Below are 113,697 nucleotides of genomic sequence, written 5' to 3' on the forward strand. Positions count from 1 at the left end.
ATTAGGTGCGGAATGTCGGGTTCAGGTAGAGAAAAAACACCTCGGCAGGAGTTTTTGAGGCCTGTGTGATGTGATCGGTTGCGTATTTATCGAGGAGGTGTGGCGGGATCTGTGTCGATGAAACCTATGAGTATCAAGGGGCGTGGCGGGTGATGTGGAAAAGGGCGATTCCCCGCAATGATGATGGGAGCATTGCCCTAGCCGGGAGTTGCGGCTTTCGCACTTGCCCCCCGCTTCTGATAGCGCAGGTCCTCTTCGATGGTGACCACGACGTCCAGCGGCTTGCCGGAGCGGAATACCGAGATGGTCAGCTTGGTGCCAGGGCGGCTCTCGACAATCTTGTCCATGGCACTTCGTACACCGCTGATGGCTTCTCCGTTGATCTTGAGCAGCACATCCCCTCGCTGCAGACCGCCTTTGGTCGCCGGGCCATTGGGATCCAGACTCTCAACCACCAGGCCACGCAGGTCGCCGAGGTTCATCATCCGCGCGACAGTCGGATTGATCTCGACGCTGGAGATCCCGAGGTAGCCACGGATCACCCTGCCGTTGGCGATCAGCTCGTCCATGATCCGTTTTGCCAGCCGGTAGGGGATGGCGAAGCTGATACCGTAGCTCTCCTGACTGCTGTTGAGGTGATAGGTGGCGGTGTTGATACCCACCAGATCGCCACGGCCGTTGACCAGCGCGCCACCCGAGTTGCCTTCGTTGATGGCGGCATCGGTCTGCAGCAGATCCTGACGGCCATTGCTGTCGGGCCCCATGCTGGAGAGGCCGGTGCGACCGGTGGCGCTGATGATGCCCTGGGTGATGGTCTGGCCGACGTTGTAGGGATTGCCGATGGCGAGCACCACATCCCCCACTTCTGGCAGTCGTTCCGGATCCTGCGGGATCACCGGTAGGTTGTCCGACTCGATATAGAGCACGGCGAGGTCGGTGAGTTGATCGGTACCGACCAGCTCGGCGCTGAAAACCCGGCCATCCTGCAGTGCGACGATGATCTGGTCGGCATCGGCGATGACGTGATAATTGGTCAGCACATAGCCGCGCTGGTTCATGATGACGCCGGAGCCCAGCCCTTGCGGGCGCAGCTCCCCTTGATTGCCCTGATTGGGGGCAAAGCTGCGGGTGTAGATATTGACGACGGCAGGGCCTGCCCGATGGGCGGCATAGGAGAAACTCAGTTCACGGGCATTGGTGATGATGCCGGGCAGTTCGGCACCACCGCGAAAATGGGGAAACAGCAGCAACAGCAGTGCCGCGACGGTCAAACCGAAACCGACAGACTTGCCCAAGTAACTGACTAAAGGGGGGATTTTCATGTCATTCTCATCCGTACAGGCTGCGCGCAGAGAATAACACTATCGATGGATAAAAATCACCCGCGGTGAAGGCCGCGGGTGATTGCAGGAGTGGCGAACTACCGACGTGTTAGCGGATCACCAGATAGAGCGAGGAGTCACCGCGCTGGATGTTGAGCGCCAGCACGTCAGGCTTGTTCTTGAGCGCTTTGGTCAGCTCGCCCAGGCTGTTGATGCGCAGGCGGTTGACCCCGATGATGATGTCACCCTTCTGCAGGCCGGACGCGGCTGCCGGAGAGCGGGGATCAATGTCCGCTACCGCGACGCCGGAGACCGGGTCGGTAGTGGTACTCAGCTTGGCCCCTTCCAGTGCCGGATGCAGCGCGCTGGCGCGCACTTCGCTGTCATCAGCTTGCTTCAGGGTTACCTTGGCCGTCTGTGACTTGCCATCGCGGATCAGTCCCAGCTCGACCTGCTTGTCGGCACCCATGGTGGCGATCTTGGCACGCAGCTCGCCGAAGGAGCGAACCGGCTTGCCATCGATGCTGACGATGATATCACCCGCCTTGATGCCCGCCTTGTCGGCCGCCGAACCAGGCATGACCTGATTGACGAAGGCGCCATCCTTCTTGTTGTAGCCGAAGGTTTTGGCGATGTCGGAGGTGAGCTCGGTGCCGGTAATGCCGAGCTGGCCGCGACGCACTTCACCGTATTTGACGATCTGCTCGGTCAGATCCCGCACCATATTGGAGGGAATGGCAAAGCCGATGCCGATGTTGCCGCCGTTCGGGCCCAGAATCGCGGTGTTGATACCGATCAGCTCACCACGCAGGTTGAGTAGGGCGCCGCCTGAGTTACCGGAGTTGATGGCCGCATCGGTCTGGATGAAGTTCTCTAGATTCTCGATATTGAGGCCGCTGCGGCCCAGGGCGCTGACGATACCTGATGTGACGGTCTGACCCAGGCCAAAGGGGTTGCCGATGGCCAGTGCATAGTCACCCACCCGCAGCTCATCGGAGTCGGCGAACTTGATCTGCACCAGATCCTCGGCCTTGATTTGCAGCAGGGCGATGTCGGACTGCTTGTCTTCACCGATCTTCTTGGCCGCGTACTCACGACCATCCTTCAGGTTGACTTTGATCTCGTCCGCCTCGTGGACCACGTGAGCGTTGGTGATCACGTAACCCTTCTTGGCGTCGACGATGACACCGGAGCCTAGCGCCTGGAATGGCTGCTCGCTCACCTGTTCATCGGGCATGTTGGGGCCGAAGAAAAACTTGAATTGTTCCGGCAGACGCTGACGGGTAATTTTTTTGCCAGAAACCGAGATATTGACCACCGCCGGGGTGACCTGTTCGAGAATAGGCGCCAGGCTTGGCATCTCCTGATTTGCGCCTACCAGGGAAGGCAGTGCAGCCTGAGCAGGGGCCGCAGACATGGCGATACCAACACTGAGGGCTAGCACACTGAGTATGGAAAGAGGTTTACGCATATGAAAAACAGCTCCCAGAAAAAGTTGCAATGCAATCCTCAAGGTCAGACCACGGGACTGGCCAATTAGTTCCGCGAGGAACTAGTTTGGTTGCTTGAGCAGTCCGGAAGAGGCGCCAGCATAGTCGCGAGGCGGAACGCCAGGCTCTTCTGCCACATTGGCTGGGGCTTCTTCTACCAATGACTCGCGGAACAGTGGTTCCTGCGCCTTGGCCAGGAATTTGCTTTGCTCGGCCATGTGGCGATAGAGGGTCTGATACTGCTCGGCCAGTTGCTCCATCAGCGCGGCACTGTCAGCGAAGTGGGTGTTGATCTGGCCCTGATAACTTTCGAGCTCCTTGTGGGCCTTTTTCAGTTCCTGTTCCAGACGGCCGGCATCGCGGCTACGCACCGAAAAACGGCCGATAACGATACCGATAATCAAGGCCGCGACAGCCAGCAGGATCCCAGTTAACAGACTCATAGATGCTCCTTGTTACAGCTAAAACAGTGTGGGTTTATGGGGGTGTCACAACCGCCATGCCTTGATGGCACTATACCGTGCGTCCCGAGGCCGTGATACCATTTTGTCCTCGATTCAGGGACTTGGAGAAGCGCTCAAGGATGACACCGCAGCAAAAATATCAGCAGGATCTGCTGCGCCCCGGTTTTGTGGCTGACCCTGCGCAGGGGATGGCCATTAGCCGGCTGGAGCGACTGTATCAGGATTTGCTACGGCGCCCGACTCCGACCAGATCTCGAGGGCTGCTGGGCTGGCTGCAAAAGCCCAAGGCGCCGGAGCCCGTCCAGGGCATCTATATGTGGGGCGGAGTGGGCCGAGGCAAGACCTGGCTGATGGATACTTTTTTCGACAGCCTGCCGGGGACGCGCAAGATGCGCAGCCATTTCCACCGTTTCATGCACCGCATTCACGATGAACTGCAGGGGCTGAGCGGACAACCCGATCCGCTCAAGCTGGTGGCCAGCAAGCTTGCCAGCGAGACAGACATCATCTGTTTCGATGAATTTTTTGTCTCCGACATCACCGACGCCATGTTACTGGGCACATTGTTCCAGGAGCTGTTTGGTCACGGCGTCGTGCTGGTCGCCACTTCAAATATTCCGCCGCAGGAGCTTTATCGAAACGGGCTGCAGCGAGCCCGTTTTCTGCCTGCTATCGAGCTTATCGAGCGCCATTGTGAGGTACTTAACGTGGATGGCGGTATCGACTATCGCCTGCGTACGCTGGAACAAGCGGAGATTTATCACTGCCCGCTGGATTTGCAGGCAAAAGCCAATCTTGACCACTATTTTCAGCAATTAACCGGTGGGCACACGGCGTGCGAGGGGACGTTCGAGGTCAATCATCGTCAGCTGACGTCGCTGGGAATGGGGGAAGGGGTGCTCTATATGGAATTTGAGCAACTTTGCTGTACTCCTCGCTCCCAGAACGACTATATCGAACTGGCCAGGCTGTTCCATACCGTCCTGCTGGCCAATGTGCAGTCAATGGGCACAGGCACGGATGATGCGGCTCGCCGCTTTATTGCCATGGTTGACGAATTCTATGAACGACACGTCAAGCTCATCATGTCGGCGGCGGTGCCCATGCAGGAACTCTACGGTGAAGGGCTGCTGAATTTCGAATTCAAACGCTGTCTTTCGCGGCTTCAGGAGATGCAATCGCACGAATACCTTGCCAGAGTGCACCTTCCTTAGTCACAATACCGCGCCTGCCAGTCGGATGGGCATCTGCGGCAGGTAGGGCCGGGCGACATTTGCTGGTTTCATGGCAGTGAAATTAGCAGGTGATATTTAAGGCAACTTCACTTATAATCGCCCGGCCCACGTTACAGCTGTCGATAAGACAGCAACACTTTAAGCTTTACTTGTATTCGAAGGGGTACAGGTAGGCCATCGTTTGTTGTTTGTGGGAGAGCCCCCATAAGCAATTGGGTCTGTAACAGGTAATTGGGTTTAACTTAATGAAAACTTTCGTTGCCAAGCCAGAAACCGTAAAACGTGACTGGTACATTGTGGACGCAGAAGGTAAAACTCTGGGTCGTATCGCAACCGAGATCGCTGCTCGTCTGCGTGGTAAGCACAAAGCTGAATACACTCCGCACGTTGACACCGGTGATTACATCATCGTTGTAAACGCTGAGAAGGTACACGTAACCGGTAAGAAATTTACCGACAAAATGTACCACGCTCACTCCGGTTTCCCGGGTGGTATCAAGTCAATCAGCTTCGACAAGCTGATTCAGCGTAAACCGGAAATGGTAATCGAAGCAGCCGTCAAAGGCATGCTGCCGAAAGGTCCTCTGGGCCGTGCCATGTTCCGTAAACTGAAAGTTTACGCAGGCGCCGAGCATGCTCATGCTGCTCAGCAACCTCAAGTACTGGATATCTAATCGGGAACTGGCAACATGGCAGAAAATCAATACTACGGTACCGGCCGTCGCAAAAGCTCCACTGCTCGCGTATTTATCAAAGCGGGTAGCGGCAAGATCGTAATCAACCAGCGCTCCCTGGAGCAGTACTTCGGCCGTCCGACTGCCCGCATGGTAGTTCGTCAGCCGCTGGAACTGGTTGAGATGACCGAGAAACTGGACCTGTACATCACCGTTAACGGTGGTGGCATCTCCGGTCAAGCTGGTGCGATCCGCCACGGTATTACTCGTGCTCTCATGCAGTACGACGAAACCCTGCGTTCCGAACTGCGTAAAGCTGGCTTTGTTACTCGCGATGCCCGTAAGGTTGAGCGTAAGAAAGTCGGTCTGCACAAAGCTCGTAAGCGTCCGCAGTACTCCAAGCGTTAATTCGCTTTTGGTACTCACTCTTTCGAGTGTCAAAAAAGCCTGGCAACTGCCAGGCTTTTTTTATTGGTAATATTACCGACATCAATGCTAACCACACGTCACAAAAGACAAAAAATTGTTTCTTTATTGTTTTCATTGCTCACCGCTCTTTCTTGTCAAGTTGTTATCTTTTCTTTAAAATTTCCCCTGTTTTCTGTGGCAATTGTAAATCCAGCTTCCGCCGCTGTTGTCACGGGAAAAATGGGGAACAGGGACACTATAAGAATGCGCGGAGTCCACATGGGAGAGTTTTTGGATGAGCAATGCGCCAGTTGATACCGGTCGCCGCAGATTTCTTACCTGGTCAACGGTTGCCGTTGGTGGGGTAGGAGCTGCGTTTACCGCAGTGCCGTTTATAAAGTCATGGAATCCGAGCGCCAAGGCCAAAGCAGCCGGTGCGCCGGTTGAAGTCGATATCAGCAAGTTGGAACCGGGTCAGCTCATCCGTGTCGAGTGGCGAGGCAAGCCGGTCTGGGTGGTGAAACGCACCAAACAGACGCTGGATGCCCTGGCCGCGCATGATGACAAGCTGCGGGATCCCTCATCTGACGAGCCGCAGCAGCCTGACTATGCCCATAACGGGTACAGATCGATCAAGCCCGAGATTTTTGTCGCGGTCGGTATTTGCACCCACCTCGGGTGTTCACCTTCCTATCTGCCTGACAGCTTTGGCGAGCAGGTGCAGGGCGTCACGTCCGGCTTTTTCTGCCCGTGCCACGGCTCCAAGTTCGACATGGCCGGCCGTGTGTTCCAGGGGGTGCCTGCACCGCTGAACTTGGTCATTCCGCCCTATCAATTCATTAATGACACCACCATCCTGGTCGGTGCCGATGGCAAGGAGGCCTGACCATGTTGAGTAAACTGATGGGCTGGATCGATTATCGATTCCCGCTCACGGCCATGTACAACGACCACATGGCCAAGTATCCGGCACCGAAGAACCTGAACTTCTGGTACTTCTTCGGCTCGCTGGCGATGCTGGTGCTGGTCAACCAAATTATTACCGGTATCTGGCTGACCATGAACTACAACCCCTCTGCGGAAGGTGCGTTTGCCTCCGTGGAATACATCATGCGCGATGTGGAGTACGGCTGGCTGCTGCGTTACATGCACTCCACCGGCGCCTCGGCGTTCTTCGTGGTGGTCTACCTGCACATGTTTCGCGGCATGATCTATGGCTCTTACCAGAAGCCCCGTGAACTGTTGTGGATCTTCGGCATGCTGATCTTCCTGGTGCTGATGGCCGAAGCCTTCATGGGTTATCTGCTGCCCTGGGGTCAAATGTCATTCTGGGGGGCTCAGGTCATCATCTCGCTGTTTGGCGCCATTCCGGTCATCGGTGACGACCTGACCCTGTGGATCCGTGGTGACTACGTCATTTCCGGTGCGACCCTGAACCGCTTCTTCGCGCTGCACGTCATCGCGTTGCCGCTGGTGCTGGTGATGCTGGTTGCCATGCACATTCTGGCGCTGCATGAGGTGGGATCCAACAACCCGGATGGCATCGATATCAAGAAGCACAAGGACGAGAAAGGCTGGCCGCTGGATGCGGTGGCATTCCACCCCTACTTCACCGTCAAGGACATGATAGGTGTCGCTGGCTTCCTGTTCTTTTTCTGTGCCATCATCTTCTTCAAGCCGGATATGTGGGGCTATTTCCTCGAGAAGCCGAATTTTGAAGTGGCTAACGGCCTGAAAACTCCTGCTCACATCGCGCCTGTGTGGTACTTCACCCCCTTCTATGCGATTCTGCGCGCCGTACCTGACAAGCTGCTTGGTGTCATCATGATGGGCCTCTCCATCCTGGTGCTGTTCCTGCTGCCCTGGCTGGATCGCTGCAAGGTACGTTCGGTACGCTATCGCAGCAAGCTGCACAAGCTGAACATCGCCCAGTTCGTGGTCTGTTTCATCATCCTGGGGGTGCTGGGTGTGCTGCCGTCGACGCCGACTCTGACACTGGTTGCCCAGATCTGTACCTTGGGTTATTTCGGGTTCTTTGTCCTGCTGTTCTTCTATAGCAAGAATGAAAGTACCAAGCCGCTGCCAGAGAGGGTGACGTTTAAATGAAAAAAATACTATTAGCAGTGTTGGCTCTGCTACCCGGTCTGGTCTCGGCGGCTGGCACCAGTGTGCCCCTCGACAAGGCCAACTATGACCTGAGCGACAAGGCCTCCTTGCAGCGTGGTGCCGCAACCTTCATGAACTACTGCGCCGGTTGCCACTCTACCCAGTACCAACGTTATAACCGGGTAGCGGCAGACCTGGAGATCCCAGAGGATCTGATGAAGGAGAATCTCATCTTCACCGGGGCCAAGGTTGGCGATCTGATGAAGATCGCCATGTCCGAGAAGGATGCCGCCAAGTGGTTCGGGGCACCTCCACCGGATCTGACGCTGGTAGCAAGGGTGCGTGGGGCGGACTGGATCTACACCTACCTGCGCTCTTTCTACGTGGATGAGACTCGTCCATTCGGGGTGAACAACACCGTATTCCCGTCCGTGGGCATGCCTCACGTGCTGGAACCGTTGCAGGGAACCCCCCGCGCCGAGTTCGCGACTCACAAGGTCGATGGGGTCGATATCCAGCAGGTTGTCAGGATCAAATCTGATGGTAATGGTGAAATGGATGACGAAGAGTATGATCAGACTGTGCTTGATCTGGTAAACTTCTTGGTCTACTCGGCTGAACCGGTACAACAGGAGCGTGAACGCATGGGCTTCTGGGTACTTGGTTTCATCGCGATCTTCTTCATCTTCACTGTGCTGTTGAAGAAGGAATTCTGGCGCGACGTTCACTAAGCGACCAGATACGGGTAATATAATGCACGGCAATGAAGATCAAGATGCTTCATTGCCGTTTCTGCTTTTTTATGACGGGAGGGTTCAATGGCTGTAGCTGCCAATAAGCGTTCGGTAATGACGCTGTTTTCCGGTGCCAACGATATGTTCAGCCATCAGGTGCGTATTGTCCTGGCGGAGAAGGGTGTTAGCGTGGATATCTGCCAGGTTGACCCAGCCAATTTGCCGGATGAGCTGGCCGAGCTGAACCCCTACAACTCTGTGCCGACCCTGGTCGATCGCGAGCTGGCACTCTACACCTCACGCATCATCATGGAGTATCTGGACGAGCGCTTCCCGCATCCGCCCCTGATGCCTGTTTACCCGGTAGCCCGTGGTAACAGCCGTCTGATGATGCACCGCATCGAGCTGGACTGGTACTCCCTGGCCGACAAGATCATGGCTGGTACCGATGCTGAAGCGGCACGCAACGAACTGCGTGACAACCTGCTGGCCATCGCGCCGATCTTCGGTGAAATGCCCTATTTCATGAGCGAAGAGTTCGGTCTGGTGGATTGCTACATGGCCCCGCTGCTGTGGCGTCTGCCAAGCCTGGGCATCGACCTGACCGGTCGTGGTGCCAAAGAGCTGAAGGCCTACATGGTTCGTCTGTTCGAGCGTGAGTCCTTCCAGGCTTCCCTGACCGAGGCCGAGCGCGAGATCCGTTCTGGCGTATGAGTATGGAACCGACAATGACACCGAGCCGCCCGTACTTATTGCGGGCGTTCTTTGACTGGCTGCTGGACAACGATCTGACCCCTCATCTGGTGGTCAACGTCAACATTCCCCATGTGATGGTGCCAATGCAATTTGCCCAGGATGGTCAGATTGTATTGAACATTGCGCCTCGTGCCGTGATGCAATTTCACATGGATAATGAAGCCATCAGCTTCAGTGCCCGCTTTGGCGGGGTCTCCCAGCAGGTCTACATCCCGATGGCGGCTGTACTGGCCATTCATGCCCGGGAAAACGGCGTGGGGACACTGTTCCCGCCCGAGCCGGGTTACGATATCTGGCTGGAGCAGGCCGAAGCGCCGGTGGAGCCAGAGCCGGAACCACCGCGTCCGAGCGGTCGTCCTACCCTGAAAGTCATCAAATAAAAAACGCAGCCAATCGGCTGCGTTTTTCATATCCGTTGCTTGTCAGTTCTGGGCGTATTCGAACGCCTTGATAACACGCTTCACACCGCTAACGTGGCGGGCGATGTTGACCGCCTGTTCCCCTTCCTGGCGAGTCACCAAACCAATCAGGAACACCTCGCTGTTCTCGGTGACCACCTTGACCTTGGTGCTGTCGAAGTTCTTGGTGCCGAACATGTCGGCTTTCACCTTGGAGGTGATCCAGGAGTCATTACTGCGGGTGGTGATGCTGGCCGGCTGGCCGAGGCGCAATTCGTTGTAGACGTGGCGGACTCCCGCGATGCGACTGACTATTTTGCCCGCCTCAATCTTGTAAACGTCAGACGGTGTCTGGCCAACCAGCAGAACGCGGCCATTGTTGCTATAGACGCTGATCTTGCTGGCTGCGCTGAGCGGTTTGTTGTCGGCCAGCAGATTGGCCGCTTTCAGTTCGATGGTCTGGTCATCCCACTGCGCACCCAGCGTTCGGCGATCGCCAGAGGCCTTGGCAGTTCCTGCTGCGCCGCCAACGACCACGGCTGCGCAGCCTTGCAGCAGCAGGGTGCTCACCAGCAGACTGAGCAGAATAGTGTGCTTTTTCATGGTTTCAATCTTCCTGTTGCGGGAAAAGTGTCTGGTCGATGAGATCACACAGGCAGTGCAGGGTCAACAGGTTCACCTCCAGAATGCGAGGCCGACGGGCGGAGGGAACACGGATCTCCACATCATTTGGGCCAAGCAGACCAGCCATTTCACCGCCGTCCCCGCCGCTCAGCACCACTATGGTCATGTCGCGGGAGAGGGCTGCCTCGGCGGCCTTGATCAGGCTGCGGCTGTGGCCGGAGGTGGTGATGACCACCAGAATGTCGCCAGCCTGGCCCAGCGCACGGATCTGCTTGGCATAGACCTCTTCGAAACCGTGATCGGTGGCGATGGCGCTGATGGTCGCCATGTCCGGGGTCAGGGCCATGCCAGGCAGGGAGGGGCGCTGGGTCTCGTAGCAGTTGACCAGCTCGGAGATGAACAGTTGTGCCAGTGCTGCAGAAGGACCGTTACCGCATGCCAGCACCTTGTGGCCATTGAGCAGGCAGATGGTGATCATCTGGGCTGCAGTATGGATGGCATCCGGCAGCGCCTCGGCGGCGGCTATCTTGGTCTGGATGCTTTCGGTGTAGTTCTCTTTGATGCGGTCAGTCATAGGGTCCTCTTAAAATGCGTTCTGGATCCAGCTTGGCTGGTCGCCTTCGAACGCAATCACATCGAATCGACAGGCCTGATTGGCCTCGTTGATGGCATGTTGCTTCAAATAGTGGCGCGCTGCCAGCATGATCTTGTGCTGTTTGCTGCGGGTGACCGAGCTGGCGGCCCCGCCATGGCTGCCGGCGGCCCGGTAGCGAACCTCAACAAACACCAGGGTCTGGCCCTGGTGCATGATGAGATCGATTTCACCGCCACGACAGCGGTAGTTGCGAGCTACCGGTTGCAGGCCACGAGCCTGCAACCAGCGTTCAGCGACCTGTTCAAAGTGCTGTCCCTTGCTCGTGGGTGAGGGGAACAGGCTCGGTAACTGCTGGCGCATCCGTTTCCATAGTTCCTTCATTGGAGGGCTCCTCCAGCTGCTGAACGGCGTTCTCATCGACCAGTTTGCCGTTCTGGTAAGTACCCCAGCTCAGCATCCGCACGATATTGCCCTGGGCATCCACGCTCAGCTGGCCGCTCATGCCGGCCTGCTGCATGCCGCCCACCTTGCGCATCTGCTGCAGGTTTTCGGCCAGGCTGACGGCATCGTAGCCCATGGCAAACAGCCGCAGCAGGTCACCCTGGGTCTGCGGCCAGAGCAGGGCAATCTGTTCGCGCTGTTTTTCGTAACCACCGAGCAGCAGCGGCATATCGGCGATATGCATGCCGTTGAGTTCGGAGGTAACCTCGGTGGCGGCGCTGTCGTAGCCACGGGAGCCGGTGTAGATGGGCAGGCTGCCCATCGGATTGACCGAGACATCCACGTAGGGTTTGATCATTCGGGTTTCCAGGCTGTTGGCCACCACATAAACGGCATCAATGCTGCGCGGTGCGGCATCAGAGAGTTGCACCACTTCACCAGCACGGGCGGTAGAGCGGCCGCTCAGGGCATTCTTGACCATTCCCTGCACTTCGTTGCGAGCACCGAAAGTGGCAACGACCGGCTTGTCCTGGCTCAGTGTGGCCCAGCTCTGCTCGAATGCCTTGATGCTGGCGTAGCCGATCCGCCCCTGGGCGGCGATCAGCAGTGGTTTGCGATAGCCCTGGGCATAGAGGTACTGGGCCGCCTGCGCGGCATCGGCAGCGGCAGAGAGGGAGAAGTAGTAGGTAGTGTCATTGACGGTCGGCTTGTCCAGCTCGTTGAGCGCCAGCACGGGCACGCTCGGATTGGCCTTGAGCAGCTCCTCGACCCGGTCTTTCAGCAGCGGGCCGATGATCATGTCCGCCCCTTCCTGAATCGCCTGCTTGTAAAGCTCGCTGGTCGATTTGATCTGGGTGTCGTAGAAGTTCAGGGTAAATTGCCCCTGATTCTCCTTGTAAGACAACAGCATGCCGTTGCGGATGGCGGCACCCTGCGGCTCCAGATTACCGGAGAGAGGAAGCAGCACTGCAATCTGGTGCACTACGGTGCTGGCCGTGGCAGCCAGATCGCCCAGTCCTGCCGGCATATCCTGTTGGGCCGGATGGTTGGGGAAGTCGCGCTTCCAGCCTGCCAACTGACGGGCCAGCAGGTTTGGCTGGGCACCAAACTCGTTGACCAGTGCCGCCAGTCGCAACCAGCCGGTAGTCACATCAGGGGCCGGTGCCTCTTCCAGAGCCTGCAGGGTGGAGGGGGTCATGCTTTTGAGCAACGACCAGATTTGCTGATGGTTGGTCGCCTGCTCGCTCTGATTGAGGTAGGGCTCCAGTGCAATCAACGACTTGGCGGCGCCAAACTTGTTGTTGATGTCGAGCTGCAGCACCACGCGCTGGCGATACCAATCCTTCTGGGTATCGGCATCTAGCACCACCTCGGGTTTGCCCTCCAGCAGGATCAGCGCCTGATTGGCGTGGCCTTGTGCCAGCAAAAGATGGGCTTGCAGCAGTTGCAGCTGTGCCTTCTGGGCGGGGTCTTTGGCCTGCTTCTGCAATTGCTGGAACAGTGCCGAGGCCGGTTTGGCCTGGCCCAGCGCCAGATAGCTGCGTGCCGCCAGCATCTGCCAGGTAAAGGCCTCGGCCGGCTTGGCGGGGTCCACCTGCTCAAGATACCACTGGGCATTCTTGGTCAGATTGGAGAACGCTGAGGGCATGCCTGACTGCCCTGACGGTTGATGGGGCTCCGACGCACAGGCGGCGAGCAGTACTGCCGCGAGTATGATGCCGAAGAGTCGTGATACACTTAGCTGCTTTGTAACCCGGTTCAAGTTCATTCCCCGACCAGTGTTGAAGTTCCCCATAGTGTAAACGGGCCAATATGGCGACACAATTGTCGGGGCACTCGGAGATCCCATGAGTGACATCCCAACCCTGTATATAGTCCCCACTCCGATCGGCAATCTGGCGGACATCACCCAGCGTGCATTGGACATTTTACGCAGTGTCGATCTGGTGGCAGCCGAAGATACCCGTCATACCGGTATCCTGCTCAGCCACTACCAAATCTCGGTGCCGACCTTCGCCCTGCACGATCACAACGAGCAGCAGAAGGCCGATGTATTGATCGGCCGGATCAAAGAGGGCAAGAGTGTTGCGCTGGTCTCCGATGCCGGCACCCCGCTTATTAGCGACCCCGGTTATCACTTGGTCACCCGCTGTCGTGAAGCCGGGGTCAAGGTGGTGCCGCTGCCCGGCCCTTGTGCCGCCATCACCGCCTTGAGCGCGGCCGGTCTGCCCACTGATCGATTTGCCTTTGAAGGCTTCCTGCCCGCCAAGAGCAAGGGTCGCGATGATCGTCTGCAAGCCGTTATCGAAGACACCCGCTCGCTGGTGTTCTACGAATCGCCGCGTCGGGTACAGGATACAGTGGAAGCAATTGCTCGCATTCTTGGCGAGCGTCAGGTGGTGGTGTGCCGTGAGCTGACCAAGACCTTCGAGTCGATCCACGGTCTGCCAGCGTCCGAAATGCTGACCTGGCTTGGCGAGGATGACAACCGCTGCCGCGGCGAGATCGTGCTGGTCGTGGCTGGCGCCTCCAAGGAAGAAGAGGATCTGCCAGCCGAGGCGATCCGCACCCTGGGGTTGCTGGTCGCCGAGCTGCCGCTGAAAAAAGCCGCCGCGCTGACCGCCGAGATCCACGGTGTGAAGAAGAACGCCCTCTACAAATATGGCCTTGAGCACCATTAAGTCGTGTGAACGGGCCTGCTGGCTGATTTCTAACCGGTGCAAATCAGCGTGCTAGCAAACTTAGGCTACCAAGTCAGGGTTGAGGTGCGATAGAAGCACGATAAATGGCTGTAAACGGGAATTGCCGGTTTACCCCGTGCGTATCGCAAGGCTATAATCCGCGCCTCGGAGTTGGCTGGGCAATCGCTGCTTCGTCGTTGTGTCCCTCGGGACAGACGGGCGGAGGGGAGGAAAGTCCGGGCTTCATAGGGCAGGGTGCCAGGTAACGCCTGGGGGGCGTGAGCCTACGACCAGTGCAACAGAGAGCAGACCGCCGATGGCCCGCAAGGGATCAGGTAAGGGTGAAAGGGTGCGGTAAGAGCGCACCGCGCGACTGGCAACAGTTCGTGGCACGGTAAACTCCACCCGAAGCAAGACCAAATAGGCCCCTATTGGCGCGGCCCGCGTTGGGGGCGGGTAGGTTGCTTGAGCCAGCGAGCGATTGCTGGCCTAGAGGAATGATTGCTACCCGGGGCAACCCGGTACAGAACCCGGCTTACAGGCCGACTCCGACCTTATTCCGAAGAGCCCTGCGATTTATCGCGGGGCTCTTTTTCATGCATGGGAAATATGGCTTCGTTAGTAGGATATTTTTGGTCTTGTCATTTCTAATGAAATTATATGTTTTAAATCAATCGAGTAGTTTCGTATTTAGCGCGATGACAGCGATAGATGGTGATAGGACACAGGATGGTTGTTCGCACCCGCATATTGTGCGTGTTCTCAGTTCATTCATTTATTTCAATTAATCGCCAGAGTTTAACGCCAAATAACTCTTGGAAAATCAACCCACTCAATCCGCGGTATGCAATTGCTGCGTCAATATGTTCCCTCTGCCCCATCTCCTTGCTTGAAAAGCCCCCTGCACGTCCTTAAACTCCATGGTGGGTAAAAGTGGATCAAAGTGGTTTTTAGAGGGGCAATCTACCTGCTCACTCACCTTCAGGGACTGTAATTTGTTGCGTGGTGCTCACGCCATCAGCCTGGACAGTAAAGGGCGGTTGGCAATTCCTACCAAATTCCGTGACTGGCTGCGTGACGAAAGCGACGGCCAGCTGGTTTGCACCATCGATATTGCCCATCCTTGTCTGCTGCTTTATCCCCTGAACGAATGGGAAGAGGTCGAGCGCAAGCTCAAGACCCTCTCCAGCATGAATCCGCAAGAGCGCCGTCTGCAGCGACTGCTGCTGGGTCATGCAACCGAATGCGAGCTGGATGGCAATGGCCGTCTGTTGCTCAGTCAGCCACTGCGCAACCATGCTGGGCTGGACAAGAAGATCATGTTGGTGGGCCAGCTCAACAAATTCGAGCTGTGGGATGAAGCCCGCTGGCAACAACAGGTCAATGACGACATCTTGGGTCTGCCCGGGGACGATTGGGCAAGCTCACCACGACTACAGGATTTCTCTTTATAAATGACCCAAGCCGCTGAACACATCACAGTGCTGCTGCACGAAGCCGTTGAAGGTCTGGCCATTAAGCCGGACGGTGTCTACGTCGACGGTACGTTTGGCCGGGGTGGTCACTCGCGCCTTATCCTGCAGCATCTTGGCCCCAATGGCCGGTTGATCGCCATCGATCGCGATCCACAGGCGATCGCCGAAGCCGCCAAGATCCAGGATCCCCGCTTCGAGATCGTCCATGGCCCCTTCTCCGGCATCACTCGCTATCTGAGCGAACGCGGTTTGCTTGGCAAGGTGGACGGTTTTCTGCTCGATCTGGGGGTCTCTTCACCTCAGTTGGACGATGCCGAGCGTGGTTTCAGCTTTATGAAAGACGGTCCGCTTGACATGCGGATGGACCCCTCCACTGGCCAGAGCGCCGCCGAGTGGCTTGCCAAGGCCGATGTGGATGACATTGCCTGGGTGCTGAAGACCTTCGGCGAGGAGCGCTTTGCCAAGAAGATCGCCCGCGCCATCGTTCATGACAGGGTGACCGAGCCTTATGTCCGTACCCGTCAGCTGGCTGAGATGATTGCCCGGGTCAATCCGAGCAAGGAGAAGGGCAAGCATGCGGCAACTCGCAGCTTCCAGGCCATCCGCATCTACATCAACAGCGAGCTGGACGAGATCGAAACCGCGTTGAACGGCGCGCTGGAGGTACTGGCGCCCCACGGCCGTCTGTCGGTGATCAGCTTCCACTCGCTGGAGGACCGGCTGGTGAAGCATTTCATTCGCAAGCACGAGAAGGGGCCGGAAGTGCCCTACGGCATTCCATTGACCGAGGCCCAGCTGGCTGGGGGGCGCAAATTGAAGTCGGTCGGCAAGGCGCTCAAGCCTTCTGATCATGAGGTCTCTGAAAACACCCGCTCGCGCAGCTCGGTGCTGCGGGTCGCCGAACGGCTGGCGGAGTAAGTGATGAGCGAGGTACGTGTCCACCTGGCAAAGGAGATCGCGGCGGATCTCTGGCGGCACAAGCTGCAGATTTTTCTGTCGGTTGCCGTGCTGGTGACCGCGTTTGCCGTGATCCTGGTAACCAACATGACCCGTGGTCTCACCGCCAAACAGAATGACCTGATGGCGGAAGAGGATCGCCTCAATATCGAATGGCGCCACCTTTTGCTGGAGCAGGGTACGCTGGCGGAGCACTCCCGGGTCGCCACACTGGCCATGGACAAGTTGCAGATGGGTCGTCCGCTGGTGACCACCGAGAAGGTAATTACCCAACCATGAAACGCAAGGCTACAGCCAAATCTGCCAAAGCGACCGTCAAAGCGCCATCGATCTATCCGTGGCGCTTTCGCACGCTTGCGGTGTTTATCGGCATCGCGTTTGTGGGTCTGATCCTGCGTCTGGCCTGGATCCAGGTGATCAACCCGGATCGTTTGCGTCAGGAGGGGGACATGCGCTCCCTGCGTACCACCTCCACCCAGGCGGTGCGCGGCATGATCACCGACCGCAATGGTGAGCAGCTGGCGGTGTCGGTGCCGGTCGAGGCGGTATGGGCCGATCCCAAGACGGTGCACGAGTCCGGCGCTATCCACAATGAGCGGGCCTGGATGGCGCTTTCTGCTGTCCTCAAAATTGACATCAATACCCTCAAGCACCGCATCGCCAACCCCAACAAGCGCTTCGTCTATCTGCAGCGTCAGGTGACTCCCGCTGTGGCGGAATATATCAAGGGACTCAAGCTTGGGGGCATCTATCTGCGCCCCGAGGCGCGCCGCTTCTATCCGACCGGCGAGATTAGTGCCCATCTGGTTGGGGTGACCAACATAGATGGCAGCGGGATCGAAGGGATTGAGCGCAGCTACAACGAGTGGCTGACGGCGACGCCGGGCGAGATGCGGGTGCGCAAGGATCGCCAGGGGCGGGTGATTGAGCGTCTTGGCATCGTCAAGGAGGGCAAGAACGCCAACGATCTGCAGCTCAGCATCGATCAGCGGGTACAGGCGCTGGCTTACCGTGCGCTCAAGCGGGCCACCGACGAGAACAAGGCGACCTCCGGCTCCATGGTGATGCTGGACATCAAGACCGGCGAAGTGCTCGCCATGGTCAATACCCCCTCCTATAACCCGAACAACCGTGGCCAGTACCAGAGTTTCCGGGTGCGCAACCGGGTGGTGACCGATACCTACGAGCCGGGTTCTACCGTCAAGCCGCTGATCCTGTTGAGCGGTTTGCAGGCGGGTGTCACCAGCTGGAAAGACTTTATCCCGGGTGGACCACTCTTTATCGGCGCCAAGCAGATCAAGGACGTCAGCATCCACAAGGCGACCAATCTCTACGACATACTGCGTTACTCCTCCAATATCGGCATGTCGCGCATCGCACTGCGGATGCCGGCGCAGGAGATGATCAACACCCTCAGCATGTTCGGTTTCGGCATGGATACCGGCAGCGGGCTGATGGGTGAGAGCAGCGGCATGCTGCCCCAGCGTCGCCGCTGGTCCGATATCGAGCGGGCAACCCTCTCGTTCGGTTATGGTCTGCGGGTGACCCCGCTGCAGCTGGCCTCCGCCTATGCCACCCTGGCCAACAAGGGCAAGCGGGTGCCGCTCTCCATCGTCAAGGTGACTGCGCCGCCCAAGGGTGAGCAGGTGATTGACCACAACAACGCCTCTGCCATGTTGCAGGCACTGGAGTATGTGGTCGACAACGCCATTCCAAAAGCCAAGATCCCGGGCTATCGGGTCGGTGGCAAGAGTGGTACTGCCAAGGTCGCCGTCGCCGGTGGCTATGGCAAGGATTACATGGCCTGGTTTGCCGGTTTTGCCCCGGCCAGCGATCCCCGTTTCGTCATGGTGGTAGTGATCAACGAACCAAAAGGCAAGGCCTATTATGGCGGCGCCGTGGCGACGCCACCGTTTGCCGAGGCCATGGGCGGGGTGCTGCAGCTATTCAATATTCGTCCCGATGCGGTACCCCCTGCGGTGCCCACCAAACTTGCCCGTACGGAGGCTTCCATTGTCCCGCGCACTTGATGTATTACTGCGCCCCTTCGGCATTACGGCGCCGGCGCTCCCCCTGACCGATATCCAGCTGGATAGTCGGCGGGTCGGCCCCGGCTCGCTCTTTGTGGCTATTCGTGGTCATCAGGTGGATGGCAGACGCTTCATCGAACAGGCGGTGGCTCAGGGAGCGACCGCTGTTGTGTTTGAGGAGGATGGTGAATTTGTTGCGCCATCGACCCCGGTTCCCTGTATCGGGATGCGGGATCTACCCGCTCACCTCTCTGCGCTTTCCGGCTATTTCTACGATCAGCCAGCCAGCAAACTCGCACTGGTGGGGATCACCGGCACCAACGGCAAGAGCACCACGGCACTGCTGGTCGCCAACTGGCGCACCCTGCTGGGTGGCAAGGCCGGGGTGATGGGCACCATCGGCAACGGCCTGTTTGGCAATCTGATCGAAGCGGAAAACACCACCGGCAGCGCCGTGCAGGTGCAAGCCAATCTGGCTGCGCTGCAAGAGCAGGGGGCGGATCTGGTGGCGATGGAAGTCTCCAGCCATGGTCTGGTGCAGCACCGTGTCGCGGCTCTGCCGTTTGCCACCGCCGTATTCACCAATCTGAGCCGGGATCACCTCGATTATCACGGCACCATGGAAGCCTATGGCGCGGCCAAAGAGCAGTTGCTGCAGCTGGTCGATGAGTCGAATGCGGTGATCAACCGTGATGACGAGTTGGGTGCCAAGTGGGTCGAAAAATACCCGGCAGCGGTGGCCTTCAGTGTGGATGGCCCGATTGAACACCATTCTGGTCGTCAATTAACGGCGCAGCAGCTCGATTTTCACCAGCAAGGTTTTCGCGCGCAGATTAACTCCAGCTGGGGGAATGGTGTATTATCCGCCCCCTTGCTCGGGCGCTTCAACGTCAGCAATGTGCTGGCCGCGATGGGTGTGATGCTGGTGCTCGGTTACGACTTCAACGAGCTGCTGGCGACAGCGCCTCAATTGCAGCCGGTGACCGGCCGCATGGAGTGTTTTGGTGGTGGCGATACGCCGCTGGCGGTGGTCGATTACGCCCACACCCCGGATGCACTGGAGAAGGCATTGCAGGCCCTGCGGGTGCATTGCACCGGCCAGCTCTGGTGCCTGGTCGGTTGTGGTGGCGACCGCGATCGCGGCAAACGCCCCATGATGGCCGCCATGGCCGAGCACTATGCGGATCGCGTGATCCTGACCGACGACAATCCCCGTACCGAGGAGCCGGCCCGGATCATGGCCGACATGGTGGCGGGTCTTCGCGATCCTGCTGCGGTGCAGGTGGAGCACGACCGGGTCAAGGCGATTGCGCTGGCCATCGGTCAGGCGAGCAAACAGGACATCATCCTGGTGGCCGGTAAGGGCCATGAGGATTATCAGATCATTGGAACCGACAAGCGGCACTACAGCGACCGGGAAACCGTCGCGGCCGCCTTGCACACATTATTGGAGTCATTCAAATGATGACCCTCAGGCTTGCCGAGCTGGCGCAGGTACTCGATGCCCGTCTGATTGGTGACGACGGTGAGATCACCGTCGTCAGTACCGACACCCGCACTCTGGGCGCGGGTGCCTTGTTCGTTGCCCTGCGCGGCGAGCGCTTCGATGCCCACGATTTTTGCGAGCAGGCCGTTCAGGCAGGGGCCTCTGCCCTGCTGGTCGAGCGTGAGCTGCCGCTGGCCATTCCCCAACTGGTGGTAGCCGACAGCCTCAAGGGGCTGGGCCGCCTCGGCAAACTGGTGCGCGAGCGGATCAACCCGAAAGTGCTGGCCATTACCGGCAGCTGCGGCAAGACCACGGTGAAGGAGATGGCAACCGCCATCCTGCGCAACGAAGGGGAAGTGCTGGCCACCGCTGGCAACTTCAACAACGAAGTGGGCGTGCCGCTCACCCTGCTGCGCCTCGAACCGCAACACCGGTTTGCGGTGATGGAGCTGGGGGCCAACCATCCGGGCGAAATCGCCTGGACTACTTCACTGGCCAAACCCGATGCCGCCATTATCAACAACGTGGCTGCGGCCCATCTGGAGGGCTTCGGCTCGCTGGAAGGGGTGTTCCACGCCAAGAGCGAAATCTTTGAGGGCTTGAGCGAAGGCGGCACCGCCATCGTCAACGCCGACAACGAATTCTGGCCGAAGTGGCGGGAACGCGGCATTCAGTGCGCCTTCTCCATCGAAGATCAGAGCCAGCCGTTCCACGCGCGCAACGTTGTGCTCAATGAGCGAGGCTGCGCCGAGTTCGTGATGGTGACCCCGCAGGGCGAGCTGAGCCTGACTCTGGCGATCCCGGGTCGCCACAACGTGGCCAATGCGTTGGCTGCTGCCGCGGGCTGTCTGGCCCTTGGCGCATCCCTCGACTCCGTCAAGGTGGGGCTGGAGCAGATGGCACCGGTCAAGGGACGCTTCTGCGTGCAGCGCTGGGGTGGTCTGACTCTGGTGGATGATACCTACAATGCCAGTGTGGAATCCGTGCTGGCGGGCATCGATGCCCTGACCGCCATGGGCGGCTTCAAGGTGCTGGTGTTCGGTGATATGCGGGAACTGGGTGACGAGTCTGCCGAGCAACACGCCCGGGTAGGTTGTCATGCTCGCGAGTGCGGTCTGGATGCCGTGCTGACAGTGGGGGAAGAGAGTCGTCATACCGCAGATGCCGCGGCTGGCCGACATTTCGATAACAAGGCATCGTTGTTTGAAGTGCTTGCGCAAATGATAAATACACATCAGGAAGTGTCGATTCTGGTCAAGGGTGCCCGTGGCTCCCGCATGGAAGATATCGTCGAGATGGTCAAAGACCGTCAGGAGTCTGCTCCATGCTAGTCTGGCTGGCTGAACTGCTCACCCCGCACTTCACCTTCTTCAACGTCTTCTCCTATCTGACGTTTCGCGCCATCCTGTCGATCATCACCGGACTGGGGGTTGCCCTCTGGATGGGGCCGCGGCTGATCCGCCGCCTGCAGATCCTGAAATTCGGTCAGGTGATCCGCAACGACGGTCCCGAATCGCACCTCAGCAAGCGTGGCACCCCGACCATGGGCGGCCTGATGATCATCGCGGCCATCTTCATCTCTGTGCTGCTCTGGTGCCGTCTCGACAACCCTTATGTCTGGCTGGTGCTGTTCGTGCTGGGTGCCTACGGCGCCATCGGCTTTGCCGACGACTACCTCAAGGTGGTGCGCAAGAATACCGACGGCCTGATCGCCCGCTGGAAGTACTTCTGGCAGTCTGCGGTTGCGCTGGGTGTGGCCGTGTTCCTCTACGCCACAGCCACCCATGATGGCCAGACCCAGCTGGTGGTGCCCTTCCTCAAGGATGTGATGCCGCAGCTCGGTCTGATGTTTATCGTGCTGACCTACTTTGTCATCGTCGGTACCTCCAATGCGGTCAACCTGACCGATGGTCTGGATGGTCTGGCCATCATGCCGACCGTGATGGTGGCAGGGGGTTTCGCCTTCATCGCCTGGGCCACCGGCAACGTCAATTTCGCCAGCTACCTGCATATCCCCTATGTGCCTTATACCTCCGAGCTGGTGATCGTCTGTACCGCCATCGTCGGGGCGGGTCTGGGCTTTCTCTGGTTCAACACCTATCCGGCCCAGGTCTTTATGGGGGACGTCGGTTCCCTGGCGCTGGGCGGCGCGCTCGGCACCATCGCCGTGCTGGTGCGCCAGGAGTTTCTGCTGGTGATCATGGGGGGGGTCTTCGTGATGGAGACCGTCTCGGTGATCCTGCAGGTGGGCTCTTACAAGCTGCGCGGCGTGCGGATCTTCCGCATGGCGCCGATCCATCACCACTACGAGAAGAAGGGCTGGCCGGAGCCGCGCGTCATCGTGCGTTTCTGGATCATCACCCTCGTGCTGGTGCTGCTGGGTCTTGCCACCCTGAAGGTGAGGTAAGGCCATGGTCATCATCATCGGATTGGGCAAAACCGGGCTCTCCTGTGTCGATTACTTCCTCGGCCGTGGCGTGACGCCACTGGTGATGGATACCCGTGCCAACCCGCCCGGCAAGGATCAACTGCCGCCGGAAGTTGAGCTGATCCACGGGCTCGACGAGGCGCTGCTCAAGCAGGCGCACATGATTGTCGCGAGCCCGGGTATCGCGCTGGCGACCCCCGAACTGAAAGCGGCTGCCGAGTGTGGCGTGCAGATCGTCGGCGACATCGAGTTGTTCGTCCGCGAGACCGAGACGCCGGTCATCGCCATCACCGGCTCCAACGGCAAGAGCACCGTCACTACCCTGGTGGGCGAAATGATTGCCGAGGCCGGGCTCAAGGTCGGTGTCGGTGGCAACATTGGCACGCCTGCGCTGGCGTTGCTCAAGCAGCCGATGGATCTCTGCGTGCTGGAGCTCTCCAGCTTCCAGCTGGAAACTACTCACAGTTTGCGTGCTGCCGCCTCCGTGGTGCTGAACCTCTCCGAAGATCACATGGATCGCTATCAGGGCATGGCCGACTATCGCGCCGCCAAGATGGAGATCCATCAGCACTCCAAACACATTCTGGTCAATCGCGACGATGCCCAGACTTTGCCCGATGTGGGTCAGGTGTGGCAGAGCTTTGGCCTCGACAGCAATGGCTATGGCCGCTGCCTGCTGGATGGTCGCTACTGGTTGACGCTGCACGGCGAACCGCTGCTGGCGGTGGACGAGATGAAGATCGTCGGCTCCCACAATCAGGCCAACGCCCTTGCGGCCATGGCGCTGTGCGATGCGGTCGGCATTCCTCGTGCGGCTCAGCTTACCGTACTGCGTCGTTTCGAGGGCTTGCCCCATCGTGCCCGTTTCGTGCGTGAAGTGAACGGGGTACGCTGGATCAACGACTCCAAAGCCACCAACGTGGGAGCCACGCTGGCTGCCGTTGCCGGGGTGTGTGAGTCGGTCAAGGGGCGCCTGTTGCTGCTGGCCGGTGGTCAAGGCAAGGGGCAGGATTTTGGTCCAATCCAGGCGCTGCTGGGCAACCAGATCGATCACATGTACTGCTTCGGTCAGGATGCCGAGGTGCTGATGGCACTTGGCGAGCAGACCGAGCGGGTGGCCGATCTGGCCGCTGCTGTTGCCAGGGCGGCAGCCGATGCCAGACCCGGTGACTGGGTGTTGCTGGCGCCTGCCTGTGCCAGCCTCGATCAGTTCAAGTCGTTCGAGGTGCGTGGCGATCGCTTCACCGAGATGGTGATGGCGCTATGAACACCCTGCGCTCGGCTGCCGGACTGTTCCAACGCTGGTTGTTACCGGCGCGCCCCGCCGGTCTTTACGATCGGCAGCTGGTGCTGTTGGCCCTGTCGCTGATGGCGGTCGGGGTGGTGATCGTAGCCTCGGCGTCGATCCCCGAGGGGATCGCGCTGGGGGATGACCCCTTCATGTTTGTGAAGCGTCACGGGCTGTTTCTGGTGATGGCGCTCGGTATCTCCTGGTTTGTGTTGCAGGTGCCGATGGCGCGCTGGCAACAGTACAACGGCCCCATGCTGCTGCTGGCCATTGTGATGCTGGTGCTGGTACTGCTGGTGGGGCGCAACGTCAACGGTGCGGTGCGCTGGTTGCCGCTAGGTCCCTTCAACCTGCAGCCTGCCGAGTTTGGCAAGCTGGCGCTGTTCGTCTATCTGGCCGGTTATCTGGTACGGCGCCAGAGCGAGGTGCGCGAAGCCTGGATCGGCTTCCTCAAGCCGCTGGCGGTGTTCGGTGTGCTGGCCGTCTTGCTGCTGTTGCAGCCTGACCTGGGCTCCACCGTGGTGATGTTCGTCACCTCGTTCGGCATGCTGTTTCTGGCCGGTGCCCGCCTGGGGCAGTTTCTGACCCTGATTGGTGCGGGTCTGGGCTCTGTGGTGATGCTGATCATCGTCGAGCCTTATCGGATGCGACGGGTAACCTCCTTTATGGATCCCTGGGCCGATCCGTTCGGCAGTGGCTACCAGCTGACCCAGTCGCTGATGGCGTTTGGCCGTGGCAGCTGGTTTGGCGAAGGGCTTGGCAACTCCATTCAGAAGATGGAGTACCTGCCAGAGGCGCACACCGACTTCGTGTTTGCGATCCTCGGTGAAGAGCTGGGCTATGTCGGGGTACTGGGTGCCCTGTTCCTGATTTTTGCGCTGTCGATCAAGGCACTCAAGCTGGGTCATCGCGCTCTGGTGGCCGAGCGTCTCTATGACGGTTATCTGGCTATCGGTATCGGCATCTGGTTCAGTTTCCAGACTTTCGTCAACGTTGGCGCAGCCAGCGGCATGATGCCGACCAAGGGGTTGACTCTGCCGCTGGTCAGTTATGGTGGCTCCAGTCTCATCATCATGGCGGTGGCAGTGAGCATGTTGGTTCGAATCGATTTTGAGTTGCGTCAGGCGACTGCCCAGGCGCGGGTGCGGGAGGTTTAGTGAGCAAGACGCTGTTGGTGATGGCAGGTGGTACCGGGGGGCATGTCTTCCCCGGTTTGGCCGTGGCCGATCGACTGAAGGAGCAGGGCTGGCATGTCCACTGGCTGGGGACGGCGGACCGGATGGAGGCGGAGCTGGTGCCTGCTCACGGTTATCCCATCTCCTTTATCGATATTCAGGGGGTGCGTGGCAACGGCATCAAGCGACTGCTGGTGGCGCCCTATCGCATCGTCAAATCGATCCTGCAGGCGCGTCGTGTGCTCAAGACCATTCGCCCTGACGTGGTACTCGGTATGGGGGGCTTTGCCTCCGGTCCGGGGGGGGTGGCAGCCTGGCTTTCCGGCATTCCCTTATTGCTCCATGAGCAGAATGCCGCTGCCGGCATGACCAACAAGTTGCTGGCCAGAATTGCCAAGCGGGTGCTGATGGCATTTCCGGGCGCCTTCGCGCCGAGCCATCGCACCGCTGTGGTGGGCAATCCGGTGCGCCCCGAAGTGGTCGCCCTGCCGGATCCGCAGCTTCGCAGCGGAGCAGAGCCGCTGCATCTGCTGATCGTCGGTGGCAGCCTGGGGGCTCGGGTGCTCAACGAGCAGGTGCCCGCTGCGGTGGCGACGGCGGGTGTGCCTATCGAGGTGCGTCATCAGTGTGGCCAGGGCAATGCCGAGGTAGTGTCTGCTGCCTATGCCCAGCACGGCATCAATGCCGAGGTGAGTGAATTTATCAAGGATATGGCCGGCGCTTACGCCTGGGCCGATCTGGTCGTCTGCCGGGCGGGAGCCCTGACGGTATCCGAGGTGGCCGCCGCTGGGTTGGCCGCCATTTTCGTGCCGCTGCCCCATGCGGTGGATGATCATCAGACCCGTAACGCCCTGACGCTGGTCGACGGCGGTGCGGCCGAATTCCTGCCCCAGTCCGAGCTGAATACAACGTCACTGGCGGCGCGTCTGACCTGGCTGGCTGGCCGCAGAGAGACACTGTTTAACATGGCTCAGGCCGCTCGTCGCGTCGCCATTACCGATGCGGCCGAGCGGGTTGCCGATGAGTGCAAGCGGCTCGCCAGCGGGCGTGGCCAGTAACAAGGATCCGGGTGCACAGAATAGATGGTGCCCCATTAACCATTTGTAGATTGATGCCGCTGAATGCTGGGCCAACTGATGGCAGGTGACGAGCGACAGACTAAAGAGACGATTATGACCAAGGTTGAACTGGCAAAACTGCGTACTGTGATCCCCGAAATGCGCCGCGTGCGTCGCATCCACTTTATTGGCATCGGTGGTGCCGGTATGGGCGGGATCGCCGAAGTGCTTGCCAACGAAGGGTATCAGGTAACGGGCTCTGATCTGGCTCGCAATGGGGTGACCGAACGGTTGACCGGGCTGGGTGCCCATATTTTCGTCGGTCACAGTGCCGAGCATGTCAATGGTGCCAGCGTGGTGGTGGTCTCTACCGCGATCAAGCAGGATAACCCCGAGTTGCTGGCAGCCCGCGAGCTGCGCATCCCCGTAGTGCGCCGTGCCGAGATGCTGGCCGAGCTGATGCGTTTCCGTCACGGCATTGCCATTGCCGGTACCCACGGCAAGACCACCACCACCAGCCTGGTGGCGAGCATCTATGCCGAAGCCGACCGCGATCCGACCTTCGTCATCGGCGGCCTGCTCAATAGTGCTGGCACCAATGCTCGCCTGGGCAGCAGCCGCTATCTGATTGCCGAGGCGGACGAGAGCGACGCCTCTTTCCTGCATCTGCAGCCGATGGTCTCTATCGTGACCAATATCGAAGCGGATCATATGGATACCTACGGCGGTGATTTCTCCAAGCTGAAGGCCACCTTCATCGAATTCCTCCATAACCTGCCCTTCTACGGGCTGGCGGTGGTCTGCGTCGATGATCCTGTCGTGCGTGGTTTGTTGCCCGAGATTGCCCGCCCGACCCTGACCTATGGCCTTGCTGACGACGCGGATGTGCAGGTGCTGGATTTTGTCCAGACCACCAATCACAGCTGCTTCCGGGTACGCCGCAAAGAGGCGGGCGAGCTGCAGGTGACCCTCAATTTACCGGGTATTCACAACGCATTGAACGCTGCCGCGGCGATAGCTGTCGCGACAGAGGACGGTGTCAGTGATGAAGCCATCATCCGTGCGCTGGCCAAATTCGAAGGGGTGGGGCGTCGCTTCCAGCAGTATGGCGAGTTCGAAACCGGTCGTGGCAAGGCGATGCTGGTGGATGACTATGGCCACCACCCGAGCGAGGTGAAGGTCACCATCAACGCCGCGCGTGCCGGTTGGCCAGAGAAGCGTCTGGTGATGGTGTTTCAGCCACACCGCTATACCCGTACCCGCGACCTCTACGAGGACTTCGCCGATGTGCTCTCCAAGGTAGATGTGCTGGTGATGCTGGAGGTTTATGCTGCGGGCGAGGAGCCGATCCCGGGGGCCGATGGTCGGGCACTGTGCCGCTCCATTCGCTCGCGCGGCAACCTGGAACCCATCTTCGTCGCTACACCAGATGACGTGCCAGCCGTGCTGGCCGATCTGATCGGTGAGGGTGATCTGGTGCTGACTCAAGGCGCCGGGAACGTCGGCGCGCTGGCCCGTCGTCTCGGAGAGATGAAATTGTGCATAGATAGCATGAAATCTGGCGCCTGAGGGCCCAATGAGTATTTTGACCGCCAAGCCGGGGCCTATATAATGGCGAACCGGTCTGTCAAAAGGCCGGTTTAGCGCGTGACACGGGGATCGAGTGGGTGGAGGCAAGGGCACAGGGGCGCACCAAGGGTGGCTTCATCGCAGGAGTGATGTTTTTCCTGCTGGTGATATGGGGCTGCTACCGGACGGCGCTGGATGTTAAAGATTGGCTGACGGATGCCAATCGGTTGCCCATGAGCGAGTTGTTGCTGCAGGGGCAACATCAGTATTTGCAGACAGAGGAGCTGCGATTGGCGGTGCTGGATGGCGCCGAATTACGCAACTTCTTCGAGTTGGATGTCAACGAATTGCAGGCAAGGCTCAATGCCTTGCCTTGGGTAGCCTCGGTATCGGTACGCAAGAAGTGGCCGAACAAGATCAAGGTTTACCTCACGGAACAGGATGTGGCGGCACGCTGGAACGGCAACCGCTTCGTCAACACCAGAGGCAAGGTGTTCAGCGCGCCGGATCGGGTTAAAACCCCGCTGATGCAGCTGTCAGGACCCGATGATCAGGCTGCCCGTGTGTTGCAAGAGAGTCGGCAGTACGAGTCGCAACTGGTTGCCAAAGGATACAAATTGCTGGGAGTGAATCTGACTCCCCGCCATGCCTGGGAGCTGACCCTGGATGGCAATATCAAGCTGTTTCTGGGGCGCAACGACATAGCGCTCAGGTTGCAGCGGTTTATCGATGCCTTCCCGGTTATCGAACCCCGTTCGCAGGTTGCGTATGTGGATCTTCGATACGATACCGGTGTGGCAGTTGGCTGGAAGAAGAGCGAAGAGAAAGTGCATGACCAACACCGCAGATAGGAATTTGATTGTCGGACTGGATATCGGCACAACCAAGGTGGCGGTTCTGGTCGGGGAAGTATTGCCGGACGGTGAGCTGAATGTCATCGGTATGGGCAGTCACGCCTCCCGCGGGATGGAGAAGGGCGGGGTCAATGACCTCGACTCCGTGGTCAAGTCACTACGCCGTGCGGTGGAAGAGGCCGAGATGATGGCTGATTGCCAGATCAGCTCGGTTTATCTTGGGCTGTCGGGCAAGCATATCGACTGCCGCAACGAGACCGGCATGGTGCCCATCTCCGATGAGGAGGTGACCCAGGAGGATGTGGACAACGTGATCCATACCGCCAAGTCGGTTCGCCTCTCGGACGAGCTGCGCGTGTTGCACGTTCTGCCTCAGGAGTTTGCCATCGACTATCAGGAGGGGATAAAAAATCCGGTCGGTCTCTCAGGTGTGAGGATGGCGGCCAAGGTGCACCTCATCACCTGCCACAACGACATGGCCCGCAACATTGAGAAATGTGTGGAGAAGGTCGGTTTGCGGGTGGATCAACTGATCTTCTCCGCGCTGGCCTCCAGCTATGCGGTGTTGACCGAAGACGAGAAAGAGCTGGGTGTCTGCGTGGTCGACATCGGTGGTGGCACCATGGACATGTCGCTGTTTACCGGCGGCGCCCTGCGCCACACCAAGGTGATCCCGTATGCCGGCAGCACTGTTACCAGCGACATCGCCTATGCCTTCGGCACACCGCCGCTGGATGCAGAAGCGATCAAGGTGCGCTACGGCTGTGCCCTCGGTCGTCTGGTCAGCAAGGAAGACAATATTGAAGTGCCCAGTGTCGGTGGTCGCCCGGCGCGCAGCCTGCAACGGCAGACACTGGCTGAAGTGATCGAGCCCCGTTACACCGAGTTGCTCTCCATGGTGAATGATGAGCTGGTGCGGGTACAAAGCGAATTGAAAGCGCAGGGGGTCAAGCATCAGCTGGCCGCCGGTGTGGTTTTGACCGGCGGCGCTGCCCAGATCGAAGGCATAGTGGAGTGTGCAGAGCAGATCTTCCAGAGCCAGGTCCGGGTAGGGGAGCCCATGAATATTCGTGGCTTGAGTGATTATGTGCAGGCGCCGGTGTACTCGACTGCGGTTGGATTGCTGCAGTATGGTCGAACACATCAGGCAACAGGTAGCAACAAAGAATATGCCGCCAAGGCAAGCGTCGGTGGCCTGGTTAAACGGGTCAGCAACTGGCTGCGTGGCGAGTTTTAAGAATTTTGCTGAGTCAGGCAAATAAAGCGGAGAGACAACATGTTTGAATTTATGGATAGCCATACTGACGAAGCCGTCATTAAAGTGATTGGTGTAGGTGGCGGCGGCGGCAACGCTGTCGAACACATGGTTCGTCAAAACATCGAAGGTGTCGAGTTCATCACGGTGAACACCGACGCCCAGGCACTGCGCAACTCCAGTGCCAACACCACCCTGCAGATCGGCGGTGGCATCACCAAGGGGCTGGGGGCCGGCGCCAATCCGGAAGTGGGTCGTGACGCGGCCATGGAGGATCGCGAAGCGCTGCGCGAGCTGCTGACCGGCTCCGACATGGTGTTCATCGCCGCTGGCATGGGCGGTGGTACCGGTACCGGCGCTGCGCCGATCGTGGCCGAAGTGGCCCGCGAGATGGGCATCCTGACCGTTGCCGTCGTCACCAAGCCGTTCTCCTTTGAAGGGAAGAAGCGGATGGGCTTCGCCGCCCACGGTATCGAAGAGCTCTCCAAAAACGTCGACTCCCTGATCACCATCCCCAACGACAAGTTGCTGAAGGTGCTGGGTCGCGGTATCTCCCTGCTGGACGCCTTCAAGGCTGCCAACGATGTGCTGCTGGGTGCGGTACAGGGGATTGCCGAGCTGATCACCCGTCCGGGCTTGATCAACGTCGACTTCGCGGACGTGCGTACCGTCATGCGCGAGATGGGGACCGCCATGATGGGTACCGGTTCTGCCTCCGGTGATGACCGCGCCGAAGAAGCGGCCGAGAAAGCCATCTCCAGCCCGCTGCTGGAAGACGTGGATCTGGCCGGTGCCCGCGGCATCCTGGTCAATATCACTGCCGGCATGGACATGACCATCGAAGAGTTTGAAACCGTCGGTAACGCGGTCAAGGCCTTCGCTTCCGAGAACGCCACCGTGGTAGTGGGTACCGTCATCGATCCGGAAATGCAGGATGAATTGCGTGTGACCGTGGTTGCGACCGGTATCGGTGCCGAGCGCAAGCCGGACATCACGCTAGTCAAGAGCAGCCAGGTGCAAGAGCGCCCGGTACGCCAGCCGCTGGTCAGCGACATGATGCAAGGCCGCGTGATGGATGAAGCCCCGGCCAAGGTGGTCAATGCCGAGCCGCAAGCTCGTCGTGAACCGGATTATCTGGATATTCCGGCGTTTCTGCGCAAGCAGGCAGACTAAGCCTCTCATGAGGCTTGTTTGTCTGTTGCTTAAGGAATGTGCTAAGATGGTCTGCCAACGACCATCTGGTCCGGATTTTAAGCTGTTTAGGGTACACCCATGATTAGACAAAGAACCTTGAAAACGAGTGTACAGGCGACTGGCGTCGGCCTGCATTCGGGTCGGAAAGTCACTATGAAGTTCCGTCCGGCACCTGTTAACACAGGGATCGTTTACTTGCGTACCGATTTGAATCCTGTGGTGGAGCTGCCAGCCAATGCCGATCAGGTGCGTGATACCCTGCTCTGTACCGCTCTGGTCAACGAAGCCGGTGTCCGTGTCTCTACCATTGAGCACCTCTCTGCCGCGTTGGCCGGGATCGGGATCGACAACCTCTACGTCGAGGTTGACGCGCCCGAGATCCCGGTGATGGACGGCAGTGCGCACCCCTTTATCTACCTGCTGCAGGAAGTCGGGATCCGTGAGCAAAATGCGGCCAAGCAGTTTGTGCGGATCAAGAAGAGCATCCGGGTTGAAGACGGCGACAAGTGGGCGGAATTCCACCCCTATCGCAACGGCTTCAAGATGGATCTCGAGATCGATTTCCAGCATCCGGTCTTTGAAGGGCGCAATCAGCGTTGCGTGCTGGACTTCTCCGGCGCCTCTTTCGTGAAAGAGATCAGCCGTGCCCGTACCTTCGGGTTCATGCGCGATATCGAGTACCTGCGCTCCCAGAATCTGGCGCTGGGCGGAAGCCTGGAAAACGCCGTGGTGCTGGATGACTATCGTGTACTGAACGAAGATGGTCTGCGTTACGAGGACGAGTTCGTCAAGCACAAGATGCTGGACGCGATCGGTGATCTGTACATGTGCAATCGCAGCATCATCGGTGAATTCCGAGCCTACAAGACCGGGCATGCCCTGAACAACAAGCTGCTGCGTGCCCTGCTGGCCGAGCAGGAGGCTTGGGAACTGGTGACCTTCGAGGGTGAGGGCGACAAAGCGCCTATCGCTTACTACGACAACGGTCTGGTTCTGGCCTGATAGCTGTGCAACGGAACGTCGGTCCTCTCTCCGCACCGACGTTCCGTCATTTGTTTACTCCATCCTTTAATACCGATTATCTCCCGGTTTTATTTCCTGTGCAGGCCGATGGCCGCACCTGACCGAGCAGACTGATTTCTATGAGCATTACCCTGATCCTCCACGGCAAGCAGCGACGCAGGTTGCACTTACCCAAGCAACGTCTGGCCTGGGTCGGCGGTATAGTTTTCTCCCTGTTGGCCCTTGGTGGCGGCTGGCTCTGGCAGAGCTGGCAGCAAAAAATGGAGGCGCTGGAAGTGGCGCTGGCCATGGCCGAACAGCGTTCCGTTGACCAGAACGGCGAGGAAGCGCGCGAACAACTGGCCATGCTGGCTGCCCAGGTGGGCACCATGCAGGGACAGCTGGGTCGTCTCAATGCCCTCGGTGAGCGGCTGACCGAACAGGCCGATCTCGATCCCGACGAGTTCAATTTCAAAGAGCTGCCCCCCATGGGCGGCCCCTCTTACGATGAAGATCTGGAAGTGAGCCTCAGCGAGCTGCAAGCCTCGATGAAACACCTCAGCCAGCGGCTCAGCAGCCGCGAGGAGCAGCTGTCGGTACTTGAATCTTTCATCATGAATCACCATATCACCGATGCCGGTTTTATTTCCGGTACGCCAGTCAAGCAGGAGCGAGTTTGGGTCTCGTCCGGGTTTGGCGGACGGGTCGATCCGTTCAACGGGCGTGCCAAGATGCACAAAGGGGTCGATTTCCGTGGCAAACCCGGCACCCCGATTCTGGCCACCGGGCCAGGCATCGTCAGCTGGGCGGGCCGCCATCCGGAATTTGGCAACATGGTGGAGATTAATCACGGCAATGGCCTGGTCACCCGCTATGCCCACAACGCCAAGTTGCTGGTCGAGGTGGGCACTCTGGTCGATCAAGGTCAGAAGATTGCCTTGATGGGACGCACCGGTCGCGCGACCGGGGTCCATCTGCATTACGAAGTGTTGAAAGACGGTCGTCAGGTCAACCCCGCACGCTTTCTCAGTGCCAGCCGGGGTTAGGTTTTTTTCTTCAGGTTCCAGTGACGGAACGCTTTTATAACCAGAAATAGTTGGTACCCATGATTAGCACACTGCTCACCAAGATTATCGGCAGCCGGAACGACAGAACGCTCAAGGCTTTGCGCAAAATTGTAAAACAGATCAATGCCATGGAGCCACAGTTTGAGGCGCTGTCCGATGCCGAGCTGCAGGCCAAGACGGCCGAATACCGTCAGCGTATCGAGCAGGGCGAGACCCTGGAGCAACTGCTGCCGGAAGCGTTCGCGACCGTGCGTGAAGCCTCCAAGCGGGTGTTCGGCATGCGTCATTTCGACGTGCAGCTGATCGGCGGCATGGTGCTGAACTCCAATCGCATCGCAGAAATGAAGACAGGTGAAGGTAAAACCCTGACCGCAACCCTGCCAGCTTACCTGAACGCCCTGAGTGGCCATGGTGTGCACGTGGTCACGGTGAACGACTATCTGGCCAAGCGTGATGCGGAGGCGAACCGTCCGCTATTTACCTTCCTCGGCATGACTGTCGATTGCAACGTGCCAGGCATGGATGCGTCCCAGAAGCGTGATGCCTACGCTGCCGACATCACCTACGGTACCAACAACGAATTTGGTTTTGACTACCTGCGCGACAACATGGCGTTCTCACCGGAGCAGCGCGTCCAGCGTCCGCTTAACTACGCGCTGGTGGATGAGGTGGACTCGGTACTTATCGATGAAGCCCGTACCCCGTTGATCATCTCGGGCCCTGCCGAAGACAGCTCCGCCATGTATACCCAGATCAACAAGTTGATCCCGTTGCTGGTCAAGCAGGACAAGGAAGACACCGAAGAGTACACCGGCGACGGTCATTACACGGTGGACGAGAAGAACCGTCAGGCGCTGCTGACCGAAAACGGCCAGATCTTCGTGGAAGAGCTGCTCAAAAAAGAGGGGTTGCTGGACGAGAACGACTCCTTGTTCTCTGCCTCCAATATCAGTCTGCTGCACCACGTCAATGCCGGTCTGCGTGCTCACACCCTGTTCGAGCGCAACGTGGACTACATCGTGCAGAAAGACGAAATCGTCATCGTCGACGAGCATACCGGCCGTACCATGCCGGGTCGTCGCTGGTCCGATGGTCTGCATCAGGCCGTTGAAGCGAAGGAGGGGGTGAAGATCCAGAACGAGAACCAGACGCTCGCTTCCATCACCTTCCAGAACTACTTCCGTCTCTACAACAAGCTGGCGGGCATGACAGGTACTGCGGATACCGAAGCCTTTGAATTCCAGCAGATTTATGGCCTGGATACCGTGGTTATCCCGACCAACCAGCCGATGGTGCGCAAGGACATGGGCGATCTGGTCTACCTGACCGCCAATGAAAAATATGCCGCCATCGTCGAGGATATTCGCGGTTGCGTTTCCCGTGGCCAGCCGGTACTGGTGGGTACCGTCTCCATCGAGAACTCCGAGCTGCTCTCCGGCATCCTCAACAAAGAGAAGATCCCGCACAAGGTGCTGAACGCCAAGTTCCACGCCATGGAAGCGGAGATCGTTGCCCAGGCAGGTCAGACTGGCGCTGTCACCATTGCCACCAACATGGCCGGTCGTGGTACCGACATCGTACTGGGTGGCAACTGGCAGGCGGAGATCGCCCTGCTGGAGAACCCGACCGACGAACAGATCCGTGAGATCAAGGCCGCCTGGCAGGTGCGTCACGATGAAGTGCTGGCCGCCGGTGGTCTGCACATTATCGGTACCGAACGTCACGAATCCCGTCGAATCGACAACCAGCTGCGCGGCCGTTCCGGTCGTCAGGGTGACCCGGGCTCCTCCCGTTTCTACCTCTCCATGGAAGACACCCTGATGCGGATCTTCGCCTCCGATCGCGTGACCGGCATGATGAAGAAGCTGGGCATGGAAGAGGGCGAGGCCATCGAACACCCCTGGGTCACCAAGGCAATCGAAAACGCCCAGCGCAAGGTGGAAGGTCGCAACTTCGACATCCGCAAGAGCTTGCTGGAGTTTGATGACGTGGCCAACGACCAGCGCAAGGTGGTGTATGAGCAGCGTAACGAGCTGCTGGATACCAACGACATCTCCGAGACCATCCATGTCATCCGTGATGACGTCTACGGCACGGTGCTCGACGAGTACATTCCGCCCCAGTCTCTGGAAGAGATGTGGGACGTGCCGGGTCTGGAAACACGCCTGAAGGCGGACTTCGCGCTGGATCTGCCGCTGCAACAGTGGCTGGCGGAAGATGACAAGCTGTATGAAGAGAAGCTGCGCGAGCGCATTCTGACCGAAGCCACCAAGCTCTATGCCCACAAGGAGGAGCTGGTCGGCATCGATGTGCTGCGCAACTTCGAGAAGGCGGTGATGCTGCAAACCCTGGATGGTCTGTGGAAAGAGCATCTGGCGGCCATGGATCACCTGCGTCAGGGCATCCATCTGCGCGGTTACGCCCAGAAGAACCCCAAGCAGGAGTACAAGCGCGAATCCTTCGATCTGTTCACCCAGATGCTGGAAACCCTCAAGCGCGACGTGGTCAGCATTCTGAGCCGCGTTCAGGTGCAGGAGCGCGATGTGGAGGCGATGGAAGCGCAGCAGCGCCAGCAGGCTGAAGCCGCTCCCCGTACTTACACCCACGCCGCCGCCGAGAGCCAGCTGGCGGATGAAGAGGGTGCAGGTGCAGAGGGTCACACCACCTTCGTGCGCGACGAGCAGAAGATCGGCCGCAACGATCCCTGCCCGTGCGGCTCCGGCAAGAAATACAAGCATTGCCACGGTCAGTTGACCTGATCGACGCTATGTCACAACAGGCGGGCCAAGTGCCCGCCTTGTTATTGCTGGCCACTAGCGAACAAGGGGGCATGAAATGGAACAGAAAAAGCGGATCTGGGTGGCGGTTGGCGTCATCGAGAATGAACAGGGCGATATCTTCATCGCCAGACGCTCCTCCGATCGCCATCAGGGGGATCGCTGGGAGTTTCCCGGTGGCAAGGTAGAGGCGGGTGAGGATCTGCTCACCGCACTGGATCGGGAGCTGTGGGAAGAGATCGGCATCCGGGTATTGGATTGTGCCCCCTTTATGGAGCTGCAGCACGACTACCCCGAGAAGCAGGTATTGCTGGATATCTGGAAGGTGACCCGTTTCAGCGGCGAGCCGTTCGGAAAAGAGGGGCAGGAGTGTCTGTGGGTGCCGGTGGCCGAGCTGCATAACTACCACTTCCCCGATGCCAACGGCCCGATTGTGGCGCGGCTACAGGCGCGGCTGGCGTGAGCCGGTGGCCATCAACAAGCGTGAAAAAAGGGCCCAGCGGCCCTTTTTTCATTTTACAGAGGTGAGTGACCAGGGGCTTATAGCCACTGATCGCCCTCTTCCGGCTCCGGCAGCAGATCCGGGTTGATCTCCCCGGGGATCCGCTTCTCTTCATCGGCCCACTCGCCGAGATCGATCAGCTGGCAGCGCTTGCTGCAGAAGGGGCGAAACGGACTCTGTGGGCCCCACTCCACGTCGCTCTGGCAGGTCGGACACTTTACCTTGGTGACCATAAGCACTCCTTAGCAGCAGGCGAGCTGGAACGGCACATCGCCAATCGGCTGTTCGCCGGTAGGCAGAAAGCGCAGGGCAAAGCGGTTCTTGTGGCCACTCAGGGTCGGGTAGCAGAAGAGATTGCCCGGCAGCTTGATGCGAATAAGCTCGGCGCTCTCGGCGGTGTCCTGGAAGAAACCGTTGCTGGCAACCTGCTCACTGAAGCTGCTTGCTTCGCGCCACAGACGCAACAACAGGGTGATGGCGTTCATCAGCAGGGTGATGTCGCTCAGCCAGCCCTGCATCTGTTGGTGACGGGCGATGGCCGGGGTGCCGAGCCAGTGGTGCAACTGCGGTACATCGAAGGCACACAGACCACCGGGGATGGAGAAGCGCTGGCGGATGGAGCCGAGCAGACGATCCTCTTTCAGGCGGGCACCCGGGCGTGGCGCGTTGAGCAGGTTGCGGGAGAGCTGGCTGCTCACTTGCTGCATCTGTTTGATCTGCTCCAGATCGACGTCGGGCAGGCTGGCCCAGTGGCTCAGGCGCTGGCCGAGACGCTCCAGATCCTTGATGAGATCGGCGCGCAGGTCACCACGCTCCAGCAACTCCTGCAGATCGAACAGCCCCTTGAAGAAGGCGATGTGGGCCCAGGAGTGCTCGCTCTCCAGATTGTCGCGAATTTGGGAAAACAGGGACTCCAGACGCAGGTAGGTCCGGCTTTTTTCATTGAGGGGAAAATCGTAAATCATGCCTAATCCTGGCGAGCCATAAACCGGCCTAGTGTACTCACACTTGGCGGGCTTGTTGAGAGGCAAATGCCAGATATGTCTCGTGCAGTGCCAAAATTCGCGTTTTTATCGCCATGTCGCTGCCATGGTGATTTTCGATGAGATCATCCGCTGCGGCGAGCCGATCCGATCTGCTCGCCTGGGCGGCGATGATGGCCTTGGCCTGCTCGGCCGATACCCCATCCCGACGGCAGGTACGCTCAATCTGGGTCGCTTCGTCCACATCGATCACCAGCACCCGATGGGCCAGGTTGGTGAGTTTGTTCTCCACCAGCAGTGGCACCACCAGCAGGCAGTAAGGTGAGCGGGCCGCGGCACACTGGCGTTGCATCTCGCTGCGAATGAGCGGGTGAAGCAGGGCATTGAGCCAGGTCTTGGCCTGCGGATCGCTAAAGACCCGCTCGCGCAGGGCGCGACGATCGAGCTGTCCGCTCGGATCGATCACATCGGCACCAAAATGGTCGGCGATGGCGGCCAGGGCCGGGGTACCCGGCTCGACCACTTCGCGGGCAATGACATCGGCATCCACGACTTCGATTCCCAGCGCGGCAAACTGATTGGCGATGGTGGTCTTGCCGCTGCCGATACCACCGGTGATAGCAACTACATACATGGGGGCCTCTTGCTCAAAGCAGGGTCGAGAGATACCAGCGGGTGATGGTATCGCCCCATAGCAGGGCAATCCAGCCCGCGATGGCCAGATAGGGGCCGAAGGGGATAGGCTTGCCCTGATGGTGTTTGTGCAAGGCGATCAGGCTGATGCCGATCACGGCGCCGACCAAGGAGGAGAGCAGCAGAATAATGGGCAGCGCCTGCCAGCCGAGCCAGGCGCCCAGGGCCGCCAGCAGCTTGAAGTCGCCATAACCCATCCCCTCCTTGCCGGTGAGCAGCTTGAACGCCCAATAGAGGCTCCAGAGCACCAGATAGCCCGCCATGGTACCAATCACGGCATCAGCCAGCGGCACGAATCCCTCTGCCAGATTGAACAGCAGCCCGCCCCACAGCAGGGGCAGGGTGAGCTGGTCGGGCAGCAACATCTTGTCGAGATCGATAAAGGTGAGGGCGATCAGCACCCAGGTGAGCAGCAGGGCAGCCAGCGTGCCCCAGCCCGGCGCGATCACCATGGCGACCGCCAGCGACAGCAGGGCGGTCAGCAATTCCACCAGCGGATAGCGTGCCGAGATGGGCGCCTGACAGTCGCGGCAACGCCCCTTGAGCCAGAGCCAGCTCAGCAGCGGAATGTTCTCGATGGCGGTAATGGCGTGGCCACAGTGGGGGCAGGCGGAGCGCGGCACCATCAGGTTGTAGCGCGCTGGCGCAGTGGCCTCCTCATCGGGGGCGAAGTAGCTGCGATACTCGGCCTGCCACTCCCGCTCCAGCATGATGGGCAGGCGGTGGATCACTACGTTGAGGAAGCTGCCGATCATCAGAGAAAAGAGAAAAACCAGCGAGAAGTAGAGCCAGGGCAAGCCGTGAGCCAGCTCGAGAAGAAGTGTCATAACCAACCGTCAGTCATTGAATGAGAAGGGGGCATGGCGATGATGCCATGCCCTGATGAATCAGCCTACCACGTCGCCAAGTTTGAAGATGGGCAGGTACATGGCGATCACCATGCCGCCGACCAGCACCCCGAGCACCACCATGATGAGGGGTTCCAGCAGGCTGGTGAGGCCATCGACCAGATCATCCACCTCCTGTTCGAAGATGGTGGCGACCTTGGAGAGCATATCATCGATGGCGCCGGACTCCTCGCCGATCATCACCATCTGGATCACCATGTCGGGGAAGAGATCGACGGTGCGCATCGCCACGTTGATCTGCATACCGGCCACCACTTCGTTGCGGATTGCCATGACGGCGGTGCGATAGACATAGTTACCGGAGGCGCCGGCCGCCGAGATGAGAGCATCCACCAGCGGGATACCGGCCGAGAAAGTGGTTGAGAGGGTGCGGGCAAAGCGAGCCATGGCCGCCTTGTGCAGGATCATGCCGACCACCGGGATAGTGAGCACAAACTTGTCGGTATTGTCTCTCACCTTCTGGGAGGCGCGCCAGGCGCGCACATAGAGGAAGATGCCAAGGGCCGTGCCACCAAAGAAGACATACCACCAGTTCTGCATAAAGCGTGAGATGCCGATGACAAACTGGGTGAACACCGGCAGCTCGGCGCCGAAGCTCTTGAAGATATCCTCAAACTGCGGGATGACGAACAGCAGCAGGATGGAGGTCACGACGATGGCCACCAGAATGACCATGGTGGGGTAGAACATCGCCTTCTTGATCTTCGACTTGAGCGCCTCCGACTTTTCCCGGTAGGTGGCGATACGGTCGTAGATGGTCTCCAGCGCACCGGATTGCTCACCCGCCTCGACCAGATCGCAGTAGAGAGCGTCAAAATGGCGGGGGTGGCGGCGCAGCGCCTCCGACATCGGGGTGCCGGTCTCCACATCGGCGGCGACCTGCCCCATCAGCTCGCGCATGGCCACTTTCTCGTGGCTGCGGGCGATGATCTGCAGGCTTTGCACCAGCGGTACGCCGGCGGAGAGCATGGTAGTGATCTGGCGGGAGATGATGGCAATATCCATCGGCTTGATCTTGGCGCCGCCCTTGGAGAAGATCCCCTGGGATTTTTTGGTCACCCTGGTGACGTTGACCCCCTGCTTGCGCAGCTCGGTCTTGACGGTATTGATGCTGTCAGCCTGCAGCTCGCCGGAGACCTTCTGCCCCTTGCGGTTAACCCCGTGCCAGCGGAAGGCGAAGACTTTCTTCGGGGCATTGTTCTTCTTGGTTAGCGTTGCCATCTTTGCATCCTGCAATTGGGTCGGGCGCCAGCCCTGATGACACATACGTCCGATGACGCTGCGTGAATCCTGTTTACCTGCGCGAATGTCCGATTACGCGACGCGAATCGAACCTAGCAACGCATTATCGGCGAATGTTTCGCCACGCGGATCAGTTGGTGGTGACCCGGTTGACCTCGGCCAGACTGGTAACGCCGAGGCGCGCTTTCTCCAGTCCCGAGGTGCGCAGGGTGCGCATCCCCTCTTTCTGGGCAATCGCCGCGATTTGCAGGGAGTTGGCCCCCTGCATGATCAATTTGGCGATGTTCTCCGACATCAGCATGATTTCGTAGATGCCGACCCGCCCCTTGTAGCCGCCGGAACACGCCTTGCAACCGACCGGTTTGAACAGTCGCAGCCCCGCCGCCAGTTGCTGTGGCGTAAAGCCCAGCTCCAGCAGTTCGGCTTCCGGCACCACCTCCGGCGCTTTGCAGTGATCGCACAGTTTACGGGCCAACCGCTGGGCCATGATCAGGGTGACCGAGGAGGCGATGTTGAAGGCGGGCACCCCCATGTTCATCATCCGGGTCAGGGTCTCGGCGGCGGAGTTGGTATGCAGGGTGGAGAGCACCAGGTGGCCGGTCTGGGCCGCCTTGATGGCGATCTCGGCGGTTTCGAGATCGCGGATCTCCCCCACCATCACCACATCCGGGTCTTGCCGCAAGAAGGAGCGCAGGGCGCTGGCGAAGGTGAGCCCCGCCTTGGGGTTGACCTGCACCTGATTGACGCCCGGCAGGTTGATCTCCACCGGATCTTCAGCGGTAGAGATATTTACCTCGGTGGTGTTGAGAATATTGAGGCCGGTATAGAGCGAGACTGTCTTGCCCGAGCCGGTGGGGCCGGTCACCAGGATCATCCCCTGCGGTTTGGAGAGGGCGCGCAGGTATTGCGCCTTCTGCCGGTCGTCGAAACCGAGCTGCTCGATATTGAGGCGGGCCGCCGAGGAGTCGAGCAGCCGGATCACGATCTTCTCCCCCCACATGGTGGGCAGGGTGTTGACCCGCATATCCATCGACTTGTTGCGCGACAGCTTCAACTTGATGCGGCCATCTTGTGGCAGCCGCCGCTCGGCAATATCGAGCCGCGCCATCACCTTGAGGCGGGCGGAGAAACGGTTGGCCAGATTGACCGGCGGGGTGGCAATTTCGTGCAAAATGCCGTCGACGCGAAAGCGCACCCGATACTTGAACTCGTAGGGTTCGAAGTGCAGGTCGGAGGCGCCGCGCTTGATGGCATCCATCAGGATCTTGTTGATGTACTTGACGATGGGGGCGTCATCGTCCGTGGTGTTGACGCTCTCGTCGAGCCGGCTGTTCTCGTCGGAGACTTCGAGATCCGAAATCTCGGTCTCGTCGATATCCTCCATGCCGAGGGCATCGTTTTCGCTCTCCAGCAGCTTGCCGATGGCGGCGGTGAGCTTGTTCTCCTCCACCAGCAGCGCCTCGGTATGCAGGCCGAAGCTGAAGCCAAAGTCCTCCAGCGCCGAGACATTGGTCGGGTCCGACATGGCGATATAGAGGGTGTGGCCCTGGGTGTAGATGGGCAGCACGTGGTGTTTCTCAATCAGCTTCTGATTGAGGTACTTCTGCGGGATCTCGGCCAAATCGAAGGCGGCAAGATCCAGCAGAGGTACCCCATACTCCAGCTCGCAAAAATCGGCGAGCGCCTTGCTGTCGAGGATGTCGTTCTCGATCAGAAAGGTGACAAAGGGTTTGCGCTGGGCCTTGGCCTGGCTCAGATAGCGCTGGGAATCCTCTTCGCTGATCAGTGAAGAGGCGGCCAGGCTTAACGCCAGGCCGCTATGGGGGCTAGATGTCATTATGATTTAGGGCATTGAGCGTTTTGATCTGTTGTGCCCCCAGAACAGGTGAATACCCATGTGTAAGGGACTGAAGCACCTGAGGTAGCTAATTGAAGAATGCCAGAAGTGCCCAGTGGGCCTCCTTTTGTTGCGTTCGCAAACTTGACTTGGAATGTCGCTCCTGCAGCCGAAGTGAATGTCGGCGTACCATTTAATACAACGGTCGCAGGAAGTTTTTTGGAGGTGTTTACACAATCCGTAGCGGCAGTACCAATAGTAAATTGTCCTTGGCTGGAACAGACTTCAGCATCAGTTTTTAGACTTCCGAGAGCGGTTGCTAATTCTGTCCACTTCGTTTTGGTGACGTAGTTCTGATAGGCCGGCAATGCGATAGCAGCCAAGATGGCCACGATCGCGACCACGATCATCAGTTCAATAAGGGTAAAACCCGACTGTTTCTTCATGTTGCTGTTCATGGAAAATATCCTTTTATCCTTGGTTCCTGGGAAGTGGCGGTAGAAAATCGTCCGCACGTCAGTATCTTATCCGAGCTGTCAGGGGTGGCAACAGAGATTGCGCCCTTTGTTAACCTCTTTCATGTCATTTACCAAAAATATGATATAAATCATAAATAAGCGGCTTCTAACGACTCTTTTTGATTGGCGGGGTCAGGCCCATCATCACACTCCTTTGTTAAGAGACCTTGCTTAAAGAAAAGGCGCCTATGGCGCCTTTTGCAAGTTGTTTATCCGGTTAGATCGCCTATTTGCTCACGCCGGTGGGGTCGTCTCATGGCTGGATAAAGCGCATCGAGAGATCGAGCGCCTGCAGATGCTTGGTCAGCGCCCCCACCGAGATAAAATCGACCCCGGTGGCGGCAAACTCGGCCAGGGTGTCCAGCGTCACATTGCCGGAGACTTCCAGCTTGGCGCGGCCCTGATTGATGGCGACCGCGTCGTGCATCATGGGCACATCGAAGTTATCCAGCATCACGATATCGGCATTGGCCGCCAGCGCCTGTTCCAGTTCTGCCAGCGATTCGACTTCCACCTCCACCGGTTTGCCCGGATTGAGACGGCGAGCCTCATTCACCGCTGCGGCAATGCCGCCACAGGCGAGGATATGGTTCTCTTTGATAAGGTAAGCGTTATGGAGGCCGATGCGGTGATTCTTGCCGCCGCCACAGGTGACCGCGTACTTCTGGGCGGTGCGCAGCCCCGGGATGGTCTTGCGGGTGTCGAGCAATCGGCAGTCGGTGCCAGCCAGCTCTGCCACATAGCGGGCGGTGAGGGTGGCGACGCCAGAGAGGGTCTGGACAAAGTTCAGCGCGGTGCGTTCGCCGGTCAGCAGCAGGCGGGCCGGGCCATGGAGGCGGAACAGCTCCTGATTGGGGGAGAGCACGTCCCCATCCTGCACCTGCCACTCCACCTGCACCTCGCCGCCGAGCTGGGCCTTCAGTTGCAAAAAGACTTCATCCACCCAGGGCTGGCCGCAGAATATGCCGGCTTCGCGGGTGATGACCCGGGCGCTGGCCAGCCGATCGGCCGGGATCAGCTGGGCGGTGATATCGGCGCTGGCGTCCGGTTGGTCCAGCGTGGTGAGGGCATCGCCCAGATCTTCGAGTAGTGCGGCGCGCACGGCGCGGCTGACATCCTGTTGAAACATGCCTTATTCCTGCAAGGGTCTGAGCAGCAACTGCCGCTCTTTTTGAACCAGCTCCAGCCGACCGAGGGCGTTCATGCCAACCAGCACTTCGTCACCGTCTGTCGCCGGATTGATAAAGATGGCCAGATCGTACAAGGTCAATGGCCCCATCGCCAGCGTTTCGATGGTGCCGTTGCCGACCCGGATCGGCCCCGCGGCGGTATTGACCTGGCTGCTGCCATGAGCGGTCAGGCCGAGCCGCTCGGCAACCTGCTGCGGGATGGTGATACGGGTGGCGCCGGTATCGAGCAGCAGTTGCACCGGTTGGCCGTTGATGGCACCCTCCAGACGATAGTGGCCGCTCTGGTCGGCTCGTAGCAGCAGCTCGCCGCTGGCGGTCACGCTCGGTTGCGAGCGGGAGTGGAAGTAGAGGGTCAGCAGGCCCATCAGAGAGAGCCAGACCAGTAACCACATCCAGCGTGCCGTGTGCTGCATACCCCATCCATATCGAGCGAAAGATGACTCAGCCTAACATACAATTTCCCGTTGATTCAGCGAGTTGGTGCTGGCTAGTTCATTACATCCCTTCATCTTTTCGCCATTAATCAGTCAACACGAGTAGCCGATGACTCACCTCGCTTCGCAACCTTGTTTCTCTATCGATGCCGCTGGCTGGTGCCCGCAGGCACGCCGGGTGCCTTCTCCTCACCACAACGAACGGGCCACGCCGGACGATATCTCCCTGCTGGTGGTGCATGGTATCAGCCTGCCGCCGGGGGAGTTTGGTGGCCCCTTTATCGACGATCTCTTTATGGGGCGGCTCGACCCCGAGGCTCACCCCTATTTTGCCGCTATCCATCAGTTGCGGGTCTCGGCCCACTGCCTGATCCGCCGTGATGGCGAGCTGGTGCAGTATGTGCCGTTCGGTGCGCGGGCCTGGCATGCGGGCGTATCGAGCTGGCAGGGGCGGGAGGCATGCAACGACTTCTCCATCGGTATCGAGCTGGAAGGGACTGACGAGACCCCCTATACCGAGGCTCAGTACCGGGTGCTGGCGGGGCTCACCCGAGCCATTTCAGCGCGCTATCCGGCCATCACCCACGAAAAAATTGTCGGCCATTGCGACATCGCGCCGGGGCGCAAGACGGATCCCGGTGCCAGTTTTCAGTGGGATTACTACCGGCAGATACTAAACAGCTAAAGTGAATATTAAAATTTAGTTTGGATTTTAAAATCAATGGCTTGCCGGTCTGGCAGGCCATTGTTGTCTCTGGTTGCGCAAATGTTATCTGTGAGCGCGGTCAAGAATATTGGTCAGACCATTTTCTATGAGCTAAATCATGTTTTCCCCGTTTTACCCCTTAAGTGGTGCGGTTGGTTCTTGATTCAGATCATCTTTTGGGTGGACTTTTCAAAAGGGCTCTGCTAATTTTCGCCCCATCCATGAAATTGGTAATACCAATTTAACAAAGTAGCCTCATGCCCTATCGCAAGATTACGCAACCCAAGTTGGCCGACGCCATTGTCGCCGAGCTGGAACAGATGATTCTGGAAGGCAGCCTGCAGCCGGGGCAGAAGTTGCCGCCCGAGCGGGAACTCGCCATCCAGTTTCAGGTATCGCGCCCCTCCCTGCGCGAAGCCATCCAGCGGCTGGAAGCGCGCGGGTTGCTTTATCGCCGTCAGGGCGGCGGCACTTATGTGCAGAATGCCTTGAGCAAGGGGATGGCCGATCCCCTGTTCGAACTGCTCAGTACCCACCCGGAAGCTCGGTATGACCTGCTGGAGTTTCGCCACGCGCTGGAAGGCATCTGTGCCTACTACGCGGCCTTGCGGGGAACCGGGTCTGATTTCGAGCGCATTCGTCAGGTGCAAATCACCATTGAAGAGGCGGGCCAGCTGGGCTCGCTGGTGGCCGAGTCGGCAGCCGTGACCCAGTTCTATCTGGCGGTGGCCGAGGCGTCCCACAACGTGGTGCTGCTGCACCTGCTGCGGGCCATGAGCCCGATGCTCGAGCAGAACATTCTGCAAAATAACGAGATTTTGAATCGCCGCCCGGGAGTGGTCGCCAAGATCCGTCGCCATCGTGCGAACTTGATCGAGGCCATCCTTTCGGGGGCTCCGGAGCGGGCCAGAACAGCTTGTCATGAGCATCTGGCCTTTATCGAGGACACCTTGTTGGATATGCAGAGGGAAGAGACCCGGATCCAGCGATCCATGCGTCGGATCCGTCAGCAGGAAAACTAATCCCACAAGGCTTTCTTTATTGTCGAATGCTTGCGCCTTTCGCCGTGCAATGCCGTGCAATCACAACAACATAGGAACCAGCCATGTCTGATATCCTGAAGAACGATGTGGACCCGATAGAAACGCTGGAGTGGCTTGCCTCTCTGGAATCCCTGCTGCGTGAAGAGGGTCCGCAACGCGCTCAGTTCATCCTTGAACAGTTGGCCGAGAAAGCCCGCGCAAGCGGTGTGGACGTGGCTGCCAAGGCAAATCGCGATTACATCAACACCATCCCGTCCAGCGACGAGCCGGACTACCCGGGTGACCTGGAGATGGAGCGCCGCATTCGCGCCATCATCCGCTGGAACGCCATGATGATCGTGCTGCGCGCGTCCAAGAAAGACCTGGACCTGGGTGGTCACATGTCTTCCTTCGCTTCTTCTGCGACCATCTATGATGTCTGCTTCAACCACTTCTTCCGTGCTCGCAACGAGAAGGATGGTGGCGATCTGGTCTACTTCCAGGGTCACATCTCCCCGGGCATCTACGCCCGTGCCTTTGCCGAAGGTCGCTTGACTGCCGAGCAACTGGACAACTTCCGTCAGGAAGTGGACGGCAAGGGTATCCCTTCCTATCCGCACCCGAAACTGATGCCGGACTTCTGGCAGTTCCCGACCGTTTCCATGGGTCTGGGCCCCATCGCCGCCATCTATCAGGCTCGCTTCCTGAAGTACCTGACCGACCGTGGTATCAAGGATTGCTCCGGGCAGACCGTTTACGCCTTCCTGGGTGACGGCGAGATGGACGAGCCGGAAGCCAAAGGTGCCCTGACCGTTGCCGTGCGTGAAAAGCTCGACAACCTGGTGTTCGTGGTCAACTGCAACCTGCAGCGTCTGGATGGTCCGGTTGTCGGTAACGGCAAGGTCATCAACGAGCTGGAAGGCCTGTTCGCCGGCGCCGGTTGGGATGTCACCAAGGTCATCTGGGGTCGCAAGTGGGATGAGCTGCTGAAGAAAGACACCTCCGGCAAGCTGATCCAGCTGATGAACGAGACCGTGGACGGTGACTACCAGACCATGAAGTCCCGCGACGGTGGCTACATCCGCGAGCACTTCTTCAATCGTTATCCGGAAACTGCCGCGCTGGTCAAAGAGATGACCGACGAGGAAATTTTCGCCCTGAACCGCGGTGGTCACGATCCGCGCAAACTGTTCGCCGCGTTCAACAAGGCGACCCAGACCAAGGGCAAGCCGACCGTTATTCTGGCCAAGACCATCAAGGGTTACGGCATGGGTGAAGCGGCTGAAGGCAAGAACATCGCGCACCAGGTCAAGAAGATGGAGCTGGACTCCGTGCGTCACCTGCGTGACCGCTTCAACCTGCCGGTGGCCGACGAGCAGCTGGCCGATCTGCCTTACCTGAAGATCGAAGCCGGTTCTGCCGAGCACAAATACCTGCACGACCGTCGCACCGCCCTGAAAGGCTACCTGCCGACCCGTCTGCGCGAAAGCACCACCCAGCTGGACATCCCGGCACTGGATGCCTTCGGCCCGCTGCTGGGTGAGCAGGCGCGCGAAATTTCCACCACCATGGCGTTCGTGCGTTCCCTGAACGTGATGCTGAAAGACAAGTCCATCGGCAAGCGCATCGTACCGATCCTGGCTGACGAAGCCCGTACCTTCGGTATGGAAGGCCTGTTCCGCCAGATCGGTATCTACAGCCCGCACGGTCAGCAATACACCCCGCAAGACCGCGACATCGTCTCCTACTACAAGGAAGACAAGCAGGGTCAGGTTCTGCAAGACGGTATCAACGAGCTGGGCGCCATGTCCTCCTGGCTGGCTGCTGCGACCTCTTACAGCACCAACGACTGCCCGATGATCCCGTTCTACATCTACTACTCCATGTTCGGCTTCCAGCGGATCGGCGACATGGCGTGGGCAGCCGGTGACCAGCAAGCCCGTGGCTTCCTGCTCGGTGCGACCTCCGGTCGTACTACCCTGAACGGCGAAGGTCTGCAGCACGAAGATGGTCACAGCCACATCCTGGCCAACACCATCCCGAACTGCGTCTCCTACGACCCGTCTTACGCCTATGAAGTGGCGGTGATCGTACAGGACGGCCTGCGCCGCATGTACGGTGAGAACCCGGAGAACGTGTTCTACTACATCACCACTCTCAATGAAAATTATGCGATGCCGGCCATGCCGGAAGGCGCTGAAGAGGGTATCCGCAAGGGTATCTACAAGCTGGAGTCTGTGGCCGGTGCCAAGGCGAAAGTTCAGCTGCTGGGTTGTGGTTCCATCCTGGGTCATGTGCGCACCGCCGCCCAGATCCTGGCCAGCGAGTACGGCATCGGTTCCGATGTGTTCAGCGTCACCTCCTTCAACGAGCTGGCTCGTGACGGTCAGGACGCGGATCGCTGGAACATGCTGCACCCGACCTCTGACGCGCGTGTTCCCTACATCGCTCAGGTACTGGGTTCCGACGCCACCATCGCTGCGACCGACTACATGAAGTCCTTCGCCGATCAGGTTCGCGCCTTCGTGCCGACCGAGAACTACCGCGTGCTGGGCACCGACGGTTACGGCCGCTCCGACAGCCGTGCCAACCTGCGCCGTCACTTCGAAGTGAACGAGTTCTACGTGGTGGTTGCTGCCCTGACCGAACTGGCCAAGCGCGGCGAGGTAGACAAGCAGGTGGTGGCCGACGCCATCGCCAAGTACGGCATCGACGCCGACAAGGTCAACCCGCTGTACGCGTAAGTGGATCAAGGGTCGCGCCGTCATGCGGCGCGACCTTGCCAGGGTTTAAAACGGTTAACGCGAGATGTGCGTGGCGGCATCAGCCGGTCACGCGGATCGATGCAAGAGGATAAAGCACAATGTCCAAACAGATTATGGTGCCGGATATCGGCGCCGATGAGGTTGAAGTTACCGAGATCATGGTGGCCGTGGGCGACAAGGTCGAGCTCGACCAGTCCATCATCGCGGTAGAAGGCGACAAGGCCTCCATGGAAGTCCCGGCCCCGTCCGCCGGTATCGTCAAAGAGATCCTGATCAAGGTGGGCGACAAGGTTGCCACCGGTTCCCAGATCATGATCTTCGAAGCCGAAGGCGCTGCCGCCCCTGCTGAAGTGGCTGCACCGGTTGCAGCCGCTCCGGCCGCCGCTCCTGCTGCCGCTGCCGCCGCGCGCAAAGACGTACACGTACCGGACATCGGTGACGACGAAGTGGACGTGACCGAGATCATGGTTGCCGTGGGCGACATGGTTGAAGCCGACCAGTCCATCATCGCCGTGGAAGGTGACAAGGCCTCCATGGAAGTACCGGCACCGTTCGCCGGTCGCGTGGTCGAGATCAAGGTTGCCGCTGGCGCCAAGGTGTCTACCGGTTCTCTGGTGATGGTCTTTGAAGTGGCTGGCGCTGCGCCTGCTGCTGCACCGGCTCCGGCCGCCGCGCCCGTGGCTGCTGCGCCGGTCGCCGCTGCTCCGGCACCGGTTGCTCAGGCTGCTGCCGCGACCGAGTTCGTTGCCAACGACGCTTACGTACACGCCTCCCCGGCGGTACGCCGTCTGGCGCGCGAGTTCGGCGTCAACCTGGCCAAGGTGAAAGGCTCCGGTCGCAAGGGCCGCATCGTCAAAGAAGACGTGCAAGCCTATGTGAAGGATGCCATCAAGCGTGCCGAGTCCGCTCCGGCCTCTGCTGGCGTGGCCGGTGGCAACGGTCTGGGCGTACTGCCGTGGCCGAAGGTGGACTTCAGCAAGTTCGGTGATGTGGAAGAGGTCGAGCTGACCCGCATCCAGAAGATCTCCGGCCCGAACTTGCACCGCAACTGGGTCATGATCCCTCATGTCACCCAGTTCGACGAAGCCGATACCAGCGAGCTGGAAGCGTTCCGCAAAGAGCAGAACGCGATGCTCGAGAAGCAGAAGGCAGACGTGAAGATCACCCCGCTGGTGTTCATCCTGAAGGCTGCCGCCAAGGCGCTGGAAGCTCACCCGCGCTTCTGCAGCTCGCTGTCCGAAGATGGCAGCAAACTGATCATGAAGAAGTACATCCACATCGGTGTGGCGGTGGATACCCCCAACGGTCTGGTTGTGCCGGTGGTGCGCGACGTCAACAAGAAGGGCATCATGGAGCTCTCTCGCGATCTGGCCGAGATCTCCAAGAAGGCCCGTGCCGGCAAGCTGACCGCTGCCGACATGCAGGGCGGTTGCTTCACCATCTCCAGCCTGGGTGGCATCGGCGGTACCAGCTTTACCCCGATCGTCAACGCGCCGGAAGTGGCCATCCTCGGTGTTTCCAAGTCCGAGATGAAGCCGAAGTGGAACGGCAAAGAGTTCGTGCCGCGCCTGATGTTGCCGCTGGCGCTGAGCTATGACCACCGCGTGATCGATGGTGCCGATGGGGCTCGCTTCATCACCACCATGAACGGCGTGCTGTCCGACATTCGTCGACTGGTCCTGTAAGTGAGAGGGCGGGCCCAGAGCCTGCCCTTTTTACTTCTCATTTCGTTAACAGGATTGTAAACTTGCCCCGTTTTTTTCGCGGCTGCAGCGGCCTCTTGTTTTACAAGGAAAAGAAGGCATAAGACTGCGCTGTCCGGGGATATAAGAACGACAAAGAGGTCATGATGAGTAAAGAGATCAAAACCCAGGTCGTAGTACTGGGTGCTGGCCCTGCCGGTTATTCCGCTGCTTTCCGTGCGGCCGACCTGGGTCTGGATACGATTATCGTCGAGCGTTACTCCACCCTGGGTGGCGTCTGCCTGAACGTGGGCTGCATCCCCTCCAAGGCGCTGCTGCACGTCGCCAAAGTGATTGAAGAAGCCAAGGCGCTGGCCGAGCACGGCATCGTCTTCGGTGCACCGCAGACCGACATCGACAAGGTGCGTCTGTGGAAAGAGAAGGTGATCACCCAGCTGACCGGCGGCCTGGCTGGCATGGCCAAGATGCGTAAAGTTCAGGTTGTTAACGGCTTGGGTAAATTTACCGGCCCGAACACGCTCGAAGTGACCGGGGAAGATGGCAAGACCACTGTGACCTTCGACAACGCCATCATCGCCGCCGGTTCCCGCCCGGTGAAGCTGCCGTTTATCCCGCACGACGACCCCCGCGTATGGGACTCTACCGATGCGCTGGAGCTGACAACCGTGCCCGGCAAACTGCTGGTGATCGGTGGCGGCATCATCGGTCTGGAGATGGGGACCGTGTACTCCTCTCTGGGTTCCGAGATCGACGTGGTGGAATTTGCCGACCAGCTGGTTCCGGCTGCCGACAAAGACATCGTCAAGATCTACACCAAGCGCGTCGCCAAGAAATTCAACATCATGCTGGAGACCAAGGTCACCGCAGTTGAAGCGCGCGAAGACGGCCTGTACGTCTCCTACGAAGGCAAGCACGCCCCGGCCGAGCCGGTTCGCTACGACAACGTGCTGGTTGCCGTAGGCCGTGTGCCGAACGGCAAGATGCTGGATGCCGAGAAAGCAGGCGTTGCCGTGACCGAGCGCGGTTTCATCGAGGTGGACAAGCAGCTGCGTACCAACGTGGCGCACATCCACGCCATCGGTGACATCGTTGGTCAGCCGATGCTGGCCCACAAAGGTGTTCATGAAGGTCACGTTGCCGCTGAAGTTATCGCCGGCAAGAAGCACTACTTCGACCCGAAAGTGATCCCGTCCATCGCCTACACCGAGCCAGAGATGGCATGGGTGGGTCTGACCGAGAAGGAAGCCAAGCAACAGGGCCTGAACTTCGAAGTCGCCACCTTCCCGTGGGCGGCGTCCGGCCGCGCCATTGCGTCCGACTGCTCTGACGGTATGACCAAGCTGATCTTCGACAAGGAGAGCGGCCGCGTCATCGGTGGTGCCATCGTGGGTACCAACGGTGGTGAACTGCTGGGTGAAATCGGTCTGGCCATCGAGATGGGTGCCGACGCCGAAGATATCGCGCTGACCATCCACGCCCACCCGACTCTGCACGAGTCTGTGGGTCTGGCTGCCGAAGTGTTTGAAGGCTCCATCACCGACCTGCCGAACGCCAAGGCCAAGAAGAAAAAGTAATTTTCTTCCCCCCTTGCATAAAAAAGCCGCTCGAATGAGCGGCTTTTTGTTTTTGGTGCAGAGGTTAGCAACGCCCCTTCTTGGCCTGACCGGGGGGGCAGAAGGTGCCATAACCGCCGCCACTGCCGTCACTGACCCGGATCCGGGTATCGTCCACGCTGACATCCGCCCCGTGTACCCGCACCGGCCCGCTGCTGCAGGCGGAGAGCACTCCCCCCAGCAATATCATTACGATCAGCTTGCCCATAACTCCTCCTCCTCATATTTCCCTGATTATGAGGCATTTCGAGAGCCGCATAACGGCGTTGCAATGGCCGTGCGTCACCGTTTGCCGTGGCTATGACAGAGGGCACCGCAGCGCCCTCTGGTGAGTCTTCAGGAGTGAGGTGACAGGCTACAGGCGGAAGTTGCCGACCAGCTTGTCCAGTTGACCGGAGAGTTGCTGCAGGCTGCGGCTGGATTCGGTCAGCTGGTGGGCGATGTCGGCGGTCTCCATGGTGAGCTGGTTGATATCCTCCACGTTGCGGTTGATCTCGCCGACCACGCTGGACTGCTCCTCGGTGGCGGTGGCGACCTGGATGTTCATGTCGTTGATCTGGGTGATGTGGGCGGTGATCTGGCCGAGGGCGGCGTTGGCCTCATCGGCCTGGCTCACCACTTCCAGACTCTGGTTGCGCCCCTGCGCCATGGCGCTGACGGCACGGGCACTCTGCTCCTGCAAGCGGTTGATCATCCCCTGGATCTCGGCGGTCGAGGCGGCGGAGCGGTTTGCCAGATTGCGCACCTCGTCCGCTACCACGGCGAAGCCGCGACCCTGTTCACCGGCGCGAGCGGCCTCGATGGCGGCGTTCAGAGCGAGCAGGTTGGTCTGCTCCGAGATGCTGCGGATGGTGTCGAGGATGCTGCCGATGGAGTCGGTCTGGCTCGCCAGCGACTCGATGACCCCGGCCACTTGCTCAATCTCGCCGGAGAGGCCGACGATGCCGTGGCGTGCCTGCGCCACCACCACTGCCCCCGCATCGGCCTGATCGTTGGCCTGTCTGGCGACGTCGGCTGCCAGCGAAGCGTTACCGGCGATCTCGCTCACCGTGGCCCCCATCTCGTGGATGGCGGTGGCCACCTGCACGGTGCGGTCACGCTGGGCGGTACAGTTGTGCCGGGTCAGCTGCGCCTTGTTGGCCACCTCGTTGGCGGTGTCGGCGAGCTGGCGGGAGTTCTCTGCCACCTGCTCGATGGAGCCGTGGATCTTGGCGACGAAGTTGTTAAAGCCGGTGGCGACCTGACTCAGTTCATCATGCCCCTCCACCTTGAGGCGCTGGGTGAGATCCCCATCGCCGCTGCCCAGCTCCTTGAACAGGCGAGCCAGCTCGTTGAGCGGACGGCTGACCGAGCCCGCCAGCAGCATCCCCATCAGCCCCATGACCAGTGCTATCACCAGCGAGATCATCAGGATCTCGTTGCGGGTCTGATCCAGCTCGGCATAGATCTCGGCTTGCGGCACCTGGGCCACCAGATACCAGTCGAGCAGCGGGATATAGCTGCTGGCCAGTACCATGGGCTCGCCATTGATTTCGGCGTTGATGACGGCAAAGGGGCGTCTGGCCAGCAGGCTGCCGGTATCACCGCTGGCGATGCCGCCCAGGGTATCGCGTTCGATGCGGTTGGCCTCGGGGTGCAGCTTCACCTTGCCGCTGCCATCGACCATAAAGACGATGCCGCTCTCTTCCAGCCGGAAGTTGGCGACCATGGTCACCATGGTGTCGAGGGATTTGGCAAAGCCGGCCAGCCCGCGACCGTTGAGCTGCTGGAAGTTGACAAACAGCTTCACCTCGCCGTTGCTCTCGCGGAAGATGCTGAGGGTCATCTCCTTCTGGCTCTTGGTGTAGTCATAGAACCAGGCGTCCTGCGCGGGGGTCAGGTTGCGCAGAAAGCCATCCTGGTTGTAGTAGGCGGCACTCTGGCGATCGGCGAAAGAGGCGGTCACCAGACCATACTGGTTGGCCACATCCCTGAGCTGGTTGATGAGGATAGACTCCTGCTCTTTGGGCATGCCCCGATCCACCCAGTCGAGGATGAAACGGTCGGTGGCCAGTTGACGGGCGGCCTGGGCGATGCCATGGAGATCCTGCTCAATCTCCTTGCTGATCCGTTGGGTCAGGTTGGGCAGCTCCTGCTCGAACATCCGGTTTTCGATCAGCTGCTGGGCCGAGCGTTGACTGAAGTAGCCCACCAACAGGCAGGAGAGCACGACCGCCAGGGTGATAGTGGCCAGAATTTTCTGTTTGAGTGTCAGGCTTGCAAGCATAGGAGTGACTCGGGTAAAGGAACATGGGATGAGTTGATATTAGCGGCCGGGAGGCCATGGCCTTGAGTCAAGGGCCACCTTTATTCGCAGATTACGCTTGCGCTCACAGAGAGGGGGCATGTATGGAACCAATGACCCGTATGAGTGCCCCCCTGCCAAGCGGATGCAGTTTGCGATCATGGGTTCGGCCCTTATAGTAGGGGCCAATTCTGAAGAGCAATCCCCTTGAATGATATGGACAATATGATGCGCTGCTGCCGTGCGGGATGGCCCCGCCTGTTTTTGCTGATCCTGGCTCTTTCTCCCCTGTTGGCGCAGGCGAGTGAAGGGAGCCGTCCCAAGGTCGCGCTGGTGTTGAGTGGTGGTGGTGCCAAGGGGTCGGCCCATATCGGCATCCTCAAGGTACTGGAGGAGAAGCGGATCCCGGTCGACATCATCGTCGGTACCAGCATGGGCTCTTATGTGGCGGGGATGTACGCCATGGGGCTCAGTGCCGAGGAGGTGGAGCGCACCACTCTCGCCATCGACTGGAATAAGGGGTATCAGGACAAGGTGGGTCGCAACGAGCAATCCCTGCGCAAAAAACAGCAGAACGAGCAGTATCAGTTGCGCACCAATATCGGGGTCAATGGCGGAACCGTTCAACTGCCTGACGGCTTTTTCCAGGGGCAATCCATGGCCAGCTTGCTGCGGCACGCCACCTCGAACCTGCCGGTGCAGAGGAGTTTTGACGATCTGCCCATCCCCTACCGAGCCATGGCGACCGACATGGAGACGGTGACCCCCTTCGTGCTGGATCACGGTAGCCTGGCCAAGGCGATGCAGGCCTCGATGTCCATCCCCGGTGCGCTCAAGCCGGTGGAGTGGGAGGGGCATATCCTGGCCGATGGTGGCTCCGTCAACAACATGCCGGTGGATGTGGCCAAGGCGATGGGGGCCGACGTGGTGATCGCGGTGGACATCAGCGCCAAGCTGCGCAGCCGCGAGGACCTCAAGTCGGGGCTCGCCATGATCGACCAGCTCACGACCTACATGACTCAGGTCGGCACCGACAAACAGAAGGTGCTGCTGGGGCCTGACGACATCCTGCTCGAGCCGGAATTCGGCGATATGGGGATCGCCGATTTCAACCGCATGCCGGAGGGGATCAAGATAGGGGAGGTCACGGCTGGCAAGGCATCGGCCCAGCTTGAACGGCTCTCCCTGAGCAAGTCCGGGTACGATGATTATCGTAATCTCAAACTGAGCCGACGCGCTGAGCGTAGTGGTCAGCCCGCCTACTACATCGACAAAGTTGAGATCCTCAACAAATCTCGCCTCTCTGACGAGACAGTCCGCGCCATGCTGAACGTGCATCCCGACAAGATCCAGACCAACGAGAGCTTGGAGGCAGGCATTCGCCGGCTCTATGCGCTGGAGTCGTTCGATCGCATCACCTACGAGGTGGAGGAGCGAGAGGGGGAAAACGTGCTGGTGGTCGATGCCAACGAGAAGCACTGGGGGCCCGGCTACCTCAACTTTCAGTTTGGCTTCACCGATGACTTCGAGAACAACTCCAACTACAACGTCGGCATGTCCTATGCCATGACCAATGTCAACGATTGGGGGGGCGAGTGGTTGACCGAGGCATCGCTCGGTACCGCCAAACACTTCAAGACCAACTTCTACTCCCCGCTGGAGCCTTCCCAGACCTTTTTCGGTGAGGTCAGCCTGGCTTATGACAAGACCGATCGTCGTATCTTCATGCCCGAGGAGACGCGTACAGTGGAGGGGGTGAGTTATATCGATTCTGAGTACAACTTCACCAACCTCGATCTGGCGGTGGGCTGGAATCGTCAGCCCTGGAGCCGCCTCTCGCTCGGGTTGGAGGGGAAGATCGGCAACATTGACATTAGCAATATGGCCGATACCAAGGTCGATGCGTTCTCCTGGGGTCCCTATTCCCGCTTCGAACACGACACCCTCGATAGCCGCTACTTCCCCTACTATGGCGCCTACTGGGACCTCAAGGGAGGTTACTCCACCGCCAGGCTGGATAACGGTAGTGACATCAATGATCGCTATGAGGGGGTCAATTATCACTTGGCGATGATCAAGCCATGGTCTTGGGGCAGACACAGTATCAACCTGCTACTGGAAGGGGGGGGCTCCACCTCTCAGGAAGAGTTCCCGTTGTTTGTGCAGGATCTGGGGGGGCTATTCCGCATGTCGGGTTTCCAGCGCTATCAGTTAAGCGGCCGTTACAGTTTGTTTGGCGGTCTGCGTTACATCTATCGGGTGGCTGACAATGACTTTGGTGCCCTCAGGATGCCACTCTATCTGGGGGGCTCCCTCGAGCAGGGCGGGGTCTGGAACAAAGGAAAGGAGATCGGCATGAGCAGTGCGTTGACGGCGGGCTCGGTCTATGTGGGAGTAGACAGCTTCCTTGGTCCCATTTTCCTTGGTTATGGCATGGCGGAGGGGGGCAATAATGTCTTTTATCTGCAATTGGGCAGTACGTTCGAATAATGCCAAGTTGATGCCATTTTGTTAACTCTGGTTGGTGGTGCCCCTTTAATTTTCAAAAAATATCAGGCTGGTTAGTTGGTTACGTTTTTGTGATGAATAAGTAAACAGGGTTTGGATTTTAATTAGTCGTTAAAACTTATATAGTGGGGAGCACCCTACGGGGTGTCCTGCAAGGATGATCGCCGCGAGCCCGGGCGAACCCCAAAAAAAGACCAAAGAGGAATTAGTCGTGCTTGAAACCTACCGTAAACACGTCGCAGAACGTGCTGCCGAGGGAGTGGTTCCCAAACCTCTGGACGCTGAGCAAGTCGCCGCCCTGGTCGAGCTGCTCAAAAATCCTCCCGCCGGCGAAGAGAGCTTTCTGAAAGAGTTGTTGTCCGATCGCATTCCCCCCGGTGTTGATGAAGCGGCTTACGTGAAGGCCGGTTTCCTCACCGCTGTCGCCAAGGGTGAGGCCAGCTCCCCCATCCTGAGCCGCGAAGAAGCGGTCACCCTGCTCGGTACCATGCAAGGTGGCTACAACATCCAGCCGCTCATCGACCTGCTGGACGACACTGCCCTGGCTCCGCTGGCCGCCAAGGCCCTCTCCCACACCCTGCTGATGTTCGACTCCTTCCACGACGTGGAAGAGAAGGCCAAGGCCGGCAACGCCTTCGCCAAGCAGGTGATGCAATCCTGGGCCGATGCCGAGTGGTTCCTCTCCCGTCCGGCCCTGGCCGAGAAGCTGACCGTCACCGTATTCAAGGTGCCGGGCGAAACCAACACCGACGACCTGTCGCCGGCTCCGGACGCCTGGTCCCGTCCCGATATCCCGCTGCACGCCCTGGCCATGCTGAAGATGGCCCGTCCCGGCATCACCCCGGACAAGGACGGCACCATAGGTCCCATCAAGACCATCGACGAACTGAAAGAAAAGGGCTTCCCGCTGGCCTATGTGGGCGACGTGGTGGGCACCGGCTCCTCCCGTAAATCCGCCACCAACTCGGTGCTGTGGTTCATGGGCGACGACATCCCCAACGTGCCCAACAAGCGTGCCGGCGGCATCTGCCTCGGCGGCAAGATCGCCCCCATCTTCTTCAACACCATGGAAGATGCCGGCGCCCTGCCCATCGAGGTGGACGTCTCTGCGCTTGCGATGGGCGATGTCATTGACATCTACCCGTTCGCCGGCAAGATCTGCAAGCACGGCACCGACGAGGTGCTGGCGCAGTTCGAACTCAAAACCGACGTGCTGATCGACGAAGTGCGCGCCGGTGGCCGTATTCCGCTGATCATTGGCCGCGGCCTGACCGACAAGACTCGTGAGGCGCTCGGTCTGTCCCACTCCGAGGTGTTCCGCCGTCCGCAACCGGTGGCCGACACCGGCAAGGGCTTCACCCTGGCCCAGAAGATGGTGGGCAAGGCGTGTGGCGTGCAGGGCATCCGCCCGGGCACCTACTGCGAGCCCAAGATGACCACGGTCGGCTCCCAGGACACCACGGGCCCGATGACCCGAGATGAGCTCAAAGATCTCGCCTGCCTCGGCTTTTCCGCCGATCTGACCATGCAGTCCTTCTGCCACACCGCCGCCTATCCCAAGCCGGTCGACGTGCAGACCCACCACACCCTGCCGGACTTCATCATGAACCGCGGCGGTGTCTCCTTGCGTCCGGGGGATGGCGTCATCCACTCCTGGCTGAACCGCATGCTGCTGCCGGATACCGTGGGTACCGGTGGTGACTCTCACACCCGCTTCCCTATCGGGATCTCCTTCCCGGCGGGCTCCGGTCTGGTGGCCTTCGCCGCCGCCACCGGCGTGATGCCGCTGGACATGCCAGAATCCGTGCTGGTGCGCTTCAAGGGCGAGCTGCAACCGGGCATCACTTTGCGTGATCTGGTTCATGCCATCCCCTACGCCGCCATCCAGAAGGGGTTGCTGACGGTCGAGAAGGCGGGCAAGAAGAACATCTTCTCCGGCCGCATCCTCGAGATCGAAGGGCTGCCGACCCTCAAGGTGGAGCAGGCCTTCGAGCTGGCGGACGCCAGCGCCGAGCGTTCCGCTGCCGGTTGCACCATCAAGCTGGATAAAGAGCCGATCATCGAGTATCTGAAGTCCAACATCGTGATGCTGAAATGGATGCTCTGTGAAGGCTACGGCGACCCGCGCACCATCACCCGTCGCATCAAGGGGATGGAAGAGTGGCTGGCCAACCCGACCCTGATGGAGGCGGACCAGGACGCCGAGTACGCCGAGATCATCGAGATCGATCTGGCCACCATCAAGGAGCCTATCCTGTGCGCGCCGAACGATCCGGACGATGCCCGTCTGCTGAGCAGTGTGGCCGGTGACCAGATCGACGAGGTGTTCATTGGCTCCTGCATGACCAACATCGGCCACTTCCGTGCCGCCGGCAAGCTGCTGGGCAAGTTCAGCGGCCAGCTACCGACTCGCATGTGGATCGCCCCGCCGACCAAGATGGACAAGGACCAGCTGACCGAAGAGGGCTACTACGGCATCTTCGGCCGCGTCGGTGCCCGCATCGAGATCCCGGGCTGTTCCCTGTGCATGGGCAACCAGGCACGTGTGGCGGATGAGGCCAGCGTGGTCTCCACCTCTACCCGTAACTTCCCGAACCGTCTGGGCAAGGGGGCTAATGTCTACCTGGCCTCTGCCGAACTGGCTGCGGTTGCCGCCATCCTCGGCAAGATCCCGACCGTGGAAGAGTACCTGCACTATGCCAAGGAGCTGGACGCCACCGCGGCCGACACCTACCGCTACCTCAACTTCAACGAGATCGCCTCCTACACCAAGAAGGCGGATTCGGTGATCCTGCAGCAGGCGGTATAAACAGCCTCTAACGGAGCACCAATTCGGTACCGAATCAGCATGCCGCGTCTCGACGCGGCATGTTTCATTGCAGCGATAACGCCGAGGGATGCAAGTCAAGTTTGAGGCTTGTTGATGGAGCGACAGTAAACTCATTGGTGCTTATTCACTGTGTCCGAACGGGTCGGTGCGAAAACCCAAACGGTCAGAAATAGGGGTTGCCGCATTATGCCGAGTCCCCAGTACCTTATTCCTGTTTCTTGGCACTGCGCACAGCCAAGAGCGCAAAAACGGCTATTTTGTGTTAAGTGTGTTGTATTTGTTTGTTTCCGGTCCCGTCGCCAATTAGATTGAACCATCTTATTTGCACCATATAGCTCACTTTATGCCGATAGCGTTGCCCAACTTCGATTTCTCCCGTCCTTGGCTACGTCTTGTTTGTTCCCTGCTGCTGTTTGGTCTGACGCTTTATCTGGGCCTCTGGGTGCTATACAACAGCCATATGCAGACACTGGAGCGCCAATCCAAGGAGTCCGCCCAGCGGGCGGTCGCTCTGCTGGAGATCATGTTGTCCCATGCACAAGACGCCAATCAGGCGCTTGAGCCCTTGCTCGGCAAGCCATGCGAACAGGCCTTGCCTGCGATGCGCCAACAGGCTGCGCTGGTGCCCTTCGTGCGTACCGTTAATCTATTGAGTCAGGGGGTGGTTTACTGCAACTCCTTGTCTGGTGCCGTTCATTGGTCCTTTAACCGGGAAGCTTACGTCGACGGACGCTTGCGCCTGGCGTCGGGTAGTCAGGTGCGTGCCGACCACCCCGTGCTGCTCCTGAAGAGCAGCCAGGAGCTGCACGGGGCGGTGGTCAGCAGCATCGATGGCGATTATCTGCACCTTCTGTTGAGAACCGGTGATAACACCAGCAGGCGGCTACTCCATGTGGGGGACCAATGGTTGGATGACGAGCAGGTGCTGAGCAATGGGGCTGTGTCCCTGCCGACCCTCGCCAGTCACCAGGTCTTTTCCTCTCGCTATCCGTTCGCCATCTATGCGGGACATGACATGTCCTCGCTCTGGCCTTCTCTGTGGCAGGAGAAACAGTGGGTTATTCTGCTGCTGACAGGCTTCTCTCTGGGTCTTGCCTTGTGTATCTGGTGGTTGCTGGGACGGCCCCGCTCGCCGATCAGTGAGCTGGAACGTGCCCTGCGTAACGAGGAATTTGTGCCTTACCTGCAACCGCTGGTGGTATCGGAGAGTAGGCGGGTGATGGGGGCCGAGGTACTGATGCGCTGGCACCATCCGACGGCAGGGGTTATCCGCCCGGATCTTTTTATCCCTCAGGCGGAGGAGAGTGGCCTCATTGTGCCGATGACGGCCCTGGCCATGAAAGAGGTGGCCCGATCGCTTGGTAAAGCGCGTCAGCATATACCCCACGGATTTCATATCGGCTTCAACATCAGTTCGGCCCATTGCAACGATATGGGGTTGCTCGCCGAGTGTCGCAGTTTCCTCGCACATTTCGCGCCGGGTCAGGTGGTACTGGTGTTGGAGCTGACCGAGCGAGAGTTGCTGGTGGCCACTCCCCAGACCTTGTCGCTGTTTAAGCAGCTCAATGAATTGGGAGTCCAGCTGGCCATCGATGACTTCGGCACCGGCCACTCCAGCCTGGCTTACCTGCAGCAGTTTCAGGTGGATTACCTCAAGATCGACCAGTCCTTTGTCAGCGGGATCGGGACCGAGTCGCTCTCCCAGCATATCGTCGACAATGTGATCGATCTGGCGATCCGGCTCGATTTGGCGCTGGTGGCGGAAGGGGTGGAGAGCGAGCATCAGGCGGACTACCTCAGGGCCAAAGGGGTCGACTATCTGCAGGGTTACCTGTTTGCCCGCCCCATGCCGCTGCGCCAGTTCTGCGAGGAGCAGCTGCCGGAAGAGGCACAGAGCCGGCAGCCTGACGTGGTGTGCCGCACGTCAAACGAGATTTGATTTATCCGTGACAGAGGGGCAGCCAAGCGCCTGTCAGGAAGGGGGCTGCCTGCGTTCCCGCTATCCCTGCTTGAGTGCAGGGGCTTGTTTTTCATGCCTTGTGGCTCGCTTTTCGGTAGAATCGGCGCTCATTTTGACGTCAGTAAACGATGAGGCGCGGTATGACGGTTCAGTTCCAGGCATTTCACAGCATCAAGGCGATCGACAATCGGGAGGTGCTGTTCAACTGGTCGAGAACCAACCCCCTCGGGGCGCTGGATCAGGTGTGGCGCCCGAAAACCCGCGACGAGCTGCAAGCGCTGCTGCGGGAACACCCCGAGCGCAAGTTGCGTCTTATCGGCTCCGGCCTCTCTTTTGAACCCATTCACAGCGTCTATGCCGAAGGCAGTCAGGCGCTGCTGGTGGACTTGCACCACCTGCGCGGCCAGCTGGCGCAAACCGCCGATACCGTCACCTATCAGGCGGGGACGCCGCTCGATACCGTTTATGCCGAGCTGATCGCCATGGCGCGGATGCTGCCCGCATCCCCCGGTGTCATCGGTATCCAGACCCTGGGCGGCGCCCTCAGCACCGGCACCCACGGTCAGGGGCTGCACCAGTCTGCCCTCTGCGATGCGGTGGAGGCGATGACGGTGATGCAGGCCAATGGCGATATCATCCGGGTGGATCGCACCGATCCGCGCTTCGGCGCCTTCGTGATGGGGATGGGGATGCTCGGCATCCTGCTCGACGTCACCCTGCGCACCGTGCCCAACCGCATCATGCGCTGCACCAAGTTCACCACCGATTACCCCTTCCTCCTGGAGCACAACGAGCGGCTCAACCGTGAGCACGGCTTTGTGAAGAGCTGGTGGTTTGCCTGGACCGGCGAGAGCCACATCTGGCTGGTGGATCCCGCCTCCGAGGAGGAGGTTGCCCGCTACCGCGCCGGCGGCAGCGAACCGCTGCTGCTGGATGGCGATATCGACGCCCGCATGAACGCCACCATTGACGCCACCCTGCAGAAGATGGCGAAGGACACCAAGGATGAGGCGTTGGCGGGTGAGCACTTCGAGACGGTGCGCCGCTTCAAGGATGCCTCCGATCTGGTGGGCAACGTCTACCAAATTCTCTGCAAAGGGATCCCGGCCCCCCAGATCAACTGTGAGGTGGCGGTGCCGCTGCATCGCATGAACGAGGCGCTGGAGACCCTGCAAGCGTGGCAGCAGGCCAATCCGGGCGTGCTGCACTACCCCTTTATCCTGCGTTGTACCGGCCCTTCCGAGGCCTGGCTTAGCGCCGCTTATGGCCAGCCGGTCTGCTGGATCGGTTTTCTGGTCTATCTGGCGGCGGACGGCACCTTCGTCAACGGCTCCATGGAGCAGATGCGCGAGCTGCAGCAACTGCTGGCGCCGCTTGGCGGCATCCCCCACTTCGGCAAGCATTTGGCGATGGATCTCTATGACTTCCCGGCCCTGCTGCCGCGCTGGCACGACTTTGTGGCGTTGAAAGCCGAACTCGACCCCCACGGCCGCTTTGAAAACCGCTGGCTCAGCGACCTGTTTGCCAACCGGTAAGGAGCTGACATGACCGATATGCAAGATACCCGCGCACTCATCACTCTGCCGACCAGAGGGAAGTCATCGATATGACCGATATGCAAGACTCCAGGATCCCAGTGACCCTGCTGACCGGCTTTCTCGGCAGCGGCAAGACAACTCTGCTCAACCACTGGGTCAAGCAGCCGGAGCTTGGCGAGTGCGCCGTGCTGATCAACGAGTTCGGCTCGGTGGGGCTGGATCACCATCTGGTGCAACAGGTGGATGAGCAGGTGATGCTGCTCGACTCCGGCTGCATCTGCTGCTCGGTGCAGGGCTCTCTGGTGGAAGCGCTGCAGGGGCTGTTTATGAAGGCCATCCAGCGCAAGATCAAACCGTTCAAGCGGCTGATTATCGAGACCACTGGCCTCGCCGATCCTGCTCCCGTGCTCTTTACCCTGCGCGAAGAGGGCTTTATCGCCCAGCGCTACCGCTTCGATGGCACCGTTACTGTGGTGGATGCCGGCTATATCGAGCAGCAGTTGGCGGCCCAGTATGAGGCGGTGAAACAGGTGGCGCTGGCGGATCTGCTGGTGGTGAGCAAAGGCGATCTGGTGGATGACGAGCAGCTGGCTCGGGTCGAAACCCAGCTGGCGGCCCTCAATCCGGCGGCGCCGCTCCAGCGGGTGACCAATGGCGAACTGTCGCCCAAGGTGCTGGAGAAGCTGGGGGCCTACAACGAGGCGGCGGGGCGCGATGTGCGCCAGCTGCTGGCCTGGCTGCGCACCGAATCCCCCAAGCAGGGACTGGCGTCACCCATGCAGCCGAAGATGCAACCGTTCGCCGCCAAGGTGGGCACGGCGGCACCGACCCACTTCGAGCACGGCAACATCGAGAGTTTCTCCCTGCGTATCGGCGAGCCGCTCAAGCCCTCTCGCCTGCTGGCTGCCATCGATGCTGTGCAGGCGCAATACGGTGATGCGCTGCTGCGCCTCAAGGGGATCTTGCAGCTGGAAGGGGAGAGCCAGCCGGTGGTGATCCACGGGGTGCACGGCCAGCTCTATCCGCTGCAGGCGCTGGGCGACTGGCCGGAGGGCAAGGCCCAGTCCCGACTGGTGTTTATCGTCAAGAGTCAGGACAAGGCCGGTATCGAGCAGCTCTTTATGGCGACCCTCAAGGCTCCCGAGCCCACCCTTGAAGAGCGGCTCAAGGCCATGCTGGGTCAGCCCGACAACTGATCTTGCGCGTTGCTGCCCTCCTGCACCGGGTCAGGACGGCGACGATTGCACAGCATAAACGCCACCGGCACAAAGTAGAAAGAGAGCAGGGTCGCCAGCGCTGTGCCACCGGCGATGGCGATGGCAAAGGGGGGCCAGAAACCGCCGCCCCCCAGCAATAGCGGGATGAAGCCACCGACCGTGGTGATGGTGGTCGAGACGATGTGGCGGCTGCAACCGGCCACCAGATCGCGGATCTGCGGCAGATTGCCCTGTTGTGCCAGCGGGTCTGCCTTCAGCTCGGCCAGAATGACGATGGCGGCGTTGATGGCCAGCCCCATCAGTCCCAGCAGGGCGATGATCACCGTAAACCCGAAGGGGTACCTCAGCAGCCAGACCCACAGCAGCCCGAGCCCCGCCGACTGGATCGCCACCAGGGTAACGATGCCCGCCAGCCGGAACGAGTTGAAGCTGAGCACCAGCACGGCCACCAGCAGCACGGCGACCAGGCTGACATGGGCCATCAGATTGCCCACCGATTCATCCCGCTTGGCGGCTTCCCCGCCAAACTCCAGTCGATAGCCCGGCGGCAACGCCAGCGGATTGGCGGCCAGCCTCTCTTTGACCTGCTCCAGCACGGTTTGCGGCAGTACGCCGACCGCCAGATAGGCCTCCAGCACATTGACCCGCTCACCATCCCGACGGCTGATCTCCCCCCAGCTTGGCAGCAGCTCGGGAGTGGCCAGTGCCCGCAAAGTGAGATTGGCTGCCCCTTGCTGGCCGGTGCCGGTGAGCGACAGCGGCGCATTGAGCAGCGCATCCGGATCCTGACGCAAAGGTTCGGCCAGCCGCACCCGAACCGGGATTGACTCGGTGCCTTCCAGCACTGTGCCGCCGAGCCTGCCGTCCAGCGCCCCCGCCAGCCGGGAGGCCACATCGGTCAGGCTCATGCCTGCCAGCTGGGCCGCCTCCTCATCGACCTGCAACCAGAGTTTGGGTGCCCCGGCCTGCAAGGTGGCGCGGGTCTGCACCACGGCCGGGGTATTGGCGAGCAGACTGCGAAGCTCTTCTCCCAGACGGTGCAGCTGTTCAAGGTCGGGGCCAAACAGACGCAGCTCGACCGGGGCATTGAAAGGCGGCCCCTGTTCCAGCTTGCGCACCAGGATCTGCGCTTCGGGAAATTTTGCATCGAGCCGCTGCTGCAGTTGTGGAATGAGCCGCTCGGCGGCATCGGCATCCTGCAGAGTGATCATCCCCTGGGCGTAATCGGCCCGCCCCTGTTTTCTGGGCACCAGGTTGTAGTAGAAGCTGGGTGCGTTGTCGCCCACCACCCAGTCCTGACGAACCAGTTCGGGGAGGCTGGCCAGCTCGGCGGCGATCCCCTGCGCCAGCTCGCGGGTGCGCGCCAGGCTCGCCTGTGGGGAGAGGCTGGCCTCGATGTGGATCATGTCCCGATCAGCGGGCGGAAAGAACTGCTCGGTGAGGCGGCCCGCCACCCAGAAACCGAGCAGGGGCAGCAGACTGACCAGCAGCAGGGTCCGCCAGGGGTGAGCCAGCGCCATGGCGATGCTCTGCTGGAAACGGGCGCTCACCCGGGGCAGGTGCAAGCCATCCTGATACCAGCGTCCCCCCTGGTCACTGCCAATCCAGCGGGCTGCGAGGCCAGCCACCAGGGTGTGGGCGATGAGGTAGGATCCCAGCAGCGAACAGATCACCGCCCAGGCGATACCGCCGACAAACTCGCCCGCCGGGCCCGGCATCAGAATGATTGGCATAAAGGCGAGCATGGTGGTGAGGGTGGAGCCCAGCAGTGGCAGCCAGAGGTGGCCGATGGCCTCCAGTGCGGCGGCACTCATGGCCATGCCGTGGCGGCGCTGATACTGCACCCGATCCGCCATCACAATGGCGTTGTCCACCATGATCCCGAGCGCCACCACCAGACCGGTGACCGACATCTGGTGAATGGGCAGATTGATCAGGTTCATGCAGGCGAATGAGAAGGCCACGGTGAGCGGCAGCGACAGGGCCACGATAATGGCGGCCTTGACCCCCAGGGTCACCAGCAGCACGGCCACTATGATGAGGAAGCCCTGCACAATGTTGATTAGCAGGGTGTCGAGCCGCTGATCGGTATAACGCTGCTGATCGAAGCTGGTGACGAGGCCGATATTATCCGGCAAGTCTTGTTGCAGCTCGGCCAGCAGGGTGTCGACCCGTGCCGACCAGAGGTCGATGCGGTGATCCTGTGCCATGCGCAGGCCGACCACCACGGCTCGTTCGCCGTTGGCAAAAGCCAGCTGGCTCTCCGGCTGGTGCAGGGTGCGCCGCACCTCTGCCAGATCGCCAAGGCGCAAGGTTTGGCCCTGCTCCCCGGTGCGCAGCGGGATCTGGCGGATCCGCGCCAGGGTATCCAGAGCGCCACGGATCTCCACCTGGAAGCGATTGTGATCGCCGTGCAACTCTCCGGCGGCCACCTTGGCATCGGCGCCGCTCAGCGCATGGGCCAGCTGCTCGCTGCTCATGCCGCTGGCGCTGAGGGCGAGGGGATCGAAGCGGACTTCGATCTCCTCCTGTGGCGCTCCGGTCCGCTCCACATATTCGGTGCCGGGCAGCTGGCGAGCCCGGCGCTCAAGCTCAGCACTGTAGCGGGCGAGGCGATCCAGCTGTGGTTGGCCTGGCCCACGCCAGATCACATTAACCAGTCGGGTGAAGGGGTAGCCCTTCTCGTCATCCAGTTGAGGCGCCGTGGCGCCGCTTGGCAGCATAGGGGTGAGATCTGCCAGCCGGTCACGCACCCTTGACCAGACGGGCTCAACCTCGCTGACCTCATCCTTTAGCTCCAGATTGATGATGGAGAGGCCGGGGCGAGAGCTCGACTCGATCAGCTTGATCTCGCTTTGGGCCCGCAACCGACTCTCGATGGGTTCGCTCACCAGCGCCTCCACCCGTTCGGCGCTGGCCCCGGGGAAGTGGGTAACCACGCTGGCAAAACGGCTGGTGAGCTGGGGGTCTTCGGTTCTGGGCAGGGTCTGCAATGCCGCAAGGGCGGCCGTCAGCAGCAGCGCGACCGTCAACAGCAGCAGGCGACCATTCTCGATAAACGGGCGGATCATGACTGTGGCTCCGGATGCACCACCTGATGACCCACGCTGGTTGTCAGGGTGACCTGCTGACCCGGCACCAGTTTATGCAGGCCATCGGTCACCAGCTGTTCTTGTCCGTTCAGGGCACCACTGATCCAGGCCCGTTCGCCATCTTGCTGCAGCAGGGTGACGTCCCGACTGACCACCCGGGGTGGCGTTTCATCGTTGAGCAGATAGAGGGTCCAGCTGCCGCGCAATCCTTGGGTCAGCGCGGTGAGCGGCACCTCGTAGGCGCGGGTGGGTTCGCGGGTCTGATGCAACAGGGTGATCAGTTGCCCTTCTGCCAGTTGTTCACCGCCCCGGGTCAGCTGGAAGCGGGCGGTGCGGGTGTGGGTCTGGCCATCCACCTGGACGCCGAGATTGAGCAAGCGCCCCTCCAGCGACAGCTCGCCACTTTGCAGGGGATAGCGTTGGCCGACGATCAGTGTCTCGGCCTGTTTCACCGGCACACCGATATCGGCCTCCCACTGGCCGCTGCGGGTCAGGGAGAAGAGAGGCTGGCCTGCGGCCACCACGGCCCCTAATGCCTGCTCGCGGCTGACCACAATCCCGTTGAAGGGGGCGCGTAGCTGAGATTTCTCCTGTTTGACCTGGTTGGCTTCGAGGGCGGCGGCCAGCTGGTTGGCGCTTGCCTCCAGCATGCGGACTTTGCCTTGCTGTTCATCCAGCGCCTGACGGGAACTGAACTGCTGCTGGCGCAGGGCTGTGAGCCGTTCGAGCGTCTGCCGGGCAAGGGTCAGTTCGGCCTCGTTCTGGGCGGCCCGGGCGGCCAGCTCTTTGGCTTCCACTTCCAGCAGCCGGTTATCCAGTGTGGCCAACAGTTCGCCGGCCGCTACCGTTTCACCTCGCCCTTTGTGCAGGGTGGCGATCCGCCCAGCCAGCTCGAAGCCTATCTGGCTGTGCTCGGGGGCGATCACCCGGCCATTGAAGCGGTGCAAGATAGGGTAGTGATCACTGGCTTGCAGCGGCTGGGCGATCACCCGGGTCAGGGCGGGTGTTTCTTCTGACTCTGTGACCGGGCTGCAGCCACTCAGTAACAGCGCCAGCAGGATTAAGCAAAGTGTCATGACATCATCCTCTGGTTGACATAACATCAAATCACACCGGTGAGTCTAGTTTTTCGAAACTAGACTGTCCAGTTTGATTGTGGAGGAAAAATGAACATTTCACCCCGTAGTCAGCAGAAGCGGGCTGCGATCCTCGATGCTGCCGGGCGGCTCTTCTGTCAGCACGGTCTGCATCTGGTCAGCATGGACATGGTAGCCAGTGAAGCGGGCGTCTCCAAGCAGACGGTCTACAGCCATTTTGCCAACAAGGAGTCGCTGTTTGCCGAGGCGGTGGGCAGCAAGTGCGTCAGCAGCGAGCTGATGCCGGAGGTGTTGCTGCGTGGCAACAATGTGCGTGAGAGTCTGATTGCCTTTGGCCGCAGCTTTCGCAAGTTGATCCTGAGCGATGATGCCATCAATATCTTTCGCACCTGCATCAGCTGCAACGATGCCCAGCTGGCCACCCTTTTTTTCGAGGCGGGCCCGCTCTATGTGACCAAGATGCTGTCCAACTGGCTGGAGCAGCAGAAGCAGCAAGGCCTGCTGTGCCATCAAGACAGCGAACAGGCCGCCTTGCAGCTGTTGCTGATGTGGCAGGGCAAGGAGCGGATGCTCCGTGAGCTGGGTCTGCCGTTGACCCAGAGTGCCGCCGAGCAGGATGGCTGGACCCTGAGTTGTGTCGATCTCTTTCTGGCCGCCGCAGCTCCCCCTCGGAAATAATGGAGGTGGCGATGAGCCACACAGTGACAGATGCCCAGCGCAAGTGGCTGCCTCTGCTGGCGGCGGTCGGTTTCTTTATGCAGGCGCTGGATGGCACCATTCTCAACACGGCTCTGCCTACCATGGCAGAGACATTGGGGGAGAGCCCGCTGCAGATGCAGTCGGTGATCATCGCCTACATGTTGACGGTAGCGTTGCTGATCCCCGCGTCCGGCTGGTTGGCAGACAGGTTCGGCACCCAACGGATCTATTTGCTGGCCATCTCGCTGTTTACCTTGGGATCCCTTGCCTGTGCCCTATCCAACACCCTCTCCATGCTGGTGGCGGCCCGGGTGTTGCAGGGGATTGGCGGCGCCTTGCTGATGCCAGTGGGGCGGTTGGCGGTGCTGCGGGTCTATGACAAGCGCGAGCTGCTGCGGGTGATGTCGTTCGTCACCATTCCGGGCTTGCTGGGCCCGCTCATGGGGCCTGCACTGGGAGGCTGGCTGGTGGAAGTGGCGAGCTGGCACTGGGTGTTTCTCATCAATCTGCCGGTGGGAGTGCTCGGCTTTATCGCCAGCTGGCACTTTATGCCGGAGCTGCGGCAGCAGACCGCGCGTTTTGACTGGCGTGGCTTTGTGATGTTCAGCGTCGGCATGGTGCTGGTGTCGGTCGGCTTGCAGGGGCTGGGGGAGCACAGCATCGCCACCGGCTGGGCGTTGTTTGCACTGATCTTCGGCTTGGCGGCGATGGCGAGCTACTGGCTCTATGCCGCCAATGCACAGCAGCCGCTCTTTAGCCTGAACCTGTTCAAGACCGCCACCTTTGCCATCGGGATCTGGGGCAACCTGTTTGCCCGCCTCGGCAGCGGCGCCATGCCCTTCCTCACCCCGCTGTTTCTGCAGCTGGGGCTCGGTTTCTCCCCGAGCAAGGCGGGGATGACCATGATCCCCACCGTGATTGGCGCCATGCTGACCAAGACGCTGGTGAACAAGCTTATTCCGAAGGTGGGCTATCGCCGCATTTTGATCGGCAACACCCTGTTGCTGGGGGCGGTGATCGCCAGCTTCTACTTTATCGACAACCAGCTCCCCTACGGGGTCTTGCTGGGCTGGCTGGCGATCTTCGGCGCCATCAACTCGCTGCAGTTCTCCGCCATGAACACTCTCACGCTGCAAGATCTCAGCCCGACCCTGGCCAGCAGTGGCAACGGTCTGCTCTCGGTGGTGATGCAGCTCTCCATGAGCTTGGGGGTGGCGATTGCCGCCAGCCTGCTCGGGCTCTTCTCGGCGGGTACCTCAGCGGGCACCTTAGCGGCCGAGGGCCAGTGGCTGGCCGGGTTCCACCTTACCTACCTCTGTGTCGGGTTGCTCTCCATGCTGGCGGCGCTCATCTTCGCCCAGCTGGCGCGTGATGGGGCTACGCCGTCGGTGCGGGCAGATAGCTGACCTCGCAGGGGAGCTGCACCAGTACCTCGGCCAGATGCTCGGTCGCCAGCAGAAAGGTCTGCTCCGGGTGGCCAGGAGTCCAGGTGAAGGCGGTGTGGTTGAGCAGTTGCGGGTCCACCAGTAACGGAATATCGGCGCGGGGCAGGAAGGGGCAGACCGCCCCCGGCAGGCAGCCGATCTCCGCCTGCATCTCTTCGGCGGTGCAGATGGAGGGCTTGGCACCGAGCGCAGCCTTGACCGCCTTGTTGTCGAGCCGCCCGTCCCTGTGGGTCAGCAGCAGGGCGAAGCGGCCATCCTTGAACTTGAGAAACAGGGTCTTGCTGAACTCAGCCTGCCAGCCGAGGCGGGCCTTGACCTTTTCGTCGGTGGCGTAGTCGAGGATGGGTTCATGCTCATAGCGCTGGTGGGGCAGTTCGGCCAGCAGCTGGCAGTTGAAATGGTGAATGGTATCGAGTGGCATGGGGTTCTCCTGTAGTGGGCGCTATCCTGCCAGCCTCGCAGGGTCAGGCCCAATGACACTTTCTTATCCGTGATAAGTAACCCTGTCGGTGCAAACAACAAGGGCGCCGTGAGGCGCCCTTGTGGATCAGTGATGCTGCAATTCGCACGCTTCCCAGTGAAAGGGAATGGGGCAGAGCTGCTGGGAGGCCTTGTCATAGGCCTGCCACAGCTCGCCCATGGTGCGGCCATCGACGGGATGGCGCAGTTTGGGGGCCAGCTCGGCCAGCGGCCACAGCACGAAGGCGTTGGTGAGCACTTCACCGCGCGGCAGCACCAGCGGGGTGTCGCAGACCAGATCGCCATAGAGCAGCAGATCGAGATCCAGGGTCCGTGGGGCGAACTTCTTGGCATCCGGCTCGCGGCCGTGGGCGAACTCCATGGCCCGCAGTCGCTGGCAGACGGTGGCCAGCGGCAGATCGGTCTCGGCGGCAGCCACCAAGTTGTAGAAGGGGCGGCCGTTGAAGCCGACCGCTTCGCTCTCGAATACCCGGGAGACCCGCAGCTCGCCAAACTCGGCGTGCAGGGCATCGAGCCCGGCGCGGATATGATGCTCCCGCTCGATGTTGGAGCCCAGGCTGATATAGATGCGGGTCATCAGTTACTGCTCGCGGCTGGCGTGCGATGGCGCAGGATCTCGACGCCGACCCCGGCGGCATTGGGCACGGCGCCCGGCTTGGTGAGGGTGACCTTGACCCACTGCACCCGCTCGTCGGCGAGCACCAGCATGGCGACCTGCTCGGCCATGGTCTCGACCAGCTCGACCACCTTGCCAGTGACATGCTCGCAAATCTTGTTGGAGAGGTCGGCATAATCCAGTGCCAGCTTGATGTCGTCGGTTGCTGCCGCGGGGCGGTTGTCGAACCCCATCTCGAGGTCAAACCGGAGTTTCTGGCGAATGCCCTTCTCCCACTCATATACACCGATGGTAGTCAAAACTTCGAGTCCGCGAATAAACACCTTGTCCATGACTGTACTTCTTCTTTACTCTTGATGGGCTGTGATGACAGCGCAGGGATGCTGGCCGGGCGACATGCTTGCCGAGGCTGTCTGGTTGGGCAAAGGTCCAGGCCAGCGTATGTGGCCCGCATCATACCCCATTCATATCGTGGTAAAAACGACCAAGATGACGGCCCTGACGATTTTGATGATTATTCTGGCCTACCTGGGTGGTTCACTATCCAGTGCTGTGCTGGTCTCCCGCTGCAGTGGTCTGCCCGACCCGCGGGATCATGGCTCCCACAATCCGGGGGCCACCAATGTGCTGCGCCTCGGTGGCCGGATGGCGGCACTGGTGGTGCTGCTGCTCGATGTGCTCAAGGGCACTGTGCCCGTCTATCTCGCCTGGTATCTGCAGATCAAACCCGTCTACCTCGGCTTTATCGGGGTCGCCGCCTGCCTCGGCCATATGTACCCCATCTTCTTTCATTTTCGTGGTGGCAAAGGGGTTGCCACGGCACTGGGCACCATGATGCCCATTGGCTTCACCATGGGGGGCGCCGTGATTGGCACCTGGCTGCTGGTGCTGCTGGTGAGCGGCTACTCCTCGCTGGCCTCCATCATTACCGTGCTGCTGACGCCGCTCTTTACCTACCTGCTCAAACCCGAATATACCCTGCCTGTCTCCCTGCTCTCCTGCCTCATTCTGATCCGCCATCACGAGAACATCTCCCGCCTGCTCAAGGGGGATGAACCCAGAGTCTGGGGGCGAAAAGGCCGCCCCAGCGCCGGAGAAGTGGCAGAAATGGACGATGTTGCGCAAAAAAAAGACGAACGAGACGAAAAGTGAAATTTCCCGTTGACCACCAGCCTTAAAATCCGTTTAATAGCGGCCACGCCCAGATAGCTCAGTCGGTAGAGCAGGGGATTGAAAATCCCCGTGTCGGCGGTTCGATTCCGTCTCTGGGCACCAATTTTGGTGCCATGAAATAAAAATTCGTTCATGCACAATGGTTTAAAGTGTGCCGGCTTAGCTCAGTAGGTAGAGCAACTGACTTGTAATCAGTAGGTCACCAGTTCGATTCCGGTAGCCGGCACCATTTGCCCAGATAGCTCAGTCGGTAGAGCAGGGGATTGAAAATCCCCGTGTCGGCGGTTCGATTCCGTCTCTGGGCACCACTAATAATTCCTCCTTAGCTCAGTCGGTAGAGCGACGGACTGTTAATCCGCAGGTCGCTGGTTCGAGCCCAGCAGGAGGAGCCAATTAAAAAGCCCTTGTCGCAAGACAAGGGCTTTTTTTCATTGGTCCGATATCGTTTTTACCATAACAACAACCACACACGCACAGAATGACGGCAGGATAGATATGGAAAATCAAGTTGTTATAGAGTCAAAGGGGCGCTTGGCTACCCTCCGCGAGTGGCTTGAGCCCGTGCTGGTGCTGCTTATTCTCGGCAGCCTGTTCGGTTACCTCGGCAGCCAGATGGGCCTCTCTGCCATGGTCAATACCCTGTTCAATACCGCCCACCAGCTGCTGCTCAATACCGTGCTCTTTATCATGGGGATCACCGTACTGTCCGGTGCGCTCAGTCAGCTGCTTAGCGAGTTCGGGGTGATCCGCCTGCTGGAGGTGCTGCTGGCCCCCCTGATGAAGCCGGTATTCCGCCTGCCAGGGCGCACCGCGCTGGCGGCCCTGATGACCTTTTTCTCCGACAATCCGGCGGTGATCAGCCTCGCCAGGGATCGCCGCTTTCGTAAGGGCTTCACCCCCTGGCAACTGGTGTCGCTCACCAACTTCGGCACCGCCTTTGGCATGGGGCTGATCGTGGTCACTTTTATGGCCACCCTGCAGTTGCCGGGGGGGGAATCCACTGCCAGCGCGGCGCTGATCGGGTTGCTGGGCGCTCTGGTGGGCTCGGTGGTCTCTACCAGACTGATGCAGCGGATGATCCGCCCCTTGGTGGGGGAAGTGCTGATCGATAACCAGCCTGCGGGCAACAGCCCCAAGGCAGGAGTCAGCAAAGAGGTCGCCCCCGGCTGGTTGCGGATCCTCAACTCGCTGCTCGATGGTGGCAAATCCGGCGTGGAGCTGGGGATGGCGGTGATCCCCGGGGTGTTGATCATCAGTACCTTCGTGATGCTGTTGACCTTCGGCCCGGGCGACAAGGGCTATACCGGCGACGCATTTCAGGGCGTTGCCCTGCTGCCGGTGCTGGCTGGCAAGGTAGGCTGGCTGTTTGACCTGCTGTTTGGCTTCCAGCAGCCTGAACTGATCGCCTTCCCGGCCACCTCGCTTGGTGCGGTCGGCGCCGCCATGTCGCTGGTGCCCCCCTTTATCGCCAAGGGGTGGATCACCGGTAACGAGGTGGCAGTGTTTACCGCCATGGGGATGTGCTGGAGCGGCTTTTTGAGCACCCACACCGCCATGCTCGATGCCCTCGGCTATCGCCACCTCACCTCCCGCGCCATCGTCGCCCACACCATCGGCGGCTTGAGTGCCGGGGTGGCGGCGCACCAGCTCTATCTGCTGTTGGGCTGAGTCGGGTTCAGACACGGATACAAAAAGAGGCTCTGCGGAGCCTCTTTGCATTTGTGGCTGTCAGTTATCGTTGCATCAGCCGTTCGGCGTTGTTGCAGCGGTTGGCGGCTGCGCAAGTGGCTTAAAGAGCTGGCGATTCGGGTGTGAAAGGAGGGGGTGGGCGGTAAACCTCTTTGCCTCCATATTGCCACTACCGCCAGCGGCGGCAGCCACTGGCCGCCTGACTCCCCTTTGCGCTCGGCCATCTCCTGCGTGCTGGAGTGGTAGTTGAACAAATAGATCAGCCATTCAAGGGATTAGCCGGTGCAGTGCGTTTTATCGCCGTTCTGGCCCCGCTTATGCACACCTTCTCGCATCACCACCAAGGGCTGCCGTCGCGGAGAGATATCATGATCAGTACCCTGCTTCCCCTTGCCTCAATCGCCCTCAAGCTGGGCAGTCAGCTGCTCGGCAGCAGTGCCAAGTCCCAGCCTGTGCAGCAAACCGTGCAGGAGGAGCGCCTGCCGCCGACCGTCCAGAGCTTGTTCCAGCGACTCGGCATCAAGGATGCCGATAGCGAACAGAACCGCTCGGCCATCAACCACTTTATGGGGGAGTTGATGCAGACACTGGGGCAGGAGAATAATGGTCAATCCCTCCCTGCCGCCATCGATAGCACCCGTAGCCAGTTGGCCAGCGGCACCCAGAGCACCCGCTTCGATGCGCTGCAAAGCGAGCTCGATACCCTCAAGGGCACCCTTGGTGCCAGCGATCTCAACCTCGATCAGTTGCTCGGTGCCTTTAAACAGACCCTGCCCAATGGCAAGGGTGAAGGGGCGGGCAAGCTGCTCAATGCCAGTGCCTGACGGGTGGCGAGCAATAAAAACGGCAACCTCGGGTTGCCGTTTTGTTTTCTTATTCGAATGACAAGCCGATGGGTTTAACCCGCCCGCTTGGCCAGCCACTGCTCGGCGGCGGTGAGTGCCGCTTCTACCTGTTCGCGGGCGACGCCGCCTTTGGCGACCCGCTTGGCGAGGGTCGCTTCCAGCTCCAGATTGGGGTAGACGTCTGCACCAATCACCGGGCTGAAGCGCTGGAACTCGCCGATGGAGAGCTCCTCCAGCGGTTTGCCCACGCTGATGGCGAATACCACGGTTTCGCCGACGATATGGTGCGCTTCACGGAACGGAATCCCTTTGGCCACCAGATAGTCCGCCAGCTCGGTAGCGTTGGCGTAACCGCCCTGCGCCGCTGCCATGGTGCGCTCGCCATTCACCTTCAGATCGATCAGCACCAGCGCCGCCATATCGAGGCAGTCGTGCCAGGTATCGAGGGCATCGAACAGCCCCTCTTTGTCTTCCTGCATGTCCTTGTTATAGGCCAGCGGCAGCGCCTTGAGGCTCATCAGCATGCCCATCTGGGCGCCGACCACCCGGCCGGTCTTGCCGCGGATCAGCTCCAGCGCATCGGGGTTTTTCTTCTGCGGCATCAGGGAAGAACCCGAGGTGACCGCGTCGGAGAGTTCGACAAAACCCGCCTCGCCGGTGTTGTAGAAGATGAGATCTTCGGCAAAGCGCGACAGGTGGGTCATGGAGAGCGACGCCACATGCATCAGCTCCACCACGTGATCCCGATCCGAGACCGAATCCAGACTGTTGCGGGTGGCGCCGCTAAAGCCCATGTCCAGCGCCAGCGCTTCGCGGTCGATGGCGTAGGCAGTGCCCGCCAGCGCGCCGCAGCCGAGCGGGCTGGTGTCGAGGCGTTTCAGGGCATCCTGCAGCCGGGAGTGATCCCGCTCCAGCATCTCCACATAGGCCAGCGCCCAGTGGGCGTAAGTGACCGGCTGGGCCCGCTGCAGGTGGGTGTAACCGGGCAGCACCGCAGCCTGATTGGTACGGGCGGAGGCGACCAGCCCCTGTTGCAGGGCGGTAATGGAGGCGGCCAGCAACTCCCCCTGCGCCTTGCACCAGAGTTTGAGGTCGGTGGCGACCTGATCGTTGCGCGAGCGGCCGGTGTGCAACTTCTTGCCAAGATCACCAACAGCGGCGATAAGCTGGCTCTCGACCCAGGAGTGAATATCTTCGGCGTCCGAGCTGAGGATCTGCTGCGGATCCTGCTGCACCGAGGCGAGCAGCACCTCCATCGCCTGTTGCAGTTTGCCCTGCTCATCGCTGGTCAATACGCCCACCTTGACCAGGGCTTTGGCCCAGGCCATGGAGCCCTGAATATCCTGCTCCGCCAAGCGGTAATCGAACCGCAGCGAATCGTTGAACTGCTTGAACCGGCTATCGGCTCCCTGACTGAAGCGTCCACCCCAAAGTGCCATACTGCTCTCCTTGAATGCGTTGTCGGCGGCGCCCTGGCCACCGAGCTTGAAATCGTGCCCTGTTTTTCTGCGAGCCTGTTATCTCACAGAAACGGCCGAGGCGCTGCCGCTCTTGTCACACCCGCTGATGATGGGTCAGGGGCTATGCCCTCTGCCTATAGAAGAGGGGGCCATGCCCCCTCAACGGAATCAACGGGTTATCGCGCTTGCCTAGCCGTGGGTATGGTCGCCACCGATGGCCAGATGCTGCTCCTTCATGGCGCGGATCCGGCTGGCCAGGGTGAAGAGACGGATAAAGCCTTCGGCATGGCTCTGGTCATACACTTCGTCGGCACCGAAGGTGGCGAAGTCTTCGGAGTAGAGGCTGTTCGGCGATTTCTTCTGCACCGCGCTGACCTGACCCTTGTACATCTTCAGGATGACTTCACCGTCCAGATCTTCGGCGATGGCGTTGGCCGAGGCGAGGATCGCCTTGCACAGCGGGGTGAACCAGCGACCGTCATAGACCAGGTGGGAAAACTCGGCCCCCAGCTTCTCCCGCCAGGCGCGGGTCGGGCGATCCAGAACCAGCTCTTCCACGGCGCGCAGCGCGGCGACCATCACGGTACCGCCCGGGGTTTCGTAGCAGCCACGGGACTTCATCCCCACCATCCGGTTCTCGGTGATGTCGATGCGGCCTACGCCATGCTTGCCGGCACGCTCGTTGAGGGTCATCAGGATCTGGTGTGGGCTGAGTGGCTGGTCATCAACGGCGACTACTTCACCCTGTGCCACGGTCAGCTTGACGTATTCGGGCTGATCCGGCGCCTGCTCGGCCGATACGGTCCACTGCCAGACCGCTTCGGACGGCTCGTTCCAGGTGCTCTCCAGCTCACCACCCTCGGTGGAGATGTGCCAGGCGTTGGCGTCGCGGCTGTAGATCTTCTTCAGGGTCGCCTTGCAGGGGATGTTGCGGGTCTCCAGATAGGTCAGCAGATCTTCCCGGGAGCGCATGTCCCAGATCCGCCACGGGGCGATCACTTTCAGCTGGGGCGCCAGCGCGGCGACCGCACCTTCGAAACGCACTTGATCGTTACCCTTGCCGGTGCAACCGTGGGAGATGGCATCGGCCCCTTCTGCCAGCGCCGCTTCCACCATGGCTTTGGCGATGATCGGACGGGCCATGGAGGTACCCAGCAGATAGGTGCCTTCGTAGACGGCGCCGGTCTTCAGGGTCGGGTAGACGTACTCTTTGACGAACTCTTCCCGCAGATCCTTGATGATGCACTTGGTGGCGCCGGAGGCGATGGCCTTCTGCTCGATCCCTTCCAGATCGTCGCGCTCCTGACCCACGTCGGCCACGAAGGCGATGATCTCCGCATCATAGTTTTCCTTCAGCCAGGGAATGATGGCCGAGGTATCCAGTCCACCCGAGTAAGCCAGTACGATCTTGTTGATTCCGCTCATGTTACTTCTCTCCGTGATAATTCGATATTGATTCAATAAAAGGGTCGTTATTCAGGTTGAGCACCGCGTTACTTGTTGCCGAGAAGGGTCAGCAACACGGCGTTCTGGATGTGCATCCGGTTTTCGGCCTCGTCCATGATGAGGGAGGCGGGGCCATCCATGACCTGGGAGGTGATCTCCAGCTCCCGGTGCGCCGGTTGGCAGTGCAGCACATGCTGGATACCGGTGCGGTCGAGCAGGGCCTGGTTGATCTGGTAAGGCATAAAGAGCTCGGTGACCTGCTCCATCGGGGTGTTGTCGCCCATGGAGACCCAGGTGTCGGTGTAAGCCACGTCAAACCCTTCGATGTCTGCCACGTCATCGCTGATATGGATGGTCGCGCCCGACTTGGCGGCAATGGCCTGCGCCTGCAGGAATATCTGGGTGTCCGGGCCGTGGCCTTTCGGGCAGATCAGGGTGACGTCGGTGCCCAGGGTCGCCCCCAGCAGCAGCAGAGAGTGGCTGACGTTGTTGCCATCACCGAGGTAGGCGAGCTTCACCTTCGACAGGTCGTCGTAGTGTTCGGCAATGGTCATAAAGTCGGCCAGCCCCTGACAGGGGTGGTAGAGGTTGCACAGGCTGTTCACCACAGGCACTGTGCCGTGCACTGCCAGCTCGACCAAGGTCTGGTGATCGAACACCCGGGCGACGATGGCATCACACCAACGCGACAGGTTGGCGGCGAAATCCTTCACCGACTCCCGTTTGCCCAGCGCGCCGTTCTGCTGATCCAGATAGACGCTGTGGCCGCCGAGGCGGGCGATACCGATGTCGAAGGTGACCCGAGTGCGCAGGGAGGGCTTCTCGAACAAAGTAACCACGCTCTTGCCTGCCAGTGCCTGGCTGTACTTTTTCGGGTCGGCCTTGACCGCTTTGCCCAGCGCAATCAGCGCCTCGATCTGGGCTTTGTTCAGATCACTGTCTTTCAGAAGATGTTGCATCGGATGTTCCTTGTTCCGGTGGAGATCAAATAGCGACTTGGGTGCCAACCGCGCCGCCAGCCAGCAGCTTGAGCAGCTGATCCGGGTAGCGCCAGCTGGCGACACAGACCGGCTTGCCGAGGGTCTCGGCGGCGTGCAGGGCAGCTTCTACCTTGACCGCCATGCCGCCCGTGATCACCCCTTTCTCCATCAGATCCAGTGCGGTCAGCTTGTCTAGCTGGGGCACCAGCTTGCCCTTGCCATCGAGGATGCCGCTCACGTCGGAGAGCATCACCAGATCGGCGCCGAGCGCCTCGGCAATGGCGGTGGCCGCCTGATCCGCGTTGACGTTCATCAGCTGCCCCTCGACGGTGATGCCGATGGAGCTCACCACCGGCAGGAAGCCCTGACCGAGGATGCCTGCTACCAGCGCCGGGTTGCCCGGCTTGCACTCGCCGACCGCGCCGAGATCCGGATCGAGCTGGGTCACCTGACACAGACCTCCATCTGCCAGACAGAGCCCCACCGCCGGAATGCCGGTGGCGATGGCCTTGGCCATCATCTGCTTGTTGGCCGTACCGGCCAGCGCGCCGGCGATGAACGGGATCTGCTCGAACGGGGTCACCCGCAGGCCGTTCTTTTTGGTGGAGGTTAACCCTAACCCCTTGAGCAGGTCATCCACCAGACAGCCACCGCCGTGCACCAGCACCAGCGGACGGTGCTGATCGTCGAGAAAGGTTTTGAGGGTGGCGAACAGGGCGGTCAGCGCCTCGTCGTTCTCGATAAGGGCGCCGCCCAGCTTGATTACCAACGTCTGTTTGTCCATGTTCGAGATCCTTCCTAAGTCCTTAAATCAGGCCGGTGGCCGGTTCAAATCCAAATTTGAGATTTATGCACTGCATGGCTTGCGAGGCGGCGCCCTTGAGCAGGTTGTCGATGGCAGAGACCACCACCAGCATGTTGCCCTGCTGTTGCCAGGCGATATCGCAGTAAGGGGTGTTTGCCACACCACGAATAGAGGGCATCTGGCCGGTGAGACGCACCAGCGGCTTGCCTTCGTAAGCCTTGAGGAAGGCCTGATCCACCTGGGTAGGGGTGACGCCGTCCGCCAGCTGCACATAGATGGTGGCCAGGATGCCGCGCACATAGTTGCCAAGGTGGGGCTGGAACAGCACCTCTTTGCCGAGGTGGTGGCTGATCTCCGGCTGGTGTCTGTGATTGAAGGTGCCGTAAGGGTTGAGGCTCACTTCGCAGAAGCTGGTGTTGATGGCCGCCTTGCGCCCGGCCCCGGAGACCCCGGAGACCGCATTGATGATCGGCTGCCACCCCTTGGCAATCAGGCCATCCTGCTGCAGCGGCTTGAGGGCACAGAGGGAGGCTGTCGGGTAGCAACCCGGCACCGCAATCAGCTGGGCGCAGGCGATGGCATCGGCGTTCCACTCTGCCAGGCCATAGACGGCCTGATCCAGCCACTGTTCGCTGTCGTGGGTGAAACCGTAGAAGCTGTCGTAAAAGCCCTGATCCTTGACCCGGAAGGCGCCGGAAAGATCGAACACCGGCAGCCCCTTGGCGAGAAACTTGGGAGCCAGCTCGGCGCTCACCTCGTGGGCGGTGGCCAGCAGCACCAGATCGGCCTGGGTCAGGATCCGGGTCATGCCGTCGTCGTCCAGCGGCAGCAGCGGCTGATCGAGGGCCCCGACCCACTGGGGATGCAGGGAAGAGAACCGCTTGTGGGCATCCTGACTGCCGGCGGAGACATAGAGGCCGAACAGTTTGAGTTGTGGATGGTTCTGGACCAGTGCGGCCAGTTCGGCACCCGCGTAGCCACTGGCACCGACGATAACGGTGTTAAGCATGTTGAATATTCCAAGTCAGAGTTCGAGATTCACAGCATGGCGCTGCAGTGCATGGGGTTCATTCACCCCGGTGCACCGTCTTGATAAAACAAGTGCGGAGGGGCAATTCAGGCGGGTGTGTGTCGTCGGTTATAGATCAGGTGACAGAACATTAACTTTCCCTTACAACTAGAAGCCTTTGTTGATGAGCCAGATATTCAGGTAAAATTACAGAATATTCATGCACTCACTTTGCATTTGTATTTTCTAACAGAAACATTCCTGGGACGCAAGGAGGAGCTGATGGCCAATCTGGATTTTTTTTCACTTTATAAGAATATTATTGCGATTCCCTCTATCAGCAGCACGGATCCCAAGTGGGATCAGAGCAACGAGGCAGTGATCCGGCTGCTGGCCGACTGGTTCGGTCAGCTCGGTTTTCAGTGCGAGGTAACGGTACTACCCGATCTGCCGGGCAAGTTCAATCTGGTGGCGACCTATGGCCAGGGAGAGGGGGGGCTGCTGCTGGCGGGCCACACCGATACGGTGCCGTTCGATGAGGGGGGCTGGAGCAAGGATCCCTTCAAGGTGACGGAAGAGGGCAACCGCCTCTATGGCCTCGGCACCATAGATATGAAAGGCTTCTTCGCCTTTATCGTCGAGGCGCTCAAAGAGATCGACCTCAAGACGCTCAGCAAGCCGCTGCGTATCCTCGCTACCGCCGACGAAGAGACCACCATGGCGGGGGCCCGCGCTATCGCCGCCGCGGCCGAGCTCAAACCCGACTACGCCGTAATTGGCGAACCGACCGGGCTGGTGCCTGTGGTGGCCCACAAGGGGCACATGTCGGAGGCGATCCGCATTACCGGCAAAAGCGGTCACAGCTCGGATCCCGCCAACGGTATCAACGCCATGGAGATCATGCACAAGGCGATGGGACAGGTGCTGCGCTTGCAGCAGGATCTGAAAGATCGCTATGCCGACCACCGCTTTGCCGTGCCGCAGCCGACCCTGAACCTCGGTTACATTCAGGGGGGTGATAGCCCGAACCGCATCTGCGGCTGCTGTGAGCTGCATATCGACCTGCGACCCACCCCGCAGGTGGGACCGGATGAGCTGATGGGGATGCTCAAAGAAGCGCTGTCGCCCATCGAGATCCACCAGCCCGGTTGCCTGCATCTGCAACACCTGCACGAACCCATTCCTGCTTACGCCTGCGCCGACGACTCTGTGTTGGTGCGCGAAGCGGAGAAGGCGAGTGGCCGCAGCGCTGAGTCGGTCAACTACTGCACCGAGGCGCCGTTTATCCAGCAGCTTGGTTGCCAGACCATAGTGATGGGCCCCGGCCATATCACCCAGGCACACCAGCCGGACGAGTACCTCGACCTCTCCTTCGTCAAACCGACCACCACAGTGTTGCAGCACCTGATCAGACGTTTTTGCCTGTAGCGGCGGCGGTGAAAGGGGCGTAAAAACTGTAAGTAAGTTACATAACAAGCCGGTTGTGGAGTGGTGATGGAAATACATGTTCTGAATCGGCCTGTTATTTGACCTTGCGCAGACAATCTGGGTAGATTGTCACCCTAAGATGACGGAGCATATGTTGTAATCACACAACAATAAGTGAGGTCGTCTCGCACCCCGGATGGGTGTCAGGCACCAACAAGATAAGGATGTGGAATGAACGAAAAGTACGCCGCACTACGCGCCAACGTAGGCATGCTGGGTCAGCTGCTGGGCAAGTCCATCAAGGATCATCAGGGTCAGGCCTTTCTCGACAAGATCGAAACCATTCGCCAATTGGCCAAGTCTTCCCGCAAGGGCAATGAATCAGACCGGGAACGTCTGCTCGATACCCTGCGCACCCTCTCCGATGATGAGTTGCTGCCGGTGGCGCGCGCCTTCAGCCAGTTCCTCAATCTGGCCAACGTGGCGGAACAGTTCCACACCATCTCCCGTCGCTGCGAAGAGCAGGTCTGTACCCCGGATCCGCTGGAGCAGATGTTCGACAAGCTGAAAGCCTCCAACCTGTCGCAAGAGGCGATCATTGCGGCCGTGCGCGAGCTGGATATCGATCTGGTGCTGACCGCTCACCCCACCGAGGTGACCCGTCGTACCCTGATCCACAAGCATGTCCAGCTCAACGACTGCCTCGAGGCGCTGGAACTGTCCGATCTGCTGCCCCGCGAGCGGGACAAGATCCAGAGTCGCATCGAACAGCTCATCAATCAGGCATGGCACACCAACGAGATCCGCGAACAGCGTCCGACCCCGGTCGATGAAGCCAAGTGGGGCTTCGCCGTGGTGGAGAACAGCCTGTGGCCTGCTATCCCCGAATTTATGCGCAATCTGGACGAGCGGCTGCAACACCATCTGGGTGTGCGGCTGCCGCTGGATGCCGCGCCGGTCAAGTTCACCTCCTGGATGGGTGGTGACCGCGACGGCAACCCGTTCGTGACCGCCAAGGTGACTGCCGAAGTGCTGGAACTGGGCCGCTGGATGGCAGTGAGCCTGTTCTACAAAGACATCAAGGAGCTCACCTCCGAGCTTTCCATGTCCGACTGCACCGATGCCGTGCGTGCCCGGGTGGGCGATCACCCCGAGCCCTACCGCGCGTTGGTGCGCGAGCTGCGTGAAGCGCTGCGCGAAACCAAGGAGCACCTCACCGCCAAGGTGCAGGGTCAGGTGAGCGAGAGTCGCGATCTGGTCAAGACCACCGCCCAGCTGCGCGAGCCGCTGGAGCTCTGCTACAACTCCCTGCACGCCTGCGGCATGGGCAATATCGCTGACGGCATGCTGCTGGATGTGCTGCGCAAGGTCGCCTGTTTCGGCATCCATCTGGTCAAGCTGGATATCCGTCAGGATGGCGAGCGCCACGGGCTGGTCTTCTCCGAGCTGACCCGCTATCTGGGCATGGGTGACTACGCCGAGTGGAGCGAAGATGACAAGCAGGCTTTCCTGCTCAACGAACTGAACTCCCGCCGCCCGCTCATTCCCCACGACTGGGAGCCGAGCGCCGAGGTGCGCGAGACGCTGGATACCTGTCAGGTCATCGCCGAGCATGACCCCGATGCGTTCGGTATCTACATCATCTCCATGGCCGGTGCGCCGTCCGATGTGCTGTCGGTGCAACTGCTGCTCAAAGAGGCGGGTTGCAAGTTCCGCATGCCGGTCGCCCCGCTGTTTGAAACCCAGGATGACCTGATGGCAGGCACCGCCGTGATGGCGCGCCTGCTTTCGGTGGACTGGTATCGCGGCTACATTCAGGGCCGTCAGTATGTGATGATCGGTTACTCCGACTCTGCCAAGGATGCGGGCATGATGGCCGCTGGCTGGGCCCAGTACGCCGCCATGGAGTCGCTGGTGGGACTTGCCGAAGCCAACAATATCCGCCTCACCCTGTTCCATGGCCGTGGCGGTACCGTCGGTCGTGGTGGTGCGCCAGCCCATCAGGCAATCCTCTCCCAGCCGCCGGGATCCCTGCGCGGCGGTCTGCGTACCACCGAACAGGGGGAGATGATCCGCTTCAAGTTCGGCCTGCCGAAAGTGGCGATCAAGAGTCTGGAGCTCTACACCAGCGCCGTGCTGGAAGGGAACCTGCTGCCGCCGCCCAAGCCGAAAGCGTGCTGGCGCGAGGTGATGGAACAGCTGGCCGCCGACTCCTGCGAGCACTATCGCAGTATCGTGCGCGGTCATCCGGACTTCGTCCCTTACTTCCGTGCCGCGACCCCGGAGATGGAGCTGGGCAAGTTGCCGCTCGGTTCCCGTCCCGCCAAGCGCAAGCCCAATGGCGGCGTCGAGAGCCTGCGCGCCATCCCGTGGATCTTCGCCTGGACCCAGAACCGTCTGATGCTGCCGGCCTGGCTGGGGGCCCACAAAGGCCTGCAGCAAGCCATCAATGGCGACAAGCTGGCGGTGCTGGAAGAGATGAGCACCCAGTGGCCCTTCTTCCGCACCCGCCTCGAGATGCTGGAGATGGTGTTCCTCAAGGCAGATGCCTGGCTTGCCGAGTACTACGACACCCGTCTGGTGCCGCAGGAGCTGTGGGGCTTGGGCAAACAGCTGCGGCAGGAGCTCGCCGAATCCATCGAGGTGGTGCTGAAACTGAGCCCGCGCGGGGATCTGCTGGAGGATCAGCCCTGGATCAAGGAGTCCATCAAGCTGCGCAACCCCTACACCGACCCGCTCAACGTGCTGCAGGCCGAGCTGCTCAACCGCTCCCGTAACCAACCGGAAACCCTGCACCCCGAGCTCGACAAGGCGTTGATGGTCACCATCGCCGGTATTGCCGCCGGTATGCGCAACACCGGTTGATCGTCGGGGCTATCAAGTTCCCCTCAATGACAAAGGGCGCCTCGGCGCTCTTTGTCATATCTACAGGACCTGTTGGAGCCGTGTCGCTGTAAGAACATTGGCCGCAGGGTTGCGATGGAATCGTAGGGTCGATTAGCCGTCAGGCGTAATCGTCCGTTCTGTGTGATCAAGGCCTTGGCGTGCAGGACGCGAGGGCAATTTTTCTTGACCACTACAACTCACGCTGGTCACATTTTCTGGTCAGCCCCCGCAAGTGTGCACGGCATGGCGGCCAGCCAATCTCCCTTGCGACTTGCATCACCCCATCGCGAGGTGCAGACTGTTTGGCCTTGTTTTTTTTGTTTGATCCGACTTCAAGGCACCCATCATGACTCCTGCCATCAATCTGCTGAAAAAGCTCAAGATCCCCCACACGCTCTACCCCTACGAGTGCGAAGCCCACGACGATTTCGGCAAGCACGCCGCCACCCAGCTCGGGCTGCCGGAGGCGCAGGTATTCAAGACCCTGGTTGCCCATCACGACAAGCAGGCGGTGGTGGCTATCGTCCCTTCCTCCGGCATGTGCAGCCTGAAGCAGCTGGCCAAGGCGACCGGTCTCAAGAAGGTGGAGATGATGAAACCGGCGGAGGCGGAGAAGCTGACCGGCTACAAGGTGGGCGGCATCAGCCCGCTGGCTCAGAAGAAGCTGTTGCCCACCGTGCTCGACGAGTCGGCCCTGCAGTTTGACGAGATCCTGGTGAGCGGCGGCAAGCGTGGCCTCTCGGTCGGGGTGGCACCGCAGGATATGTTGACGCTGATGAAGTGGACCGCCGCTCCCATCGGCGAGGAGTAAGTCCGACAGAGGCGCTGGCCGATTGGCTGCGGCGTCCTTGTCAGCGCTCTTGCTGACGCTGTCTGCAGAGCGCCAGCCAGGCCTCGGCGGTGCGCGACAGATAACGCTCGCTCGGCCAGATCACCCCGAGCCGCCAGCTCAATTCGGGCTCCAGTGGCCGCAGCACCAGACCATCCGGGGTCAGCCGGTTGCAGACCGGCTCCGGCAAGAAGGCGACCCCCATGCCGCTGCGCACCATGGCGATGAGAAAATCCCACTGGCTGCTGCGCGCCGCCACCTGCGGCACAAAGCCCGCCTCCTGACACGCATGCTCCAACCGCTCGCTCAGGGTAAATGCCTGGGTATAGAGCAGGAAGGGCTCCTCCTGCAGAGACTCCAGCCGCAGCGGCGCCTCGCCACACCAGCGGTATTGATCCGGCAGCACCACCCGGATCGGGTATTGATCGAGCTCCAGCGCGCTGAGGGCGCCCCCCTCTTTGGTTGGCAGCATGGTGATGGCGAGATCCAGCTCCCCCTCCAGCACAGCCTGTTCGATGCGGCGACCGCCATACTCCACCAGCGTCAGCTCCACCTTGGGATAGCGGGTGCGGTAGGCGCGGATCAGATCCGCATAGACGTAACCCACCATGGGGGGAATGCCAAGGGTGAGGCGACCATGTTGCAGGCTCTGCAGATCCGCCAGTTCGGCCTCCAGCTGCTGCATCTCCGCCAATATGGTCTGGGCCCGGTTGAACAGCACCTGACCGCTGTCGGTCAGAGTAAAGCGGCGCCCTTCCCGGTTGAGCAGGGGCTGGCCCAGCTCCTCTTCGATATTGCGGATCATCTTGCTGATGGTGGGCTGGGTGACGAACAGTTTCTCCGAGGCGCGGGTGAAGCTCTGTTCCCGCACCAGTTCGACAAAATAACGCAGGGCGCGAATATCCATGGGCTCTCTCGACTCGTGTTGGCGGGTATAGAATAAAGCATGCCTTTTTGGCATGAAGTTGATAATTTTAATTCATTTTTGGCAGGCTTTACTCAGCTCTATACTGTGAGCCGGTTCACAGAAAGACGATGATCATGAAAGCCCTCTGCTTGCGCTGGTTACAGACTCCCTTCCAGATAGTGTTGCTGGCAGCCATCTGGCTGCTGGCCGATACCGCGGTGCGCACCCTCCATCTACCGCTGCCCGCCAACCTCACCGGCATGTTGCTGCTGCTGGCCTGCATCCTGCTCGGGGTGGTCAAGGCCGAGTGGTTCAGCGCGGGTGCCCGCTGGTTGCTGGCCGATATGCTACTCTTCTTCGTCCCCGCCGTGGTGGCGGTGGTCAACTATCAGGATCTGCTGCTGGAGGAGGGATGGCGCATCATGGTGGTGCTGCTGGTGAGTACCACGCTAGTGCTCGGCACCACGGCGCTGGTGGTGGACAGGGTTTACCGCCTCGAACTGAAACTGGCCCGCCGGAGTCGCCGTCATGTCTGATACCCTGCTCGGGCTGATCTGTTTCGCCCTTACTCTGCTCTTCTACTACGCCAGCAAGTGGCTCTACGGCAAAAAGCGCATCCTGCCGCTGATGCCGCTGCTGTTGGCGCCGACCCTGCTGGTGGCGGTGGTGCTGCTGTTCCACATCCCCTATCAGGACTACATGGCCGAGTCTCACTGGCTGCTCTGGTTGCTGGGCCCGGCCACCGTCGCTTTCGCGGTGCCGGTCTACGAGAACCGCCAGCTCATTCGCCGCCACTGGCTGTCGCTGTCGGTGGGGGTGTTCGCTTCGGTCATTATGGCGGTGGGCAGTACCGTGCTGCTGGCCCGCTGGCTGGATCTCTCCGTCATGCTGCAGCGCAGTCTGGCGATGCGCTCCATCACTACGCCGTTTGCGGTGGAGGCGACCCACGCCATCGGTGGCCAGAGCGATCTCACCGCGCTGTTCGTGGTGTTGACCGGCGTCATCGGCATGGCGGTGGGGGAGAGCGTGCTGACCATGCTGGCCATTCGCAGCCGTGTTGGCAAGGGGGCGGGCTTTGGTGCCTCGGCCCACGGTGCCGGTACTGCCAAGGCCTATCAGATGGGCAACGAGGAGGGTGTGGTCTCCAGCATGGTGATGATGATCGCCGGCATGGTAACCGTGCTGCTGGCGCCCCTGCTGGGTCGGATGTTCTGGTAGGCGGAGCTTCCCTTTACAAGGCTGCTCGTCCCGGCGCAACACTCTAGTGAGCGTGTATTCCCGGGATGAGCAGAATGACCTTTCATCGACTCGCTTCCTGCTGTGCAGTCTCTTCCTTTTTGCCAGTCCCCTACGGGGGAACAACGTTTTTACCCATATCAGCCCGGAGATCGACCGGGATCAGCGCACCCTCTATTTTCGCGAGCTGTTGCAACTCGCGCTGGAGAAGACCCGCGACAGCTTCGGTGACTACGCGCTGCGGGCGGCGCCGCCGATGAACCGGATCCGGCTGCGACAGGTGCTGCAAACCAACCTCTATCCCAATCTATTTGCCGTCGATACGCCACAGCCCGCTAGCGGCGAGGCCCTCGACTAGGTCTGCTTCCCGGTGGAGCTTGGCATCCTCGGTTATCGCATCTGCTTCGTCAGCCCGCAGCAGGCGAAGGCGATTGCCGGCGTGACCCGCTTCGATCAGCTCAAACAGTACCAGAACGTGCGGGGGCGCGGCTGGCAGGATGTCGCCATTCTGCGGGCGGCCGGTTTTCCGGTCTCCCGTTTTACCCGCGTTCCGTCCAAGCTGGAGTCCGGTTATCTGCAGGGCTACTGGCAGGGACGTCAGAGCGTGCTGCGAGCAGTCAGGACTGTACGTGCCGCCTAGCGACATCCTGACGGGTTTACACAACGGGGACGGGGTTATCACCCTCTGAGGCAGGTCACTGAATCGGGCCCGCTGGCGTGGTTAAATGTTCGGCTCACATCTTGCCGGATATTGCTGTGACCATGCCATCTGACCTTCAGCCGCTGCTCGCTTGGCCTGACTATCTGCAGGCATCCTGGCTGCGCTGCGCCCACCAGACCAGCGCCACTCTCTGGCATCCGCCCCACAGCGCCAAGGGGCAGACCTTGCAGAGCCTGCGCCAGCGCAAGCGGGACTTGCTCACCACCGGCGAGATGGCCCTCGAGGATCTCTATGAATTTATGGAGGGGCGCCCCTGTGCCCTGCTGCTCACCGACGAGAGCGGCTGTCTGCTGGCCCAGACCGGCCACCCCGACACCCTGCGCGAGCTGACAGCGCTGGGGTTTGGCCCCGGCGCCTTTTTCAGCGAGGGGCGCATCGGCACCAATGCCATCAATCTGGCGGCGCTGGAGGGGGTGCCGCTCTGCGTCAGCGGCTCCCAGCACTTCAACCAGACCCTCCACCCCTGGCACAGCTGTGCCAGCCCGGTCTACAACAGCAACGGCCGTCAGGTCGCCATCATGGCGCTGACCTGCAAGGTGGGGGCGGCGAACGCCGGCGATCTGGCGCTCACCGTCAGTGCCGGGCGCGAGCTGGCCCATCTGCTGCAGATGGAGACCCTGATGCAGGAGTCCCAGCACCACCTGAGCGAGCTCTACGCCCTGCTCGATGGCATGGATGACGGCGTGCTGGCCTGGGATCCGCAGGGCCGGTTGCGCTACCTCAACGCGCTGGCGGCCAATCGGCTGCGGCTCGACCCGGATCTCTGCCTCGGCCAGCCGCTGGAGCAGCACCTGCTGCTGCCCCAGCGGTTGCAGCTCGCCATCAAGGGGCAGACTCCACTCAGCCATGTGGAGGTGACACTGGAGAAGCTCGGCGCGCAGGAGGGGGAGTTCATCAATGCGCTGGTGAGCCTCAAGCCGCTACCCGGGCCGGACGGGGTCAGTTTTATCGCCCTGCTGCACCCGGTCGATCGGCTGCGGGCCATCAGTCAGCTGCGCCAGACGGTACCCGAGCTGTCGGCGCTGGTGGGCGAATCGAGCGCCATGCGCAAGCTGCTGCGTTACGCCCGGCAGGCAGCCCAGAGTCAGGGGCCGATCCTGCTGCGCGGCGAGGAGGAGGTGGGCAAGGCCCAGCTGGCGGAGGCGATCCACTTCGGCAGCGAGCGGGCCGCCGGGCCGCTCATCACCCTCAACTGTCAGGCCCTGCCGAGCGAGCGAATGGCGCTGGAGCTGATGGGCTCTGACGAAGCGGGACAGGAGCGGGCCGGCAAGTTCGAGCTGGCCCACGGCGGCACCCTGGTGCTGGAGCAGGTGGAGTGTCTCTCTGCCCCCATGCAGGCGGCGCTGCTGCAACTGCTCAAGACCGGTCGCCTTCAGCGCTTCGACTCGGCCCGTATCCTGCCGCTCAAGGTGCGGATCATCGCCACCAGCAGCGCCCCGCTGGAGCAGAAGGTGCAGGAGGGGCACTTCGGCCGCCAGTTGCTCTATGCCCTGCAGGCGTGCGAGCTGTGGCTGCCGGGGCTGCGGGAGCGCAGCGCCGATCTGCCCGGCCTTATCAGCCAGCAGTTGGCTGCGCAGGGGCGCGAGCCGGTGCGCCAGTTCAGCCCGGCGGCCCTCGACTGCCTGCTCACCTACCCCTGGCCCGGCAATCTCGGGGAGCTGCGCAGCGCGGTGGAGCATGCGTTGCTTCATGCCGATCAGGGGCCGATCCCGCCAGAGGCGCTGCCTGCCGCCATTCGTCACGGCTATCAGCAGGTGGCTAACGAGGTGGTGGGGCAACCGCTGCTCACCTTGGCGGAGCTGGAGCGCCAGGCCATCTTGCGCTGCGCCCACGTCTGCAAAGGGCAGGTGAGCCAGATGGCCCAACATCTTGGCATCAGTCGCACCACCCTGTGGCGGCGGCTTAAACTGCTCGAGATCGATCCCGCCGACTACCACGGCTGACGGCGACCCGAGGTGTTGCCAACCGGCCCACAGCAAATAAAACGGCCCCGCAGTTGCGGGGCCGTTTTATATGACAAGGTCAGCGGCGACGATCAGTCGCCGAACCGCTCAAGGGCCAGCTGCTGGAAGCAGGCTAAGGCGGCGTTGGCATCCTCGCCGCGCGCCAGCAGGGTGAGCATGTCGCCCTGACGCACGTTGAGCATGGTGAGCCGGGTCAGGCTGCGGGGATTGGCCTCTTTATCCCCCTTTTGCAACTTGAGTTCAGCGGCAAAGGGCTTGAGGGTGGCTACCAGGCGGGCGGCGGGGCGCACATGCAGGCCGTGGGGGTTATCCACCACCACCTCGCAGCGCAGCCAGCCGTCGTCGGCAACGGGGGCTGTCTCGGTGGCGGCCTGCGCCGCGCTGGCAGGCAGCATCGCCTGTTTCGGGCCCAGCGCGCCGAGCGCCTCGGCGGCCACTTGATCCAGCGACAGGCCGGAACCGGCCGCCACCACGGCGGCCAGAGTACCTTCGACCAGCGGGGCCGGGCAGAGCCGCACCCTCGCGCTCAGCTCCGGGGGCAGCAGTTCGAGGGCGGTCTCGGCGCTCAGCAGAGCGCTGCCCAAGTCCATCAGCACCAGCACACCGCTGCCGTCGTCCGCTTCTTCTATCGCACTCATCACCGCGATGGCGTCGGTGCCGATGGGGTGGTCGGGGTCATCGACCCCGGCCGCCAGCAGCAATCTGGCCGGGCTGCCGAGCTGGTCGGCCAGCGCTTTCAAACCGGCCGCCAGCATGGCGCTGTGAGAGACAACGACGATTCCGATCATGTCACAACCTCGCTCTGTCACGCAGAGCGGTCAGCAGCAGCAGGGTCGAGGTGGCCCCGGCATCCTGATGGCCGATGCTGCGCTCGCCAAGATAGCTGGCGCGCCCCTTGCGGGCCTGCATCTGGATGGTCGCCTCGGTACCGGCCGCGGGAGACGATTCCCTCGACCCCGTCGCTCAGCATTTTGCACAGCTGGCTGAGGCTCAGGCTCTGGCAGGCATCAGTACTGGCCGCCGCCCGGATAAAGAAGGTGCCGTAGAGCGGACCGCTGGCGCCGCCGACCGAGGAGAGCAAGGTCATGCCGGTGGTTTTCAGCACCTGACCGATATCCTTGTCTGCCACTGGGGGCAGTTTCTCGGTCACCTTGGCAAAACCGCGCTGCATGTTGAGGCCGTGGTCGCCATCGCCGATGTCGGTATCGAGCGCGGTGAGGTAGTCACGCTGCTCGGTGAAGATATGCTCGCAGTCGAGCAGCCAGTTGACGATCTGATGCTTGCTTAACATGGGTTCTCCTTAGCAGCCGCGACGCAGGGCGGGGGTGTGGACGGGGGCATCCCACAGGGTCATCAGCTCGTCATCCACCTTGAGCAGGGTGATGGAGATGCCGGTCATGTCGAGGGAGGTGCAGTAGGGGCCTATCAGGTTGCGTACCAGATGGATGCCCGCCTCTTCGCACAGGGTGGCGAGGCGGCCATAGACGCCATAGAGCTCGGAGATGGGGGTGCCGCCCAGACTGTTGACCAGTGCGATGACCCGATCGCCCGCATTTAGCGGCTCGATAAAGGTGTGCTCCTCCTGCCAGCTGCCGGAGGCTCTGTCCCAGTGGCGAAGGGTGCGACCATAGGGGGTGTTGTCAGCAAGCTCCTTGAACATCTCATCAACCAGCGTATTGAGGTCGGTGAAGGGGCGGCGTGCGATGCCGGGTTCGCCATGAATGCCCACGCCGAACTCCATCTCGTTGTCCGCCAGGGTAAAGGAGGGCTTGCCAGCGGCTGGCACGGTGCAGGCATGCATGGCCACGCCGATGGTGCGGCTCTGGTTGTTGATGCGACGGGCCAGCGCCTCGCAGCGCGCCAGATCGTAGCCCGCTTCGGCAGCGGCCCCCACCAGTTTTTCGCACAGCACGGTCGTGGCAACGCCACGGCGACCGGCTGTATAGAGGCTGTCTTTGACCGCCACGTCGTCATCGATCAGCGAGAAGCCGACCTTGACCCCGTCACCGTGCAGCAGCTCGACCGCGGTCTCGAAGTTGAGCACGTCGCCGGTGTAGTTCTTCACCAGAAACAGCACGCCCGCGCCGCCATCAACAGCCTGACCGCACTCGTACATCTGATCCGGGGTGGGGGAGGTAAAAATCTCGCCGGGGCAGGCGCCATCCAGCATCCCCTTGCCCACCAGACCGCCGTGCATCGGCTCGTGGCCGCTGCCACCGCCGGAGACCAGCGCCACCTTGCCGATCACGGGGGAGTCGGCGCGGGTGATGTAGTGGGGTTCGATGCGTACCTTGAGCTCGGGGTGGGCGGCTGCCATCCCCATCAGTTGTTCACGGACCACGGCATCGACGGCATTGATCAATTTCTTCATGGCTCACTCCTTGGCTTGCCACCGCACGGGTGGGCAAATGGTTGATGGAGCCAGTCTAACGACAGAAAAAAGGATAAAAATGACGGCCTGTTTGGTTCGGATTTGAAACAGCAGAAGGGGTATAGGTGTTTCAATCTGAAACGGAGCAGGGCAAACAGGCGGGAAACTGTTAGCTGACTCACAGCCATGAAAAAGGGCCCCGTAGGGCCCTTCGGTATAACCGGAATATGCGGACGGGTTAGATGGCCCAGCCACCGGCATAGAAGACCACCAGCGCCACGGCGATGATGACGGTGCCGATGTTCAGCTTTTTCCACTCGGCGGCAAACAGGCGACCGACCACCAGCGCCACGAAGCCCAGCATGATGCCGGTCACAATGTTGCAGGTCAGCACGATAAAGACGGCGCACAGCATGCCGGAGAGGGCATCGACCGAATCGCTGAAGTCCAGCTTGGTGACGTTGCCCAGCATCAGCAGGCCGACGTACATCAGGGCCGGTGCGGTGGCGTAAGCCGGTACCAGATAGCTCAGCGGTGAGAGGAAGATCATCAGCAGGAACAGCACACCGACCAGCGCAGCGGTCAGACCGGTCTTGCCACCGGCGGCGGTGCCTGCGGCAGATTCGATGTAGACGGCCGCCGGAGCACCACCCACCACGCCAGCCACCATGCTGCTGACGGAGTCGGCAGTCAGGGCCTTGCCGCCGCTGATGATGTGGCCACGTTCGTTGATGAGGCCCGCCTGACCGGCTACGGCGCGGATGGTGCCGGTAGCGTCAAATACGGCGGTCATCACCAGGGCCAGTACGGTGGGGATCACCACCGGATTGAGGGCGCCCAGCAGATCCATACTGCCTACCAGCGAGCCTTTTTCACCGGTCAGGCTCGGCATCGCGAAGAAGCCCTGCCAGGTCACGTTCGGATCGAAGATAAGGCCGAGGATGGAGATGGCGATGATCACCATCAGGATGCCGCCCGGCACCTTGCGACGCTCCAGACCGAAGATGGCAGCCAGACCCAGCACCGTCATGATGACCGGGAAAGAGGTCACTTCACCCAGCTGAACCGGCAGACCGGCCCCTTCGTTCTTGATCACCATGCCGACGCCATTGGTGGCGATCAGCAGCAGGAACAGGCCGATACCGATGCCGGTGCCGTGGGCGATGCCGGAGGGGAGGTTATCCAGGATCCACTGGCGTACACCGGTGACGCTGATCAGGGTAAACAGCACACCCATCAGGAAAATGGCGCCCAGCGCGACCGGAATGCTCAGTCCCTGACCCAGTACCAGACTGAAGGCGGTAAAGGCGGTGAGGGAGATGGCACAACCGATGGCCATCGGCAGCTTGGCCCACAGGCCCATCAGCAGGGAGCCGAAGGCGGCGATCAAACAGGTGGCCACGAAGACCGGACCCTGCTCAAACCCGGCAGCACCCAGCATGTTGGGCACCACTATGATGCTGTAGACCATGGCCAGGAAGGTGGTCAAACCGGCCAACAACTCCTGGCGTACGCTACTGCCGCGCGCAGAAATGGAAAAATAAGAGTCCAAAAAGCCGCCTGTTGCACTGTTGGCGGCCATATCTTGCTTTGCCATAACTCATCCTGAAAGTGTGAAGGAAATCGTTTGCTTTTATGGCGCGCAAAATAGCAAGAATTCGTGGCAATTACAGCGAATAACCTGATCTTTTCGTCAATATTTTACATTTTGAATCCGTTTGAAGCTTTTTTTTGGCTCAACGGGGGAGGCGATGTAAGAAAGGGATCAAACGGTCTGGGGAGAGGGGGATGAGGAAAAACGATAAACAACAAAAAACCCGCCGAGGCGGGTTTTTTTAATTCTTGCAGAGCTGTCAGCTGTTGGCATGAGCCATCGGCGACATACTCAGGCTTGAATTACAGACCAACTACGTTGGCAGCAGCCGGGCCTTTCTGGCCTTGCTCGATGGTGAACTCAACGCGCTGACCTTCGTCCAGGGTTTTGAAGCTGGTGGACTGGATAGCGGAGAAGTGTACGAACACGTCTTTGCTGCCGTCAGCCGGGGAGATGAAACCAAAACCTTTCTCAGCGTTGAAGAACTTAACGGTACCAGTCATTTTGTTAGACATAATAATTTCCTTAAATAGTGTTGAATGCCATCTAAATGGCAATTTTTGATTTTTCGTCAGCAATACGTATGGGGAGCACTAAAGAAGGAGAATTATTTGATAAGAATTATCCGAGGATAACGCTTATGCTAATCACTGCTTTACTAAAATGACTGCCTAACATAATCAGGTCTGAACTGCCGAACCATCGAGAAAGATTAAAACACGCTCTCATTTTTAAAGCAAACTTTATCTCGATATTAATGTTTTGTAACAGCCAAAAATATCATTTTTTATGGTAAACATGATGCATTTCAACGGCATAGAAAAAATCACCAAGGACTCATATCACCCTGTGGTAAGCCGGATTCAGCTTTTTTGTCCTGACTATGTAGCCAGTTCTGGCAAAAATATGAGAAAAAATGAAAAGGGGGCGATAGACGGGGATTGTCAGTTTGCGTTCTTTCTAACGCACAATGTGAATCACCTCTGTTGCTGCGACTGGCGCCTTAGAGGCAAATCAATGGCTGTGCCAAATCGGGATCATTGTGCATCGCCCAGACATGCAAACGCCCGCAGGCACCTGGTGCGAGCGGGCGTTTTAGAAGCAGGAGATCAGCGCTTGCTGCGGAACTTGTTGCTGACCGAGTCGATCCAGCTGAAGGTCTCCGGCAGCACCTGATTCTTGGCGCGCTCTTTTGCTTTCTCGCGGGCCAGCTTGGAGGCAGCCTTGGCTGCTTCGGCGCGGTCGGCCACAATTTTCAGGCGACCCTCTTCGCGGATCTTGTTCCGCTCTCCGTTGGTCAGCTGGTGGTCTGCATTGGCTTGCGCCTTTTGCAACAACAAGGCTATCTCGGCCTTTTCGGCCTCGGTCAGATCTTTCATTTCCAGCTTTTTCACGGCGCGCTCCTGCGGCAGGGTGGTTAGACACCCTAACACAGTTGTGCCGATCACTTCTTATGCAATCGGCTTTCCGGCAGTAAAAATGCGGGTTTGTGCCAACTTTCCGTTATTTCGCTGCCACTTTCCCGCCTGTTTGCCACATTTCAATTTATGGCGAGCGGCGAGGGTATCTCTTGCTCCTCCGGCTCGACGTGGATCAGCACGATGGCGTGGGGCAACTGTTGCATAATGGCGTGTTCGATGCGATCACAGATATCGTGGGCTTCGCCGATGCTCATCTCCGGGGGCAGGGTGAGGTGGAAGTCGATATGGCGACGACGACCGGCACGACGGCTGCGCAGGTCGTGAAAACCGCTGGCGGCAGGGCAGCATTCGGTGATGATGCGGCTGGTCATCGCCAGCTCTTCCGGGCTCATGCTCTGATCGATCAGCGGCTGGAAGGCCTCGTTGAGCATGCTTATCGCTTCTTTGACAATAAAGATAGCGAGCGCAATGGCGACCAGCGGGTCGAGGATGGCGAGGGAGTGGCCGAACAGACCGGCCAGCCAGATCCCGCCAAGACCGACGGCGACCCCGGCGGAGGTGAGCACGTCCGCCTTGAGATGGAGCGCATCGGCAGCCAGCGCGACCGACTCCTCCTCTCGGGCCACCTTGTAGAGGTAGGCGAGACTCCGTTGTTGACCAGCGCCGAGATCACCATCACCATCACCAGCACGCCCCAGCCAATGCTCTCAATGGGGCTGGGGGTGATCAGCTTGTCGACGGCTTCGAAGATGATCCAGCCCGCGGCCAACAGAATTAAGCAGTGCTTCGATGACGCCGGAGACATTTTCAATCTTGTCGTGACCATAGGGGTGGCGCTCATCGGGCGGGAGGTCGGACTTTTTCACCGCGAACAGGGCGATCAGGGCCGCCACCAGATCCATGGCGGAGTGGATCGCCTCCGAGATGATACTGACCGAGCCGCTGGCGAAACCGGCCACCACTTTCATGATGATCAGACTGATATTGGAGCAGACCGACACCATGGCGGCTCTGGTTTTTCTGTTCATGTCACTGCTTCCTGAATAAAAACGGATGTTTCGGTGCGGCGTGCATTATATCCGGCTGACCGGAAATAACCTATTCGGTGTTGTAACCTGATGTTTCCGATGATATTGCGAATGCTTATTAAAATGGTGCCTCTTGAACGGCAATGAATAATGAGAGGGATTTATATTTATCCGTGAAAATATCTAGGCAACGATGGCTTAATATAAGTGTGACAACATTTAATAATGCGAATTACTCTTTTTTGGTCTTTCCTATCGAAGTCATTTGGCCTCCCCGCTCAAGGGGCTGCGCGCGGCTTTTTTGGACGAGAATGAGGCTGGATCCGGATGCCGCTGGAGGGTATGCTGGGTCTGGTGATGGTCTTGCACCATCCCACCAAGCGTACTGAAGTTGATGATTCGGATGGCATGCTGGCTCCCATGAGGAACCAACTGTCTGGGTAACATTTTTGGAGTTTGATGATGAGTAACAAAGAACATCACAACGGCAAAGATGCCAAGAAAAAACCGCAGATGTCACTGAAAGAGAAACGCGAAGCCAAACGTCAGAAAGCAGAACTGAAAAACGGCAGCGCAATGAAGTAACGCTCCCCTACTGCTGTTCCTTCGGAGCCAGTTCAAAGCCAGCCCTTACCGGCTGGCTTTTATGTTTGTGGCTCACGGCGTGGCGCCGTAAGCCGCGAAAATCTGGTGATAGCGACCATCCTTGCGCATCGCCTCAAGGCGCTCATCAAACAGATTGCGAGCGTCGACCGTTCGGAAGGCAAAGTGATAGACGGTGGGCGGGAAGAGGTCTGCTTGCCTGACCTGATTGCGCTCGTAGTGCTCGCCAGCCTGGGCGGTGGCAATCAGCTGGTCGAGGTAGTAGTAGAACACCCGCTCCTCCAGTACTACGGCATCCACCCTGCCGCGCATCAGTTGGTGCACCTGCACCTGCTGCTTGGCTACCTCCTCATAGTGGGGATTCTGGTTGGCCATGGTGGCGAACGCGCCCCCCAGAATGATCCTTGCCCGTTGAAAGGCGGTGACCCGTTTTGAATGCAGATCGTCCAGAGTACTGATGGGGGTGGTGTGCAGGGTGAAGATCCGGTTATGGAAGGTGATAACGGGCTGGGTCAGAAAATGGGGATCAACCATACCGGGTCTGACGTTGATGATGGCATCCAGCTTTCCTGACTCGAACAGGCGGAAGGTACGCTCCAGCGGCAGAAATTCAAAGCTGGGCTCATAGCCGCTGCCAGCGAACGCCTCTTTTAGCAGATCCAGCTCGATGCCGCGCTGATTACTTTCGATGACATAAGGAGGGATGGCAAAGCTGACCCCTACCTTGAGCGGCTTTGCCTGCAACTGGCCGGAGAGCATGCTGGTCAGCAGGAGCAATAAAGGGGTGAGTCGTTTCATTGCACTTTTCACAAAGCGCTCCTGTCGAGAATATCCATCACTGTAGGGGAGGCAGCCATAAAGTGTTATATCCCTTTCGGGCTGAGTGGTTCAGCCTGAGTGCATAAAAAAAGACCCTGAGTTATCAGGGCCTTTTCAATATTCTGTTCTTAGAACGGGATATCGTCGTCGAAATCCATCGGCGGCTCGTTATATACCGGCGGCGCAGATTGCGGCTGCTGGGCAGGACGGCTATAACCGCCTTGCGGCTGCATGTTCTGCTGCGGAGCCGGCGCCGGGCGCTGCTGATTCATCGGCTGCTGGGCAGGCATGCTCTGCTGCGGCTGACCCCAGTTGCCCTGGGATTGGCCTCCCATGTTCTGGCCCATGCCCTGACCGCCTTGCGTACGGCCACCCAGCATCTGCATCACGCCAGTGAAGCTGTCGACCAGCACCTCAGTGGTATAACGATCTTGACCACTTTGATCCTGCCATTTACGGGTCTGCAGTTTGCCTTCCACATAGACCTGGGAGCCTTTCTTCAGGTACTCACCAGCAATCTCTGCCAGCTTGCCAATCAAAGACACGTTATGCCACTCGGTACGCTCTTTCTGCTCACCGGTCTGCTTGTCGCGCCAGGTTTCGGAGGTAGCCAGAGTAATGTTGGCCACAGCATTGCCACTCGGCATGTAGCGTACTTCCGGGTCTTTCCCGAGGTTACCGATCAGAATAACTTTATTGATGCCTCGACTGGCCATAATCTCTCTTCCACCTTATTTACCGGCCAGGTCGAAACCTGGTCCAACACGACTGGATACCTGATGAGTTGCTGTGTGCTGGGCGCAATGTCCCGCAGACGCATGTGACTGTCATAGTAACAGTTGCGAAGCGGATTGGCAGCTCTCTTGATTTACCCGATAGTGTGATGCGGCACTCTTTATTGTTTTGATTGTTAATAAATGGCGTTTTTTACTAATCTGCGATCTATCACAATCCTGTCATCACACCCTGTTAATATGGTTGTTTTTGGGCTGGTTTATGGTCATCTATTTTCATAAAAAACATAATGTTACGCTTACGTTGAAAGCCATTCTCATACTTTTTTAATATTGTGCTTCAATACCTCCTTGATAGACTCATCCAGCCCGACATGGTGGTTTATATTTTCAAGGAAGAGCCTCCGATGAAAGACGCATCCCCCATTGCATTGGTGAGTGAAAATAATGTGCAGGCTTGTACATTCTCGGCTTACCTGGCGACTCATATGGATTGCCCCATTCAGCTTGCCCACGAACTCTGGCAACTTGATCGCATCAGTGACGGAACCCTATTTCTTATCGACCTTGACTACATCAAGTCTGCTTCGCAGCCGGGCTGGAATCGAGAAATATGTGCTCGTTTCCCGCTATCCAGCACAGCCTTGCTCAATGCCCCCACAACGACAGACCGTGACTTGCTGTTGATGTGGCCGCAAATCTGCGGTCTGTTTTTCCGTCAGGATCCGCTGGAGCGGTTGGTCACAGGGTTGCAGAAAATTCTGCTGGGCGAGTTCTGGATGCCGCGCCATCTGCTGTGCGAGCTGGTCGAATACTATCGCCATGGCAACAGCTACCTGTTGCGCAACGACACCCTGCTGACGACCAGAGAGCAGGAGATCATCCGTTATCTGATGACGGGCGCCTCCAATGTCGAAATCGCCGATAGCCTGTTTGTCAGCGAGCACACCGTCAAATCCCACCTCTATAACGTTTTTAAAAAGCTAAACGTGAAGAACCGGATCCAGGCGGTGAGCTGGGCCAAAGAGTATCTCGACGTATCGGATTCCCACTGATGAAAGCACTCTCTCTGGCGTGCTGTCTTGCGCTGCTGTGGGGTTGTATTCCCGTGATCGCCGCCGAGGTCAGTATGCCGCTGGAGTCGGTGCAGCCGGAACAGGAGAGTGATCGGCTGGATGTGGATGGTCTGGTACTGGATCGCACCTTTACCCGTTTCGGTCAGGGTTTTTATAACGAATTTACCCGGTTACGCAGTGATGAAGACCCAGATGCCAGAGAAAATCTGACGATTCATGAGCGCCCGACTGCCCGGTGGGGCAGCCTGATCTGGATCACCCACAACCGGAAGGTGATTTTTAAAACCGCCCTCTCTCCTGGCCGCAATCAGCAGGAGCAGAGCGCCAAACTGGCTTGGTCAAAGGTCAGGCAGACCCTCGAACAGCAGAAGATCGCGACCCTGTTCATGGATACCTTCGATTTGGAACATGATGAACTATAAGGATATTTATCATGCGTGCCCGGTTATGGCTAGTTGCAGCCCTGATAGCGCCAGCGCTCCATGCGTCGGAGCTTGTCTATCGCCCCGTCAACCCCAGCTTTGGGGGTAACCCTCTCAACAGTAGTCATCTGCTTGGTACCGCCAATGCGCAGAATGATTACAAGGATCCCGCCAGTGGCAGCGGTAGCAGCGGTACTTCGGCACTGGATCGCCTTACCTCCAGTCTGCAATCCCGGCTGATCAGCCAACTGCTGGCCGATATCGGCCAGGATGGCAGCCAGAGCGGCAGTCTGGTGACTGATGACTTTGCCATCAATGTGGTGGATGAAGATGGCACCCTGGTGGTCTCGATCACCGACAGGGTGACCAACCAGACCACCATGATCGAAGTGAATGGCCTGATAGCCGATTGAGGGCGCGATGAAACGACAACTGTTATTGATAGTGGTTCTGCTTGCGCTGGCTGGTTGTGCGACCCATATCGGTTCTCCCGTTGCCGATGAGAAGGCGACCCTGATGCCGCGCTCCATCTCCTACAAAGAGCTGATCAGTCTACCCAGGCCAAAGGGGAAAATTATCGCGGCCGTCTATGACTTTCGCGATCAGACCGGTCAGTACCTGCCAGCACCGGCGTCCAACTTCTCCACGGCCGTCACCCAGGGTGGAGTAGCCATGTTGAGCACGGCCTTGTGGGATTCCCAATGGTTTGTACCGCTGGAGCGGGAGGGGCTGCAGAACCTGTTGACCGAACGCAAGATTGTGCGGGCGGCCCAGAACAAGCCCAATGTTCCCGGCAACAATGCCAATCAACTGCCCTCGCTGGTCGCCGCCAACATCCTGATCGAGGGGGGGATCGTCGCCTATGACAGCAATGTGCGAACCGGCGGGGCGGGGGCCAAGTATTTTGGCATCGGCGCCAGCGGGGAGTATCGGGTCGATCAGGTGACGGTCAATCTGCGTGCCGTCGATATCCGTTCAGGCCGGATCCTGAACAGTGTGACCACCTCCAAGACCGTATTGTCGCAACAGGTGCAGGCCGGGGTATTCCGCTTCGTCGAGTACAAACGCCTGCTGGAGGCCGAGGCCGGTTTCAGCACCAATGAGCCGGTACAAATGTGTGTCATGTCGGCTATCGAGTCCGGGGTGATCCGGCTGATTGCCAACGGGGTGCGGGACAATCTGTGGCAACTGGCCGACCAGCGCGATATCGACAATCCGATCCTGCAGGAGTACCTGCAAGATAACGCCCCGCTGCTTTGAGTCTTCCTGCTCTCGCAATGCCCTCCTTGGTGGAGGGCATTTTTATTTGGTTTCCATCGCATACGACTTAAGACTTTCAGCTCAATGTCTGCACGGTATTTTTCAGCAGCGGATCAGCACAATGCCTGATAGTTCGGCTTGCACTGGCAGCAGATACTGTGAGCGTCTTCAAACAAGGTGATGACGCGATGAAATTCCTGGGTAGTGCACTCACTCTTCTGCTGCTTTCGGGTGCCCCACTGTTTGCCGCAGAGCTTGCCTCATTCGATGAGCTGGCGACGAGGAGCGCACTGGAGTCCGTTGGGGAAGGTGATGGAAATCAGGCGTTGTTATGGCAAATCGGCACCGAGAACCAACTGCAGCTCACCCAGCAAGGTGAGCTCAACCAGGCTCGTGTGTTGCAACAGGGTTGGGCCAATGAGTTGGCGCTCTCCCAGGTGGGGGATGAGAACTGGGTCAATAGCGTGCAACGGGGCGAGGGCAATAGCGCCGAGCTCTATCAGGCGGGCATTAATAACCGGATTTGGCTGCTGCAACAGGGCAGCGGCAATGAAGCCTGGATCAGTCAGCAAGGGGCAGACAACCAAGCCAGGGCAATCCAGCTGGGTGATGGCAATCAGGCCAGTATCGAGCAGAACGGAAGCGGATTAACGGCCACCGTCATCCAGATGGGAGCCAATCAGCAAGTCAATGTCGTTCAAACCAACTGAGCCTAGGCTCAACCATTAGCACGAGAGGGAAATCATGTTTAAACGTACCATTATTGCCTCGGCAGTTCTTCTGGCAACCAGCACCGCTTGGGCAGCATCTACTGGCAACGACGCTTTTGTAACGCAGTACGGCGATACCAACGAGGCAACCGTTAAGCAGGTGGTGTCGAGTGTGGATAACCGAGCCGATATCTACCAAGCGGGTAACGAGAACAAGGCGTTGACCACCCAGGAAAACACCGGCACTTCGAATGCCAATACCAGTCAGGTCGGCAGTCACAACAGCGGCGTAGTGCTGCAATCGGGAAATACCAATCTCTCCACAGCCACCATTGACACCCACGGAAGTGACAACAAGGCAAGTGTCACCCAGCAGATCAACAATGGCAGCGCTATCGCTACGATTAACCAAGGCGCCGCCGGCAGCAATGCCAGCGACAATGACAATATGGCAACCATCGACCAGAACAATGCCGATCAAGCCAGCTCGGTGATTAACCAGCTTTCAAATGATAACACGGCCACCATTGACAACTATTGGTCAGACTTTGCCGAGGCAACCGTCACCCAGCAGGGGGATGGTGGGCATACCGCCACGGTCAACCAAGATGCTTCGGATGGTGCGCTGGCCACGGTCACCCAGGAGGGGACAGGTCAAACCGCCACCGTTAATCAGCATACCGAAAATGATGATTACGCACCCGACGAGGGCACCACCGCCACAGTGGTGCAGCGCGGTGAATTCAATACGGCGACCGTCAGTCAGTTCGACCAAAATAACGTAGCGCAGGTCACGCAGGAGGGAGGGAACGGGAGATATACCCTGACCCAGCAAGGTTCGGCCGACAATCAGGGTAACCAGGCTGTTGGTTATCAGTCGGGAACCGGGGAGATAGCAACGGTGAGCCAAACCGGTAACAGCAACTACGCAAACACTACTCAATTGGGGAGCGGCAACACCACCGGGGTGACCCAGACCGGCGATGACAACGATGCCTACGCTGTTCAGTTTGGTAGTGACTCCTTGGTGACGCTGACCCAAGCGGGAGAGGACAACGTTGCATATGGCTATACCTATTATGGCTATACCTATGGTGGTAGCGACGACACCGCCACGGTTAGTCAGGTCGGTAATGGCAATCTGGGTTCGGCAGTTGCAGCAGGTGGCGAAAATATCGCCACGGTCAGCCAGGCCGGCGATGATCACTTTGCCGTTACGGTCGCCTATGGCCAAGGTAACGACGTGACTGTGACCCAAACCGGATCATCGAATGTAGCATATGCATATGGCTATGGCACCGATAACATGGTCACTGTGACCCAGAGCGACAGCGGTAACTTCGCGGTTGCCTCCTCGAACGGAACAGGTAACCAGATCCTGGTGAATCAGGGTCAGTAACCATGATGTCAACCAAGGGCCTGCGGGCCCTTTTTTTATTGTATGTCGGGGGGCTGGTGTGGGTGCCACCGGTGACTGCCGGCGAGAATAATACAATGAGCATGACACTATCCCTCAATATGGTGCAGAACGAGCAAGGGCTTTCACTTGCGCCGACCCTGCTCAGCGAGCACGATGTGACGGTGAGCTTCAGGTTGCTGGTGCGCAGCGAAGGGGCGGCCGGGAGCAGCAAGCAGCAACAGAGCCGTAATCTGTCGCTACGTGCCGGAGAGGTCACTGAGGCAGGCATGATCGGGTTAGGTCTGCGTTGCCCCTATCGGGTCGAGGTCACCGCCCAGATATGGCAAAACGAGCGGCTGCTGCTAGAGAAAAAAGAGCAGATGGCGTGCGCCGGGTGATGCGCATTTCATCCTATGACTGTCTATTCATCCAGTAGTGGCTATGCCATACTGACTCGCTCAGGTTTCTGTATCGAGCGTGCAACAAGATGGAAAAGATCGTGGTCCGGGGTGCCCGCACCCACAACCTCAAGAACATCAATCTGACCCTGCCCCGCGACAAGCTGATCGTGGTGACCGGCCTCTCCGGTTCGGGCAAATCCTCTCTGGCGTTCGATACCCTCTATGCCGAGGGGCAGCGCCGCTATGTGGAGTCGCTCTCCGCCTATGCCCGCCAGTTCCTCTCCCTGATGGAGAAGCCGGACGTCGACCATATCGAGGGGCTCTCGCCGGCCATCTCCATCGAGCAGAAGTCCACCTCCCACAACCCGCGCTCGACCGTCGGCACTATCACCGAGATCTACGACTACCTGCGTCTGCTGTTTGCTCGGGTCGGTGAGCCGCGCTGCCCGACCCACGCCATTCCGCTCGCCGCCCAGACCATCAGCCAGATGGTGGATCAGGTGCTGGCCCAACCGGAGGGGAGCAAGCTGATGCTGCTGGCCCCGGTGGTGCGCGATCGCAAGGGGGAGCACACCAAGCTGCTGGAGAATTTGGCGGCCCAGGGTTATATCCGTGCCCGCATCGACGGCGAGGTGTGCGATCTCTCCGATCCGCCCGCGCTGGAGCTGCACAAGAAGCACACCATCGAGGTGGTGGTGGATCGCTTCAAGGTGCGCCAAGACCTCGCCCTGCGTTTGGCCGAATCGTTCGAGACGGCGCTGACCCTCTCCGGCGGCATCGTGCTGGTCGTGTCGATGGATGCGCCGATGGACGGGGAGGCAGGGGAGACCCTGACCTTCTCCGCCAACTTCGCCTGCCCGGAGTGCGGCTACTCCATGTCGGAGCTGGAGCCGCGTATCTTCTCCTTCAACAACCCGGCCGGTGCCTGCCCTACTTGTGATGGTCTGGGCGTGCAGCAATATTTCGACCCGGCCAAGGTGATCGGCGATCCGGCCATCAGTCTGGCCAACGGCGCTATCCGTGGCTGGGACAAGCGCAGCTTCTACTACTTCCAGATGCTGAAATCCCTCTGTGAGCACTACAAGTTCGATCTGGAAACGCCGTGGGAGGATCTGCCGGTCAAGACCCAGGATGTGATCCTGCGCGGCTCCGGCCGCACCGAGATCGAGTTCCGCTACATGAACGACCGCGGCGACGTGGTGGTGCGCAAGCACCCGTTCGAAGGGATCCTGCACAATATGGAGCGGCGCTACCGGGAAACCGAGTCCAATTCGGTGCGCGAAGAACTCTCCAAATACATCGCCAACAAATCCTGTGCCAGTTGCGGTGGCAGCCGGCTGCGGGAGGAAGCGCGCCACGTCTTCGTCGACAACCGCAACCTGCCCGCTATCGCCGAGCAGTCAATCGGCGATGCGCTGGCCTTCTTCGAGGGGTTGAACCTCACCGGCCAGCGCGCCCAGATCGCCGAGAAGATCTTAAAAGAGATCGTCGAGCGGCTCGGCTTCCTGGTAAACGTGGGTCTCAACTACCTGAGCCTGTCGCGTAGTGCCGAGACCCTCTCCGGTGGTGAAGCCCAGCGCATTCGACTCGCGAGCCAGATAGGTGCCGGTCTGGTGGGGGTGATGTATGTGCTGGATGAACCTTCCATCGGCTTGCACCAGCGCGACAACGAGCGGCTGCTCAAGACCCTCACTCACCTGCGCGATCTGGGCAACACAGTGATCGTGGTGGAGCATGACGAGGACGCCATTCGCCTCGCCGACCATGTGCTGGATATCGGCCCGGGGGCGGGCGTGCATGGCGGCGAAATTGTGGCGCAGGGCACCCCCCAGCAGATCATCGACAATCCAGCTTCACTGACCGGTGACTACCTCTCTGGCCGCAAGCAGATTGCCATTCCGGCCGAACGGACTCCGCTTACCGGCAAGTGGCTGAAGCTCAAAGGGGCGAGCGGTAACAACCTGCGCAACGTCAATCTGGATTTGCCGCTAGGGGTGATGACCTGCGTCACCGGCGTCTCCGGCTCCGGCAAGTCGACCCTGATCAATGACACCCTGTTCCGCATCGCTCACCGCGAGTTGAACAAGGCGACCGAGTCCACGCCGGCACCCTATCGCAGTGTTGAGGGGCTGGAGCATCTGGACAAGGTGGTGGATATTGACCAGAGCCCCATCGGCCGCACCCCGCGCTCCAACCCGGCCACCTACACCGGCCTGTTCACTCCGATCCGCGAGCTGCTCTCCGGCACTCAGGAGGCGCGCTCGCGCGGCTACCAGCCTGGCCGCTTCTCTTTCAACGTGAAGGGGGGGCGCTGCGAGGCGTGCCAGGGGGATGGGGTCATCAAGGTGGAGATGCACTTCCTGCCGGATGTCTACGTGCCGTGCGACGTCTGCAAGGGCAAGCGCTACAACCGCGAGACTTTGGAGGTGAAGTACAAGGGCAAGAACATCCACGAGATCCTCGAGATGACGGTGGAAGATGCCCGCGAGTTCTTCGACCCTGTGCCAGCGGTGGCACGCAAGCTGCAAACCCTGATGGATGTGGGCCTCTCCTATATCCGGCTCGGCCAGTCGGCCACCACTCTCTCGGGCGGTGAGGCGCAGCGGGTCAAGCTGGCGCGGGAGCTCTCCAAGCGGGATACCGGTCAGACCCTCTATATTCTGGATGAGCCGACCACCGGGCTGCACTTCCACGACATTCAGCAACTGCTCAAGGTGTTGCACCAGCTGCGGGATCGCGGCAACACCATCGTCATCATCGAGCATAACCTGGATGTGGTGAAAACTGCCGACTGGATCGTCGATCTGGGGCCCGAAGGGGGGGCTGGTGGTGGCCGCATTCTGGTGACGGGGACGCCGGAGGAGATTTGCAGCAATAAAGAGTCTCACACCGCACGCTTTTTACGACCGCTATTGACGCGATAAATCGTTATAATCGAGGGGCCTTTGGCCCCTTTTTACTATGAATATCGGGGATATGAAGGGGCTGCTCGTGTGAGGCGGGTTGGCTGGATATCACGACATCATGGTAATGGATATATCAGATTATGGCTCAGGCTCCGCGTACGATTGATCATCAGTTGGCTTACTCCATGCTCCCTATCTGGCTGGGCGCTATTTTGCTGTTATTGATCCTGTTAGCGTGGGCCCAGATCCCGGCTGCCACTCGGATTGAAGAGCAGCGCATGAAGGATCACTTGCTGCGAGTGAGCAGAGCGGTGCAGTCCGATGTGGCAGCACTGGATGCTTTTAGTCGGGATTGGGGAATTTGGGATGATAGCCATCGTTTTATGATCGGCAGAAGCCGGGAATATATCGATTCCAACCTGCTCAATGATATGCCGATGCGGGACTTTCGCCTCAATCTGATGAGTTTCATGGATCTCGATGGCTACGAGATCTGGACCCGCACCCTGCTGCCTGATGCGCCCGGCATCAATCCTGATCAGTTTCCCTATTTCCTTGATGATCTGAAAAAGCAGTTGAGAGCCCAATCTGTGGCGCAAGGAGGTATCAACTTGCACGGCATCAGAGCCTCCCAATGGGGACCGCTGATGTACTCGTGGCAGCCGATCAGAGGCAGTGACGACTCTGCCCCCTTCAACGGCTTCTTGCTGGTGGTACGCTGGCTTGATGAAGAGTATCTCAAGCAGGTCTCTGAGCGTACCGCGCTGCCACTGGCTATCTCCGACACCAATCTGAATGTCGCTGCCACCTTCAAACAGCTGAAACCGCAAATGACCTACCGCCTGATCGACCTTGGCCTGACCCGGCTCAGGGGGGAGGTACGTCTGCTTAACAGTGATAACCAGCCCGCATTGACGTTGGTGATTGAGGAAGAGCGACAAGTGTTGGGTAGCGTACTGGAAGGGGCTATCTGGATCTTTATCGGCATGCTGCTGATCAGTTTTGTCTGTGTCATGATCGCCATGTACCGGCTCAACGGCATTGTGCTTACCCCCTTGCAGCAGCTGGTGTCGGCGCTGCAGCGCTTTGGGGATCGACCCGAGGCGGATTTGATCCCCTATATCGATAGCAGTGTCGAGATGGCGACCCTGAGCGGCAAATTCAGGGAGATGGCCAGCAAGGTCACTCGGCAACATGATGATTTATTGGAGCGTTCCAGCCGAATGGAGGTGGCCGCATTCACTGATCCCCTGACTCGCTGCTTCAATCGTCGCTATCTGGATAGCTGGTTGCAGGCCAATTGGGCCCGCCCTTGTCAGCTGCTGTTGCTCGATCTCGATCATTTCAAACGGATCAATGACAAATTTGGCCATGACATCGGTGATTTGGTGTTGAAGCAGCTGGCGGAGCTGCTGCACAAGCTGGTGGTGAGAGATACCGAGCCCGTTATCCGGCTGGGAGGGGAGGAGTTTTTACTACTGTTGCAGGTGAATAATGAACAATCGTTGGTACAGCGTGCCGAATATTTCAGGTTGCGTGTTGTTCAGCACCGTTTTGGTTCGGAAGAGAGGCCGCTATGGTTGACGGTTTCATCGGGATATTGTCGGTATCCCCTGCACCCTGCGTGCCCCGATACATTCTGGAGTCACAGTTTCAAGCTGGCCGATATGGCGCTCTATCAGGCAAAACAGGAGGGGCGCAATCGATGCTGTGGCTATTCGGGGGCTTTGTCTTTTCGGGAGATAATGGAACAGACCCCGGAGCAACTTGTCGAAGGGGATAGCCTTGCATTGCAGCACGCTGTCAGTTCGGATTAGCTCTGTCTGACCAACACCAGATAGGCCAGGGCGACAATAAAACCGAGCAGGATAAAGAGAAAGGAGCCTATTCCCCAAACCGCAGCGAGAAAGGCCCCCACCTTTTGCCATTTCGATTCATTTCTCATAAACAGCCCTTTACCTGTCAATAACTTTCATGGCGCAAAATTACGCCTATTCATCTGACTTAACAACAATTAATCACCAGCAAGTCACTGCATAAGGTGTGGCTTGCATGCCCCTTTGTGCGGCCATATGGCAAACACAATTTACAATAATCGCGTTGCGGTGGCTTGAACACAGGTTCACTAAAGAGGCTTGTGGGTACGGCAAAGGTGTAGCATCAATCGATCTATTTCTGTGTAACTTTTGCTTCAAATCAATAACCTTGCGTTTACATGAGCATATAGTCTGCGGGCTTACAGCATCAAATGAAAACAAAAAAGGAATTATGTGATGAAAAAATTACTTCCTCTGATGGTGGCTGCTGCAGTGACCTCTCCCTTCGCTATGGCCCATCAGGCCGGTGATATTCTGGTTCGTGGTGGTTTGGCTGTAGTGTCTCCGCAAGACAGTGGCAACGACTTTGACATTAATGACAATGCCCAGCTGGGCTTGACATTGACTTATATGGCTACAGATAACTTCGGGGTTGAATTGTTGGCGGCGACGCCGTTCTCTCACTCCGTGAAGCTGGGTGGCACCGAGGTAGCCAAAGTCAAACATCTGCCACCGACTCTGATGGCTCAGTATTACTTTGGTGATGCCCAGAGCAAAGTACGCCCGTATGTCGGGGTCGGCGTTAACTACACCACTTTCTTTGACGAGAAAGGCCGTGGTCCACTGAGCAACAGTGACGTGAGCCTGGATGATTCCTGGGGGGTTGTTGGACAGGTTGGTATCGATATGGCCATCACTGACCGCTGGTTTGTAAACGGTTCAGCCTGGATTATGGATATCGATACAGATGTACACGTAGATGGTGGTCCAGGTATCAAGACCAAGATCGATCCCATGGTATTTATGGTTGGGGCAGGCTACCGCTTCTGATTTGTGATTCTGGCTGCTCCCCTTAACGGGTTGCAGAAGATAGTAAAGTACGTCTCTTTAACAGCCCGGTGCTTGTGCCGGGCTTTTTTGTAGCACTCCCATTTCCGTAAATTGTGATCTGACACCCTAGTAACCAAGAAAATAGTGCTGTTCTGTTTCAGTAATTCGCCGCCCTTGCCGATAGTGACTATGTTCACTTTACCTTCCCCCCCAATGAGCGAGGATGTCTCCATGGGTTTATCTATCGTGCAGCGGATCATCGCCGGATTCGTGTTGATGCTGCTGCTACTGATCCTGCTTGGTGCGATCAGTGCTTTTAAAATCAAGGGCATAAACGACGGTCTCTCTGCCGTATCGGATCGGGCGACCCCGCTGGTAGTGGCTGTTGCAGGTCTCAAGGGGGCGTTGCAGGACAGTAACCGCTGGGTGCTGGTTTACCGCACCAGCGAGGACGCTGCCCAGTTGCCGCAATTGGCCAATCAGTTCAAGGAGCAGCAGAGTCGTTTTGCCCAGTTAAGCCGGGAGATGGAAAGGTTTACCGGTGTTGCGGATGCCAGTGCCAGCTTCCAGCAGGTAGAGAGTGCCACCACCCAATTTTATGGCTTGGCGGATCAGGTGCTGGATCAGCACAGACAGTGGGTCAGTGCGCTGGATCGGCGCCACAAGCTGGAGATAGAATTTATCCGTCTTGAGGATACCTACCAGTGGGCAGCGGATTTGCTGCTGCAACAGACTGCCAGCAAGCGCTCCATGCGCAACAAGGCGGAGCTCATTACCTCTGGTATCGCCCGCGATCTGAAGAATATCCGCCGTGCTGATGCCAAAACTGACCTGAACGAGCTGGAAAAGGTACTGAGCAAGGACATCGAGATGGCCCGCAAGCGGCTCGATCGGGTACTGGTGCCGGATGATGTGAAAGCCCGTTTTGTCTCCAACCTTGATCGGATGCAGGAGCTGGCGCTCGGTGCTCAGGGCTTGCTGGCAACCATGCGTCAGGCCCAACAACTGGAGTTGTCGCTGGCCACGCAAAATCAGCAACTGGATGCCAGTCTGGTCAACAGCCTCAATTTGCTCGATGAGATGGGCAAGTCTGCCGGTGCCATCGCCAGCGATAGCCGGATCAACGCCGATGCGGCGGTCAGCAGTGCCAGCTTCTGGATCCTGGTGGTTGCCGCAATTTCGGCGGTTGCCGCCCTGGTGATCGGCTATACCACGGCGCGCAGCATTCAGCGCCCGTTGCAGATGATCAACAAGGAGCTCGATTACATGGCGGCCGGTGACATGACCCGCCGCATCAACTATCGCAGCAGTTGCGAATTTGGCAGCCTCTCCCGCTCCATCGATACGCTGGCCGGTAAAACTGGCGAGCTGCTCTCCCAGATCAATGCGGGTTCCCGCCATCTGGTGGATGAAGCGAGTCGTGCCGCCGAGATCAGCGAGCGGGCCATGTCCCGGGTGCAGGAGCAGAAGAGCCAGACCGATCAGGTGGCCGCCGCCATAACCGAGCTGGAAGTGAGCGCCACCGAGGTGGCCCGCTCTACCGATGGCTCCAAGCGGGAGGTGGATCTGGCCGATGAAGAGGCGCGCAGTGGTCGCCAGAAAGTGGCCACCACTCGCCGGCTCACCGAGCAGTTGGCTGGTGCCATGGAAGAGGCGGTCGGCATTACCTACAAGCTGGGTGAGTTCAGCAATAACATCGGCAGCATTCTCGATGTGATCCGCAGTATTGCCGAGCAGACCAACCTGCTGGCCTTGAACGCAGCCATCGAAGCGGCCCGTGCTGGCGATGCCGGTCGCGGCTTTGCGGTGGTGGCGGATGAGGTGCGGGCGCTGGCCAATCGCACCCAGACCTCGACCGAAGAGATCCAGGGGATGATTGAGAACCTGCAGAGTTCCAGTAAACATGTGGTTGAAGTGATGGGGCGCAGTCAGGAGCAGACCCAAAGCTGTGTCGAGCAGACTCGCGAGATGGATGTCGCGTTGCAATCCATTGCCGATCGGATGGGGGCCATCAAGTCGATGGCCGATCAGGTGGCCCATGCCGCTCAGGAACAGATCTCTGTCAGTCAGGGGCTCGCTCGTCATATTGCCGGTATTGCCGATGTGGCATACGAAACCGAGCGGGAGGCGCGCGAATCTGCCAGCAGCAGCGAAGTGCTGGCCGATCTGGTCGCCAAACAGCAGCAATTGATCGCACATTTCAAGGTCTAGGAGGGCTTATGTCTAAAAAGTGGATTGGAGCCCTGAGTCTCCTGTTGTGTGGCCAGCTGATGGCCAGCGAGCTGGTGATTGAAAGCTGGCGAGTCGATGACAAGGCATTGTGGGAGCAGAAGATCATCCCGGCGTTTGAAGCGGCGCATCCCGGCATCAAGGTGAGTTTTCATCCGGTGCAGAACGTCAACTACATGCCCACTTTGTGGGAGAGTCTGAAAGGGGGCAAGGCGGGGGATCTCATCACCTGTCGTCCATTTGATGACTCGCTCGCCCTGTTCAAGGCGGGCCATCTGGCCGAACTGACCGAAATGGCGGGGATGGAGAACTTCCCGAGTTTTGCCCAGTCACCCTGGCAGACTGACTCCGGTGCCCAGACCTTCTGTGTGCCGATGGCCTCGGTGATCCATGGCTTCTTCTATAACAAAAAAATCTTCAGTGAGTTGGGGCTCACATTGCCGCAAACCCGTGATCAGTTCTTCGCCGTGCTGGACAAGATCAAGGCCGATGGCCGCTATGTGCCGCTGGCCATGAGCGGTTCAGAGAGCTGGGTTGCCTCCGAGTTGGGCTTCCAGAATATTGGCCCCAACTACTGGAAGGGAGAGGACGGTCGTCTGGCGCTTATCGGCGGGCAGGAGCGGTTTGACAACCCACAATATGTGAAGGTGTTCGACGAGCTGGCCCGTTGGCGTTCCTACCTTGGTGAGGGTGGCGAGAGCCGCGATTATGCGACCAGCAACGAGTTGTTCACCTCGGGTAAGGCTGCCTTCTATGTAGCGGGCTCCTGGGAGATTGCGCCCTTCACCGGCAAGGTCGATTTTGGTGTCATGCGTCCGCCGGTGGCCAAACAGGGGGATGGCTGCTTCTTTACCGATCACACCGATATCGGTATGGGGATGAACCCTGCCAGCAAGAACAAAGAGGGGGCCATGGCCTTCCTGCAGTGGCTGACGACGCCGCAATTTGCCGAGCTCTATACCAACTCGCTGCCGGGATTCTTCTCCCTCTCCAACCACTTCTTCGATGTCACCAATCCGGCGGCCAAAGAGATGATGGAGTGGCGCGATCAGTG

At 59.6% G+C, this 113,697-nt stretch carries 100 protein-coding genes, 4 tRNA genes, 1 other RNA gene and 2 pseudogenes (1 of these 107 only partly in view); 68 read left to right on the top strand and 39 right to left on the bottom strand.

All coding sequences use genetic code 11. The features are described 5' to 3' along the window. Positions 1-197: 197 nt before the first annotated feature. From degS to BN1125_RS11275, 3 genes are all read right to left on the bottom strand, one after another. Positions 198-1,322, bottom strand: a complete 1,125-nt coding sequence (gene degS / locus BN1125_RS11265; RefSeq protein WP_042012390.1) for an outer membrane-stress sensor serine endopeptidase DegS — start codon at positions 1,320-1,322, stop codon at positions 198-200. A 109-nt stretch (positions 1,323-1,431) separates the two neighbouring features. Continuing rightward, the gene (locus BN1125_RS11270; RefSeq protein ID WP_042012391.1) at positions 1,432-2,793 is read right to left on the bottom strand and encodes a Do family serine endopeptidase; all 1,362 of its coding nucleotides are present in this window, start codon (positions 2,791-2,793) and stop codon (positions 1,432-1,434) included. Between the two features lie 81 nt (positions 2,794-2,874). Then, positions 2,875-3,255 (bottom strand): Z-ring associated ZapG family protein, encoded by a 381-nt coding sequence (locus BN1125_RS11275; RefSeq protein WP_042012392.1) that lies wholly within the window; start codon positions 3,253-3,255, stop codon positions 2,875-2,877. 140 nt (positions 3,256-3,395) lie between these two features. Between BN1125_RS11275 and zapE the strand changes: the two genes are divergently transcribed. The 8 genes from zapE (at position 3,396) to BN1125_RS11315 (ending at position 9,569) form a co-directional block, all read left to right on the top strand. Further along, positions 3,396-4,490 carry a cell division protein ZapE gene (zapE, locus tag BN1125_RS11280; protein ID WP_042012393.1) on the top strand — a complete coding sequence of 365 codons (1,095 nt, stop codon included), beginning with the start codon at positions 3,396-3,398 and terminating at the stop codon, positions 4,488-4,490. Between the two features lie 266 nt (positions 4,491-4,756). Beyond that, a complete protein-coding gene (gene rplM, locus BN1125_RS11285; RefSeq protein WP_005336289.1) occupies positions 4,757-5,185 on the top strand; it encodes a 50S ribosomal protein L13 in 429 nt (142 codons plus the stop codon). A gap of 15 nt (positions 5,186-5,200) precedes the next feature. Next, positions 5,201-5,593 (top strand): 30S ribosomal protein S9, encoded by a 393-nt coding sequence (gene rpsI / locus BN1125_RS11290; protein ID WP_005336286.1) that lies wholly within the window; start codon positions 5,201-5,203, stop codon positions 5,591-5,593. A 295-nt stretch (positions 5,594-5,888) separates the two neighbouring features. Further along, on the top strand, positions 5,889-6,479 hold the full coding sequence (petA, locus tag BN1125_RS11295) for a ubiquinol-cytochrome c reductase iron-sulfur subunit (protein ID WP_042012394.1): 591 nt from the start codon (positions 5,889-5,891) through the stop codon (positions 6,477-6,479). A gap of 2 nt (positions 6,480-6,481) precedes the next feature. Continuing rightward, complete coding sequence (locus tag BN1125_RS11300; protein ID WP_042012395.1) at positions 6,482-7,699, top strand: cytochrome b; 1,218 nt, start codon at positions 6,482-6,484, stop codon at positions 7,697-7,699. Further along, positions 7,696-8,430 (top strand): cytochrome c1, encoded by a 735-nt coding sequence (locus BN1125_RS11305; protein ID WP_042012396.1) that lies wholly within the window; start codon positions 7,696-7,698, stop codon positions 8,428-8,430. The genes BN1125_RS11300 and BN1125_RS11305 overlap by 4 nt, the downstream gene beginning before the upstream one ends. Before the next feature lie 87 nt (positions 8,431-8,517). Continuing rightward, a complete protein-coding gene (gene sspA, locus BN1125_RS11310) occupies positions 8,518-9,147 on the top strand; it encodes a stringent starvation protein SspA (protein WP_042012397.1) in 630 nt (209 codons plus the stop codon). Further along, positions 9,144-9,569 (top strand): ClpXP protease specificity-enhancing factor, encoded by a 426-nt coding sequence (locus tag BN1125_RS11315; protein ID WP_041234002.1) that lies wholly within the window; start codon positions 9,144-9,146, stop codon positions 9,567-9,569. The genes sspA and BN1125_RS11315 overlap by 4 nt, the downstream gene beginning before the upstream one ends. A gap of 42 nt (positions 9,570-9,611) precedes the next feature. Here the strand turns inward: BN1125_RS11315 and dolP are convergent, their stop codons facing one another. From dolP to BN1125_RS11335, 4 genes are read right to left on the bottom strand one after another with little or no spacing between them, the layout of a single operon-like run. Continuing rightward, positions 9,612-10,190 (bottom strand): division/outer membrane stress-associated lipid-binding lipoprotein, encoded by a 579-nt coding sequence (gene dolP, locus BN1125_RS11320; RefSeq protein WP_042012398.1) that lies wholly within the window; start codon positions 10,188-10,190, stop codon positions 9,612-9,614. A 4-nt stretch (positions 10,191-10,194) separates the two neighbouring features. After that, a complete protein-coding gene (locus tag BN1125_RS11325) occupies positions 10,195-10,785 on the bottom strand; it encodes a D-sedoheptulose-7-phosphate isomerase (RefSeq protein ID WP_042012399.1) in 591 nt (196 codons plus the stop codon). A gap of 9 nt (positions 10,786-10,794) precedes the next feature. Then, positions 10,795-11,166, bottom strand: a complete 372-nt coding sequence (locus BN1125_RS11330; RefSeq protein ID WP_042012400.1) for a YraN family protein — start codon at positions 11,164-11,166, stop codon at positions 10,795-10,797. Next, positions 11,108-12,895 (bottom strand): penicillin-binding protein activator, encoded by a 1,788-nt coding sequence (locus BN1125_RS11335; protein WP_042012401.1) that lies wholly within the window; start codon positions 12,893-12,895, stop codon positions 11,108-11,110. The genes BN1125_RS11330 and BN1125_RS11335 overlap by 59 nt, the downstream gene beginning before the upstream one ends. Before the next feature lie 199 nt (positions 12,896-13,094). Between BN1125_RS11335 and rsmI the strand changes: the two genes are divergently transcribed. The 20 genes from rsmI to mutT all read left to right on the top strand — a co-directional run bounded on the left by rsmI (position 13,095) and on the right by mutT (position 36,006). Then, positions 13,095-13,928: a 16S rRNA (cytidine(1402)-2'-O)-methyltransferase gene (gene rsmI, locus BN1125_RS11340; RefSeq protein WP_042012402.1), complete on the top strand. Its 834-nt coding sequence runs from the start codon at positions 13,095-13,097 to the stop codon at positions 13,926-13,928. Positions 13,929-14,095: 167 nt separating this feature from the next. Continuing rightward, positions 14,096-14,482, top strand: an RNA gene (rnpB, locus tag BN1125_RS18155) — RNase P RNA component class A. A gap of 441 nt (positions 14,483-14,923) precedes the next feature. Further along, entirely contained in the window at positions 14,924-15,382 is a 459-nt protein-coding gene (mraZ, locus tag BN1125_RS11345; protein WP_013723406.1) for a division/cell wall cluster transcriptional repressor MraZ, read from the top strand. Beyond that, the gene (rsmH, locus tag BN1125_RS11350) at positions 15,383-16,321 is read left to right on the top strand and encodes a 16S rRNA (cytosine(1402)-N(4))-methyltransferase RsmH (RefSeq protein WP_042012403.1); all 939 of its coding nucleotides are present in this window, start codon (positions 15,383-15,385) and stop codon (positions 16,319-16,321) included. 3 nt (positions 16,322-16,324) lie between these two features. Further along, entirely contained in the window at positions 16,325-16,639 is a 315-nt protein-coding gene (gene ftsL / locus BN1125_RS11355; protein WP_042012404.1) for a cell division protein FtsL, read from the top strand. Next, positions 16,636-18,390, top strand: coding sequence for a penicillin-binding transpeptidase domain-containing protein (locus tag BN1125_RS11360; protein ID WP_042012405.1), 1,755 nt, complete (start codon positions 16,636-16,638; stop codon positions 18,388-18,390). Before ftsL ends, BN1125_RS11360 begins: the two co-directional genes overlap by 4 nt. After that, positions 18,323-19,855 (top strand): UDP-N-acetylmuramoyl-L-alanyl-D-glutamate--2,6-diaminopimelate ligase, encoded by a 1,533-nt coding sequence (gene murE, locus BN1125_RS11365; RefSeq protein WP_042012406.1) that lies wholly within the window; start codon positions 18,323-18,325, stop codon positions 19,853-19,855. Before BN1125_RS11360 ends, murE begins: the two co-directional genes overlap by 68 nt. After that, positions 19,852-21,207: a UDP-N-acetylmuramoyl-tripeptide--D-alanyl-D-alanine ligase gene (locus BN1125_RS11370; RefSeq protein ID WP_042012407.1), complete on the top strand. Its 1,356-nt coding sequence runs from the start codon at positions 19,852-19,854 to the stop codon at positions 21,205-21,207. Before murE ends, BN1125_RS11370 begins: the two co-directional genes overlap by 4 nt. Continuing rightward, positions 21,201-22,283: a phospho-N-acetylmuramoyl-pentapeptide-transferase gene (gene mraY / locus BN1125_RS11375; protein WP_042012408.1), complete on the top strand. Its 1,083-nt coding sequence runs from the start codon at positions 21,201-21,203 to the stop codon at positions 22,281-22,283. The genes BN1125_RS11370 and mraY overlap by 7 nt, the downstream gene beginning before the upstream one ends. Before the next feature lie 4 nt (positions 22,284-22,287). Beyond that, positions 22,288-23,571 carry a UDP-N-acetylmuramoyl-L-alanine--D-glutamate ligase gene (gene murD / locus BN1125_RS11380; protein ID WP_042012409.1) on the top strand — a complete coding sequence of 428 codons (1,284 nt, stop codon included), beginning with the start codon at positions 22,288-22,290 and terminating at the stop codon, positions 23,569-23,571. Next, positions 23,568-24,749 (top strand): cell division protein FtsW, encoded by a 1,182-nt coding sequence (ftsW, locus tag BN1125_RS11385; RefSeq protein ID WP_042012410.1) that lies wholly within the window; start codon positions 23,568-23,570, stop codon positions 24,747-24,749. The genes murD and ftsW overlap by 4 nt, the downstream gene beginning before the upstream one ends. Further along, the gene (gene murG, locus BN1125_RS11390; RefSeq protein ID WP_042012411.1) at positions 24,749-25,825 is read left to right on the top strand and encodes an undecaprenyldiphospho-muramoylpentapeptide beta-N-acetylglucosaminyltransferase; all 1,077 of its coding nucleotides are present in this window, start codon (positions 24,749-24,751) and stop codon (positions 25,823-25,825) included. The genes ftsW and murG overlap by 1 nt, the downstream gene beginning before the upstream one ends. Positions 25,826-25,939: 114 nt before the next feature. Further along, positions 25,940-27,394 (top strand): UDP-N-acetylmuramate--L-alanine ligase, encoded by a 1,455-nt coding sequence (gene murC / locus BN1125_RS11395; protein ID WP_042012472.1) that lies wholly within the window; start codon positions 25,940-25,942, stop codon positions 27,392-27,394. A 98-nt stretch (positions 27,395-27,492) separates the two neighbouring features. After that, positions 27,493-28,245: a cell division protein FtsQ/DivIB gene (locus tag BN1125_RS11400; RefSeq protein ID WP_042012412.1), complete on the top strand. Its 753-nt coding sequence runs from the start codon at positions 27,493-27,495 to the stop codon at positions 28,243-28,245. After that, positions 28,226-29,485, top strand: coding sequence for a cell division protein FtsA (gene ftsA / locus BN1125_RS11405; protein WP_005336148.1), 1,260 nt, complete (start codon positions 28,226-28,228; stop codon positions 29,483-29,485). Before BN1125_RS11400 ends, ftsA begins: the two co-directional genes overlap by 20 nt. Positions 29,486-29,524: 39 nt before the next feature. After that, complete coding sequence (gene ftsZ / locus BN1125_RS11410) at positions 29,525-30,676, top strand: cell division protein FtsZ (RefSeq protein ID WP_042012413.1); 1,152 nt, start codon at positions 29,525-29,527, stop codon at positions 30,674-30,676. 99 nt (positions 30,677-30,775) lie between these two features. Further along, entirely contained in the window at positions 30,776-31,699 is a 924-nt protein-coding gene (gene lpxC, locus BN1125_RS11415; RefSeq protein WP_042012414.1) for a UDP-3-O-acyl-N-acetylglucosamine deacetylase, read from the top strand. Between the two features lie 140 nt (positions 31,700-31,839). Further along, on the top strand, positions 31,840-32,745 hold the full coding sequence (locus tag BN1125_RS11420) for a peptidoglycan DD-metalloendopeptidase family protein (protein WP_042012415.1): 906 nt from the start codon (positions 31,840-31,842) through the stop codon (positions 32,743-32,745). 59 nt (positions 32,746-32,804) lie between these two features. Beyond that, a complete protein-coding gene (secA, locus tag BN1125_RS11425; protein ID WP_042012416.1) occupies positions 32,805-35,525 on the top strand; it encodes a preprotein translocase subunit SecA in 2,721 nt (906 codons plus the stop codon). A 76-nt stretch (positions 35,526-35,601) separates the two neighbouring features. After that, a complete protein-coding gene (mutT, locus tag BN1125_RS11430; protein ID WP_042012417.1) occupies positions 35,602-36,006 on the top strand; it encodes an 8-oxo-dGTP diphosphatase MutT in 405 nt (134 codons plus the stop codon). 77 nt (positions 36,007-36,083) lie between these two features. Here the strand turns inward: mutT and yacG are convergent, their stop codons facing one another. From yacG to BN1125_RS11475, 9 genes are all read right to left on the bottom strand, one after another. Beyond that, a complete protein-coding gene (gene yacG / locus BN1125_RS11435; RefSeq protein ID WP_042012418.1) occupies positions 36,084-36,278 on the bottom strand; it encodes a DNA gyrase inhibitor YacG in 195 nt (64 codons plus the stop codon). Between the two features lie 9 nt (positions 36,279-36,287). After that, positions 36,288-37,010, bottom strand: coding sequence for a cell division protein ZapD (gene zapD, locus BN1125_RS11440; protein WP_042012419.1), 723 nt, complete (start codon positions 37,008-37,010; stop codon positions 36,288-36,290). Positions 37,011-37,047: 37 nt separating this feature from the next. Beyond that, positions 37,048-37,662: a dephospho-CoA kinase gene (gene coaE / locus BN1125_RS11445; RefSeq protein WP_042012420.1), complete on the bottom strand. Its 615-nt coding sequence runs from the start codon at positions 37,660-37,662 to the stop codon at positions 37,048-37,050. A gap of 13 nt (positions 37,663-37,675) precedes the next feature. Beyond that, positions 37,676-38,548: a prepilin peptidase gene (locus BN1125_RS11450; protein ID WP_042012421.1), complete on the bottom strand. Its 873-nt coding sequence runs from the start codon at positions 38,546-38,548 to the stop codon at positions 37,676-37,678. A gap of 60 nt (positions 38,549-38,608) precedes the next feature. Next, positions 38,609-39,850 (bottom strand): type II secretion system F family protein, encoded by a 1,242-nt coding sequence (locus BN1125_RS11455; RefSeq protein ID WP_042012473.1) that lies wholly within the window; start codon positions 39,848-39,850, stop codon positions 38,609-38,611. A 151-nt stretch (positions 39,851-40,001) separates the two neighbouring features. Next, positions 40,002-41,708 carry a PilB family type IVa pilus assembly ATPase TapB gene (tapB, locus tag BN1125_RS11460; protein WP_042012422.1) on the bottom strand — a complete coding sequence of 569 codons (1,707 nt, stop codon included), beginning with the start codon at positions 41,706-41,708 and terminating at the stop codon, positions 40,002-40,004. Continuing rightward, on the bottom strand, positions 41,708-42,166 hold the full coding sequence (locus tag BN1125_RS19690) for a prepilin-type N-terminal cleavage/methylation domain-containing protein (protein WP_052446148.1): 459 nt from the start codon (positions 42,164-42,166) through the stop codon (positions 41,708-41,710). The genes tapB and BN1125_RS19690 overlap by 1 nt, the downstream gene beginning before the upstream one ends. A gap of 313 nt (positions 42,167-42,479) precedes the next feature. Then, positions 42,480-43,355 (bottom strand): carboxylating nicotinate-nucleotide diphosphorylase, encoded by an 876-nt coding sequence (gene nadC / locus BN1125_RS11470; RefSeq protein ID WP_042012423.1) that lies wholly within the window; start codon positions 43,353-43,355, stop codon positions 42,480-42,482. A gap of 3 nt (positions 43,356-43,358) precedes the next feature. Next, positions 43,359-43,829 (bottom strand): retropepsin-like aspartic protease family protein, encoded by a 471-nt coding sequence (locus BN1125_RS11475; protein ID WP_042012424.1) that lies wholly within the window; start codon positions 43,827-43,829, stop codon positions 43,359-43,361. A gap of 130 nt (positions 43,830-43,959) precedes the next feature. Between BN1125_RS11475 and ampD the strand changes: the two genes are divergently transcribed. The 5 genes from ampD to lpdA all read left to right on the top strand — a co-directional run bounded on the left by ampD (position 43,960) and on the right by lpdA (position 51,620). Beyond that, positions 43,960-44,535, top strand: coding sequence for a 1,6-anhydro-N-acetylmuramyl-L-alanine amidase AmpD (gene ampD / locus BN1125_RS11480; protein WP_042012425.1), 576 nt, complete (start codon positions 43,960-43,962; stop codon positions 44,533-44,535). A 278-nt stretch (positions 44,536-44,813) separates the two neighbouring features. Further along, the gene (gene pdhR, locus BN1125_RS11485; RefSeq protein WP_042012426.1) at positions 44,814-45,578 is read left to right on the top strand and encodes a pyruvate dehydrogenase complex transcriptional repressor PdhR; all 765 of its coding nucleotides are present in this window, start codon (positions 44,814-44,816) and stop codon (positions 45,576-45,578) included. Between the two features lie 83 nt (positions 45,579-45,661). Further along, positions 45,662-48,322 (top strand): pyruvate dehydrogenase (acetyl-transferring), homodimeric type, encoded by a 2,661-nt coding sequence (gene aceE, locus BN1125_RS11490; RefSeq protein WP_042012427.1) that lies wholly within the window; start codon positions 45,662-45,664, stop codon positions 48,320-48,322. Between the two features lie 119 nt (positions 48,323-48,441). Then, entirely contained in the window at positions 48,442-50,028 is a 1,587-nt protein-coding gene (gene aceF, locus BN1125_RS11495; RefSeq protein ID WP_042012428.1) for a pyruvate dehydrogenase complex dihydrolipoyllysine-residue acetyltransferase, read from the top strand. A 164-nt stretch (positions 50,029-50,192) separates the two neighbouring features. After that, the gene (lpdA, locus tag BN1125_RS11500) at positions 50,193-51,620 is read left to right on the top strand and encodes a dihydrolipoyl dehydrogenase (protein WP_042012429.1); all 1,428 of its coding nucleotides are present in this window, start codon (positions 50,193-50,195) and stop codon (positions 51,618-51,620) included. 64 nt (positions 51,621-51,684) lie between these two features. On the opposite strand, the gene BN1125_RS11505 is transcribed toward lpdA, so the two are convergent. Both BN1125_RS11505 and BN1125_RS11510 read right to left on the bottom strand, forming a co-directional pair. After that, the gene (locus BN1125_RS11505; protein WP_005341657.1) at positions 51,685-51,867 is read right to left on the bottom strand and encodes a hypothetical protein; all 183 of its coding nucleotides are present in this window, start codon (positions 51,865-51,867) and stop codon (positions 51,685-51,687) included. Positions 51,868-52,014: 147 nt separating this feature from the next. Further along, on the bottom strand, positions 52,015-53,925 hold the full coding sequence (locus tag BN1125_RS11510) for a methyl-accepting chemotaxis protein (protein WP_042012430.1): 1,911 nt from the start codon (positions 53,923-53,925) through the stop codon (positions 52,015-52,017). A gap of 246 nt (positions 53,926-54,171) precedes the next feature. Between BN1125_RS11510 and BN1125_RS11515 the strand changes: the two genes are divergently transcribed. The 5 genes from BN1125_RS11515 to BN1125_RS11535 all read left to right on the top strand — a co-directional run bounded on the left by BN1125_RS11515 (position 54,172) and on the right by BN1125_RS11535 (position 63,975). Continuing rightward, positions 54,172-56,433: a patatin-like phospholipase family protein gene (locus BN1125_RS11515; protein WP_042012475.1), complete on the top strand. Its 2,262-nt coding sequence runs from the start codon at positions 54,172-54,174 to the stop codon at positions 56,431-56,433. Between the two features lie 229 nt (positions 56,434-56,662). Continuing rightward, positions 56,663-59,260: a bifunctional aconitate hydratase 2/2-methylisocitrate dehydratase gene (gene acnB / locus BN1125_RS11520; protein ID WP_042012476.1), complete on the top strand. Its 2,598-nt coding sequence runs from the start codon at positions 56,663-56,665 to the stop codon at positions 59,258-59,260. A gap of 364 nt (positions 59,261-59,624) precedes the next feature. After that, the gene (locus tag BN1125_RS11525; protein ID WP_042012431.1) at positions 59,625-61,220 is read left to right on the top strand and encodes an EAL domain-containing protein; all 1,596 of its coding nucleotides are present in this window, start codon (positions 59,625-59,627) and stop codon (positions 61,218-61,220) included. Between the two features lie 161 nt (positions 61,221-61,381). Further along, the gene (locus BN1125_RS11530; protein WP_042012432.1) at positions 61,382-62,776 is read left to right on the top strand and encodes a D-arabinono-1,4-lactone oxidase; all 1,395 of its coding nucleotides are present in this window, start codon (positions 61,382-61,384) and stop codon (positions 62,774-62,776) included. A gap of 71 nt (positions 62,777-62,847) precedes the next feature. After that, on the top strand, positions 62,848-63,975 hold the full coding sequence (locus tag BN1125_RS11535; protein WP_042012433.1) for a CobW family GTP-binding protein: 1,128 nt from the start codon (positions 62,848-62,850) through the stop codon (positions 63,973-63,975). On the opposite strand, the gene BN1125_RS11540 is transcribed toward BN1125_RS11535, so the two are convergent. Beyond that, positions 63,960-67,067, bottom strand: a complete 3,108-nt coding sequence (locus BN1125_RS11540; protein ID WP_042012434.1) for an efflux RND transporter permease subunit — start codon at positions 67,065-67,067, stop codon at positions 63,960-63,962. The genes BN1125_RS11535 and BN1125_RS11540 overlap by 16 nt on opposite strands. Then, positions 67,064-68,164 carry an efflux RND transporter periplasmic adaptor subunit gene (locus tag BN1125_RS11545; protein WP_042012435.1) on the bottom strand — a complete coding sequence of 367 codons (1,101 nt, stop codon included), beginning with the start codon at positions 68,162-68,164 and terminating at the stop codon, positions 67,064-67,066. Before BN1125_RS11545 ends, BN1125_RS11540 begins: the two co-directional genes overlap by 4 nt. A 90-nt stretch (positions 68,165-68,254) precedes the next feature. On the opposite strand from BN1125_RS11545, the gene BN1125_RS11550 reads away from it, so the two are divergent. Both BN1125_RS11550 and mdtD read left to right on the top strand, forming a co-directional pair. Then, positions 68,255-68,863, top strand: coding sequence for a TetR/AcrR family transcriptional regulator (locus tag BN1125_RS11550; protein ID WP_042012436.1), 609 nt, complete (start codon positions 68,255-68,257; stop codon positions 68,861-68,863). Positions 68,864-68,874: 11 nt separating this feature from the next. Then, positions 68,875-70,290, top strand: coding sequence for a multidrug transporter subunit MdtD (gene mdtD / locus BN1125_RS11555; RefSeq protein ID WP_042012437.1), 1,416 nt, complete (start codon positions 68,875-68,877; stop codon positions 70,288-70,290). Here the strand turns inward: mdtD and BN1125_RS11560 are convergent. From BN1125_RS11560 to folB, 3 genes are all read right to left on the bottom strand, one after another. Continuing rightward, positions 70,262-70,750 carry a YbaK/EbsC family protein gene (locus tag BN1125_RS11560; RefSeq protein ID WP_042012438.1) on the bottom strand — a complete coding sequence of 163 codons (489 nt, stop codon included), beginning with the start codon at positions 70,748-70,750 and terminating at the stop codon, positions 70,262-70,264. The genes mdtD and BN1125_RS11560 overlap by 29 nt on opposite strands. A 126-nt stretch (positions 70,751-70,876) precedes the next feature. Further along, positions 70,877-71,386: a 2-amino-4-hydroxy-6-hydroxymethyldihydropteridine diphosphokinase gene (gene folK, locus BN1125_RS11565; protein ID WP_042012439.1), complete on the bottom strand. Its 510-nt coding sequence runs from the start codon at positions 71,384-71,386 to the stop codon at positions 70,877-70,879. Then, positions 71,386-71,757, bottom strand: coding sequence for a dihydroneopterin aldolase (gene folB / locus BN1125_RS11570; RefSeq protein ID WP_042012440.1), 372 nt, complete (start codon positions 71,755-71,757; stop codon positions 71,386-71,388). Before folB ends, folK begins: the two co-directional genes overlap by 1 nt. 157 nt (positions 71,758-71,914) lie before the next feature. Here folB and plsY point away from each other — a divergent pair, with 157 nt between their 5' ends. The 7 genes from plsY to BN1125_RS11605 all read left to right on the top strand — a co-directional run bounded on the left by plsY (position 71,915) and on the right by BN1125_RS11605 (position 75,111). Then, on the top strand, positions 71,915-72,577 hold the full coding sequence (gene plsY / locus BN1125_RS11575) for a glycerol-3-phosphate 1-O-acyltransferase PlsY (RefSeq protein ID WP_042012477.1): 663 nt from the start codon (positions 71,915-71,917) through the stop codon (positions 72,575-72,577). A 47-nt stretch (positions 72,578-72,624) separates the two neighbouring features. Next, a tRNA-Phe gene (locus BN1125_RS11580) sits at positions 72,625-72,700 on the top strand. A gap of 51 nt (positions 72,701-72,751) precedes the next feature. Beyond that, a tRNA-Thr gene (locus BN1125_RS11585) sits at positions 72,752-72,827 on the top strand. A gap of 3 nt (positions 72,828-72,830) precedes the next feature. Continuing rightward, positions 72,831-72,906: transfer RNA gene (locus tag BN1125_RS11590), tRNA-Phe, on the top strand. 8 nt (positions 72,907-72,914) lie between these two features. Continuing rightward, positions 72,915-72,990, top strand: a tRNA-Asn gene (locus tag BN1125_RS11595). Between the two features lie 103 nt (positions 72,991-73,093). Beyond that, the gene (locus BN1125_RS11600; protein ID WP_042012441.1) at positions 73,094-74,266 is read left to right on the top strand and encodes a CD0519/CD1768 family membrane protein; all 1,173 of its coding nucleotides are present in this window, start codon (positions 73,094-73,096) and stop codon (positions 74,264-74,266) included. Between the two features lie 389 nt (positions 74,267-74,655). Then, the gene (locus BN1125_RS11605) at positions 74,656-75,111 is read left to right on the top strand and encodes a hypothetical protein (protein ID WP_042012442.1); all 456 of its coding nucleotides are present in this window, start codon (positions 74,656-74,658) and stop codon (positions 75,109-75,111) included. Between the two features lie 74 nt (positions 75,112-75,185). Here the strand turns inward: BN1125_RS11605 and argH are convergent, their stop codons facing one another. The 5 genes from argH to argC all read right to left on the bottom strand — a co-directional run bounded on the left by argH (position 75,186) and on the right by argC (position 80,832). After that, entirely contained in the window at positions 75,186-76,571 is a 1,386-nt protein-coding gene (gene argH / locus BN1125_RS11610) for an argininosuccinate lyase (protein WP_042012443.1), read from the bottom strand. A 210-nt stretch (positions 76,572-76,781) separates the two neighbouring features. Beyond that, entirely contained in the window at positions 76,782-78,017 is a 1,236-nt protein-coding gene (locus BN1125_RS11615; protein ID WP_042012444.1) for an argininosuccinate synthase, read from the bottom strand. A 68-nt stretch (positions 78,018-78,085) separates the two neighbouring features. Further along, entirely contained in the window at positions 78,086-78,997 is a 912-nt protein-coding gene (locus tag BN1125_RS11620; protein ID WP_042012445.1) for an ornithine carbamoyltransferase, read from the bottom strand. 25 nt (positions 78,998-79,022) lie between these two features. Further along, positions 79,023-79,802 (bottom strand): acetylglutamate kinase, encoded by a 780-nt coding sequence (gene argB, locus BN1125_RS11625; protein ID WP_042012446.1) that lies wholly within the window; start codon positions 79,800-79,802, stop codon positions 79,023-79,025. Positions 79,803-79,824: 22 nt separating this feature from the next. Then, positions 79,825-80,832 (bottom strand): N-acetyl-gamma-glutamyl-phosphate reductase, encoded by a 1,008-nt coding sequence (argC, locus tag BN1125_RS11630; RefSeq protein ID WP_042012447.1) that lies wholly within the window; start codon positions 80,830-80,832, stop codon positions 79,825-79,827. A gap of 282 nt (positions 80,833-81,114) precedes the next feature. On the opposite strand from argC, the gene argE reads away from it, so the two are divergent. The 3 genes from argE to ybaK all read left to right on the top strand — a co-directional run bounded on the left by argE (position 81,115) and on the right by ybaK (position 85,957). Continuing rightward, positions 81,115-82,260: an acetylornithine deacetylase gene (gene argE, locus BN1125_RS11635; RefSeq protein ID WP_042012448.1), complete on the top strand. Its 1,146-nt coding sequence runs from the start codon at positions 81,115-81,117 to the stop codon at positions 82,258-82,260. A 231-nt stretch (positions 82,261-82,491) separates the two neighbouring features. After that, positions 82,492-85,125 (top strand): phosphoenolpyruvate carboxylase, encoded by a 2,634-nt coding sequence (gene ppc / locus BN1125_RS11640; RefSeq protein ID WP_042012449.1) that lies wholly within the window; start codon positions 82,492-82,494, stop codon positions 85,123-85,125. A 367-nt stretch (positions 85,126-85,492) separates the two neighbouring features. After that, positions 85,493-85,957, top strand: a complete 465-nt coding sequence (gene ybaK / locus BN1125_RS11645) for a Cys-tRNA(Pro) deacylase (RefSeq protein ID WP_042012450.1) — start codon at positions 85,493-85,495, stop codon at positions 85,955-85,957. 40 nt (positions 85,958-85,997) lie between these two features. On the opposite strand, the gene BN1125_RS11650 is transcribed toward ybaK, so the two are convergent. Next, positions 85,998-86,882: a LysR family transcriptional regulator gene (locus tag BN1125_RS11650; protein WP_042012451.1), complete on the bottom strand. Its 885-nt coding sequence runs from the start codon at positions 86,880-86,882 to the stop codon at positions 85,998-86,000. A gap of 134 nt (positions 86,883-87,016) precedes the next feature. On the opposite strand from BN1125_RS11650, the gene BN1125_RS11655 reads away from it, so the two are divergent. The 5 genes from BN1125_RS11655 (at position 87,017) to dhaR (ending at position 90,782) form a co-directional block, all read left to right on the top strand. After that, a complete protein-coding gene (locus BN1125_RS11655) occupies positions 87,017-87,418 on the top strand; it encodes a CidA/LrgA family protein (protein ID WP_042012478.1) in 402 nt (133 codons plus the stop codon). Continuing rightward, positions 87,411-88,100: an LrgB family protein gene (locus tag BN1125_RS11660; protein WP_042012452.1), complete on the top strand. Its 690-nt coding sequence runs from the start codon at positions 87,411-87,413 to the stop codon at positions 88,098-88,100. Before BN1125_RS11655 ends, BN1125_RS11660 begins: the two co-directional genes overlap by 8 nt. 46 nt (positions 88,101-88,146) lie before the next feature. After that, entirely contained in the window at positions 88,147-88,476 is a 330-nt protein-coding gene (locus tag BN1125_RS19870; RefSeq protein ID WP_167562316.1) for a hypothetical protein, read from the top strand. A gap of 12 nt (positions 88,477-88,488) precedes the next feature. Next, the gene (locus BN1125_RS19910; protein ID WP_052446152.1) at positions 88,489-88,758 is read left to right on the top strand and encodes a hypothetical protein; all 270 of its coding nucleotides are present in this window, start codon (positions 88,489-88,491) and stop codon (positions 88,756-88,758) included. 122 nt (positions 88,759-88,880) lie between these two features. Further along, a complete protein-coding gene (dhaR, locus tag BN1125_RS11670) occupies positions 88,881-90,782 on the top strand; it encodes a dihydroxyacetone kinase operon transcriptional regulator DhaR (protein ID WP_042012479.1) in 1,902 nt (633 codons plus the stop codon). Positions 90,783-90,874: 92 nt separating this feature from the next. Here dhaR and dhaM read toward each other — a convergent pair whose 3' ends face one another. The 7 genes and pseudogenes from dhaM to BN1125_RS11705 form a co-directional block, all read right to left on the bottom strand. Next, positions 90,875-91,591, bottom strand: a complete 717-nt coding sequence (gene dhaM / locus BN1125_RS11675; RefSeq protein ID WP_042012453.1) for a dihydroxyacetone kinase phosphoryl donor subunit DhaM — start codon at positions 91,589-91,591, stop codon at positions 90,875-90,877. A 1-nt stretch (position 91,592) separates the two neighbouring features. Continuing rightward, positions 91,593-92,094 (bottom strand): annotated as a pseudogene (dhaL, locus tag BN1125_RS11680) (dihydroxyacetone kinase subunit DhaL). Between the two features lie 9 nt (positions 92,095-92,103). Next, on the bottom strand, positions 92,104-93,174 hold the full coding sequence (gene dhaK, locus BN1125_RS11685) for a dihydroxyacetone kinase subunit DhaK (protein WP_042012454.1): 1,071 nt from the start codon (positions 93,172-93,174) through the stop codon (positions 92,104-92,106). A 238-nt stretch (positions 93,175-93,412) separates the two neighbouring features. Next, positions 93,413-94,771 carry an NCS2 family permease gene (locus BN1125_RS11690; RefSeq protein WP_280136076.1) on the bottom strand — a complete coding sequence of 453 codons (1,359 nt, stop codon included), beginning with the start codon at positions 94,769-94,771 and terminating at the stop codon, positions 93,413-93,415. 299 nt (positions 94,772-95,070) lie between these two features. Further along, entirely contained in the window at positions 95,071-95,283 is a 213-nt protein-coding gene (cspE, locus tag BN1125_RS11695; protein WP_005316548.1) for a transcription antiterminator/RNA stability regulator CspE, read from the bottom strand. Positions 95,284-95,877: 594 nt separating this feature from the next. Continuing rightward, a complete protein-coding gene (yjbD, locus tag BN1125_RS11700) occupies positions 95,878-96,162 on the bottom strand; it encodes a DUF3811 domain-containing protein (RefSeq protein WP_005340165.1) in 285 nt (94 codons plus the stop codon). Between the two features lie 146 nt (positions 96,163-96,308). After that, positions 96,309-97,217, bottom strand: a pseudogene (locus BN1125_RS11705) (cation diffusion facilitator family transporter). A gap of 459 nt (positions 97,218-97,676) precedes the next feature. Between BN1125_RS11705 and BN1125_RS19695 the strand changes: the two are divergent. Beyond that, positions 97,677-97,802 carry a hypothetical protein gene (locus BN1125_RS19695; protein WP_019445191.1) on the top strand — a complete coding sequence of 42 codons (126 nt, stop codon included), beginning with the start codon at positions 97,677-97,679 and terminating at the stop codon, positions 97,800-97,802. A gap of 72 nt (positions 97,803-97,874) precedes the next feature. Here BN1125_RS19695 and BN1125_RS11710 read toward each other — a convergent pair whose 3' ends face one another. Then, on the bottom strand, positions 97,875-98,618 hold the full coding sequence (locus tag BN1125_RS11710; RefSeq protein WP_042012455.1) for a substrate-binding periplasmic protein: 744 nt from the start codon (positions 98,616-98,618) through the stop codon (positions 97,875-97,877). 149 nt (positions 98,619-98,767) lie between these two features. Beyond that, on the bottom strand, positions 98,768-99,355 hold the full coding sequence (locus tag BN1125_RS11715) for a single-stranded DNA-binding protein (RefSeq protein ID WP_042012456.1): 588 nt from the start codon (positions 99,353-99,355) through the stop codon (positions 98,768-98,770). 425 nt (positions 99,356-99,780) lie between these two features. Between BN1125_RS11715 and BN1125_RS11720 the strand changes: the two genes are divergently transcribed. The 9 genes from BN1125_RS11720 to BN1125_RS11760 all read left to right on the top strand — a co-directional run bounded on the left by BN1125_RS11720 (position 99,781) and on the right by BN1125_RS11760 (position 109,364). After that, positions 99,781-100,428, top strand: a complete 648-nt coding sequence (locus tag BN1125_RS11720; RefSeq protein ID WP_042012457.1) for a LuxR C-terminal-related transcriptional regulator — start codon at positions 99,781-99,783, stop codon at positions 100,426-100,428. After that, positions 100,428-100,871 carry a curli production assembly/transport protein CsgE gene (locus BN1125_RS11725; protein WP_042012458.1) on the top strand — a complete coding sequence of 148 codons (444 nt, stop codon included), beginning with the start codon at positions 100,428-100,430 and terminating at the stop codon, positions 100,869-100,871. The genes BN1125_RS11720 and BN1125_RS11725 overlap by 1 nt, the downstream gene beginning before the upstream one ends. Before the next feature lie 11 nt (positions 100,872-100,882). Continuing rightward, entirely contained in the window at positions 100,883-101,284 is a 402-nt protein-coding gene (locus BN1125_RS11730; RefSeq protein WP_042012459.1) for a curli assembly protein CsgF, read from the top strand. 7 nt (positions 101,285-101,291) lie between these two features. Beyond that, positions 101,292-102,131, top strand: coding sequence for a CsgG/HfaB family protein (locus BN1125_RS11735; RefSeq protein WP_042012460.1), 840 nt, complete (start codon positions 101,292-101,294; stop codon positions 102,129-102,131). A gap of 188 nt (positions 102,132-102,319) precedes the next feature. Then, the gene (locus BN1125_RS11740; RefSeq protein ID WP_042012461.1) at positions 102,320-102,841 is read left to right on the top strand and encodes a curlin; all 522 of its coding nucleotides are present in this window, start codon (positions 102,320-102,322) and stop codon (positions 102,839-102,841) included. 34 nt (positions 102,842-102,875) lie between these two features. Further along, positions 102,876-104,240: a hypothetical protein gene (locus tag BN1125_RS11745; RefSeq protein WP_052446154.1), complete on the top strand. Its 1,365-nt coding sequence runs from the start codon at positions 102,876-102,878 to the stop codon at positions 104,238-104,240. Positions 104,241-104,335: 95 nt separating this feature from the next. After that, positions 104,336-104,638 (top strand): curli-like amyloid fiber formation chaperone CsgH, encoded by a 303-nt coding sequence (csgH, locus tag BN1125_RS11750; protein ID WP_244268497.1) that lies wholly within the window; start codon positions 104,336-104,338, stop codon positions 104,636-104,638. Between the two features lie 89 nt (positions 104,639-104,727). Next, positions 104,728-107,565, top strand: a complete 2,838-nt coding sequence (gene uvrA / locus BN1125_RS11755; RefSeq protein WP_042012463.1) for an excinuclease ABC subunit UvrA — start codon at positions 104,728-104,730, stop codon at positions 107,563-107,565. Between the two features lie 122 nt (positions 107,566-107,687). Beyond that, complete coding sequence (locus tag BN1125_RS11760) at positions 107,688-109,364, top strand: sensor domain-containing diguanylate cyclase (RefSeq protein WP_042012464.1); 1,677 nt, start codon at positions 107,688-107,690, stop codon at positions 109,362-109,364. Here the strand turns inward: BN1125_RS11760 and BN1125_RS19700 are convergent. Further along, positions 109,361-109,492 carry a hypothetical protein gene (locus tag BN1125_RS19700; protein WP_280136077.1) on the bottom strand — a complete coding sequence of 44 codons (132 nt, stop codon included), beginning with the start codon at positions 109,490-109,492 and terminating at the stop codon, positions 109,361-109,363. The genes BN1125_RS11760 and BN1125_RS19700 overlap by 4 nt on opposite strands. A gap of 328 nt (positions 109,493-109,820) precedes the next feature. Between BN1125_RS19700 and BN1125_RS11765 the strand changes: the two genes are divergently transcribed. The 3 genes from BN1125_RS11765 to BN1125_RS11780 all read left to right on the top strand — a co-directional run. After that, complete coding sequence (locus BN1125_RS11765) at positions 109,821-110,414, top strand: OmpW family outer membrane protein (protein WP_042012465.1); 594 nt, start codon at positions 109,821-109,823, stop codon at positions 110,412-110,414. 231 nt (positions 110,415-110,645) lie between these two features. Beyond that, complete coding sequence (locus BN1125_RS11775; protein WP_042012467.1) at positions 110,646-112,625, top strand: methyl-accepting chemotaxis protein; 1,980 nt, start codon at positions 110,646-110,648, stop codon at positions 112,623-112,625. A gap of 8 nt (positions 112,626-112,633) precedes the next feature. Continuing rightward, positions 112,634-113,697: the 5' portion of an ABC transporter substrate-binding protein gene (locus tag BN1125_RS11780; RefSeq protein WP_042012468.1), read on the top strand. It continues 376 nt past the right edge of the window; only the first 1,064 of its 1,440 coding nucleotides appear in the window; the start codon lies at positions 112,634-112,636; its stop codon lies beyond the right edge, outside the window.

The organism is Aeromonas fluvialis (assembly GCF_000819885.1).
Lineage (GTDB): Bacteria > Pseudomonadota > Gammaproteobacteria > Enterobacterales > Aeromonadaceae > Aeromonas > Aeromonas fluvialis.

Excerpts from the sequence above, each read along its gene's own strand:
- BN1125_RS11650 (WP_042012451.1), bottom strand. The coding sequence starts at position 86,882 with ATGGATATTCGCGCCCTGCGTTATTTTGTCGAACTGGTGCGGGAACAG.
- BN1125_RS11510 (WP_042012430.1), bottom strand. The coding sequence starts at position 53,925 with ATGCTTGCAAGCCTGACACTCAAACAGAAAATTCTGGCCACTATCACC.
- BN1125_RS11660 (WP_042012452.1), top strand. The coding sequence starts at position 87,411 with ATGTCTGATACCCTGCTCGGGCTGATCTGTTTCGCCCTTACTCTGCTC.
- BN1125_RS11600 (WP_042012441.1), top strand. The coding sequence starts at position 73,094 with ATGGAAAATCAAGTTGTTATAGAGTCAAAGGGGCGCTTGGCTACCCTC.
- BN1125_RS11745 (WP_052446154.1), top strand. The coding sequence starts at position 102,876 with ATGTTTAAACGTACCATTATTGCCTCGGCAGTTCTTCTGGCAACCAGC.
- BN1125_RS19700 (WP_280136077.1), bottom strand. The coding sequence starts at position 109,492 with ATGAGAAATGAATCGAAATGGCAAAAGGTGGGGGCCTTTCTCGCTGCG.
- BN1125_RS11545 (WP_042012435.1), bottom strand. The coding sequence starts at position 68,164 with ATGACACTTTGCTTAATCCTGCTGGCGCTGTTACTGAGTGGCTGCAGC.
- BN1125_RS11760 (WP_042012464.1), top strand. The coding sequence starts at position 107,688 with ATGGCTCAGGCTCCGCGTACGATTGATCATCAGTTGGCTTACTCCATG.
- zapE (WP_042012393.1), top strand. The coding sequence starts at position 3,396 with ATGACACCGCAGCAAAAATATCAGCAGGATCTGCTGCGCCCCGGTTTT.
- rpsI (WP_005336286.1), top strand. The coding sequence starts at position 5,201 with ATGGCAGAAAATCAATACTACGGTACCGGCCGTCGCAAAAGCTCCACT.
- lpdA (WP_042012429.1), top strand. The coding sequence starts at position 50,193 with ATGAGTAAAGAGATCAAAACCCAGGTCGTAGTACTGGGTGCTGGCCCT.
- BN1125_RS11620 (WP_042012445.1), bottom strand. The coding sequence starts at position 78,997 with ATGCAACATCTTCTGAAAGACAGTGATCTGAACAAAGCCCAGATCGAG.
- BN1125_RS11525 (WP_042012431.1), top strand. The coding sequence starts at position 59,625 with ATGCCGATAGCGTTGCCCAACTTCGATTTCTCCCGTCCTTGGCTACGT.
- dhaK (WP_042012454.1), bottom strand. The coding sequence starts at position 93,174 with ATGAAGAAATTGATCAATGCCGTCGATGCCGTGGTCCGTGAACAACTG.
- csgH (WP_244268497.1), top strand. The coding sequence starts at position 104,336 with ATGAGCATGACACTATCCCTCAATATGGTGCAGAACGAGCAAGGGCTT.
- BN1125_RS11740 (WP_042012461.1), top strand. The coding sequence starts at position 102,320 with ATGAAATTCCTGGGTAGTGCACTCACTCTTCTGCTGCTTTCGGGTGCC.
- argC (WP_042012447.1), bottom strand. The coding sequence starts at position 80,832 with ATGCTTAACACCGTTATCGTCGGTGCCAGTGGCTACGCGGGTGCCGAA.
- dhaM (WP_042012453.1), bottom strand. The coding sequence starts at position 91,591 with ATGATCGGAATCGTCGTTGTCTCTCACAGCGCCATGCTGGCGGCCGGT.
- coaE (WP_042012420.1), bottom strand. The coding sequence starts at position 37,662 with ATGTATGTAGTTGCTATCACCGGTGGTATCGGCAGCGGCAAGACCACC.
- folB (WP_042012440.1), bottom strand. The coding sequence starts at position 71,757 with ATGGACAAGGTGTTTATTCGCGGACTCGAAGTTTTGACTACCATCGGT.
- BN1125_RS19695 (WP_019445191.1), top strand. The coding sequence starts at position 97,677 with ATGATGAGTAACAAAGAACATCACAACGGCAAAGATGCCAAGAAAAAA.
- petA (WP_042012394.1), top strand. The coding sequence starts at position 5,889 with ATGAGCAATGCGCCAGTTGATACCGGTCGCCGCAGATTTCTTACCTGG.
- lpxC (WP_042012414.1), top strand. The coding sequence starts at position 30,776 with ATGATTAGACAAAGAACCTTGAAAACGAGTGTACAGGCGACTGGCGTC.
- ftsL (WP_042012404.1), top strand. The coding sequence starts at position 16,325 with ATGAGCGAGGTACGTGTCCACCTGGCAAAGGAGATCGCGGCGGATCTC.
- BN1125_RS19690 (WP_052446148.1), bottom strand. The coding sequence starts at position 42,166 with ATGAACAGCAACATGAAGAAACAGTCGGGTTTTACCCTTATTGAACTG.
- BN1125_RS11655 (WP_042012478.1), top strand. The coding sequence starts at position 87,017 with ATGAAAGCCCTCTGCTTGCGCTGGTTACAGACTCCCTTCCAGATAGTG.
- BN1125_RS11455 (WP_042012473.1), bottom strand. The coding sequence starts at position 39,850 with ATGGCAACGCTAACCAAGAAGAACAATGCCCCGAAGAAAGTCTTCGCC.
- ftsZ (WP_042012413.1), top strand. The coding sequence starts at position 29,525 with ATGTTTGAATTTATGGATAGCCATACTGACGAAGCCGTCATTAAAGTG.
- sspA (WP_042012397.1), top strand. The coding sequence starts at position 8,518 with ATGGCTGTAGCTGCCAATAAGCGTTCGGTAATGACGCTGTTTTCCGGT.
- BN1125_RS11730 (WP_042012459.1), top strand. The coding sequence starts at position 100,883 with ATGCGTGCCCGGTTATGGCTAGTTGCAGCCCTGATAGCGCCAGCGCTC.
- aceE (WP_042012427.1), top strand. The coding sequence starts at position 45,662 with ATGTCTGATATCCTGAAGAACGATGTGGACCCGATAGAAACGCTGGAG.
- BN1125_RS11300 (WP_042012395.1), top strand. The coding sequence starts at position 6,482 with ATGTTGAGTAAACTGATGGGCTGGATCGATTATCGATTCCCGCTCACG.
- BN1125_RS11550 (WP_042012436.1), top strand. The coding sequence starts at position 68,255 with ATGAACATTTCACCCCGTAGTCAGCAGAAGCGGGCTGCGATCCTCGAT.
- BN1125_RS11305 (WP_042012396.1), top strand. The coding sequence starts at position 7,696 with ATGAAAAAAATACTATTAGCAGTGTTGGCTCTGCTACCCGGTCTGGTC.
- BN1125_RS11615 (WP_042012444.1), bottom strand. The coding sequence starts at position 78,017 with ATGAGCGGAATCAACAAGATCGTACTGGCTTACTCGGGTGGACTGGAT.
- degS (WP_042012390.1), bottom strand. The coding sequence starts at position 1,322 with ATGAAAATCCCCCCTTTAGTCAGTTACTTGGGCAAGTCTGTCGGTTTC.
- uvrA (WP_042012463.1), top strand. The coding sequence starts at position 104,728 with ATGGAAAAGATCGTGGTCCGGGGTGCCCGCACCCACAACCTCAAGAAC.
- rplM (WP_005336289.1), top strand. The coding sequence starts at position 4,757 with ATGAAAACTTTCGTTGCCAAGCCAGAAACCGTAAAACGTGACTGGTAC.
- BN1125_RS11370 (WP_042012407.1), top strand. The coding sequence starts at position 19,852 with ATGATGACCCTCAGGCTTGCCGAGCTGGCGCAGGTACTCGATGCCCGT.
- BN1125_RS11765 (WP_042012465.1), top strand. The coding sequence starts at position 109,821 with ATGAAAAAATTACTTCCTCTGATGGTGGCTGCTGCAGTGACCTCTCCC.
- dolP (WP_042012398.1), bottom strand. The coding sequence starts at position 10,190 with ATGAAAAAGCACACTATTCTGCTCAGTCTGCTGGTGAGCACCCTGCTG.
- BN1125_RS11360 (WP_042012405.1), top strand. The coding sequence starts at position 16,636 with ATGAAACGCAAGGCTACAGCCAAATCTGCCAAAGCGACCGTCAAAGCG.
- murD (WP_042012409.1), top strand. The coding sequence starts at position 22,288 with ATGGTCATCATCATCGGATTGGGCAAAACCGGGCTCTCCTGTGTCGAT.
- yacG (WP_042012418.1), bottom strand. The coding sequence starts at position 36,278 with ATGGTCACCAAGGTAAAGTGTCCGACCTGCCAGAGCGACGTGGAGTGG.
- BN1125_RS11715 (WP_042012456.1), bottom strand. The coding sequence starts at position 99,355 with ATGGCCAGTCGAGGCATCAATAAAGTTATTCTGATCGGTAACCTCGGG.
- BN1125_RS11540 (WP_042012434.1), bottom strand. The coding sequence starts at position 67,067 with ATGATCCGCCCGTTTATCGAGAATGGTCGCCTGCTGCTGTTGACGGTC.
- tapB (WP_042012422.1), bottom strand. The coding sequence starts at position 41,708 with ATGACATCTAGCCCCCATAGCGGCCTGGCGTTAAGCCTGGCCGCCTCT.
- mutT (WP_042012417.1), top strand. The coding sequence starts at position 35,602 with ATGGAACAGAAAAAGCGGATCTGGGTGGCGGTTGGCGTCATCGAGAAT.
- BN1125_RS11450 (WP_042012421.1), bottom strand. The coding sequence starts at position 38,548 with ATGACACTTCTTCTCGAGCTGGCTCACGGCTTGCCCTGGCTCTACTTC.
- cspE (WP_005316548.1), bottom strand. The coding sequence starts at position 95,283 with ATGTCTAACAAAATGACTGGTACCGTTAAGTTCTTCAACGCTGAGAAA.
- BN1125_RS11315 (WP_041234002.1), top strand. The coding sequence starts at position 9,144 with ATGAGTATGGAACCGACAATGACACCGAGCCGCCCGTACTTATTGCGG.
- ftsW (WP_042012410.1), top strand. The coding sequence starts at position 23,568 with ATGAACACCCTGCGCTCGGCTGCCGGACTGTTCCAACGCTGGTTGTTA.
- BN1125_RS11735 (WP_042012460.1), top strand. The coding sequence starts at position 101,292 with ATGAAACGACAACTGTTATTGATAGTGGTTCTGCTTGCGCTGGCTGGT.
- BN1125_RS11775 (WP_042012467.1), top strand. The coding sequence starts at position 110,646 with ATGGGTTTATCTATCGTGCAGCGGATCATCGCCGGATTCGTGTTGATG.
- folK (WP_042012439.1), bottom strand. The coding sequence starts at position 71,386 with ATGACCCGCATCTATATCAGCCTGGGCTCCAACATCGAGCGGGAGCAT.
- ybaK (WP_042012450.1), top strand. The coding sequence starts at position 85,493 with ATGACTCCTGCCATCAATCTGCTGAAAAAGCTCAAGATCCCCCACACG.
- rsmH (WP_042012403.1), top strand. The coding sequence starts at position 15,383 with ATGACCCAAGCCGCTGAACACATCACAGTGCTGCTGCACGAAGCCGTT.
- secA (WP_042012416.1), top strand. The coding sequence starts at position 32,805 with ATGATTAGCACACTGCTCACCAAGATTATCGGCAGCCGGAACGACAGA.
- ppc (WP_042012449.1), top strand. The coding sequence starts at position 82,492 with ATGAACGAAAAGTACGCCGCACTACGCGCCAACGTAGGCATGCTGGGT.
- ftsA (WP_005336148.1), top strand. The coding sequence starts at position 28,226 with ATGACCAACACCGCAGATAGGAATTTGATTGTCGGACTGGATATCGGC.
- nadC (WP_042012423.1), bottom strand. The coding sequence starts at position 43,355 with ATGTTTCAACAGGATGTCAGCCGCGCCGTGCGCGCCGCACTACTCGAA.
- argB (WP_042012446.1), bottom strand. The coding sequence starts at position 79,802 with ATGGACAAACAGACGTTGGTAATCAAGCTGGGCGGCGCCCTTATCGAG.
- mraY (WP_042012408.1), top strand. The coding sequence starts at position 21,201 with ATGCTAGTCTGGCTGGCTGAACTGCTCACCCCGCACTTCACCTTCTTC.
- argH (WP_042012443.1), bottom strand. The coding sequence starts at position 76,571 with ATGGCACTTTGGGGTGGACGCTTCAGTCAGGGAGCCGATAGCCGGTTC.
- BN1125_RS11560 (WP_042012438.1), bottom strand. The coding sequence starts at position 70,750 with ATGCCACTCGATACCATTCACCATTTCAACTGCCAGCTGCTGGCCGAA.
- BN1125_RS11325 (WP_042012399.1), bottom strand. The coding sequence starts at position 10,785 with ATGACTGACCGCATCAAAGAGAACTACACCGAAAGCATCCAGACCAAG.
- aceF (WP_042012428.1), top strand. The coding sequence starts at position 48,442 with ATGTCCAAACAGATTATGGTGCCGGATATCGGCGCCGATGAGGTTGAA.
- BN1125_RS11270 (WP_042012391.1), bottom strand. The coding sequence starts at position 2,793 with ATGCGTAAACCTCTTTCCATACTCAGTGTGCTAGCCCTCAGTGTTGGT.
- BN1125_RS11330 (WP_042012400.1), bottom strand. The coding sequence starts at position 11,166 with ATGCGCCAGCAGTTACCGAGCCTGTTCCCCTCACCCACGAGCAAGGGA.
- rsmI (WP_042012402.1), top strand. The coding sequence starts at position 13,095 with ATGAGTGACATCCCAACCCTGTATATAGTCCCCACTCCGATCGGCAAT.
- dhaR (WP_042012479.1), top strand. The coding sequence starts at position 88,881 with ATGCCATCTGACCTTCAGCCGCTGCTCGCTTGGCCTGACTATCTGCAG.
- zapD (WP_042012419.1), bottom strand. The coding sequence starts at position 37,010 with ATGATTTACGATTTTCCCCTCAATGAAAAAAGCCGGACCTACCTGCGT.
- BN1125_RS11530 (WP_042012432.1), top strand. The coding sequence starts at position 61,382 with ATGACGGTTCAGTTCCAGGCATTTCACAGCATCAAGGCGATCGACAAT.
- BN1125_RS11505 (WP_005341657.1), bottom strand. The coding sequence starts at position 51,867 with ATGGGCAAGCTGATCGTAATGATATTGCTGGGGGGAGTGCTCTCCGCC.
- BN1125_RS11515 (WP_042012475.1), top strand. The coding sequence starts at position 54,172 with ATGCGCTGCTGCCGTGCGGGATGGCCCCGCCTGTTTTTGCTGATCCTG.
- murC (WP_042012472.1), top strand. The coding sequence starts at position 25,940 with ATGACCAAGGTTGAACTGGCAAAACTGCGTACTGTGATCCCCGAAATG.
- pdhR (WP_042012426.1), top strand. The coding sequence starts at position 44,814 with ATGCCCTATCGCAAGATTACGCAACCCAAGTTGGCCGACGCCATTGTC.
- BN1125_RS11690 (WP_280136076.1), bottom strand. The coding sequence starts at position 94,771 with ATGGCAAAGCAAGATATGGCCGCCAACAGTGCAACAGGCGGCTTTTTG.
- BN1125_RS11475 (WP_042012424.1), bottom strand. The coding sequence starts at position 43,829 with ATGCAGCACACGGCACGCTGGATGTGGTTACTGGTCTGGCTCTCTCTG.
- BN1125_RS11535 (WP_042012433.1), top strand. The coding sequence starts at position 62,848 with ATGACCGATATGCAAGACTCCAGGATCCCAGTGACCCTGCTGACCGGC.
- argE (WP_042012448.1), top strand. The coding sequence starts at position 81,115 with ATGGCCAATCTGGATTTTTTTTCACTTTATAAGAATATTATTGCGATT.
- BN1125_RS11605 (WP_042012442.1), top strand. The coding sequence starts at position 74,656 with ATGATCAGTACCCTGCTTCCCCTTGCCTCAATCGCCCTCAAGCTGGGC.
- BN1125_RS11335 (WP_042012401.1), bottom strand. The coding sequence starts at position 12,895 with ATGCCCTCAGCGTTCTCCAATCTGACCAAGAATGCCCAGTGGTATCTT.
- BN1125_RS11420 (WP_042012415.1), top strand. The coding sequence starts at position 31,840 with ATGAGCATTACCCTGATCCTCCACGGCAAGCAGCGACGCAGGTTGCAC.
- BN1125_RS11275 (WP_042012392.1), bottom strand. The coding sequence starts at position 3,255 with ATGAGTCTGTTAACTGGGATCCTGCTGGCTGTCGCGGCCTTGATTATC.
- mdtD (WP_042012437.1), top strand. The coding sequence starts at position 68,875 with ATGAGCCACACAGTGACAGATGCCCAGCGCAAGTGGCTGCCTCTGCTG.
- BN1125_RS11720 (WP_042012457.1), top strand. The coding sequence starts at position 99,781 with ATGAAAGACGCATCCCCCATTGCATTGGTGAGTGAAAATAATGTGCAG.
- ampD (WP_042012425.1), top strand. The coding sequence starts at position 43,960 with ATGACTCACCTCGCTTCGCAACCTTGTTTCTCTATCGATGCCGCTGGC.
- BN1125_RS11710 (WP_042012455.1), bottom strand. The coding sequence starts at position 98,618 with ATGAAACGACTCACCCCTTTATTGCTCCTGCTGACCAGCATGCTCTCC.
- plsY (WP_042012477.1), top strand. The coding sequence starts at position 71,915 with ATGACGGCCCTGACGATTTTGATGATTATTCTGGCCTACCTGGGTGGT.
- BN1125_RS11725 (WP_042012458.1), top strand. The coding sequence starts at position 100,428 with ATGAAAGCACTCTCTCTGGCGTGCTGTCTTGCGCTGCTGTGGGGTTGT.
- murE (WP_042012406.1), top strand. The coding sequence starts at position 18,323 with ATGCGGTACCCCCTGCGGTGCCCACCAAACTTGCCCGTACGGAGGCTT.